Source organism: Curtobacterium sp. P97 (assembly GCF_023712445.1).
In the GTDB taxonomy this organism is placed as follows: Bacteria; Actinomycetota; Actinomycetes; order Actinomycetales; family Microbacteriaceae; genus Curtobacterium.
On the sequence record NZ_JAMAYF010000015.1, the window covers coordinates 1 to 83,010 of the forward strand.

Below are 83,010 nucleotides of genomic sequence, written 5' to 3' on the forward strand. Positions count from 1 at the left end.
CGTGGCGCGAGCCGCTTCCGGTTGTTCGCGAGCAGGTCGCGCCGCGGGACGACCGAGGCGGCACGGCGCCCTCGCCCACCGCCCCGCGTCAGATCTTGCGGAGCAGCACCGAGTTGACCTTGTGGTTCGCGCCCTTCTTGAGCACGAGCGTCGCCCGGGAGCGCGTGGGCAGCACGTTCTCGAGCAGGTTCGGCTCGTTGATCGCCCGCCAGACCTCGGTCGCGGTCCGGACCGCGTCCTCGCGCGACAGCGAGGCGAAGCGGTGGAAGAACGAGTCCGGGCTCGAGAACGCCTCCTCCTGCAGGGCGAGGAACCGGTCGACGTACCAGGACTCGATGTCCTTGGTCTTCGCGTCGACGTAGATCGTGAAGTCGAACAGGTCGGACAGCGCGAGCCGCCCGTGCACCGGCGGCGCGAGCACGTTGAGGCCCTCGACGATGAGGACGTCCGGCTGCCGCACGACGATCTCGGCGTCGGGGACGATGTCGTAGACGAGGTGCGAGTAGAACGGCGCACGCACCTCGGCCGCCCCGCTCTTCACCTGGCTGACGAACCGCAGCAGCGCACGACGGTCGTACGACTCCGGGAAGCCCTTGCGGTCCATGATCCCGCGGCGCTCGAGCTCGGCGTTCGGGTACAGGAAGCCATCGGTTGTCACGAGTTCGACCCGCGGGGTGTCCGGCCAGCGCTTCGTCAGCTCGCGGAGCAGTCGCGCGACGGTCGACTTGCCGACCGCCACCGACCCGGCGACACCGATCACGAAGGGCGTCCGGCCGGCCCGCTCACCGAGGAAGCGGCTCGTCTCGGCGTGCAGGTCCCTGGCCCCGGCCGCGTACAGCGTCAGCAGGCGGGAGAGCGGCAGGTAGACCTCCAGGACCTCCTGCATGTCGAGCCGGTCGCCGAGGCCGCGCAGCTGCACGATCTCGGTCTCGGTGAGCGACAGGTGCTCCTTCGGTGCGAGCTGGGACCACTCGTCGCGCGGGATCTCCACGAACGGGGTCGGGTGCGCGACGGTGGCTTCCGTGATCGGCATGGGCACGAGCGTACAGACGGGAGGCGCGGCGGACGTGCGTGGACCGGCTGCGGTGATCCGCGCCTCCCGTCCGGTGCCCGGTGCGTGTCCGCAGGACGCGACCCGTCGTGCGGACGGTGACCGTCAGGCCGGCAGGGCCGCCTCGATGGCGGCGACGACCTCGGGGGCGTCCGGCTTCGTGGTCGGACGGAAGCGCGTGACGGAGCCGTCGGGGGCGACGAGGAACTTCTCGAAGTTCCAGCTCACCCGGCCGGCCTTGCCGGAGGCGTCGGGCGTCTCCTTGAGTGCCTGGTAGAGCGGGTGGGCGCCCCTGCCGTTCACCTTCACCTTCTCGGACATCGGGAAGGTCACACCCCAGGTGGTGGAGCAGTACTCGTCGATCGCCTCGGACGAGCCGAGTTCCTGCAGGAACTGGTTGCTCGGGAAACCGAGGACCGTGAAGCCGCGGTCGCCGTAAGTCTTCTGCAGGGCCTCGAGCTGCTCGTACTGCGGCGCGAGTCCGCAGCGCGAGGCGACGTTCACGACGAGGACGGCCCGGTCCGAGAACTGCGCGAAGGTGGTGTGCTCCCCGTGCAGCGTGGTGATGTCGATGTCGTCGAAGCGTCCCATGTCCCGAACGGTATCCCCACTCCTGCGGACTTGCAGGGTTGATCTCCAGCCAGACCGTAGGATCGTGCGCATGTGTGGAATCGTGGGCTACGTCGGCAGCAAGAGCAGCCAGGAGGTCCTCCTCGGTGGTCTCCGTCGTCTCGAGTACCGCGGCTACGACTCGGCGGGCATCGCCGTCGTCGACCGGCCGGGTGACCTCGTCTCGGCGAAGAAGGCCGGCAAGCTGCAGGCCCTGGTCGAGGAGCTCGAGTCGCACCCGATCGCCGACGGTGCCACCGGCATCGGGCACACCCGCTGGGCGACCCACGGCGGCCCGACCGACGGCAACGCCCACCCGCACCTGGCGGACGGCGGCAAGCTCGCGCTCATCCACAACGGCATCATCGAGAACTTCTCCGAGCTGAAGCAGGAGCTCGTCGCCGAGGGCGTCGAGTTCACCAGCGAGACCGACTCCGAGGTCGCCGCGCACCTCGTCGGTCGTGCGTTCCGCGAGACCGGGGACCTGACCGCTGCCATGCAGCAGGTCGTGCAGCGGCTCGAGGGTGCCTTCACGCTCCTCGTCGTGCACGCCGACCAGCCGGGCGTCGTCGTCGGTGCGCGCCGCAACTCGCCGCTCGTCGTGGGCCTCGGTGACGGCGAGAACTTCATGGGCTCCGACGTCGCGGCCTTCGTCGCCTACACGCAGCGTGCCCTCGCGATCGGCCAGGACGAGATCGCGACGATCCGTCCCGACGGCGTCGAGGTCGTGCACTTCGACGGCTCGCCGGCGACCCCCGAGGAGTTCGAGGTCAGCTGGGACGCCTCCGCCGCGGACAAGGGCGGCTGGAGCTCCTTCATGGCCAAGGAGATCAGCGAGGAGCCCGAGGCCGTCGCCAAGACGATCCTCGGTCGCGTGCACGACGGTGCCGTGACGCTGACCGACCTCGACCCGATCGCCGATCGGCTGCAGCAGGTCGACCGTGTCATCGTGATCGCGTGCGGCACGGCGGCGTACGCCGGCATCCTCGGCAAGTACGCCATCGAGCAGTGGGCACGCGTCCCCGTCGAGGTCGAGCTCGCCCACGAGTTCCGCTACCGCGACCCGGTGCTGAGCGACCGCACCCTCGTCGTCTCGATCAGCCAGTCGGGCGAGACCATGGACACGCTCATGGCCGTCAAGTACGCCCGCGAGCAGGGTGCGCAGGTGCTCTCGATCTGCAACACGCAGGGCGCCACCATCCCGCGCGAGTCCGACGCGGTGATCTACACGCACGCCGGCCCCGAGGTCGCCGTCGCGTCGACCAAGGCCTTCATCGCCCAGGGCGTCGCGCTCTACCTGCTCGGGCTGCACCTCGCCACGCTCAAGGGCACGCTCACGGCCGAGCAGATCGCCGAGCAGGTCAGCGAGCTCGAGGGCCTCGCACCGAAGCTCCAGCAGACCATCGACGACGCGTCCGGCGTCGCCGAGCTGGCGAAGTGGATGGCGGACACCCGGAGCGTGCTGTTCCTCGGCCGCCACGTCGGGTACCCGATCGCGCTCGAGGGGGCCCTCAAGCTCAAGGAGCTCGCGTACATCCACGCCGAGGGCTTCGCCGCCGGTGAGCTCAAGCACGGCCCGATCGCGCTCATCGAGCCGGGGCAGATCGTCTTCGTGATCGTGCCGTCGCCGCGCGACCCGCGTTCGCTGCACCCGAAGGTGGTCTCGAACATCCAGGAGATCCGCGCCCGCGGCGCCCGGGTGATCGCGATCGCCGAAGAAGGAGACGCCGCCGTGCTGCCCTTCGCGGACGAGGTCCTGCGGATCCCGCTCGCCACGCCGCTGTTCGAGCCGCTGCTGGCCGTCGCGCCGCTGCACATGTTCGGCATGGAGCTCGCCGCCGCCAAGGGGCTCGACGTCGACCAGCCGCGCAACCTGGCGAAGTCGGTCACCGTCGAGTAGGCCCGCGTCGTGATCATCGGCATCGGGGTCGACGTCGTCGACACGGAGCGGTTCCGGGGTGTGCTCGAACGCACCCCGGCGCTCCGGACGCGGCTGTTCACCCCGGCCGAGCAGCTGCGCGACGGGGAGCCCCGACCGGTGTCGTCGCTCGCGGCCCGGTTCGCGGCGAAGGAAGCCCTCATCAAGGCGTTCGGGTCCAGTGCCGGGCTCAGCTGGCAGGACCTCGAGGTCGTGTCGGACGACCAGCGGAACCCGTCGCTCACGCTGCACGAGGGCGCTCGTCGGGTGGCGGCGGACCGGGGTGTGACGGACGTCCACCTGTCGCTGTCGCACGACGGCGGGATCGCGACGGCGTTCGTCGTCATCGAAGGAGGGGGCGCATGAGCGCGTTCACGGGGATCACGGTCGACCGCGAGGCCCTCATCGCGAACTACGCCACGGTGTCCGAGCAGGTGGCGCCGGCGGGTGTCATCGCGGTCGTCAAGGCGAACGCGTACGGGCACGGTGCGGTCGACGCCGCACGGGCGTTCGTCGACGCCGGTGCCGAGTGGCTCGGGGTCGCCGACGTCGAGGAGGGCATCGCGCTCCGCCGCGCCGGCATCCACGAGGGCGTCCGGATCCTGGCGTGGCTGCACGCCCCGGACGAGGACTTCCGCCGCGCCGCGCAGTACGACGTCACCCCGGCGGTGTCGAGCGTGTCCCAGCTCGCGGCCGCGGCCGACTCCGAGGTGCCCGCGGTGCACGTCTGCGTCGACACCGGGCTGAGCCGGAACGGCGCGGTCGAGTCCGAGTGGGCCGAGCTCTTCGACACCGCCGGGCGGATCGCCCGGGCCGGCGGGCGCACCCGCGTCGAGGGGCTCATGTCGCACCTGTCGAACGCGTCGCGTGCCGACGATCTCGACCAGGACGCCGCACTCCAGCGGGCGCTCGACGGCCTGGCGGCGAACGGCATCGTGCCGGACATCGTGCACCTCGCCGCGAGCGCCGCGGGCATCGCGGTGCCGGAGACGCGCCACGACGCCGCACGGGTCGGGCTCGCGCTCTACGGGCTCAGCCCCTTCGCCGACCGCACCTCGGCCGACCTCGGGCTCCGCCCGGCGATGCGCGTGACCGCCGCGGTGCTGCGGACCGTCCCGGTGGCCGCGGGCGACGGCGTCAGCTACGGCTACACCTGGCGTGCAGCGACGGACACCCGGCTCGCGGTGATCGGCCTCGGGTACGCCGACGGCTTCGACCGCGACCTCGGCAACCGGGTGTCGGTGCGCATCGGCGACCGGGAGTTCCCCGTCGTCGGCCGCGTCGCGATGAACGCCATGCACATCGACATCGGCGACGCCGACGTCCGGGTGGGCGACGAGGTCGTGCTCTGGGGCGACCCGGCGGACGGCGACCCCGCGGTCGAGGACTGGGCAGCGGCGATCGACACCATCAACTACGAGGTGGTCGCCAGGGTCGGCCGCAGCGTGGAACGGAGGACGACGTGAACGCCCCCCTTCGTCGGGCCCGGATCGACCTCGACGCCTACCGGTCGAACCTCGACCTCGTGCGCGAGTGGATGCACCCGGTCGAGGTCATGGCGATCATGAAGGCCGACGCCTACGGGCACGGTCTCGAGCCGATCGCGCTCGCGGCCGTCGACGCCGGCATCCGCTGGATCGGCGTGCTGACCGTGCCGGCCGCGCTGCGCCTCCGGGCGATCGGCGTCGGCGAGGACGTGCACCTGTTCACCTGGCAGCACGACCCGGCGCTCGACTTCCGCGACGCCGTGGACTCGGCGATCGACCTCGGCGTCTCGAACGTCGCCGAGCTGCAGCGGGTCGTCGACGCCGTCGACCAGCGTCCGGCACGGGTCCACCTCGGCGTCGACTCCGGCTTGCACCGCGACGGCGCGACCGCGGACGCCTGGCCGGAGCTGGTGGCACTCGCGGTCGACGCGCAGCGCGCCGGCCGGATCGAGGTCGTCGCGGCGTACACGCACCTCGCGGAGTCGTCGGACGAGGACGACAGTGCCGCGGTCGCCGTGTTCGACCGGGCCGTCGAGACCGCGGAGGACCTCGGGCTCGACCTGCCGATGGAGCACGTCGCGGCCTCGCTCGCCGGGCTCGAGCGGAAGGAGTTCCGCAAGGACATGGTGCGGATGGGCGCGAACCTGCTCGGCATCCCGGGTGCCGAGGGCGTGTCCGCCGCCGACCTCGGGCTCGAGCCGGTGATGACGCTCACGGCCTCGGTCGCGAAGACGAAACGGGTCCCGGTCGACACCGGCGTCTCCTACGACTACACGTACCGCACCACGTCGGAGACCACCCTGGCGCTCGTGCCCGTGGGCTACGCGGACGGGGTGCCGCGTCGCGCGCAGGGCCGCGTCGAGGTGACGATCGGCGGGAAGCGGTACCCGGTCGCCGGTCGCGTCGCGATGGACCAGTTCCTGGTCGACGTCGGCGACGACGAGGTCCGCGTCGGCGACGAGGTCGTGCTGTTCGGCACGGGGGAGCACGGCGAGATGACCGTCCTCGAGTGGGGCGAGGCGCTCGGCACCATCGGGGAAGAGGTGACCTGCCGGATCGGGGCCCGTGTCCCGCGCGAGGTCGTCGGGCACCAGGTCGAGGGCCGGGTCGGCGACTACCTCCGGGAGCAGCCGTGACGGACGCCCGGGTGCTGCTCGACACGACGGTGTCGACGACCGACGAGATGGGTGTGCTCGGTGCGCGGCTCGCACGTGTCCTGCGTGCCGGCGACCTCGTCGTGCTGACCGGGCCGCTCGGTGCGGGCAAGACGACGCTCACGCGTGGCCTCGGGGCCGCGCTCGGCGCGCGGGGGCAGGTGTCGAGCCCCACCTTCGTCCTCGCCCGGACCCACCCGACGACGACCGGCCCGGACCTGGTCCACGTCGACGCCTACCGGTTGAGCGACCCCGTGGAGCTCGACGACCTCGACCTCGACTGGGACGCCTCGATCGTGGTGGTCGAGTGGGGCCGGGGCTTCGTCGACGGCATCGCGGACAGCATCCTCGACGTGGAGATCGTCCGAGCGACGGGAGCGGACGCGCCCGACGGCGACGCCGACGACCTCGACCCCGACGACGTTCCCGACGAGCCCCGACGGGTGATCGTCACCGCGACCGGGCCGCGCTGGGCGGACGTCACGCTCTGACGGATCGCCGGTTCAGCCCGACCGCACCGAGGTGGTCGGGTCGATGAAGAAGTCGGCGTAGGCCGGGTCGTCGACCGGCAACCACCCGAGTCGGGCGTGCACGAGCGCGTCGACGTCCGCGGGCGGCAGCAGGCCCCGACGGCGCCACTGCTCGGGATCGCGGTGCGCTGCCGTGCGCGGTGTCCAGGGCATCGGTGACCTCCCTCGTGCTGGTGGAACATCACCGGACACTACGCCACCGTCCGCCGTCCCGATCGCGCCTACGATGGACGCGTGCTCCTCGCCATCGACACGTCCGCCGGCACCTCGGTCGCCGTCGTCGACCCGGCCAGCGGTCGTGTGCTCGCCGAGCGCAGCACCGACGACTCCCGCCGGCACGCCGAGGTGATCGGCCCGTTCCTCGCCGAGGTGCTCGCCGAGGCCGGCGTCACCGGTGCCGACGTCACCGGGGTGGTCGCCGGCACGGGCCCCGGCCCCTTCACCGGCCTGCGCGTCGGGATCGCCGCCGCGCGCACCTTCGCCGCCGCCCGCGGCGTCCCCCTCCTCCCGCTCGTCAGCCACGACGCGATCGCGGCCGACCTGCAGCGGCACCCCGTCGTCGTCCTGACGGACGCGCGCCGCCGCGAGGTCTACTGGAGCGCCCACGACGAGACCGGCACGCGGGTCGCCGGTCCCGGACTCGCGAAGCCGGCGGACCTGGACGAGGCGATCCGCGCCTCCCGTCCGGAGGCCGTCGACTGGCCCCGCGAGACCGTCACGACCGTCCCGGCCGGGAGGCTCGGGTCGCTGGCAGCAGACCGGCTCGCCTCCGGCGCGCCCTTCGCCGACGACACCCCCCTCTACCTGCGTGACCCCGACGTCACCGTGCCGGGGGCCCCGAAGCGGGTCGTCCGGTGACCGGACTGCCCGCCGGCCTGCGGCTGCGCCGCGCGGTCCCGCAGGACCTCGACGACGTCATGTTCCTCGAGCACACGTCGTTCCCGACGGACGCCTGGACCTCGTCGCAGATGGCGGGGGAGCTGTGGTCCCCGCACGGGTACTACGTCGTGGTCGAGACGACCGAGGACGGCGCCCCGACGGTCGTCGGCTACGCCGGGCTGTCCTCGCTCGCGGGCAACCCCGTCGCCGACGTGCAGACCATCGCGGTCGCTGCCGAGCAGCGGGGCCGGGGCATCGGGAAGGTGCTCTTCACGGAGCTCCTCGACGAGGCCCGACGGCGTGAGGTGCACGAGGTGTTCCTCGAGGTGCGCGCCGACAACCCCGTGGCGCAGGCGATGTACACCGCTGCCGGGTTCGAGCGCATCGCCGTGCGGCCCCGCTACTACCAGCCCGACGGTGTCGACGCGTGGGTGATGCGGGCGGAGCTCCCCGTCACCCCCGGTGCGTCCACCGGTGTCGGACCGATCGGACAGGAGACCCTCGGTGAGCGCGACTGAACCCCTGGTGCTCGGCATCGAGACGAGCTGTGACGAGACCGGCGTGGGCATCGTCCGCGGGACCACCCTGCTCGCCAACGTCATCGCGTCGAGCATGGACGAGCACGCCCGCTACGGCGGCGTCGTGCCCGAGGTGGCCGCACGGGCGCACCTCGAGGCCATGACCCCGACCCTGCACGAGGCCCTCGACCGCGCGGGTGTCACGCTCGACGAGCTCGACGCCGTCGCCGTGACCGCCGGCCCGGGGCTCGCCGGTGCCCTGATGGTCGGGGTGGGCGCAGCCAAGGCACTGGCGGTCGCGACGGGCAAGCCGCTGTACGGCGTGAACCACCTGGTCGGGCACGTCGGTGCGGACGTCCTGCGTGCGGACGGCAGCGCGATCGAGCTGCCGACCGTGGCGCTGCTCGTGTCCGGCGGCCACACGTCGCTGCTGCTCGTGCGGGACCTGGTCGGCGACGTCGAACTGCTCGGCGAGACGATCGACGACGCGGCCGGCGAGGCGTTCGACAAGGTCGCACGCCTGCTCGGACTGCCCTACCCGGGCGGGCCGCAGATCGACCGGGCGGCAGCGGAGGGCGACCCGACCGCGATCCGGTTCCCGCGCGGCCTGACGCTGCCGAAGGACATGGCGCAGCACCGGTACGACTTCTCGTTCTCGGGGCTGAAGACCGCCGTCGCGCGGTGGGTCGAGAAGTGCCGGGACGAGGGCCGCGAGGTCCCCGTCGCCGACGTCGCGGCGTCGTTCCGCGAGGCCGTCGTCGACGTGCTCCTCACGAAGGCGCTCGCCGCGTGCCGGGACACCGGTGTCGACCGCCTGCTGCTCGGGGGTGGGGTCGTCGCGAACGCACGGTTGCGCGCCGTCGCCGAGGAACGCTGCGCTGCCGCCGGGGTCGCGCTGCGGATCCCACCGTTCGACCTCTGCACCGACAACGGGGCCATGATCGCCGCGGTCGGTGCGCGCCTGGTGGCAGAGGGGCGCGCGCCGAGCGACCTCGGCATCGCGGCGGACTCCACGCTGCCGGTGACGACCGTCCAGGTCTGAGTCGCGCGGCCGGGTGGCGCACGCCGACGCCTGAACCGGCTCCCGGCCCGTGTGGGAGGATGCTCAGCAGGCACCGACCGACCGGGTGCCGGGAGGGGTGGACGGTGTCCGATCAGAACCAGTGGCCGAAGCCGGGCGAGTCGAGCGGGGGAGACGACGGCCGGCAGCAGCAGGACGGGCAGTCGGGCAGCCAGCAGCCCGCGAACCCCTCCGCGCAGCCGTCGCAGGGCACCCCGTACGGCCAGGGCCAGCAGGCGTCGGGCGCCCCGTACGGTCAGGGCCAGCAGCCGTCGGGCAACCCGTACGCGCAGCAGTCCCAGCAGGGCAACCCGCACGCGGCCTCGGGGCCCCAGCACAACCCGTACGCACCGCAGTCGCAGCAGGGCAACCCCTACGCGCAGCAGTCGCAGCAGGGCAACCCGTACGCGCAGCAGTCGCACCAGGGCAACCCGTACGCGCAGCAGTCGCACCAGGGCAACCCGTACGCGGCCTCGAGCCCCCAGCAGAACCCCTACGCGCCGCAGCAGGGCGGGAACCCCTACGCGTCGCCGTACGCCACGAGCGGGTACCAGCCGTACGCCCAGCGCCCGAAGACGAACACCCTGGCGATCCTGTCGATCGTGTTCGCGTTCGCCGGGGTCGTCATCTGGCCGATCGTGATCCTCACGAGCCCCGCCGGCGCGATCATGGGGCACATCGCCCTCGGGAAGATCAAGCAGACGGGTGAGGGTGGCCGTGGACTGGCCCTCGCCGGGGTCATCGGCGGGTGGGTGCTGACCGGGCTCTACGTGCTCTTCGCGGTGATCTTCATCATCGCGATCGCGTCGAGCCACTCGTCCTCCGACCCGTACGGCTACGACTCGGGCGCCTTCATCCGCTGACCCGCGCCGAGCTGCACGGCTCCGTTCCGCGAGATCGACAGACCCCCGCCGATGTTCGGCGGGGGTCTGTCGCTGCCGCGGACGTGAACACGACAGCGACAGCGAGAGCGCCTCGCGCCGACCGCCCGCGCAGCCTCGTGCCCCGCTACCGCCCCGCTACCGCCCCGCGGCCGAGCCGGCCACGTCGGTGAGGCGCTCGCACAGGAGCGCGGTGTGCCGTCCCTCCAGACGGGTGAGCACGAGCGTCACCGACCGCCGCCCCCGCAGCCGCAACCGCTTCCGGAACTGCGCCGGGTCGACGTCGACGCCGCGCTTCTTGATCTCGACGGTGCCGACGTCCTCCGCCCCCAGGCGTGCCGACAGCTGCTTCACGTCGAGGGGCATCGTGTCGAGCACCCGGAACCCCTGCGCGAACGGCGTCGTCACGGCACGGTCCGACGTGACGTACGCGATGCCCTCGGAGAGCATCCGCCCGTCGATCGACCGCGCCAGGTCACCGATCAACCGCGCACGGATGACGGCGCCGTCCGGCTCGTACAGGTAGGCGCCGACGGGACCGACCTCGACGTCCTCGGCGTCCGCCGGGCCGGTGAGCTCGGCGATGCCGTGACCGCCGATGACGGTGGCCGCGCGCCGGACGCCGTCACGGGCGAGGGGCCCGGACCACAGGACGAGCTCGACGACCTCGCGGTCGACGGACACCCACTGCGCCTCGAGCGTGTCCGGGATCAGGTCGCGGTCGATGCCCGGGCCGAGCTTCACGCCCGTCGGGGTCGTCGTCGCGGCGGCGAACACGGTGTCGAGCGACGGCGACCAGTCGTCCGGGTCGGCCAGGCGCCTCGTGTTCGCGTGCCCGGCCGTGCGTCGCGCGGGGTCCATCCAGACGCCGTCGACCCGGGACAGGTCGAAGGCGGCCGCGTCGCCGAGCTCGACCCGGGCGTTCGGCCAGAGCGCGAGGTTGTGCGTCGCGACCGCCGCGGTCACCTCGTCGCGGTCGACGGCGATGACGTCGAGGTCGAGCGCGGCCATCGCCATGGCGTCGCCACCGATCCCGCAGCCGAGGTCCGCGACCCGGGTCAGACCGGCGGCGGCGAAGCGACCGGCGTGCTGCGCGGCGACCTGCAGTCGGGTGGCCTGTTCGAGGCCGGCCTCGGTGAAGAGCATCCGCGCGGCGAAGTCCCCGAACTTCGCGCGGGCCTTCTGGCGGAGCTTCGCCTGGGTCAGCACGGCTGCCACGAGCCCCGGGTCGTGTCCCTCGCCACGGAGCCGGGAGACCACCCGGACGATCTCGCCCCCGTCCGAGACGCCGGGGGTACGGTCGAGCAGGGCCATCCCCTCGGGGGTCAGCAGCTGGGCGAGGTCGGCGGCTTCCACCCGTCGATCCTCCCAGGTCGCCGGGGAGGCCCGACACGTGCTGGCACTCGGATTGACCGAGTGCCAGACTGTCCCTAGAGTTGTGGTTGGCACTCTCCTGTGCGTAGTGCCAACCGGTTCCCATCTGTACCGAGTCAGTACCGAGAAAGAAGAGGTCACCGTGGCCGTCACCATCAAGCCGCTCGAGGATCGCATCGTCATCCGCCAGGTCGAGGCGGAGCAGACCACCGCTTCCGGTCTCGTCATCCCGGACACCGCGAAGGAGAAGCCCCAGGAGGGCGAGGTCGTCGCCGTGGGTCCGGGTCGCATCGACGACAACGGCAACCGCGTGCCGCTCGACGTCGCCGTCGGCGACAAGGTCATCTACTCGAAGTACGGCGGCACCGAGGTCAAGTACTCCGGCGAGGACCTGCTCGTCCTCTCGGCGCGCGACGTCCTCGCGGTCATCGAGCACTGAGACCAGCAGCTCTCGTCACGAACGCCCCGTCCGGCTCGCAGCCGGCGGGGCGTTCGTGCGTCCGGGCGCGTGTCGCTGCGGCGCTCCCGGCCCGTCCCGGTGGTCGGCTTGGAGGCGCGCTGTCCGCCCGCAGCGTCCGCGCCCCTTCCTAGGATGGTTCCGTGAGTGAAGCGACCCCGGCTCGTCCGGCACGCAGCGAGGCATCCGTCGGCGTCGTGCAGGCGATCGTCGCGTACGGACTCTGGGGACTGATGCCCCTGCTCTTCGCCGCGATGGCCCCCGCCGGCGCGTTCGAGATCGTCGCCTGGCGGATCGTCTTCGGCCTGGTCTTCTGCGCGGTGGCGATCGCCGTCACCCGGTCGTGGCTCCGCACCCGCTCCCTGCTCGCCCAGCGCCGGGTGATGCTCGTGATGGGACTCGCGGCCGTGCTCATCCTGGTGAACTGGACCGTGTACGTCGCCGCGACGACGACGGGCCACACGGTCGAGGCGGCGCTCGGGTACTTCATCAACCCGCTCGTCACGATCGCCCTCGGCGTGGTCGTCCTCCGCGAGCGCCTGCGTGCGGCGCAGTGGGCGGCCGTCGGCATCAGCGTCGTCGCGGTCGTCGTCATCGCGGTCGGCTACGGGCAGGTGCCGTGGATCTCGCTCGCGCTGGCCTTCTCGTTCGGGTGCTACGGCCTGGTGAAGAAGCGGGTCGGGGGCACCGTCGACGCGCTGAGCGGCCTGACGATCGAGACCGTCTGGCTGGTCCCGATCGCCGTGGGGGCGCTCGTCGTGCTCGGCGTCACGGGTCTCGGCGGCGGGGTGACCTTCACGAGCGAGGGGTGGCCGCACGTCCTCGTCACGGTGCTCACCGGGCCCGCGACCGCGGTGCCGCTGCTGCTCTTCGCGTCGTCCGCCCGGCGGGTGTCCCTGTCGACGCTCGGCCTGACGCAGTACCTCGCGCCGGTGATGCAGCTCCTGGTCGGCGTGGTCGTGCAGCACGAGGCGATGCCGCCCGCGCGGTGGATCGGCTTCGGGATCGTCTGGGTCGCGCTCGTGGTCCTGACGGTCGACAGCTTCGTGGCGGCCCGGGCCGCGCGGCGGCGGACGCTCGCCCCTGCGGCGGCCGAGCCGGCCTGACGGGCGCGAGCCGCGCCTCCCGTCCGGGTCGCATCATCTGCGGACCGGTGCGCTGACACGAGACTCGGCCATCCGGACAGTTCCGCAGCCCCGCGCCCGCGGAACTGTCCGCGGACGCGAGTCTCGCGGGGACGACGTCGGCCCCGGACCTGCATGAGGTCCGGGGCCGACGTCGCGTGCTGCGTGTTACTTCGAGACCGAGCCCTGGATGGCGGTCTGGTACACGGGCTTGTTGTCGCCGTCGAACTTGTAGATGCCGATGTAGGCGCTCGACGGGTCGTTCTTGCTGTCGAACGGACCGATGCCGGACGGGCCGGTGTACTGGATGTCCTCACCCTTGTCGAGCAGGTCCTTGCACGCCTTGAACGTCTCGCACTTCGTGCCGCCGTCCGCACCGGACACCGCGGCCATGTTGGCCTGGATGGTGCCCGAGTCGGTGCCCTTGCCCTTCACCGCGGCCAGCGCAGCGAGGGTCGTGGCGTCGTAGGACTCGGCAGCGTACGAGTAGTCAGCCAGCTCCTTGCCCGAGGACTGCTTGTAGAAGTCCGACAGGCGCTGCTTCAGCTCGTCCTTCGGGCTGGCGCCGGGGATGGTGCCCTGCGCGCCCTCGAGGGTGCCCGGGTCGAAGTCCTTCGAGTAGTCCGCGGTGTTGCCGTCGGACATGTAGATCTTCGACATGTCGGCGTTCTGCGACTTGAGCTCCGGGATGATCGACTTCGTCTCGTCGAAGGCGAGCACCACGATGGCGTCCGGCTTCGCGGCGAGCGCAGCGGTGACCTCGGACGAGAACGTCGTCTGTCCGGGCGGGAACTCCTGACCCTTGCCCTTGCCGCCGTAGACGACCTGGCCGCCCGAGTCCTCGATCGCCTGCTGCACGGTGTCGCGGAGACCCGTGCCGTAGGTGTCGTTGAAGACCAGGAACGCGACCTTGGCGTTGCCGTCACCCGTGACGAGCTGGCCGAGGGCCGAGCCCTGCACCGAGTCCGGCGGCGCGGTCCGGTAGTAGTGCGACGAGTACCCGGACAGGTCGGTCGCGGTGTTCGCCGGCGAGATCTGCACGATGCAGTTGCTCGTCAGCTGGTCGATGACGTTGAGCGTGACGCTCGACGACTCGGCGCCGATGACGACCGGCACCTTGGCGTTGACGAGCTTCGTCGCGGCCGAGCTCGACACGGTCATGTCGTTGCTGTCGCCCGAATCGGTCGCGGGGTCGATGCTGACGTCCTTGTCGAGCACGCCACCGGCCGAGTTGATGTCCTCGACCGCGAGGCCGACGCCGGACTCGGCGGGCGGGTTGAGGTACGACAGGGTGCCCGTCAGCGGGAGGATCGTGCCGATCTTCAGCGCGTCGGTACCGGGGGTGTCGGGGGCCTTGCAGCTCGCCGCCGGGTCCTTCTTCGCACCGCCGGCGGAGGCGGAGGAAGTGGTCTCGGCGCTGCCGCTGGTGGAACACGCGGCGAGGAGGAGCGCTGCCGCTCCCGCCACTGCCAGTGCCGTGGTGGCACGGGTGGTTCTGGTCATCCGTGGAGCCCTTTCTCTGCGCGGAGGCCCAACCGCATCGGGTCGAGCGCGGTCTCCTCCACGTGGGTTGCCGAGAAAACTAGGGCCGAAGTGTTTCGCGTGTGTGTCCGAGATCATCACCTGGACGTTTCGTTACACACCCGTGACGAAACTGAGGAGGCGCACGGGAACCCCTGATGAGGAGTCCGTCCGGACGGTCCTCGCGCTCGCCGAGGCCCGTGCGGACCGTTCGGGATCGGCTGGAGCGCTCCCGCGCGGGCTCGTCCGCGTCGTTCTGTGCAGGGGGCGCGGACCCGGGGGAGCACTGCGGCGGTCGCGCGTACGGTCCGGCCCATGAGCGACGCAGCTTCCACCACCACCTTCCGTCCCACGCGCGCGATCGTCACCGGCGCCGAGTCCGGCATCGGCAAGGCCACCGCGGTGGCGCTCGCTGCCGCCGGCATGGACGTCGGCATCACCTACCTGTCCGAGCCCGAGCGCGCCGAGGAGACCGCCGCCGAGGTCCGACAGGCCGGACGGCAGGCCTTCGTCGAGCAGATCGACGTGACGCAGCTCGACCAGGCGGGCGCCGTGATCGACCGCCTCGTAGCGCAGCTCGGCGGCGTCGACGTGATCGTCGCCGATGCGGGCACGGGCGACAACGCGCCGTTCCTGGACATCACGCTCGAGCAGTGGCGGCACACCGTCGCCACCGACCTCGACGGGGCGTTCGTCACGATCCAGGCAGCAGCGCGGCACATGGTCGGACAGGGCACCGGCGGGCGGATCATCGGCATCACGAGCGTGCACGAGCACCAGCCCCGGTACGGGTCGAGCGCGTACGACGCAGCGAAGCACGGGCTCGGTGGGCTCCTGAAGACGATCGCGATCGAGCTCGCTCCGTCCGGGATCACGGCCAACGCCGTCGCGCCGGGCGAGATCGCGACCCGGATGACCGGTGCCGAGGACGAGGACCCGCACACGATCTCCCGGCCGGGGGTCCCGCTCGGCCGGCCGGGCAACGCGTGGGAGATCGCAGCCGCGGTGGCGTTCCTGGCCAGCCCCGCGTCGTCGTACATCACGGGGGTGTCCCTGCCCGTCGACGGCGGCATGCTCCAGATGGGCCCCCACGGCGGCAGCCACATCACCTCCGACGACTGGCGGAGCGCGTAGGGCGGCGGGGGCGGCTCTCCGTCGCGGCCCGGGACGCCGTCGTTGGGTCGAGACGCCCTGAACACGCTGAGACGCCCTGAACACGCTGAGACGCCCGCGAATCCGACGGTGTCTCGGCAGTTCGGCGGCGTCTCGTGTGGACACCGGCGTCTCGAGGAGCCACAACGCCCTCCAGACGGTGGCGTCTCGGCGACGGAGCGCCGAGGGACTCGATCACCGCGACCGCTCGGCCCAGCCGCGCCCGAGCGGGAGGCCCGCCGCGAGCAGCACGGGCGCCAGGAGCCCCGGGTCGAGCGCTTCGCGCATGCCCCACCGTGCGAAGCCCCTCACCTCGGGTAGTCGTCGCAGTTCGTCCTCGCGGCGCTTCTCCGTCCACAAGGCCTCACGGTCGTCGTACTTGACCCGGCCGTCGAACTCGCCGACGACGCCGGCGTCAGGCCACCAGAAGTCCACCCGGAAGCGTCCGGCGTCGGTGTCGAACTCCCGCTGCAGTACCGGTGGAGCGACTCTGAGTTCCCGCATCGCCACCCTGCTGACCGATTCGCCCGGGGACTCGGCGGCGCCGTCCGCGAACTCGAGCGCCGTCCGGGCCACACGCGAACCACGTGTCCCCGCACGGGCCGCGAGAGCACGCTCGAGGTCCGGGAGCGACGCGGCCCCGTCGTGCAGCACGTGGTCGAGCACGAGGACCGCGTGTGCCAGGGGTGCGACGTGCACGATGTCGACCACCGTCCGGAGCAGGCACGTCACCGGGACCCTGGCTGCATCGGCGACGTCGCCCTCCGACAGGTCACCGGTGTGCCGCACGACGCCTCGGCCGACGTGCGTCTTCCGGAGCGCAGGGTCGATCACGTGCAGGCGCCAGTCCCAGCGCCCGAGTTCGGGGAGGCCCCACAGCGCCCCGGCGGACCGGTGCGAGACGACCGCTGGACGGTGCAGCGCCGCGGCCCGGGTGCGCACCACGAGTCGCCGGCGTCCACGTTCGTCCAGACCGTCCCACGCCTCGCGCTCGACCGCCGCGCCGTGGAACAGGCGCACCGGGTCGCGGAGGTCCGCCGGACGACCGGCGAGGACGGGAGACGGCGTGACTGACATGCGCGGCAGTCTCGCGTGACCACGTGGCGGAAGAGCGGCGACAGCGTGCGTTGTGGAGGGCCTCCCGGCCGTCACCCTCGGTGCAGGAGCGAGCGAGACGCCACCGTCAACGCGAAACGCCCCCGGATCGCCGAGACGCCGCCGGATTCGGCGGCGTCTCGACGCAACGGGTGCGTCTCGCGCAGAAGCGCGGGAGGGGAGGAGTCCGGGGTCAGCCGCGGTAGTTCGGGGCCTCGACGACCATCTTGATGTCGTGCGGGTGGGACTCCTTGAGCCCGGCCGCGGTGATGCGGACGAACTTGCCGCGGGCCTTGAGCTCCGGCACCGTGCGGCCACCGACGTAGAACATCGACTGCCGCAGTCCGCCGACGAGCTGGTAGACGGCGTTCGCCACCGAGCCGCGGTAGGGGACCTGGCCCTCGATGCCCTCGGGGATGAGCTTCTCGTCCGAGGGGACGTCGGCCTGGAAGTAGCGGTCCTTCGAGTACGAGGTCTTCTCGCCGCGGGTCTGCAGTGCGCCGAGGGAGCCCATCCCGCGGTACGCCTTGTACTGCTTGCCGCCGACGAAGACGAGCTCGCCCGGGCTCTCGTCGGTGCCCGCGAGGAGCGACCCGAGCATGACGGTGTCAGCACCGGCGACCAGGGCCTTCGCGATGTCGCCCGAGTACTGCAGACCGCCGTCGGCGATGACCGGCACGCCGGCCTCACGCGCGGCGAGCGACGCCTCGTACACGGCGGTGACCTGCGGGACGCCGACGCCGGCGACCACGCGGGTGGTGCAGATCGAGCCCGGCCCGACGCCGACCTTGACGGCGTCCACGCCGGCGTCGATGAGCGCCTGCGCGCCCTGTCGGGTCGCCACGTTGCCGCCGATGACGTCGATGCCGGCGAACGACGGGTCGGCCTTCAGGCGGCGGACCATGTCGAGCACGCCCTCGCTCTCGCCGTTGGCGGTGTCGACGACGAGCACGTCCACGCCCGCGTCGCGCAGGGCCTCGGCGCGCTGCCAGGCGTCGCCGAAGAAGCCGATCGCGGCGCCGACGCGCAGGCGGCCCTCGTCGTCCTTCGTGGCGTCCGGGTACTTCTCGCTCTTGTCGAAGTCCTTGACGGTGATGAGGCCGCGGAGCTTGCCGTCGGCGTCGACGAGCGGGAGCTTCTCGATCTTGTGCTGCGCGAAGATCGCGACGGCGTCCTCGGGGTCGATGCCCTCGGGCGCGGTGATGAGGGGCGCCTTGGTCATGACGTCGCGGACGAGGGTGGTCGCCGTCTCGAACGGTGCGACGAAGCGCATGTCACGGTTCGTGATGATGCCGACGAGGGTGCCGTCCGACTCGACGACCGGCAACCCGGAGACGCGGAACTGCCCGCAGACGGCGTCGACCTCGGCCACGGTCGCGTCCGGGGTCGTCGTCACGGGGTTCGTGATCATGCCGGACTCGGACCGCTTGACCTTGTCGACGTACGCGGCCTGGTCCGCGATGGACATGTTGCGGTGGAGGATGCCGATGCCGCCCTGGCGCGCCATCGCGATCGCCATGCGCGCCTCGGTCACGGTGTCCATCGCCGCCGACAGCAGCGGGACGTGCACGTCGATGCGCTTCGTGAGCCGGGACGTCGTGGACGCCTCGCTCGGGATGACGTCGGTGTGCCCGGGCAGGAGCATGACGTCGTCGTACGTGAGTCCGATGAATCCGAACGGATCCGGCTGGTCCATGGTTCCCCTTCGTGGGCGAGGTGAAGTGGTGGCACCGGGGCGCGTCGTCGGGTTCCCGATGGGCCATGGTAACGCGCGGGACACTCCCGCCATTCCGTCGTCCCCCGACCGTCCGGGCTCGGCGGGCGCCGCGCGCGGACCGACAGCGGTCCGACGACCCGTTCCTGAGAGTCCTGTACCGGCTGGACGGGCGGATTTCCGCGGATCGACGGGGTCTCGGTCACGAATGCAGCACGATTTGTGCAGGAGACGTGCTGGAAACACGGGGGACACAAAAAATCCCTATGGTCCTCGACTATCCGAACGAGAGGCTCATCCGTGGGTTCCATCACTCCGCCGGGGTCAGCGCTCATGCGCCGATTCCGCCGTGGGGCACCAGGTCGCAACCGCCTGGTCCTCGCCGCAGTACTCTTCCTCGCTTTCCTCGCCACCTTCGCGGTCGACTGGGCAGTGTCGCCCGCAGCCGACGCGGCGACGAGCAGTCCCTCCGCCAGCAGCAGCCCGAGCACCGGCGCACCGGCGAGCTCCGGCCCCTGCACGGTCAGCCCCACGAACGGCTGCATCCGGGGCACCATCCTCGACTCCGAGCGGAAGCCCGCGACCGGGGTCGACGTCGACGTCGCCGGGGCCGGCGGGTTCGCGCAGACGGCGACCACCGACGACACCGGGCGCTGGTCGGTGTCCGTGACCACGGCGGGGCAGTACACCGTCAGCGTCGACCAGGACTCGCTGCCGAAGGGGCAGTACCTGACGAACGCCGCCGACGCCGAGCGCAAGGTGAACGCCACGCTCAACGCCAACGTCGGCCAGATCTTCCAGCTGTCCGACCAGCAGGGCGCCACCACCAGCGACGACACGAGCAGCGTCAGCGCCGCACGCGCCTGGCAGCAGCTCGCGTCGGGCATCCGGCTCGGGCTCCTCATCGCCCTCGCGTCGGTCGGCCTGTCGCTCATCTACGGCACCACCGGCCTGTCGAGCTTCTCGCACGGTGAGCAGGTGACCCTCGGTGGTCTCCTCGCCTACGTCTTCGCGAACCAGCTCGGCTGGAACATCTGGGTGACCGGCATCGTCGTCACGCTGCTCTGTGCGGCGACCGGGTACCTGCAGGACGCCGCGATCTGGAGGCCACTGCGCCGCCGTCGGATCAGCCTCACCCAGCTCATGATCGTCACGATCGGTCTGTCGATCGCCGCGCAGTACGCCTTCCAGTACTTCTTCGGCGCCTCGACCGTCCGCATCCAGCAGGGCAACCCCGAGACGGTGACCTTCGCCGGTCTCACGCTGACCGTGCAGTCCTACGTCGCGATGGGCATCGCGCTCGTCGTCCTCGTCGGCACCGGCCTGTTCCTGGCCAAGACCCGCTTCGGCCGTGCCACCCGCGCCGTGTCGGACAACCCGGCGCTCGCCGCGGCGTCCGGCATCGACGTCGACCGCGTCATCCGCTTCGTGTGGACGCTCGCCGCCGGCCTCGCGGGCCTGTCCGGCGTGATGCTCGGCCTGGTGCTCAACGGCGTGAACTGGCAGACCGGCCTCCAGCTGCTGCTGCTCATGTTCGCGTCCGTCACGCTCGGCGGTCTCGGCACCGCGTACGGCGCCCTCGTCGGCTCGATGATCATCGGCATCGTCGTCGAGCTCACGAACCTCGTGCTGCCGGGTGACTTCAAGTACGCCACGGCCCTCGTGATCCTCATCCTCATCCTGCTGTTCCGGCCGCAGGGCATCTTCGGTCGCGCCGAGCGCATCGGCTAAGGGAGCACCGACATGGACTACATCCTGAACCTGCTGTCCTCGCTGACGCAGGAGGCCCTCGCCCCCACCACGGCGGCGTTCGCCCTGGCCGCGATCGGCCTCAACGTGCACTTCGGTCTGACCGGACTGATCAACATGGGCCAGGCGGCGTTCCTGCTGCTCGGCGCCTACGGCTTCGCGATCTCGATCACGAACGGCCTGCCCTTCGTCATGGCGGTGCTCGTCGCCCTGGCGGTCGCGATCGTGTTCGCGGTCATCCTCGGCATCCCGACCCTGCGGTTGCGCGGCGACTACCTGGCGATCGTGACGATCTCCGGCGCCGAGATCATCCGCATGGTCGGACGCTCCAGCCTGCTGACGAACACCACCGGCGGCTCGAACGGCATCGCCGGGTCGAGCTACCGCGACCCGTTCAACGCCCTCAGCCCGCTGCCCGACGGCACCACGAGCATCCTGTGGTTCACGTACTCGAACAACGGCGTCAACGGTTGGTGGATCCGCATCGCGGCCTGGGGCCTCGTGGCGCTCTTCACCCTCGTGCTCTTCCTGCTCATGCGCAGCCCGTGGGGTCGCGTCGTGAAGGCCATCCGCGAGGACGAGGACGCCGTGCGGTCCCTCGGCAAGAACGTCTACTCGTACAAGATGCAGGCGCTCGTGTTCGGCGGCGCGCTCGGTGCGCTCGCCGGGGTGATCTACGTGCTGCCGAGTTCCGTGCAGCCGGACGCGATGGGCCGTTCCATGACGTTCTTCATCTGGACCGCGCTGATCCTCGGCGGTGCCGCGACCGTGTTCGGTCCGGTGCTCGGGGCGATCCTGTTCTTCGTCGTGCGGCTCTTCGTCCGCACCCTCGCCGGGGACTTCATCCCCGACTCGATCATGAACGCGCAGCAGGCGGAGCAGTTCTCCTACGTGCTCGTCGGCGTCGCGCTCATGCTCCTCATCGTGTTCCGGCCACAGGGACTCCTGGGCAACAAGAAGGAGCTGTCGTTCAGTGTCTGAGACCTACACCCACACGAAGTCCGACCCGATCCTGACGGTCGACGGCGTCACCCGGCACTTCGGCGGCATGACCGCGGTCGACGTCGACCACCTCGAGGTGCAGCGCGGCACCATCACCGCCCTGATCGGCCCGAACGGCGCCGGCAAGACGACGTTCTTCAACCTGCTGACCGGCTTCGACAAGCCGAGCCCCGGCGCGACGACCCGCTTCAACGGCGACACGCTGCAGAAGACGAGCGCGACGCACATCGCCAACAAGGGCATGGTCCGCACGTTCCAGCTCACGAAGGCGCTGAGCCGCCTCACCGTGATGCAGAACATGCTGCTCGGCGCCCGCGACCAGCCGGGCGAGAACTTCTTCGTCGGCCTCGTCCCGGCGCTGTGGCGGAAGCGCGAGCGCGAGATCACCGCCAAGGCCGAGGACCTGCTCGCCCGCTTCAAGCTCCTCGAGAAGCAGGACGACTACGCAGGTTCCCTGTCGGGCGGGCAGCGGAAGCTCCTCGAGATGGCCCGCGCACTGATGTCCGACCCGACGATGATCATGCTCGACGAGCCGATGGCGGGCGTGAACCCCGCGCTCACCCAGTCGCTGCTCGGACACATCCAGTCGCTGCGCGACGACGGCATGACCGTGCTCTTCGTGGAGCACGACATGCACATGGTCCGGCACATCTCCGACTGGGTGGTCGTGATGGCCGAGGGCAAGGTCGTCGCCGAGGGCCCGGCCGACACGGTGATGGACGACCGCGCCGTCATCGACGCGTACCTCGGTGCGCACCACGACACCGACCTGGGCGACGACTCGCTCCTCACCGAGGAGACCTACGAGGAGCTGGCCGACGAGGTGGCCGAAGAGGAAGCAGCGGACGACCACCCGAAGGCGGACGACCGCAAGCAGGACGAGCAGGAGGCGACCCGATGACCGACGCAACGAACGCAGCTGACGCGGGCCGCGCCTCCAGTCCGACGACGGGTGCGACGAGCGCGACGAGCGCAACCGCGACGATCGACCGCGGCGAGCCCGTCCTGACCGCGAAGAACCTCGTCGCGGGGTACCTGCCGGGCGTGAACATCCTCAACGGCTGCGACCTCGACTGCTACCCGGGCGAGCTCATCGGCATCATCGGTCCGAACGGTGCCGGCAAGTCGACGCTCCTCAAGGCACTGTTCGGCCTGGTGTCGATCCGCGAGGGCTCGGTCTCCCTGCAGGGCGAGGACATCACGAACCTCAAGGCGAACAAGCTCGTCCAGGCCGGCGTCGGCTTCGTCCCGCAGACGAACAACGTGTTCCCCTCGCTCTCGATCGAGGAGAACCTGCAGATGGGCCTGTACCTGCGCCCGAAGAAGTTCGCCGAGCGGCTCGAGGTCATCTACGACCTGTTCCCGGTCCTCGGACAGCGGCGGACGCAGCGGGCGGGCTCGCTGTCGGGAGGTGAACGGCAGTCGGTCGCGATGGCCCGCGCGCTGATGATGGACCCGAAGGTGCTGCTGCTCGACGAGCCCTCCGCGGGCCTGTCGCCGGTGCGCCAGGACGAGACGTTCATCCGCACGCGCCGGATCAACAAGGCCGGGGTGTCGATCATCATGGTCGAGCAGAACGCGCGACGCTGTCTGCAGATCTGCGATCGTGGGTACGTGCTCGACCAGGGGAGGAACGCGTACTCGGGCACCGGGCGTGAGCTCGCCGACGACCCGAAGGTCATCGAGCTCTACCTGGGGACGCTCGCCAAGGACGTCGACTCCGCTCGCTGAGCGGGGTCGACCCGCGGGTACTGCTGTGGGGGTGGTACCCGCATCCCGACGGGGCCGCGCAGGCTGCTGATGCGCCGCGCGGCCCCGTCCTCATGCCCCGGGCGTCGTCAGGCCCGGGGCGGCGTCGCAGTCGTGGTGGTCGTGGTGGTCGTGGCGGTCGTCGCGGACGTCGCGTTCGTGGCGCCGAGACGCCGGCGTGTCAGCGTGACGCCGCGGACACACCGAGACGCCGCCGGATCCGGGTGCGTCTCGCGTCGACCGAGGCGTCTCGCGTTTCGCGTCTCGCGTCGACGCCCGCGTCTCGCCGCCGCCACCTGCGTCCGGCCCGGCCGGGAGGCGCGACCCACCCCCGCCCCGCCGGCCCGGCCCGCGCACGCCGGCTCCCCGTCCGTCGGCTAGCGTGACGCACGTGCGGACCCCCGGCCCCCTCGTGCTCGACGCCCTCGTCTGGGTCGTCTTCGCCGTGCTCTTCGTGGGCGCCGCACTGCTGGTCAAGGTCGCCGCCGCCCTGCTCGCGGTCCTCGTCGTGCTCGCGCTCCTGCTCGGCCTGGTCCTCCGGGCCCTGCGGAAGCGACGGACACGACCGCGACGCTGAGCCGCACCCGCACCCGCACCCGCACCCGCACCAGCACCAGCACCAGCACCCGCACCCGCACCAGCACCAGCAGCAGTGACCCCACCGGTACGGCGTCGCCCTGCACCGTCCACCCGTCCCACTCCGGGACCCCGCCCGCTAGGCTTGCCCGGTGACTGAAGTCGAGATCGGTGCAGGCAAGCGCGGCCGTCGGGCGTACGCGTTCGACGACATCGCGGTGGTCCCCTCGCGGCGCACCCGCGACCCGCACGACGTGAGCGTGCAGTGGTCGATCGACGCGTTCACCTTCGCGTCGCCGATCCTCTCGGCGCCGATGGACTCGGTGTCCTCGCCGGCGACGGTCATCCAGATGGGCGAGCTCGGGATCCTGGGCGTGCTCGACCTCGAGGGCCTGTGGACCCGGTACGAGGACCCGACGCCGTACTACGAGGAGATCAAGACCCTCACGGACGGCAACGTCACGAAGCGCATGCAGGAGATCTACTCCGAGCCGGTCAAGGCCGAGCTGATCACCGCGCGCCTGGCCGAGATCCGTGCCGCCGGGGTGCCGGTCGCCGGTTCGCTCAGCCCGCAGCGCACGCAGGAGTTCTCGCAGACGGTCGTCGACGCCGGTGTCGACCTGTTCGTCATCCGCGGCACGACGGTCTCGGCGGAGCACGTCTCCCAGAACCAGGAGCCGCTCAACCTCAAGAAGTTCATCTACGAGCTCGACGTGCCGGTCATCGTGGGCGGTGCCTCGACGTACACGTCGGCGCTGCACCTCATGCGCACCGGTGCCGCGGGCGTGCTCGTCGGCTTCGGCGGCGGGGCGGCCTCGACGACCCGCGCCGCCCTCGGCATCCACGCACCGATGGCGACCGCGGTGGCCGACGTCGCCGGTGCCCGACGCGACTACATGGACGAGTCCGGCGGCCGCTACGTGCACGTCATCGCGGACGGCGGGCTCGACACCGCCGGTGACATCGTCAAGGCGATCGCCGTCGGCGCGGACGCCGTCATGCTCGGCACCGCACTGGCCCGCGCGACCGAGGCCCCGGGTGGTGGCTTCCACTGGGGTGCCGAGGCACACCACGCCGAGCTGCCCCGCGGTCGTCGGGTCGAGGTCGGGCAGATCGCCCCGCTCGAGAACGTGCTGAACGGGCCGACGCCGTCGTGGGACGGCCGCGCGAACCTGGTCGGTGCGCTGCGTCGGTCGATGGCCACCACCGGATACTCCGACGTCAAGGAGTTCCAGCGAGTAGAAGTGGTCGTGGCGCCGTACCACCAGCAGTGACGGTGGCACCCGTGCTCCCGCACGGGTGACGCCTCGGCGCTCCCGTGCGCGGAGGCCGGCTCCGTGCGCGCAACCCGCACGGAGGCGACGATGGCCAAGCCAGCCAGCAGCACCACGCAGACCAGCACGGACGCGACGAGCGCAGGTGCCGAGAGCACCGTCGAGGACGCCCGGCATGCCACGGCACCGAGCGCGAGCGTCGGCTTCGACCCGGCGGCCAAGCTCGGTCCGGAGGAGCGCGCCGCCGCGATCGAGGCGATGAAGACCCGGGAGCTCGACGTCCTGGTGGTCGGCGGCGGCATCGTCGGCGGTGGCAGCGCGCTCGACGCCGTCACCCGCGGCCTGAGCGTCGGCATCGTCGAGGCCCGCGACTGGGGCTCGGGGACGTCGAGCCGCTCGTCGAAGCTCGTGCACGGCGGCATCCGCTACCTCGAGCAGCTGAACTTCGCGCTCGTCCGCGAGGCCCTGATCGAACGCGGCCTGCTGCTGCAGCGCATCGCTCCGCACCTGGTGAAGCCCGTTCGCTTCCTCTACCCGCTCAACCACCGCGTGTGGGAGCGCTTCTACATCGGCATCGGCATGGCGATGTACGACGTCTTCAGCTGGTCCGGCGGTCGTCCGCCCGGGGTCCCGCACCACCGGCACCTCAGCCGCAAGCAGGTCCTCAAGAACATGCCGGGCCTGAAGAAGGACGCCTTCGTCGGCGGCATGACCTACTACGACGCCCAGGTCGACGACGCCCGCTACGTCGCGTCGCTCGTGCGCACCGCAGCGTCGTACGGCGCGCACGCGGCGAGCCGGGTCCGCATCGAGGGGTTCATCAAGGTCGGGGAGCGGGTGGTCGGGGCGCACGCGCACGACATCCAGACGGGCGAGAAGTTCGACATCCGGGCGAAGCAGGTCGTGAACGCGACGGGCGTCTGGACCGACGACACCCAGGCGATGGTCGGCACCCGCGGGCAGTTCAAGGTGCGGGCGTCGAAGGGCGTGCACCTCGTGATCCCGCGCGACCGCTTCCAGTCGAACACCGGCATGATCCTCCGCACCGAGAAGAGCGTGCTCTTCGTCATCCCGTGGGGCCGGCACTGGCTCGTCGGCACGACGGACACCGACTGGAACCTCGACAAGGCGCACCCGGCGGCGACCGCGGCGGACATCGACTACATCCTCGAGCACGTGAACAAGGTCCTCGCGGTGCCGCTCACCCGCGAGGACGTCGAGGGCGTCTACGCCGGCCTCCGACCGCTGCTCGCGGGCGAGTCGGACCAGACGTCGCAGCTCAGCCGTGAGCACGTCGTCGCGCACACCGCTCCGGGCCTGGTCGTGGTCGCGGGCGGCAAGTGGACGACCTACCGCGTGATGGGCAAGGACGCCATCGACGAGGCGGTCGCGGCGATGGACGGCAAGATCCCGGCGTCGACGACCGAGGACATCCCGCTGGTCGGTGCCGAGGGCTACCCGGCGGCCTGGAACCGTCGCGGGCGCACCGCTCGGCAGTTCGGCGTGCACAAGGTCCGGATCGAGCACCTGCTCAACCGGTACGGAACCCAGGCCACCGAGGTGCTGCAGCTCGTCGAGCAGGACCCGTCGCTCGCCGAGCCGCTGCCGCAGGCGGACGACTACATCGGTGCCGAGGTCGTCTACGCGGCCTCGCACGAGGGCGCCCTGCACCTGGAGGACGTCCTCGCTCGCCGCACCCGCATCTCGATCGAGGCGTGGGACCGCGGAGAAGAGGCGGCCCCGGTCGCCGCGAAGCTCATGGCCGGCGTGCTCGGGTGGGACCAGGAGACGACCGAGCACGAGGTGTCGAACTACCTGAAGCGCGTCGCCGCCGAGCGCGAGTCGCAGCTGCAGCCCGACGACGAGTCGGCCGACCGGGTGCGCCTCGAGGCGCCGGACATCGCGTTCGGCTTCGACGAGGACGACGTGGTGGTCGGCGGTGGCCGGTCGAGCGGTGCCGACGGCGCGAAGGCGACGGACGAGCAGGTCGAGGGCGAGAAGACGAGCGAACCGCGGTAGGTCACCGACGGGAGGCGCGTGGCGGCCCCGCCATGCGCCTCCCGTCCGTCGCCTCGCCGCGTCCCTCCCGCGAAACGCAACCTCGGCGGTTCCCCGCAGCGCTACTCCGCTGCGAGCTGTCGCCGACGTTGCGTGTTGCGGGTGCGGGTCCGGACGGCGGTGCCGACGAGCACGGCCGGGATCGCGATGACCGCCGCCGTGCTCGTCAGGTACAGCACGCCGGACCAGATCGTGTGCGCGGCGCCGTCGGTCGGCCACGAGTCAGCGACGTCCATGCCGAGCCAGAAGCCCGACTGGAACGTCGCGAGGGCGCCCGCAGCGAGGACGCCGAGGTGCAGCACCGCGATCGTCGTCGCCGGCAGCCGCGACGCGAGTCCGACGACCGCGGCGGTGAGCGCCAGCCCCACACCGATCCCTGCGACCACGAGCACGCCGACGACGTCCTGCGCCACGTCGTTGCCCACGTCCACCCGCGCGTAGATCTGCGCGAGCGAGCGCCCCGGCACCGCGCCGAGCGGATCCAGCACGAGTGCGTTCACGGCCAGCAGCGCCGCGTAGGCCGCGACGACCACCACCCCGACGACGGCGACGACGATGCGGGCACGGCCCCCGGTGTTCCCCATGCGGCGAGGCTAGCGACGGGCCGGACCGGCACGCGTCCACCGACCGGATGACCCGTGGAATGGGCCGCCGCACCCGGTGGTTATCATCGGGGTACTCACCAAGGGAGCCATCATGGTCGACGTCCATCGCGTCAAACTCCCCGGAGTCGGCGTGCTGCACAGCTTCTACACCGACGACGGTGGCAAGTGCGGTGTCATCACGCACCGGTCGGGGCACTCCGACCTCATCTCGTTCGCCGACGTCTCCGACGGCGCGGACAAGTCGGAGAAGGTCTCGCTCCGCCTGAGCGAGGACGAGGCGCACACCCTCGCCGAACTGCTCGGCGGTACCCGGATCACCGAGGGCCTCGACAAGCTCGACGAGATCCCCGGCCTGTCGATCGACTGGTTCAGCGTCGACTACGAGGACGCCATCGCCGGCAAGCCCCTCGGCGACCTGCACGACTCGGGCTTCATCGGCCTGACCGTCGTCGCCGTGGTCCGCGGCGACAGCGCCAACCCCGCGCCCTCGCCGGACTTCGTCGTGTTCCCCGGTGACACCATCGTCGTCGCCGGCGCTCCCGAGAAGGTCGCCAAGGCGTTCTCCTTCTACCGCAGCGGACAGCTGGCGGCGGCTGCCGCCGAGGCGCCGCCCGGGAGCTGACCCGTGCATCTCGGCGGCGAACTGCTCACCATCGGTGTGCTCTTCGTCATCGCCTACGTGCTCGGGCGCCTGGGCAAGACGATCGGTCTGCCCGCCATCCCGATCTACATGGTGGTCGGGCTCATCGCGAGCCCGCACACCCCGTGGATCGGCCTCAACGTCGAGTCGCACACGATCGAGCTCATCGCGACCTTCGGGCTCATCCTCCTGCTCTTCAACCTCGGGCTGGAGTTCGACCAGGAGGAGTTCTACGGCAACGCCGGGAAGCTCCTGGTCTCCGGCGGCACGTACGTCGCCATCAACATGGGCGTCGGGTTCGCCTTCGGGTTCTCGCTCGGCTGGGGCACGCGAGAGGCCCTGATCATCGCGGGCATGACGGCCACGTCGTCGAGTGCGATCGTCACGAAGCTGCTCATCGAGCTGCGGCGCCTGGCGAACGACGAGACCCCGATGATCCTGGGCGTCACCGTCATCGAGGACGTCTTCATCGCCATCTACCTGGCGATCGTCTCCGTGGTGCTCTCCGGCGACACGAACCTCTGGGCCGTGGTCGGCAAGCTCGCGCTCGCGTTCGGCTTCCTCATCGTCATGTTCACGCTCGCCCGGTTCGCCGGCAAGTGGGTGTCGAAGATCTTCGCCACCCGCGACGACGAGCTGTTCACGGTGCTGTTCTTCGGGCTGGCGGTGATGTTCGGCGGCATCGGTGACCTGCTCGGCGTGACCGACGCCATCGGTGCGTTCGTGATCGGCCTGCTCTGCGGTGCGACCCGGTACCGGGACCGTATCGAGCAGCTGGCGCTCCCGATGCGCGACGTGTTCGCGGCGTTCTTCTTCGTGAACTTCGGCCTCGGACTCGACCTGTCGACCTTCGGCGAGGTGCTCTGGCCCGTCCTCGGCGCGATCGGCATGACCATCGTGCTGAACGCCGTCGCCGGGCAGCTCGTCGCCCGCATGAACGGCTTCAACGTCCAGCAGGGGATCAACACCGCGGTGATCCTGGTCAACCGCGGCGAGTTCGCGCTGATCCTCGCGACGCTGTCGGCTGCCGCCGGCCTGGAGGCGCGGATCACCGCCTTCGCGGGCCTCTACGTCCTCGTGATGGCCGTCCTGGGTCCGCTGCTCGCCGTCAACTCGGACCGGATCGGCCGCCTCGTGGTGCGTCCCGCCCGGGTGGCGCGGCTGCGCCAGCGCCTGCGCGACCGGCTCGGCCGCGGCACGGGCCGATCGGGAACGGACGGCGCTGCCGGCGCTGCCGGTGTCGGGATCCCGGCCGGACCGGCCCTCGACGAGGCGATCGACACCGCCGCCGAGGCCGGCGTCGCCGACCAGGACGCGGCGGCCGCCGCGCGTCGTGCCGAGCGGGACCGCCAGTTCGCCGAGGAGTTCGCCCTCGTGGAGGCTGCGGGCAGGGAAGAGCGCGAGAATGGGTCACCGGAGCCGACGACGAGCGAACCCGTGACGTCGCCGGTGGACATCCCTGCCGAGCGCCCGAAGCGCCCGGTCCGCCAGCGCGATCCGGAGTACTGATACAGATGTGGGCCGTAGCCCGACGACCGAGGTGGATCGCACTGCTCCTGCTGGCGCTCGTGCTCGCCGGGACCTTCGCGGGCCTCGGCAAGTGGCAGCTCGAGCGGAGCATCGCGAACGGCAAGCCCCTGCCGGCGACGACCGAGACCCGCAAGGCCCTCGACGACGTCACCGAGCCCGGCCGTGCGGCGTCGGAGTCCATCGCCGGGCAGCGCATCTCCGTCACGGGCACGTTCGTCGCGGGTGACACGACGATCCTGACCGGGCGGTCCGGCGGCGGCACCTACCAGGCGATCGGACACCTCGTCGACACGGAGACCGGTGCGAGCCTGCCGGTCGTGATCGGCTGGTCCGACCAGCGGCGACAGGCCGAGGCCGGCGGCGAGCGCCTCACCGACGGCCAGGAGCTCACGGTGCAGGGGCGCTACTACCCGGCAGAGTCCCCGGACCAGGACGCCTACAGCAAGGGTGAGTACTCGGCCGTGGCCCCGGCCCGGTTCGTGAACACCTGGAAGGCCTTCGATGACCGGATGTACATCGGGTACGTCGTCGCCGACGGCACCACCGCGAAGGCCGCCGACCTCGGCACCATCGCCGACCGTGCTCCGACGCGCGAGGTCCGCTTCGACTGGCTCAACCTCTTCTACGCGATCGAGTGGGTCGTGTTCGCCGGGTTCGCCGTGTTCCTCTGGTACCGGTTCGTGAAGGACGCCTGGGAGCGCGAGCAGGAGGACGCCCGCGAGGCCGCGGCCGCGGACACCGACGCCGCCGGGAGCCCGGGGGAGCCCGCCGAGCCCGCCCGGTCGCACCGGTAGGATCGACCCCATGGCCCTGACCGTCCGCACGCGTGACATCCCGAAGATCCCGGGCGCGGTGAAGTGGTACCGCGTCTCCGCGTACATCACCGGCGTGCTGCTGCTCGCGCTCGTGATCGAGGTCGTCATCAAGTACACGCCGCTGCAGCTCGAGATGCAGCTCGGCAACGGCCCGTTCTTCGTGCCGAACGGCACCGCGGGCGAAGCACCCGGCACGTTCAACCTGTCTATCGCGATCCTCATCGCGCACGGCTGGCTCTACGTGCTGTACCTGTTCACGGACTTCCGCCTGTGGAGCATCATGCGCTGGAGGCCGTCGCGCTTCCTGCTCATCGCCCTCGGCGGCATCATCCCGTTCATGTCCTTCGTGGTGGAGCACCGCATGCAGCAGAAGGCCATGGACACCTACCACGAGCTGACCGCTGCCCAGCAGCGTGAGAAGGAGGCCGCTCGGTGAGCGAGACCGAACAGCGCCCTGTCCTGGTCGTCGACTTCGGCGCGCAGTACGCCCAGCTGATCGCACGGCGCGTGCGCGAGGCGAACGTCTACAGCGAGATCGTCCCGCACTCGATCACGGCGGACGAGGTCCGCGAGAAGGACCCGGCGGCCATCGTGCTCTCCGGTGGTCCGTCGTCCGTGTACGAGGACGGTGCGCCGTCCCTCGACGGCGAGATCCTCGACCTCGGCGTGCCCGTGCTCGGCATCTGCTACGGCTTCCAGGCCATGGCGAAGTCGCTCGGCGGCGAGGTCGCGCACACCGGCCTCCGCGAGTACGGCGCCACCGACGTGACCGTGTCGGGCACCGACAGCGTGCTGCTCGGTGACCAGCCCGAGTCCCAGGTCACGTGGATGTCGCACGGCGACTCCGTGGCGAAGGCGCCGGAGGGCTTCGCGGTCCTCGCGTCGAGCGCCTCGACCCCGGTCGCCGCGTTCGCCTCCGACGAGCGCAAGCTCTACGGCGTGCAGTGGCACCCCGAGGTGAAGCACTCCGCGTACGGCCAGGCCGTGCTCGAGAACTTCCTGCACCGCGCCGCAGGCCTCCCCGGTGACTGGAACTCCGCGAACGTCATCGAGGAGCAGGTCGAGCGGATCCGCGCGCAGGTGGGCTCGGCACGCGTCATCGCCGGGCTCTCGGGCGGTGTCGACTCCGCCGTCGCCGCGGCCCTGGTGCACAGGGCCGTCGGTGACCAGCTCACCTGCGTCTTCGTCGACCACGGGCTCCTGCGCGCCGACGAGCGCAAGCAGGTGGAGGAGGACTACGTCGCCTCGACCGGTGTCCGCCTGGTCACGGTCGACGCCGAGCAGCAGTTCCTCGACGCCCTCGCCGGCGTCAGCGACCCCGAGCAGAAGCGCAAGATCATCGGGCGCGAGTTCATCCGCACGTTCGAGGCGGCGGCCGAGGCCCTCGTGCTCGAGGCGCGCGGCGACGACGACGCCGGAGAGGTCAAGTTCCTCGTCCAGGGCACGCTCTACCCCGACGTGGTCGAGTCCGGCGGCGGATCCGGCACCGCGAACATCAAGTCGCACCACAACGTCGGCGGCCTGCCCGAGGACATGACGTTCGAGCTCGTCGAGCCGCTGCGCACCCTGTTCAAGGACGAGGTGCGAGCCGTCGGCCGCGAGCTCGGGCTGCCCGAGGTCATCGTCGGCCGCCAGCCGTTCCCCGGCCCCGGGCTCGGCATCCGCATCGTCGGCGAGGTCACGAAGGACCGCCTCGAGCTGCTCCGGGCCGCGGACAAGATCGCGCGCGAGGAGCTCACCGCGGCCGGCCTCGACGAGGAGATCTGGCAGTGCCCGGTCGTCCTGCTCGCCGACGTCCGCTCCGTGGGCGTCCAGGGTGACGGTCGTACCTACGGCCACCCGATCGTGCTCCGTCCGGTCTCGTCGGAGGACGCCATGACCGCCGACTGGACGCGCCTGCCGTACGACACCCTGGCGAAGATCTCGAACCGCATCACGAACGAGGTCTCCGACGTGAACCGCGTCGTGCTCGACGTCACGTCGAAGCCGCCGGGGACGATCGAGTGGGAGTGACCACTCCCTGACGCCCCGAGGGCCCGGTACGCACTGCGTGCCGGGCCCTCGCCGTGTCTCCGTGCCGCTTTCAGCCCGTCCGGGTCGCCCGGTTGGTCCGCCCCGGTCGCGCGACGTGCCGCCAGCGGACGTGCCGGTCGCACGACATGCCGCTCGTGCGAGAGGTGAGCGGCATGTCATGCGACGAGAACATGTCGGGGCGGGCGCCGACCTCCCGACACACGACGAAGGGCCCCGGCGTGTGCCGGGGCCCTTCGTGTCGATCAGGTGCGAGCTACTCGCGGTTGCTCGCCAGGATCGCGAGGATGCGCAGGATCTCGATGTACAGCCACACCAGGGTGACGATGAGGCCGAACGCCGCGGTCCAGGCGTAGATGCGGGGAGCGCCGCGCTGGACGCCGGTCTTGATCTGGTCGAAGTCGAGCACCAGCGAGTACGCCGCCATGAGCACCACGAAGATGCCGATGATGACGCCCAGCGGGATGCCGAAGATCTCGAAGCTCCGGAGACCGAACGCGGAGTTCGTCACGCCGGTCCACATGAGCACGAGGTTCACGAGCGAGAAGACCAGGTAGCCGACCATCGCGACGAGGAAGAACCGGGTCGCCTTCGGCGTCGCACGCACCTTGCCGGACGTGAAGAGCAGCAGCGTGACCGCGAAGACACCGAGGGTGCCGAACACGGCCTGCGTGACGATGCCGTCGAACTGGCTGTTGAACATCGCCGAGATGCCGCCGACGAACAGGCCCTCGAAGAACGCGTACGCCAGGACGAGCCCCGGTGACGGCTTCTTCTTGAACGTGTTGACGAGCGCGAGCACGAACCCGACGATCGCGCCGACGATCCAGACGATCGGCGGCAGGTTCCAGCCGGCGACGGCGCCGACGAGGAGCACGCCGAACGCGAGCAGCGTCTTGACGATGGTGTCTTCGTACGACATGCGGTCGGTGTCGACCGGGCTCGCCGTCGGGCGGTCGTACATGTACTGCAGCTGCTCGGGCGTCATGCCGCCCTGCTGCGGGTACTGTCCCTGCTGTGGGGTGCGTCCCCAGCCCGCCTGCTGCTGACCAGCGCCGGCGCCCCAGGCGCCACGGCCCTGGTCGTTGAAGGCGGGGGACTGGTCGAAACCGGGCTTGAAGGCCATGGTGTCCTCTTCCTCGGAGATTTACGTCCTCTCAGCCTAGGGGCGCCCCGTCGCGGAAGGCTGAGGATTCGCGGCGAGCGGAAGCGGGACCCGGTGGTCCCGACACCGGGAGCCTACGGTCGCGGTCTGCGTGGCTGCCCCGAGCTCGTCGTGAGCTGGCCGACCGCCGGACGGGCGCCTGCGGGGCGGTGTCGGGACGTGCCTCCCGGTCGGTCGGTGCCCGCACGTCGTCGGTCGGTGACCGCCGGAGCCGACCGGACCTGCGGGTACAGCCACGAGATCAGCGCGACCGAGACGACCATGAGCAGCAGCCAGGCGACGACCTTCGTCGGCGCGACCGGCTGCCACGCTCCCGCCTGCGCCGGGTAGGACCAGGCGCCGGCCCAGGTCGCGACGTTCTCGGCCAGCCAGATGAACAGCGCGACGAGCGCCATCGCGAGCAGGACCGGCATCCGCAGCGTCGCGCGGTGCACGCGGACGTGCATCGTGGTGCGTGCGAACAGGGCCACGACCAGGGCGAGCAGCACGTACCGCGCGTCCCACACGAAGTGGTGCCCGAAGAAGTTCGCGTAGATGCCCGCCGCGACGAGCACGAGCGACCACTGCCGCGGGTACCGGTCGAAGCGCAGGTCGAACAGCCGCACGACCCGGACCATGTACGACCCGACCGCGCCGTACATGAACCCGGAGAAGAGCGGCACGCCCGCCACCACGAGCCAGCCGTCGCCCGCGTACTCCCACGACCCGACGTGGGTCTTGAAGACCTCCATAACCGTGCCGACCACGTGGAAGACCAGCACCACCCGGAGCTCCCGGACCGTCTCGAGGCCGAACACGAGCATCGCGACCTGGATCGCCGCCGCGGACATCGTGAGGACGTCGTTCCGGGCCCCGGGAGGCACGGTCAGGTGCACCACGACCATCGTCGCGAGGAGCAGCGCCCCGAACGTGCACGCCCACGCCTGCTTCGCGCCGAACACCAGGAACTCGGTGAGGGCGAGACGGCCCGGGCGGTGCGGCTGGTGCCCGGCGTCGAGCAGGCGGCGGGCCGCGCGGTCGATGCGGGCCTCGACGGCGGTGGAGAGGTGTCGGACGGTCACGGAGCGACCCTCCGCGGGCGGCCTGGGAACGAGGGGCGACGGCTGAACGGATGTGTCCACAGGCACACCGTGAGGACACCTGCGGGCAGGGTCGAGCGGCTACGGTTCGGCGCATGACCCGTGTGATCGCCCACCGTGGTGCCTCCGGCCACCGACCGGAGCACTCCCGGAGTGCCTACGAACTGGCCGTCGGCCTCGGTGCCGACGCGATCGAGCCGGACCTCGTGCCGACGAAGGACGGCGTGCTCGTGCTGCGGCACGAGAACGAGGTGTCCGGCACGACGGACGTCGCCGACCACCCCGAGTTCGCACACCTGCGGACGACGAAGACCGTCGACGGCCAGAGCGTGACGGGCTGGTTCACCGAGGACTTCACGTGGGACGAGCTGCGGACGCTCCGGGTCCGGGAGCGCCTTCCCCGGCTGCGTCCGGCCTCGGCCGCGCGCGACGGCGAGGACGGCGTCCTGCGACTCGAGGACCTGCTCGCGATCCTCGACGCGGCTCCACGCCCGGTCGGGCTCGTCGCCGAGGTCAAGCACGCGCACTTCTTCGAGCAGGCCGGGTTCCCGATGGCGCAGCTGCTCGACGACACGCTCGGGGACGCCGGGTGGCGCGGCGACGATCGGCTGACGATCGAGTCGTTCGAGAAGACGGTGCTCCGTCAGCTCGGCGCACGGGGGACGGGTGGTCGGCTCGTGTACCTCCAGGAGGCCCGTGGCAGTGCCGCGGACGAGGTCGCCGCCCACGGATCGGCGGCTCCCTCGTGGGCGTCGGAGCGCACGGACGCCGCGCTGGCCGGGTTCGCCGCGGAGTTCCACGGCATCAGCGTCGACCTGAAGACCCTGATGGCGGGGGTCGACAGCGTCGCCGTCGACGACCCGCGCCCGGTCCGGAGCGTCATCGTCGAGCGCGCACACGCTGCGGGGCTCGCCGTCTACACGTGGACGCTCCGGCCGGAGAACCGGTTCCTGCCGGCGCCACTGCGGCGCGGGGGCGACGTGGCAGCGCACGGCGACTGGGAGCGGTGGTTCACCTCGGTCGTGCGGACCGGGGTGGACGGGGTGTTCGCGGACCACCCGGACCTGGCGGTGCGGGCGCGGTCACTCGTCGAGAGCGCCACCGACTGATCCGTCAGCTCCGCACGTCCGCACGCCGCGGAGTCGACGTCGCTGCACCGCCGCGGTCGCGCGGACGGTCCGCCAGGTGGCGATCGCAGCAGCGGCCGCAGCCGAGACCGAGATGAGCAGGCGGAAGGCCGGGAGGGGTGCCCACGCGTGGGACCAGTACGTCTCGAGCACCCACACGCAGAGCGCCGCCAGGCCGCCGGCGAGCAGTGCGTGCGCGACGACGTGCACGCCGCGGCGGGCGGAGATCCGGGCGAGCGCCCACCCGAGTGCGTACGTGCAGGGGAGCGCCACGACCCCGCCCCCGATCGTCACGAGCCCCGCGACGACGGCGAGGAGGACGATCGTGAGGGCGAGAGCGGGCGGGCCCTCGGGGCTCCCGATGCCGCCGTCGGCGAGGAAGGACCAGCCGGCCCCGACCGTGATCGTCACGGGCGTCGTGACGAACGACATCCAGACCCAGCTCCGCTCGACGAGCTCGAGGGCGTCACCTGCGGTCCACGTCCTCATGCCCGACAGCCTGTCCGCCGTCGGACCCGATCCCGGTCCTGGTGCGTCGCAGTGTGTCCCGCGGCCCACGGACCGCAGCCGCTGCGCCTGTCGGAGGGCGCGCCTAGACTGACCCGGTCATGACGATCGTGCTCGACCCCTTCGACCAGTCCCCCGAGCCGGGCGCGGGCAACCGCCCCGGCGGGTACGACGACCCCTTCACGGCGGGTCTCAACCCCCAGCAGAAGGAAGCCGTCGAGTACCGCGGCGAGTCCCTGCTCATCGTGGCGGGTGCCGGATCGGGCAAGACGAGCGTGCTCACCCGCCGCATCGCCCTGCTGCTGGCGAACCGCGAGGCCTGGCCGTCGCAGATCCTCGCCATCACGTTCACGAACAAGGCCGCCGCCGAGATGCGCGAGCGCGTGCAGGCACTGGTCGGGCAGGCCGCCGAGGGCATGTGGATCTCGACGTTCCACTCGGCGTGCGTACGGATCCTCCGGCGCGAGGCCGAGCGCTTCGGGTTCCCGCAGTCGTTCACGATCTACGACTCCGCGGACTCCCGTGCGCTCCTCAAGCGGATCATCAAGGAGCTCGAGGCGGACTCCCTCGGGCTGACCGTCGGCGCCGCGGCGTCGAAGATCTCGAAGCTCAAGAACGAGCTGCAGGACGTCGACACCTACGCCCGGAACATCAACGTGAACGACCCGCAGGAGGTCATGTTCACGGAGGTGTTCCGGCGCTACACGAACGAGCTCCGCCGGGCGAACGCCTTCGACTTCGACGACCTGATCGGGCAGACCGTCTTCCTGTTCCGCGCGTTCCCCGAGGTCGCCGCGCTCTACCAGCGCCGCTTCCGGTTCGTCCTGGTCGACGAGTACCAGGACACCAACCACGCGCAGTACGCCCTGATCCGCGAGCTCACCCGCCCGGTGCCCGTCGAGCAGGTCGACAAGCTGGAGGACACCGGACAGCACGTCGCCCGGATGCGCGAGGCCGACGGGTCGATCGCCCCGGCATCGCTCACCGTCGTCGGTGACTCGGACCAGTCGATCTACGCCTTCCGCGGCGCGGACATCCGGAACATCGTCGAGTTCGAGCGGGACTTCCCGAACTCGAAGGTGATCCTGCTCGAGCAGAACTACCGGTCGACGCAGACGATCCTCGACGCTGCGAACGCCGTCATCGCGAACAACTTCGACCGCCAGGCGAAGAACCTGTTCACCGACGTCGGGGCCGGCGACAAGATCGTCGGCTTCACCGGGTACACCGGCCACGACGAGGCGCAGTTCGTCGCCGACGAGATCCAGCGCCTGCACGACGAGGGCACGTCGTACCGGGACATGGCCGTGTTCTACCGGACCAACTCGCAGACGCGTGCGCTCGAGGAGATCTTCATCCGCTCGGCGATCCCGTACCGGGTGCTCGGCGGCACGAAGTTCTACGAGCGTGCGGAGATCAAGGACGCCATGGCGTACCTGATCACCGTCGCCAACCCGGCCGATCCGCTGTCGCTCCGGCGCATCCTCAACGTGCCCAAGCGCGGCATCGGTGCCGTGACGGAGACGGCACTGCAGCGCTACGCCGACGAGCACGAGACCTCGATGCGCGACGCCCTGCGGCACGCCGACGAGCTCGGGTTCGGGCCGAAGGTGCGGACCGCGATCACGTCGTTCGCAGCGCTGCTCGACGACGTCGCTTCGCGCGCCGCCACCCAGCCGGTGGTCGACACGCTCACGCAGCTGCTCGACGGCTCCGGGCTGCTCGAGAACCTGCGGAAGTCGCCCGACGCGCAGGACGCGGCGCGTGCGGACAACATCGACGAGCTCGTGGCGGTGACGCGGGAGTTCCAGAAGAACAACCCCGAGGGCACCCTGTCCGACTTCCTGACCGAGGTCTCCCTGGTCGCAGCGGCCGACGAGCTCGACGACTCGTCCGGCACCGTGTCGCTCATGACGCTGCACACGGCGAAGGGCCTGGAGTACGACGCGGTGTTCCTCACCGGCGTCGAGGAAGACCTGCTGCCGCACCGGATGTCCGCGAACGAGCCGGGCGGCCCCGCCGAGGAACGCCGGCTCTTCTACGTCGGCATCACCCGAGCGAAGAAGTCGCTCTTCCTGTCGCTGGCGATGACCCGCGCGCAGTTCGGCGACGTCAACGTGGCGATGCCGTCCCGCTTCCTGCAGGAGATCCCCGAGGGACTGATCGAGTGGAAGCAGTCGCCCGGCATGGCGAACAGCCGTGGGGGGACCGAACCGCGCGCGCTGAACGCCCGTCGCGGTGGCGGTCCGGGTGGCTTCGGCGGTGCCGGCGGGGGCGGCGGGGGCTACCGCGGCGGTGGCGGCTTCGGCGGCGGTTCCTACGACCGTGCGGCCGCGGCGGCGAAGACCCGTCCGAAGACCGAGTGGGCGAACCGGGTGTCCGGGCAGGTCCGGGACAACGGTGACATGGAACTCGTCGCCGGAGACCGCATCAAGCACGTCGACTTCGGCGAGGGCACGGTGTCCGCGGTGACCGGGCAGGGCGCGAAGCGCATCGCCGAGATCGCCTTCGACGCCGCGGGTCGCAAGAAGTTGCTCATCAAGATCGCGCCGATCGAGAAGCTCTGACGGCAGCGGGCGCGGTGGTGCCGGTCGACCCGGGCGGGTCGACCGGCACCCGGTCAGCTCAGCGATCCACGGGGGACCACTTCCCGTCCATCTCCGAGCGCTCCTCGTCGGTCATGGGTCGGACGTCCTCCGTGCCGTCGGCGTTGCGCGAGACCGCGATGCCGCCCGCTCCGGGGTCCTGTGCGGCGGCAGCCGGGGCGCTCGTCGTGCTCGCAGCGGGGTCGGTCGGTGTCGCGGGCGCGGCGTTCGCGACGGACGTCCCGCCGACGAGGGCTGCGCCCAGCGCGCAGGTGGCGACGGCGGTGGCGAGCAGGTGCTTCGAGGTGGTCATGGTTCCTCCTGGGATCGGGGAGCGGCGGCTGGTCCGGCGCTCCTGAGTCCAGGGAACAGCATGTGATGTTCCAGATTCCGCACTCGCAGGTGATCTCTGGACGATGACCACCCGGCGCTCAGCCCGCGTGCTGATCGAGCCGCGCCGCGGTCGAGGGCGGGAGGTCAGCGCACCATCCGGACCGCATCGAGCCCGTGCGGGCCGATCGGTTCGTGCTTGACGGTGCCGTCCCGCTCGAAGCCGTTCCGGCGGTAGAAGGCCTCGGCGCGCGCGTTGCCGTCGGCGACCCAGAGGAACGCGGGCGCGGTGCCGATCGCGGCGTCGAGCAACGCCTGTCCGACGCCCGCTCCGTGCTGCGCGGCGAGGACGTCGATGCCCTCGAGCTCGCGGTCCCGCGGGGCCTCGCCGCGACCGGGCCCCGCGGACGCCCAGCCGACGATCGCGTCGCCGACGGTGGCGACGAGCACGTCGACACCGGGCTCGGCGATGATCCCGCGCCATCGTGCCGCGCGGGCATCGACGTCGAGGGCCGCGAGGAACTCCGCCGGCAGGAGGTGGGCGTAGGCCTCGCGCCACGCCTGCACGTGCACGGCGGCGATCGCGTCGGCGTCTCGCACGTCGGCCGGTCGGACGGTGAGCGCGTGCGTGGTCCCCATCCGACGACGGTACCGCTGGCCCTGCCGTCGGCGTCGAACCACGTTCCCGACGTCGAACCAGCACCGGCGGCTGGTTCGATGTCGGAGTCCTGGTTCGACGTGCCGCTGCACAACGCGGAGCACGTCGCGCCGTGGGGTTCCGTGGCGCGAGGTGCTCACGGTTGTGCGGGGCGCCGCCGGCCCCGCCGCGCCAGCCGCGCCCGCGGCCGACCGCGCCGACCGCGCAGCGCTACGGCTGCAGCCGCGCCACGTCCCAGCCGTCACCGGCGCGGACGTACTGCAGCCGCCGGTGCATCCGGTCGCGGCTGCCCTGCCAGAACTCCACCACGTCGGGCTCGAGCCGCCACGCCACCCAGCCCTCGGGGCGCGGCACGTCGTCGTCGCTCTCGTCGAGCAGCACGTTCGCGTCGTCGATCAGGTCCTGCAGCGTGCGCGGTTCGAGCACGTCCGACTGGTCGGCGATCGCGGTGGCGGCGCGTGACTTCGGCGAGCGGTCGGCGAACAGCGCGTCGGACTCCTCGTCGGACAGCTGCACGGCCCGGCCCTCGAAGCGCAGCTGCTGCATGCTCTCGCGCCAGTACACCTGCAGCGCCGCGTGCGGGTTGTCCGCCAGCTGCCGTCCCTTCGGGCTCAGGGTCGAGGTGCCGAACACCAGCCCGCGGTCGTCGAGCCGCTTCACGTCGACGGTGCGGGCGGACACCCGCCCGTCGGCGCCGGCGGTCGCGAGGGTCATCGACATCGGCTCGGACACCTCGCGCTCCGCGGCGCCGTCGAGCCAGGCTCGGGCGACGTCGAACGGGGACGCGGGAGGCGCGTCGAACTCGGGCAGGTGCAGGGAGTCGTCACCGGAGAGCGAACTGGACATGCCCCCACCCAACCGTGCTCAGTCGGTCCACGTCCAGGTCGCCGGGGGACGACCGCCCCGGCCGGTGGACGTCGGGGAGGCATCGGTCCGGACGAGCGCGGGGTTCGTCCGGAGTGCACGGTTGAGGTTGCCGGCATCCGGGGCGGTCCCGTGGAGCGCCGCGTGGAGTACTGCCGCCGCACTCGTCGGGAAGACGTCACCGAGCAGGGCGCGTGTCATCGGGACGTCCCGCCAGAGCCGGGTGCGCACCTGGTCGAGGGCGGCCCGCACGATCGTGTCGTGGTCGAACGGGAGGCCCGGATCGCCCCCGTCGGTCGGCCGCCACACCACGGGCCCGCCGTCCACCGCCGGTGCCACGACCGCCGCGAACGCGATGCTGATCGCGGTCTCCCGCGGGTCGCGGGACGGGCCGTCGAACGCACCGACCTGTGCGAGGTGCCGCACCGCCCCGGTGCCGATGGCGGCCTTGGTGCGCAGGGCGCGCCGTGCACCGTCGGCGAGGCGTTCCGCAGCGTCCAGGAGCACGCCGGGCAGCGCCTCCCGGCCGGCGTACGGGTCGTACGCCCGGCGCGCGGTGGCGACCCGCAGACCCTCCGTCACCGTGAACGACACCGGGACGACGTCGATCGCGATGAGCGGCTGGTCGCGGGTCGCCGTGTGGGCGTCGGTCACACCGACGCCCGGCGGGCCGCGCGGGCGGCGCGTTCGGTGCGGAGCGTCTCGCGCACGTCGGCGAACGACTGGTGCACCCGGAAGCGGCCGTCGACCCAGACGGGCTGGAGCAGGCTGGTCGCCTCGTCCTCGGCGGTGGCCTCGTCGGTCTGGCGGATCTCGCCGGTGTCGTCGCGGTGCAGGGCGATGCGGCCCTTCGCGCTCTTCTTGCCGCTGCCGGTCTTCGGGTCCTTCTGGATGTCGACCGGCTGCCCGTCGACGAGGGCCCACGTGGCCTTCACGGCGCTGCCGAGGTTGTCGCGCGTCATGTACTGGTACGTGTACGACCCGATGCCGAGCACGACGTTGTCGCTCGCGTAGCCCTTCGCGGCGAGGCGCTCGTAGATGCGACGGGCACGGTCGAGCGTGATGCTGTCGCCGTAGATGACGCCGATGTGCTGGTCGAGCACCTTGAAGCCCCGCTCGTTCACGGTGTGCCCGAACAGCTCGTCGAGGAGCTCGACGACGCCCTTCTCCTCGTGGCTGCGCGACGGGTCGGTCAGCGCTGCCTGGTCGACGCCGTGCACGGTGCCGGTGACGATGTCGACAGGGTCGCCGGAGTCCGGGCGGATGACGAGCTTGCCGTCGCGGGCCGTGATGCGGTCCTCGAGCTGCGGGAGCGTCTCGGTGATCACCTTGAACAGGTCGAAGCCGTCGCTCACCGCCGAGACGATGCCGGTCGGGTACACGTCGAGGATCTGCGCGAACGTCTCGAGCTCGCCGTCGGCGCCGCGGACGCACATCACGCTGTGCTCGGTGGCGGGGACGCTGGCCGCCACCCAGCCGTTGTCGCCCGGGTAGTAGCGGTCGATGAAGTCGAGCGACGGCATCGAGTCGGTGCCGAGGAACGACAGCAGGTGTCCGGCACCGCCCGCGGCGGCGGACTCGATGCTCGTCTGCCCGCGGAACGAGAAGTCGTGGGCGGCGAAGTCGATGCTCGCCGGGTCGGCGCCGGTGCGCTCGGCCCACTCCTCCATGAGGTCGCGGTACTCGAGCGCCTTCGTCGCGACGGTCGAGGGGTGCCAGATCGACGCCGACAGGGCGGTCTCGATGTAGTTCGGCAGCCAGAAGAAGTCGTCGAGGGTGTTCTCGACCGTCAGCGTCGCGACGCCGATCGGGGCGAGGGTGCCCTCGGGGAGCGCCCGGATGTCGAGCGGGAGGTACCCGAGGCGGTGCAGGGCGCGGACGTGGTCGACACCGATGTGGTTCGGGCCGAAGTAGCCCTGCAGTGCCTGCTCGAACAACCGCGCGACCTCGTCCTCGTCGGCGGCGAAGAACGGCGCCCACGCCTCGACCAGGTACCGCTGCACGAACGCCTGCAGCCCGAAGACCACCGCGTGGGTCGACTCGGGCATGTGCGCGTTCGAGCGGTTCGTCCAGTTGATCAGGATCCGGGTCGTGCCCTCGGGGTAGACCTGCCGGTGCGAGTGCTTGTACCCGTCGACCGCCAGCAGCGGGGCGATCGGACTCGCGGTGGTGGTGCGGGGCTCGAGGCCCGTCGTGGTCGTCATCGGATCTCCTTCGTGAGGTACGGGCTGAGCGGGACGGTGCGGAGGCCCGGGACGTCCTGCTGTGCGGGGTAGCTGTCGGTGGTGACGATCTCGCCGAAGTGCTCGGCGAGCTGCGGGGCCCGTCCGGAGAAGACGCCGTGCGAGACCCAGAGGCCCAGGCGCTCCGCCGGCAGGCCGGTCGAGCCGGCGAGGCCCGCGAAGGTGCCGCCGCCGTCGCAGATGTCGTCGACGACGAGCAGCCGACCGGTCTCGGGGAGCGGCTCGCACGAGAACCCGTCGAGCTTGCCGGTGTCCGGGTTGCGGTGCTTCTCGGCGCGGAACAGGGGGAGACCGGCTGCCTCGGCGACGAGCGCCGCCCGGGCGACCGCGCCCTTGTCCGGGGCGATGATGCCGCTGTAGTCGGACCCGGCGAGGACCGCGTCGTGCACGACCCGCTCGCTCGGCACCACGGTGAGGCGCTCGACCAGCCCGACGATCACGGGCGAGTGGGGGTCGAAGGCGATCACCTGGTCGATGGCGAAGCCGTTCAGGACGTCCGCGTAGACCTTCGCGCCGAAGGGGAGTCCGCGGTCCTGCCGCGCTCCGGGCAGGTACGGGACGAGCGCCACCGAGCGTGCCCCGCGCTGTCGGACCGCGTCCGCCCACATGCCGAGCATCACCAGGTCGTCGCCGCCGGTGCCGCGCAGGGTCGCGATCTCGGTGGTCGCCCCCGCGTCGGCGTCGTCCCGGACCTTGACGTGTGCCTCGCCCGCGGGGAACCGCATCGTGGAGAACGTCGGTGTCGTCGGTGTGCCCTGGGCGTCCCAGGTGCTGAGTTCGACTGCCATGGTCCGACCGTACCACTGTTCTTGTCGCCATGACAAGAACTTGTCGGGATCAGTGGGCGTGCCGCGCGGCGATCCGGTGCATGGCCCGCAGCAGCAGCGGCCCCGGGAGTCGGAGCGCCCACCCCGGCACGAGGCTCCGCACGCGCCGGACGAGCGCGACGGTCCGCCGGAAGCGCCGCTGCTCGCGCGGCCCCCACGCGAAGCCGTACGCGGTCCGCAGGGCGTCCGGCAGCATGCCGACGGTGACGATGCGGACGAGCGGCATCGCGGTGCGGACCCACAGCGGTGCGAAGCGGGGGTGCAGGAGGTCGCGCACGATCCCGCGCGCGTCGTCGGTGACGTGCAGGGAGGGCAGGGTCGCACCCCAGTACACGTCGAAGGAGGCCACCGAGGCGAACCAACCGTCGGCGGGCACGCGCAGGGACGTCGCGATCGGGGCGTAGGCCGCCAGGACACGCTCGGCGTCGTCGGGCGACAGGGGGTCGCCGAACAGCTCGTGTGCCCGTCGTGCGGAGTCGAAGAGGGTCGCCGCCACCCACCGCTGCCGGTCGACGTCGTCGGCGCCCTCGACCGGTCGGTGCGCCCGGTCGACGAACGCGGTCGCCACGGCAGCGTCGGTCTCGGTCCCGATCACGACGGCGTAGACGAACATCAGGGTGTGGGCCAGCCGCTGCTGCGGTCGGCGGGCGAAGTCGGAGTGCCGTCGGACCCCGGCTGCGACGACCGGGTCCGCGATCTGCAGCAGGATGGCGCGGCCACCGGCCGCGACGGGTGTGCTGTCCGCCAGCCACCGACGCAGGTCGCGGTCGGCGACGTGACCGTGTGCCGGACGGGAGGCCCGTGGTCCGCCCGTCGCACCGCGTCCGTCCGCCGTCCGGTCGCCGTGGCCGGCGGGGCGGGGGTGGGACGAGCCTCCCGGCCGTCGCGTCACGGGCGTGTCCCGGATCGCCGTGCCCGCCGCAGCGCTGCGGTGTCGAGGAACAGGGCTGCGGCCAGGGCCACTGCGCCGCCGATCAGTGCGCCGACCAGCCACGCGACGCTCACGAGCGTGCCGCCCGCAGCCGCCAGCAGTGTCACGACCAGCCAGATGGCCGGCAGGGGCCACCGGTGCGCCGTCGCGCCGGTGACCAGGGCGAGCACGACACCCGCGACGAGCAGCGGAAGCCAGGCGACCCCGCCGCTCCGGGCACCCGAGTGCGCCGCCGCGGCGACGAGCAGCAGGGACGCCAGCGAGAGGAGCCGGGCCAGCGCGGGCGTCGCACGGACACGGTCGCGGACGCCACGGAGCACGGCCCGATCGTACTGGGCCGTGCTCCGTGGGGGTCGTGCGGGTGTCGTGCTCAGAGCGGCTTCGTGCCGAGGTCGCCGCCGAGGTCCGGACGCTCGGTGTCGTCGTCGTGCTCCCACAGGTCGGGCGAGCCCTCGCGCGGAGCGCCACCGGTGGGGCCGTCGTCGGTTCCGTCGCCCGGCTGAGGCTCGACGGTCTCGCCGGCGACGGCGTCGTTCGTGACGGTCTCGAGGGACTCCTCGGACTCGTCGACCTCGTACGGACCCACGTGCTCGCGGTCCAGGTCGTCGGTGCGGCGCTCCTGGGCGTCGAAGTCGTCGACGGGGCTGATGCCGGGGTCGCTCATGGTGCAGTCCTTCCGTGGGAGGGTCGGGCTCCGGAGCGGGTCGCCGGGGCCGTCGGGCCTTCCTGTGTACGCCGTCCGCCTGACCGGTCGTCCGGTCTGTGGTCGTCCGGTCTGCGCACCCCTCGTCCGGTTTCGCGTCCCGTTCACCTCGGCGTCACCTGCGGTCCACGATCGCGGGTCACACTCGCCGTGCTCGGGGGAGTGGAGCGCGGTCGCCGACGGGTGGTCGAGCGACCGCGCCTTCCCCACCCCGGGTCCGACGCCGGCGCGTCAGACGCGTTCGAGCAGGTGCCGTTCCTCGACGTCGGCCAGCCCGAGGGTCTTGTAGCCGGCGGACTCGAAGAACACCGTCAACCGGTCGTCCTCCGTGCTCATCACCGTCCCTCGACCCCACTGCGCGTGCTCGACGGGCGACTCCGGGGGCCAGGCGTCGTCGTTCGCACCGTCGGCACCGTGGGCGTCCGCGTCCTGGGCGGTCCCGGCCGTGCACGTGTCGCAGTTGCCGCACGGCTCGGCGAGCTCGTCACCGAAGTACCCGAGCAGGAACTGCCGGCGGCAGCCCGAGGTCTCGGCGAACCGGCGCATCATCGCGATGCGCGACTCCTCGATCTCCTCGCGCTCCTTCGCCTGCGCCTTCGCGAGCCCCGCTGCCGCCTCGGCGTCGCGGGGGCCGTCCGGTCGACGGGTGAGACCGTCCTCACCGTCGTCGAGCGCGCCCGCGTCGACGAGGGCGTTGGCCGCACGGCCCGCGGTGCGAGCGGCGAGCCCGGAGCGTTCGGCGAGCTCGGAACGGGCCACCGATCCCTCGGCGGGGACGGCGTCGAACACGGCACGGAGGGTGGCCGGGCGCGGCGAGCCGGACGCGAAGAAGCGTCGGAGGCCGAGGTCCTCGGCGCGGTAGTGCATCGTGGCGAGGCCGACGTCGCCGTCACGGCCGGCACGGCCCACCTCCTGGTAGTAGGCGTCGACCGACTCGGGGACGTCGGCGTGCACGACGAAGCGCACGTCCGGCTTGTCGATCCCCATGCCGAACGCGCTGGTGGCGACTACGACGTCGAGCTCGCCGTCGAGGAACTCGTGGTGGACCCGCTCGCGGTCCCGCACGCGGAGGCCCGCGTGGTACGCCTTCGCCCGGCGACCACTCTCCACGAGTTCGTCCGCGTACACCAGGGTCTCGGCGCGGGTGGCGACGTAGACGATGCCGACCCCCTCGAGTCCGACGACCTGCTCCACGACGGCCTCGCGCTTCGACTCGTCGTCGGCGTGCCGGGCGACCTCGAAGCGCAGGTTCGGCCGGTCGAAGCCGGTGGCGACGACCAACGGGTCCCGCATGCCGAGCCGCTCGACGATCTCGGCGCGGACGGGCGTCGACCCGGTCGCGGTCATCGCGAGCACCGGCGGGCGCCCGAGGCGCTCCACGACCTCGCCGAGCACCAGGTAGTCCGGGCGGAAGTCGTGCCCCCAGCTCGACACGCAGTGCGCCTCGTCGACGGTGACGAGCGCGACGCCGGCGTCGCGCAGCCGCTCGACGACCTCGTCCTTCGCCAGTTGCTCGGGGGCCAGGAACACGTAGCGGGCCTCGCCGGACGCCACGGCGTCCCACGCGTCCTCGAGCTGCCGGCTGCCCCTGGTGGCGTTCATGGTCACCGCGCGCGGGGCGTCCGGGTGGTCCTCGATGCCGACGACCTGGTCCTCCTGCAGGGCCACGAGCGGCGAGACGACGACGACCGGGCCGTCCAGGGCGAGCGCGGCGACCTGGTAGATCGCGGACTTCCCCGAGCCGGTGGGCATGAGCGCCAGGGCGTCGCGACCGTCGAGGACGGCGTCGACGACCTGTTCCTGCTCGGGGTGGAGGTCCCAGCCGAAGACGTCGGCGGCGCGGGTACGGAGTTCCTTCTGCACCCGTCGACCGTGCCCCGTGCCGCCTGGCCGACCATCCGGCGACTGCGTCCCCCGGCCACCGGGGGGCGCGAGGGAGGTGACGGGGGTGGGGCGTGCCTCCCGGCCGGCGCTCCGCGGTGCCGACGCATCCCGCGGCCGAGCGGGCGCGACCGGTGTCCGGACGGACGTGCTCTCCGTCCATGTGGCGGCGCTAGGGTGGTCGCGGCCGTTGTCTCGACATCGAGCGACCCTCGACGTTGAGTGCGCGACCCGATGACCGATGCCGATCGCACGAACCGTGCGGGAAGAAGAACAGCGTGGATCTTTTCGAGTACCAGGCCAGGGACCTCTTCGAGTCCTACGGCGTCCCTGTGCTGCAGGGCATCACCGCCGACACCCCGGAAGAGGCGAGGGCGGCCGCCGAGCGGATCGGCGGCGTGGTCGTCGTCAAGGCGCAGGTGAAGGTCGGCGGTCGCGGCAAGGCCGGCGGCGTCAAGGTCGCGAAGACCCCGGACGAGGCGTACGAGCACGCCGAGGCGATCCTCGGCCTCGACATCAAGGGCCACACCGTGCAGCGCGTGATGGTCGCCCAGGGTGCGGACATCGCCGAGGAGTTCTACTTCTCGGTGCTGCTCGACCGGGCGAACCGCTCGTACCTGTCGCTCGTCAGCGTCGAGGGCGGCATGGAGATCGAGCAGCTCGCGGTCGAGAAGCCCGAGGCGCTCGCGCGCGTCGAGGTGAACCCGCTCACGGGCATCAACAAGGAAGCCGCGCTCGACATCGCGCGCCAGGCGAACTTCCCGTCCGAGCTCCAGGACCAGGTCGCGGACGTCTTCGTGAAGCTCTACGACGTGTTCGCCGGCGAGGACGCCACCCTCGTCGAGGTGAACCCGCTGGTCCGCACCGGCGACGGGCAGATCCTCGCCCTCGACGGCAAGGTGTCGCTCGACGACAACGCCGACTTCCGCCACGAGGGTCACGCGCAGCTCGAGGACACCGCGAGCGAGGACCCGCTCGAGGCCAAGGCGAAGCAGCACGGCCTGAACTACGTGAAGCTCGACGGCGAGGTCGGCGTCATCGGCAACGGCGCAGGGCTCGTCATGTCGACGCTCGACGTCGTCGCGTACGCCGGTGAGCGCCACGGTGGCGTGAAGCCCGCGAACTTCCTCGACATCGGCGGTGGCGCCTCGGCCGAGGTCATGGCGAACGGCCTCGACGTCATCCTCGGCGACCCGCAGGTGAAGAGCGTGTTCGTGAACGTCTTCGGCGGCATCACCGCCTGCGACGCCGTCGCGAACGGCATCGTCGCCGCACTCGGCATCCTCGGCGACTCGGCGACCAAGCCGCTCGTCGTGCGCCTGGACGGCAACAACGTGGACGAGGGTCGCCGGATCCTGGCGGAGGCGGCGCACCCGCTCGTCACCGTCGCCGAGACCATGGACGATGCGGCCGAGCAGGCCGCCGAGCTCGCCGCGGCCGCGGCGTAAGGAGCACCAGAGCAATGTCGATCTTCCTCAACAAGGACTCGAAGGTCATCGTCCAGGGCATCACCGGCGGCGAGGGCACGAAGCACACCGCGCTCATGCTCAAGGCCGGCACGCAGGTCGTCGGCGGCGTGAACGCCCGCAAGGCCGGCACCACCGTCACGCACGGCGACGTCGAGCTCCCCGTGTTCGGCTCGGTGCGTGAAGCCGTCGACACCACCGGTGCCGACGTCTCGATCGTCTTCGTCCCGCCGGCGTTCGCGAAGGACGCGGTCATGGAGGCCATCGACGCCGAGGTCCCGCTCGTCGTCGTCATCACCGAGGGCATCCCCGTGCAGGACTCCGCGGAGTTCTGGGCGCACGCGAAGGCGCTGGGCGGGAAGACCCGGATCATCGGCCCGAACTGCCCCGGCATCATCACCCCGGGGGAGTCGCTCGTCGGCATCACCCCGGCGACGATCACCGGCAAGGGCCCGATCGGTCTCGTGTCGAAGTCCGGCACCCTGACCTACCAGATGATGTACGAGCTGCGTGACCTGGGCTTCTCGACCGCCATCGGCATCGGCGGCGACCCGGTCATCGGCACGACGCACATCGACGCGCTCGCCGCGTTCGAGGCCGACCCGGAGACGACGGCGATCGTCATGATCGGCGAGATCGGCGGCGACGCCGAGGAGCGCGCGGCCGACTACATCAAGGCGCACGTCACGAAGCCGGTCGTCGGCTACGTCGCGGGCTTCACCGCGCCCGAGGGCAAGACCATGGGCCACGCCGGCGCGATCGTCTCCGGTTCCGCCGGGACCGCCGAGGCGAAGAAGCAGGCGCTCGAGGCCGCCGGCGTCAAGGTCGGCAAGACGCCGTCCGAGACGGCCGCGCTGCTGCGCGAGGTGGTCGCCGCCCACTAACGGGGTCGCGTCCTCGAAGGCTGCCAGGAGGCTCGGCGCGGTTTCCACGCCGAGCCTCCTGTCACCCTACAACTCCAAGACCTAATATCGGGCGAGTGAGTGACGTGCTGAGTGGCGAATTTAGTCGGCGCAATCTGCGGCTGACTGCATTCATCGATGAGTCGTACGTTGATCGATGGGCCGACGACCCGGATTCAGACGACATCCTTCCATCGGGAGCATCGGAGACTCGCAAGCAGCGGTCGAAAGTGGGCCGGCGTCTTTTGGTGGGAGCTGCGGTGACGTCCAGGGGCGATGAGCTCAGCCGCTCGATCACTGATGCGGCAGCCCTGGCAGTCGCTGACGATGCGCTCTGGGAGCCTCGGGAGGGGTACAAGAGCCCCGATCAACGTCGCGACCGCTTTGACCGCGAAGGATTTCACTTCACCTACGACAACGCTGACCTCCGTAAGCGCGGCCTTGAGGCGATGACATCGGTCGATCTTCGATTTCACGTGCTGCATCACGACTTCGCACTCGGGCAGGAGAAAGATTTAGACGCGCATCTTGCGATGCTGTTCACGCTTATTCAGTCGATACTTCAACGCTACGCGGGCGCCGAAGTGGAACTCGTAATCGAGAACGAGAGTAGCGCGCACGCCGCGTTATTCGGCGGTGCAGTAGCTCAAGCTGTATCGGCACTCGACCGAACCGGAACACCGCGCGCGCGTGTGCTGGCCCGGCTCGGACGGAAGCCGTTGGGTGGGCTCGCGGCGGCGGACTATGCCCTCGCCATCGTCAACCTAGACCTCGATGGGGGGCGCGACACGCGTCGGGAAGACGAGCGCCAGCTCCTCCAGCGGTCAGCGCGGCATCTGGCGCACGTCATGGACTTCGATAACGCCTTGCACCGGCGAAAGTTTGATAGTGTAAGCGTGCCCAACTGGGTTCGACTTATCGTGGATGCGAGTTCGCATCCGGGCGTCAATCAAGCCAATCCTACACTCATAGGCGTCGGCCCAGTTGGGCCCTTCGCGCGTCTGCGTACGATTCCGCAGTTGGCGAGCAAGTTGGGATACACGTACGAGGCATTCGTGCAAACAGTCGCTCGCGCTCAACAAGCTGACGCTTACGAGACTAAGCCGATTCACCTTAAAGGGAAACGGCGGGAATTGTCGATCGTTGTCGATGAGGCGGTCAATGACCTTCATCGTCGCATCCTGAGTAATCTCCGGTATCTCTCGGTGTTTTTGCATCCGAGTTGTGTCGGGTATATGTCCGGGCTGAGCGCGAAAGATGCGGCTGCGCCGCATGTCGGTCAACCCTGGGCGCAGCGTTTGGATATCAAGGACTTCTTTCCATCTGTGACAGCAGCCCATGTCGGCGTCGCTCTTCAGAACTTCGGGGCGGAAAAGCTCATCGCGGACGAATTGGCGAACGTACTGACGATCAAAGGTTCGCTTCCGACCGGCACCTCAACTAGTCCCTTGATGTCGAATCTTGTTCTGGCGAACTTTGATCGCGAGGTATCCTATTGGGCGCTCGCGCATGGGCTTGCCTACTCGCGATACGCCGACGACATGATCTTCTCCGGTAAATCATGGTTCGATGCATCTACATTTGTGAGCTCGGAACTTTCAAAGCTGGGACTGGTTCTGAATGTCAATAAGACACGCACTCGGAAGCTCGGTCAGGCGTTCCGTGTCGCTGGTTTGACTATCGACGGCGATGCGCCCCGTGTTCGAAAGGCGCTCAAGAGGCAGCTTCGTCTGGAATTGTTCAATCTCAACGCCGCACTATCAAAGGTAGGGTCGAGCACTCAGGACGCAGTTTCTTCCGTCAGGGAATTGGATGACTCGGATAAAGATCTGTTCCTGCACGTAAGAGGGCTCGCGCGTTACGTCAAGGGAGTTGAGAGGGAGTGGAGCTCGCGTCTACTAGGGCAATATCCGTTGGCGACGGCTGCACTATTCCCGACGGACGGTTTGTCGCGCCGGCGCGATCCGGTGAAATCTCTAGCAGACAGGATCCGCGCAGCTCCATTTCCATTAACGGACGAGGCGCAACCGGTCGGTTCAGAGCCTCCGATGACCGAAACGTGAGCATCATCGTCAGCCTTTGGTTGTCGGATCGGCGGAGGGCCTGACGGCGAACGTCAAGCATTCCTCTAGCGGAGTACGGTGGGGCGCGTTGATCGCGGCAGCCGAGTATCGCCATCGCGATGACGTGGTTGGAGGCGCTGTCGATGGTCCTGGGTTGGACTGCGCGACCCGCGAGCCGGGGAGGGGGCGTTGCGAAGGTCATCGTGGACACCGCGCGGCTCGCCGGCGACCGCCTGGGCGACACGTACTCTGGCGGGGATGAACCGCCTGGGAACCGCACTGCTGGCCGCCGTCGAGGCGATCGTGACGGTCGGCGTGGGCGTCGGGATCGCCCTCGTGCCGCTGACCCTGCTCTGGGGCTTCGAGTACGGGCTGCAGATCGACTGGGACGTCTTCTGGAAGGCCGCGGGCAGCGTCTGGCTCGTCGGCCACGGCGTCGACGTGACCTTCCGGCTCGGCAGCGACGTCGCCGGGGCCTCCGGGGTCGACGGGGCGGCGGACCCCATCCACGTGACGCTCGCAGCCCTCGGCTTCGCGGTCGTGACCGCCTGGCTCGGCGGGCGCGCCGGTCGCCGGTTCGCCGAGACCGAGCACCGGACGACCGGGCTGCTGGTCGGCACCGCCGCCGTCGCGTTGCTCGGGCTCGCGGTCGCGCTCTCGTCGACGTCGGCGGCCTCGGACCCCGTGGTGTGGCAGGCCGTCGTGCTGCCCGCGCTCTGGTTCGCGGTCCCCGCCCTGGCGACGAGCGAGGTGTGCCGGGTCCGTCGGGGACTGCCGGCCGACCCGCTCACACGACGGGTGCTCGACCAGGTCGACCGGATCCCCGCGCTGTGGCGCACCGTCGCCGGCTTCGCGCTCCGTGCCGGCACCGCGGTGACCGCCGTGGTGGTCGCCGCCGCGGGCATCGTCGTCGCGTTCCTGCTCGTCACCTCGTTCGCCGAGGTCATCGCGCTGTACGAGCGCTCCCACGCCGGCGTGGTCGGGGGCATCGCGCTCACCGTGGGGCAGCTCGCGTTCCTGCCCGACTTCGTGGGCTGGGCGGTCGCGTGGCTGGTCGGTCCGGGCTTCGCGATCGGCACCGGGTCGAGCGTCTCGCCGATCGGCACGTCGCTCGGGCCGATCCCCGGTGTCCCGGTGTTCGGCGCGCTGCCGGCGTCCGGGCACACCTTCGGACTGCTCGGGGTGCTCGTGCCCGTCGTCGCCGGGTTCGTGGTCGGCGGTCTCATGCGCCCCGCGCTCGTCCGTGCCCTGGGCCACGAGGACACCCCGCTCCGCCGCGCACTCGCGGGCGTCGCCACCGGTGTCGTGGCGGGGGTGCTGACCGGGGTCGCCACGGGACTGACCTCAGGCTCGCTCGGCCCCGGTCGGCTCGCCGAGGCCGGGCCGAACGGACTGCTCGTCGGACTCTCCGCGGCGCTCGAGGTCGGGCTGCCCGCCGCGGTCGCACTGGCCGTCGGAAGCGATCTGGTGCGCATGCCCGAGCGGTCGTGGGGTCGTGAGCGCTGGGTCGAGGCCGAGGACGCCGCTGCCGAGGCGACTGCCGAAGACGCCCGTGCGGGCTCGCTCGTCACGGCGCTGGACGAGGCCGGAGCGGGCCACGTGCCTGCGACGCACCGGTTCAGGGTCCACGAGGCGCACGACTCCGCGACCCACGCGACCCCGGCGTCCGCGACCGGGTCGCACCGCGGGGACGACCAGCCGACCGAGACGATCGAGGACGACGAGCCCGCGCCGACACCGACGGTGGCCGCACGGACCGACCATGCCCGTGGTACCGACGAGCCCGCCGGCGGGTCCACCGACCGGCGTGCTCCGGCGTCGGTCTCCGAGCCCGAGCCCGGCCGGGCTCCCGAGGCCGGCGGTGCTCCCGTGGCCGGCCGTGCTCCTGCGGCCGAGCCGGACGACGTCCCCCTGCCCGACTGGGCCCGGACGGACGCCGTCGCCGCGGAACGGGTCGCCCCCGCACCGACGCCGGGCACGCAGCCGGCACGGAGCGGCACCAGCAGCCTGCGCGACCGACTGCGCAGCGCCGCCGGTGACGTCCGCGCCCGTGTCGGCGAGCTGCGCGACCGGGTCGGCGGCTCGGCCCATCACCCGTCACACGACCCCTCGGGGCAGTCCCAGCAGTCCCGGCAGTCCCGGCAGTCCGGGCGATCGGAGCGCGACGAGACGCTGCCGCACGCCCCCGGCACCGAACAGCAGCCGGCGTTCCCGTGGAGCACCGAGGAGTTCGTCGCCGGGCGCGACGACGCCGACGGTGCCCGGGACGCAGCGGACACCGAGGCTTCCCGCGGGGAGCGCGCCGCACCCGGATCCGCCGCACCGGCCCCCACGGGCTCCGGGTCGCGGTGGGACCAGACCGACCAGATCGCCGAGGACGAGCTGCCCTGGTGGCGCCGTCCGAAGCACGACGCGTAGCGCTCGCCGCGCCGCCGCTAGGCTGGTCCCCGTGCTCGAACTGGTCGTCCTGATCTCCGGTACCGGCTCGAACCTCCGAGCCCTGCTCGAGGCGACGACCGACGCCGAGTACCCCGCCCGCGTGGTCGCGATCGGGGCCGACCGCGATGCCGAGGGCCTGGCGCTGGGCGAGGAGTTCGGGGTCCCGACCTTCTCGGTGCCGTTCTCCCGCTTCGCCTCGCGCGACGAGTGGGGCGCCGAGCTCGCCGCCCAGATCCGGTCGTGGTCGCCGGACCTCCTCGTGCTCTCCGGCCTGATGCGCCTGCTCCCGCACGCCGTCGTGTCCGAGTTCGCCCCCGCGATCATCAACACCCACCCCGCGTACCTGCCCGAGTTCCCCGGCGCACACGGGGTCCGTGACGCCCTGGCCGCCGGCGTCGAGCAGACCGGCGCCAGCGTGATCCAGGTCGACGACGGCGTGGACACCGGCCCGATCCTGGCGCAGGAGCGGATCCCGGTGCTGCCGGACGACTCCGAGTCGACGCTGCACGACCGCATCAAGCCGGTCGAGCGCCGCCTGCTCATCCAGACCATCCTCGACATCGCCAACGGCACCACCGACCTGAAGGGCCCCCCGAGCGCATGAGCGTGCACGCCGCCGACCCCAGCCTCTACCGCCACCGCGACGTCGTCCCCGTGCGGCGCGCGCTCATCTCGGTGAGCGACAAGTCCGGCCTGCTCGAGCTCGCCGGCGCCCTGGCCGACGCAGGCGTGGAGCTCGTCTCGACTGGCAGCACGGCGCAGACGATCCGCGACGCCGGGTACGCCGTCACCGACGTGTCGAGCGTGACCGGGTTCCCGGAGTCGCTGGACGGCCGCGTCAAGACCCTGCACCCTGCCGTGCACGCGGGGCTCCTCGCCGACCTGCGCCTCGAGTCGCACGAGCAGCAGCTCGCCGAGCTCGGCATCGCGCCGTTCGAGCTCGTCGTGGTGAACCTGTACCCGTTCGTCGAGACCGTCGCCTCGGGTGCCGAGGCCGCGACCGTGGTGGAGAACGTCGACATCGGCGGACCGGCGATGGTCCGCGCCTCGGCGAAGAACCACCCGAACGTCGCGATCGTCGTGTCGCCGTCGTCCTACGCCGAGGTCGTCGAGGCAGTCCGCGCCGGGGGCACCACGCTCGAACTCCGGAAGCGCCTCGCCGCCCAGGCCTTCGCCCACACGGCGTCCTACGACGCCGCCGTCGCGTCGTACTTCGCGACCGACGTCGTCGGGCAGGACGCGGCACACGTCGCCGCCCAGGCCGCCGCGCCCAAGGTGACGGGCGACCTCGAGACGCCCGGCTCGTTCGACGAGACGCTCCGGCTCGAGGCCGGGCTGACCGCGACGCTCCGCTACGGCGAGAACGCGCACCAGGCCGCCGCGCTCTACACGACCTCCGGCGGAGCGGGCATCGCCCAGGCGACGCAGCTGCACGGCAAGGAGATGTCGTACAACAACTACGTCGACGCCGACGCCGCCGTCCGGGCCGCGTACGACTTCGACACCCCCGCCGTCGCGATCATCAAGCACGCCAACCCGTGCGGCATCGCCACCGCCCCGGCCGACGCGGTCGACCCGATCGCCTCGGCGCACGCCGCCGCGCACGCCTGCGACCCGCTGTCGGCCTTCGGCGGGGTCATCGCCGCGAACCGCCCGGTCACGAAGCAGATGGCCGAGACCGTGCGCGACATCTTCACCGAGGTCGTCGTGGCCCCGGCCTTCGACCCCGAGGCGCTCGAGATCCTCTCGCAGAAGAAGAACATCCGGCTCCTCACCCTGCCGGCGGACTTCGCGCTCGCGTCCCGTGAGGTCAAGCAGGTCTCCGGCGGCTTCCTCGTGCAGGACGCCGACCGCTTCACCACCTTCGACCAGTCGACCTGGACCCTGGTGTCCGGCGAGCCGGCCGACGACGCGACCCTCGCCGACCTCGCGTTCGCGTGGAAGGCCAGCCGCGCCGTGAAGTCGAACGCGATCCTGCTCGCCGACCAGGGCGCGAGCGTCGGCGTCGGCATGGGCCAGGTCAACCGGGTGGACTCCTGCCACCTCGCGGTGGACCGCGCCGGGGAGCGTGCCCGGGGCAGCGTCGCAGCGTCGGACGCGTTCTTCCCGTTCGCCGACGGCCTGCAGGTCCTGCTCGACGCCGGTGTCCGTGCCGTCGCGCAGCCGGGCGGCAGCGTCCGTGACGACGAGGTCATCGCGGCGGCGCAGGCGGCCGGCGTGACCATGTACTTCACCGGCGAGCGTCACTTCTTCCACTGAGTCACCGAACACCGAACACCGGTCACCGGACAGCGCCACGCGCTCGGATCGACGGCGTCCAACAACGTCGAGACCATTGCGCAACACGTGCGACTGTGAATAGTCTGTAAGGCTCCGCACCGCATCGGACGATCGCAACCGGATCGGCCGTGCCCGCGGACACAACGGTGACGAAGACGACGACTGGAGTGACGATGGACGCGACGACCGGAACAGTGGCGACGGCTGCCCGGACGGGTCTCGTGTCCCTCGTGGGGACCACTCCCGCCCCGCGACCCCGGACCCGGACGGCACCGCCGCTCCGGTACCCGGGCGCGGCCGCCGTCTAGCCAGGCCCCTCCCACGGCCTCGCGCCCGACGACACCGTCGGCGAGCGCGGACCACCTGCTGAGAACCCGGGGACCCGTGTCCCCGGTGCCCTCCGGCCCGGTCGACGTCACGCGAGTGGCGGCGACGGCGCGCGACCACGCGCCCGGCCGACGACCACCGCACTGCCACGCCGCGCCTCCCGGCCGGACCGCCACCCACCGACGCGACCCGTCGGCGGGCCGGACGACCCGACCGGGCGGACGCCGCACGACGCACGAGGACGCAACCGCATGTCCACAACGCCCGACCAGGCGACCCCCTCCACCGACCGCCCCTCGACCCTGCGCGCCATCGGGCGCATCTGGCCCTACGTCAGGCCGTACCGCTGGCGACTGTTCGGCGGCATGGCCGCGGCGATGGGCGCCTCGCTCGTCGCCCTGGTGATCCCGTACGTGCTCCAGTGGCTCGTCGACGGACCGCTGTCCTCGCGCGACGCCGCGCTCATCTGGCCCGCCGGACTCGGCGTGCTCGCACTCGGCGCCCTCGAGGCCTTCTTCATCGCATCCCGCCGACGGCTCGTGATGCGCCCGTCGACGCGCATCGAGACGAGCATGCGCAACGCGCTCTACGCCAAGCTCCAGGACCTGCCGGTGGCCTTCCACGACCGCTGGGAGTCCGGGCAGCTGCTGTCCCGTTCGGTGTCCGACCTGTCGCTCATCCGCCGATGGCTGGCGTTCGGCGTCGTGCTGCTCGTGGTGAACATCGTCACGATCGCGGTCGGCTTCGTCGTGCTCTTCACCTTCGGGTGGCTGCTCGGACTGATCTTCCTCGTGGCGTCGATCCCGCTGTGGATCAACGGCCTGCTGTTCGAGCGGAAGTACTCCGTCGTCGCGCGGCGCAGCCAGGACCAGGTCGGCGACCTCGCCACGAGCGTCGAGCAGTCGGTGCACGGCATCCGCGTGCTCAAGGCGTTCGGCCGCGGTCGCTTCAAGCTCGACGAGTTCAGTGAGCAGGCCGAGGCGCTCCGCGGCACCGAGATCGAGAAGGCGAAGGCCATCGCGAGCATCTGGCTGTGGCTGCTGCTCGTGCCGGACGTCGCGTTCGCGCTGTGCCTGCTCGCCGGCATCTGGCTGGCGTCGCAGGGCGAGCTGACGGTCGGACAGCTGTTCGCGTTCTTCGCGACGGCGACCGTGCTGCGGTTCCCGATCGAGTCGATCGGGTTCTTCCTGTCGATGACGTTCGACACCCGGACCGCGGTCGACCGGTTCTTCGAGGTCATGGACTCCGAGAACACGATCCAGGACCCGGAGTCACCGAGGACCATCGACGAACCGCACGGTGCGCTGTCGTTCAACGCCGTGCACTTCCGGTACCAGGACGCGACGGACGAGTACCCGGACCTGGTGGACGGCGTCGAGCTGCAGCTGCACCCGGGCGAGACCATGGCGCTCGTCGGCCTGACCGGCAGCGGCAAGACGACCCTGCTGTCCCTGGTGCCGCGGCTGTACGACGTGACCGGCGGCTCGATCACGATCGACGGCGTCGACGTCCGCGACCTCACCCGCGCGGACCTCCGTCGGCACGTCGGTGTCGCCTTCGAGGACGCCACGCTGTTCTCGACGAGCGTCCGCGACAACGTGCTGCTCGGTCGCCCGGACCTGTCCGGCGACGAGGCCGAGCGCATCATGCGCGAGGCGCTCGACATCGCGCAGGCGTCCTTCGTCGACGACCTGCCCGAGGGTGTCGACACCCGCGTCGGCGAGGAGGGGCTGTCGCTCTCCGGCGGCCAGCGGCAGCGTCTGGCGCTCGCCCGCGCGATCGCCGCGCGGCCGTCGGTCCTGGTGCTCGACGACCCGCTGTCGGCGCTCGACGTCGACACCGAGGCGCGGGTCGAGGCCGGGCTCCGCCGCGTGCTGGCCGACACCACGTCGCTCATCGTCGCCCACCGCCCCTCGACCGTGACGCTCGCCGACCGGGTGGCGCTCATGGAGGGCGGACGCATCACCGCCGTCGGCACCCACTCGGAGCTGATGGCCACCAACGAGCACTACCGCTACGTCATCTCCTCGCTCGACGAGGACGACGCACCCGCCCGAGAGGAGGCGATGGCATGAGCCAGCAGGACCAGGTACCGCCCGTGGACACGGCAGCCGGGCCCGGAGGCCCCGATCCCGTCCTCGACGACGTCGCGGACACCAAGGCGGCCGGCCCCGTCACCGCCGCGGTCACCACGCTCGGCGTGCGCGGCGAGGAGCGCGAGGACTTCAGCAAGGCGGAGAGCAAGCGCCTGCGGCGTCGCTCCCTCGCCCTGCTCGGGTCGCTCGCGGCTCCGCTGAAGGCACGCCTCGTGCTGCTCGGCGTCGTCGTGGTGGTCTCCACCGCGGGCACCGTCGCGGGTCCCGCGCTCATCGCGTGGGGCATCGACAACGCCCTGCCCCGGGTGATGGACGAGAACGACTGGGTACCGGCGTTCGGCGTCGTGGCGACGTACATCGTCGTCGCGGTGCTCGGCGCGGTCCTCACCGCCTGGTACACCGTGCTCGCGGCGCGGATCAGCCAGGCGATCCTGTTCGACCTGCGGAAGCGCGTGTTCCTGCACACCCAGCGGCTGTCGCTCGAGTTCCACGAGACGTACACGTCCGGACGGATCATCTCCCGCCAGACGAGCGACCTGGACTCGATCCGCGAGCTGCTCGACTCCGGCCTGAACCAGCTCATCCAGGGCGTGCTCTACATGGTGTTCACGGGCATCGCGCTCGTGCTGCTCGACCCGACCTCCGGGCTCGTGCTCGCGGTGTCGCTCGTGCCGCTGTGGTTCCTGATCCGCTGGTTCCAGCAGAACTCGCAGACCCTGTTCCGGGCCACCCGTGTGACCTCGGCGCGCGTCATCGTGCACTTCGTCGAGACGATGACCGGCATCCGGGCGGTGCAGGCGTTCCGGAAGGAGTCCCGCAACCGCGACGAGTACGGCGGCTACGTCGAGGACTACCGGGTGGCGAACACGAAGGTGTTCAACCTGTTCGGGACCTTCGACCCGGTGCTCGTCCTCATCGGCAACGCCACGCTCGCGGCGGTCGTCATCGTCGGCGGCTTCCGGATCGTGGGGGGCTCGCTCGAGGTCGGCGCGCTGCTCGCGGTCGCGCTGTACGCCAAGCGGTTCTTCGACCCGGCGCAGGAGCTCGCGATGTTCTACAACGGGTACCAGTCGGCCTCGGCGGCGATGGAGAAGATCTCCGGCGTCCTCGAGGAACGCCCGTCGGTGCCGGACCCCGCGAAGCCCGTGCGGCTGCCGGACGCCACCGGCGCGATGGACTTCGACGACGTCGAGTTCGCGTACAACGCCGAGAAGGTCGTGCTCCCCGAGTTCGACCTGCACATCCCGGCGGGGCAGACCATCGCGCTCGTCGGGTCGACCGGTGCCGGGAAGTCGACGCTCGCGAAGCTCATGGCGCGGTTCTACGACCCGTCGAAGGGTTCCGTGCGGCTCGACGGCGTGGACCTGCGGGACATCGACCCGAAGGACATGCGCCGCGCGATCGTCATGGTCACGCAGGAGGCGTACCTGTTCTCCGGCTCCGTCGCGGACAACATCGCGCTCGGCAAGCCCGGGGCGACGCGGGACGAGATCGTGCGCGCGGCGGAGGCGGTCGGGGCGGACGCGTTCATCGAGGCCCTGCCCGACGGGTACGACACCGACGTGAACAAGCGCGGTGGCCGGGTGTCGGCCGGGCAGCGGCAGCTCCTGTCGTTCGCCCGGGCGTTCATCGCCGACCCGAAGGTGCTCATCCTCGACGAGGCCACGGCGTCGCTGGACATCCCGTCCGAGCGGCTCGTGCAGGAGGGCCTCGAGACCCTGCTCGCGGACCGCACCGCCGTGATCATCGCGCACCGCCTGTCGACCGTCGCGATCGCCCACCGGGTGCTCGTGATGGAGTACGGGCGGATCGTCGAGGACGGCACGCCGGACGACCTGATCGCGGGGACCGGGCGGTTCGCCCAGCTGCACGCCGCCTGGCGGGACTCGCTCGTCTGACGGACCGGGCTGCACGTGGTTTGCTGACTCCATGAGCAACGACAGCGTGCAGCCCGGCGGCGTCGCCCTGCGCGACCCCTTCTACGGGGCACCCTTCGCCGAGGCGGTCCGACGGTTCTGGCGGAAGTACACCGTGTTCACCGGACGGGCCTCCCGCTCCGAGGCCTGGTGGTGGTGGCTGACGTCGTCCGTGATCGGGCTCGTGCTCCAGCTCGTCCCGCAGGTGTTCACGCCCGGGACCCCGGTGCTCGAGAACCCTGTCGGCTCGTACCTGTTCGTGCTCTGGGGCCTGGCCACACTGATCGGGTCGCTCGCCCTCGGTGCCCGTCGGCTGCACGACGCGAACCTGTCCGGCTTCTGGCAGTTCCTGCACGTGGTCGTCGGCATCGGCTCGCTCGTGCTGCTGGTGATGTTCCTGCTGCCGCCGAACCCGAAGGGCTCGCGCTTCGACTGAGCGCTCAGAACGGGTCGTCGGCGTCCGTGGCGGGTGACCAGCGCGCCCGACGCACGTCGATCCTCCAGGCCGACGAGCCCGACGCAGCCGACGACCGCTCAACGAGCGGCGTGCCCTCGGCACGGTAGTGCTCGAGGGCCCGCGCCTCGTGCCGGACGGGCGGCAGGCCGCCGGCGCGCACCACGCGCCACCACGGCAGATCGGCACCCTCGCGGGCCATCACCGTGCCGACGGCGCGAGCGGCCCGCGACCCGAGGACGGCGGCGACGTCGCCGTACGTCATGACGTGCCCAGCCGGGATCAGCCGGACCACCTCGGCGACCGCGGCCCCGAAGTCCGGCTCGGCCCCGGAGTCCGGCTCGGGTCCGGACTCGGCTCCGTCCACGCCCGGTCAGAGCGCGAGGACGGCGTAGTGGTCGCCGTACTGCGTCTCACGCACGACCTCGAACCCGAGGGCGCGGAAGAACGCCTCGGGGCCGCCGTGGCCGCCCGGCTCGTACACGACCGTGAGCCGCTCGAACCCGCGGCTCCGGGCCTCGTCCGCGAGACCGTGCACCGCGAAGCGGCCGACACCGCGGCCCTGTGCGTCGGCGGCGACGTTGACGCGCCAGATCGCGCTGCGGAGCTCTTCCTCGTTGTTGTCCTCGTCGAAGGTGCCGATGATCATCCCGACCACGCGGTCCCCGTCGAGCACCACGCGGGTCCACGCCGAGCTCGGCTTCACGTCGGACTCGGCGACGCCGTACGTCGTCGGCTGGACGAACTGCTCCTGCCCGGGCTTGAGCGTCAGCGAGTTGGCCGCGGCGGCGGTCGACGCGGAGAGGGCTTCGAGGCGGAGGTCCGTCATGCCGCTCAGGGTAGCGGTGCACCCCGTCCGGGTGCCAGGACGACGTGCGAAGCGTTGCAGCACCGTTGCGTGCGCACGGGCGGCGGTAGGGTCGCGGCATGGCGGAGCATCGGCGCGGGGCGAACCTGCCGTCGATCGGCGGCTTCAACCGCACCGTCGTGCTCGACGCCGTCCGCCGCTCGCCCGACGGGCTGAGCCGTGTGGAGCTCGCCGCGAGCACGGGCCTGAGCGCCCAGACGGTGTCGAACGTCACGCGCTTCCTGATCGAGGCCGGCATGATCGTCGAGTCCGGCACCGTGGTCGCCGGCCGTGGGAAGCCCCGGACGATCCTGCGGCTCGAGGCGACGAGTCGGTACGCGGTCGGTGTGCACGTCGACCCCGCGGTCGTGACGTACGTGCTCCTCGACCTCGCCGGCAGCGTGGTCGCCGAGACCACCACGTCGACGCCCTCTGCGGACGACCCCGCCGAGGTCGTCCGGACCATCGCGACCGCCGTCGACGGCCTCGTCGCGGACGCCGGTGTCGCAGCGGAGAGCGTGCTCGGCGTCGGCATCGCGAGCCCCGGGCCGATCGACGTCGACGCCGGCGTCGTGCTCGATCCGCCGTTCCTGCCCCGCTGGCGGGACGTGCCGCTGCGCGACGCGCTCGCCGAGGCGACCGGCTTCCCGGTGCTGCTCGAGAAGGACGTCACCGCGGCGGTCGTCGGCGAGATGTTCCTGGCGGGGGAGTCCTCGGCGCGGAACTTCGCCTTCGTCTACTTCGGGACGGGGTTCGGCGTCGGGCTCGTCGTCGACCACGAACCCGTCCGCGGTACCGGCTCGAACGCGGGCGACGCCGGGCACATCATGGTCGACCAGGGGGCGCTCGCGGGGACCCCCGACGGCTCCGGTCCGCGGGGTGAGGTCGGGGCCGCGGTCGCCCCGGCACGGCTGGTCGAGGTCGCGCGGGACCGCGGGCTCCGGCTGCCCGGCGCTGCTCGGGCGGACGACGTCACCGCCGTGCAGCGGGCCTGGGACTCCCTCGGCGAGGCGATCGCGTCCGGCGACGAGGTCGCCTCGGGACTCGCGGCCGACGCCGGGACCGTCATGGGCCGGGCCGTCGTGGTCATCGTCAACCTGCTCGACGTCGACCGCGTGGTCTTCGGCGGACCGTTCTGGTCGCGCATCGCCCCGGTCGCCCTCCCGGCGGCGCGGGCCGCGATCACGGGGTCGCCGCTGCTCGTCCCGAAGCACCCGATCGCGGTCGTGGACAGCGGGCGGGGTGCGGACGTGGCGGCCGTCGGCGCCGCGTGCCTCGTGCTCGACGCGGCGCTGTCACCGCGCGCGAGCGCGCTGCTCATCCGCCGCTGACCCGTCGACGCGGGTCGACAGGAGCGGCTGGCCGACGACCCGCCGGTGACCGCGTGCCGGACGGGAGGCCCTGGGCGTGCCCGCCCCGCGCCTCCCGTCCGGTCGTCCGTCGACCGGGAGGCGCGGTGACGGTCCGCCCCGCGCCTCCCGTCCGACGACGTCCCGTCAGGCCGCGCCGAGCACCCTCCGCCACGCCGCCGTCAGCGTGTCGTACTCCTCGTCCGTCAGGAGGTCGCGGACGCCGGTGGCGAGGACCGCCGAGCGGACCGCTTCCTCGGCCCCGGCGCGGTCGCGGAGGTGTGCACCGCCGTGCTTGACGGCCTTGCCGGCCTCCTGCGCCGCCTCGATCTCGTCGACGCGACCGGCCTCGCCGGCGGCGTCGAGTGCGTGCTTCCACGCGGCCAGCAGGTCGGCGTTCGTCACCATCCGGCCGTCGGCGCCGCCCTGGATCGCGAGCGAGGCGCTCGCCTCCGGCACCACGATCTGCTCGTCGGCCTTCCAGACGACGTCGAGCGCCTCGGCCTCCTCGGCGGTGATCTGCCCGGCACGCTCGATCATCGACTGCAGTGCGGTGTTGCTGGTGTCGTCCGTCACGGTTCCCTCTCCGACCGAACGCGCTCGCGTGGTCGCTCCCATCCTCCTGACGCCTGCTGGGAGGACGCGGCACCGGTCGTTCACCCGGCAGCCACCGGCCGGACGCCGGGATGCTGAACAGTCGTGCAGGTCCCCCTGACCTCCCCGAGAAGGACCCTGCATGCACACCCCCGCCCTGCGGCTCGGTGCCGGCCTCGCGACGGGCATCACCCTCGCCGCCGGCGTGCTGACCGCGACCCCCGCCGTCGCCGCGGTCGGTGACGACGACCCGACCGTCGGCGCCCGCGTCACCACCGGCCCCGCCGCCGGGCTCGCGATCAACGAGGTGGAGTCGAACGCCGACGACACCGACTGGGTCGAGCTGGTGAACACCTCGTCCGCCGCGATCGACCTGAGCGGCTGGCGCTTCCTCGACTCCGACTCGTCGCACACGGCGTACACGCTGCCGCAGGGCTCGACGATCGCCGCCGGCGGGTACCTCGTCGTCGACCAGGAGACCACCACCCGGTCGGGCTTCGACTTCGGGCTCGGCGGTGCCGACTCGGTGCGGCTGTACGACGCCTCCGGCACGCTGACGCTGCGGTACGCGTGGACGACGCACGCCGCCGTGACGTACGGCAGCTGCCCGGACGGCTCCGGCACGCTCGTGGACACGACCGCGTCGACGAAGGGCGGATCGAACGACTGCTCGTCGCCCGTCCGCATCAACGAGGTCGAGTCGCAGGGCGGCATCCCGGGTGACTGGGTGGAGCTGACGAACGTCGGGACGACCACGGTCGACCTCGGCGGGTACGTGCTGCGGGACAGCGAGGACGACCACGCCTGGACGGTCCCCGCCGGCACCACCGTCGCGCCGGGCGGGTTCACCGTGCTCGACGAGGCGCAGGCCGGTGCGGACGCCGGTACCGCTCCTGGGGCCGGGACCGGGACCGGGACCGGGGCCGGGTTCGGCTTCGGGCTCGGGAAGGCCGACGGTGTGCGGCTCTCGGATGCCCGCGGCGTCCTGGTCGACGAGTACTCGTGGACCGCGCACGCCGCGACCACGTACGGCCGGAACCCCGACGGCACCGGCGCGTTCGCCGAGACGGCCGAGCCGACGAAGGGCTCGACGAACCGCTTCGCCGGCGTCGTCACCGCCGAGGCGTGGCCCGGCGGCCCGGACGAGATCGTCCTGGACGCCGAGGACACCTTCACCGGTGACCTGAGCGGCCTCGACTGGACGTCCTCCGCCTCCTCGCAGGACGGGCAGCTCTGGGCCGTGCAGAACGGGGACGGGCTGCTGTACCACCTCGTCCCGGACGGCCGGGGCGGCTGGGCCCCGACGAACACCGCGGGCGTCGACCTGCGCTACGCCGACGGCACCGGGACGCCCGACGCCGAGGGCGTCACCGTCACGGCCGACGACCCCGGCGCGGTGTACGTGTCGACCGAGCGCGACAACGACGTGTCGAAGGTGAGCCGCCCCGCCGTGCTGCGCTTCGCGACCACGGACGGCTCCGAGTCGGTCCTGCGCGCCACGGACGAGTGGGACCTCGCCGCGGACTTCCCGGGCCTGGGCGCGAACGCCGGGCTCGAGGGCGTGACCTGGGTGCCCGACGCGTGGCTGACGTCCCGCGGGTTCGTCGACCAGCACACCGGTGTGACCTACGCGCCCGCCGCGTACCCGGGGCACGGCGAGGGGCTCTTCCTCGTCGGCGTCGAGGGCACGGCGAGCGTGTACGCCTACGCGCTGATGGACGACGGCTCGTCCCAGCGCGTGGCCACGATCGCGACGCCGTTCTCACTCGTCGCCGAGGTGCAGTTCGACCCGACGCTCGACGCGCTCTGGGTCGTGTGCGACGAGGCGTGCTCCGGCCGCACCGCGCTGTTCGACGTGCAGGACGGCGCCTTCACGCTCGCGTCGCTGTACGAGGCGCCGGCGAACGCCGACCGGGCGCTCGCCAACGAGGGCTTCGCGATCTCGGGACGCTGCGTGGACGGTGCTCGGGCGACGTTCTACGCGGACGACAACGACACGAACGGCGCTTCGCTGCGCGCCGGGACGTACCCGTGCGACGCGGTGGAGGAGCCGGGTGACGGCGACGGCGACGGAGGGGCGCCTGCGCCGGGTGACGGGGACACGCCTGCTCCGGGTGACGGGGAGACGCCCGCGCCGGGTGACGGCGGCGGCAGCACCCCGGCTCCGGGCACGGGTGGCAGCAGCCCGACCCCGGTCCCGACGACTCCTGGCCCGACGGCTCCGGGTCCGGCGGCGCCCGCGGCTCCGGTCGCGCCGGACGTCTCGGCGCTCGTCGACGGGAACCGCGGTTCGGTCTCCGCGCCGTCGAACGTCCGTGCGGGCAGCTCGCTGACGATCGACGTCGGAACGCGGTACGCCGGGGAGCGCGTCGCGGTCTGGCTGTTCTCCGAGCCACGACTCCTCGGGACGCCGGTCGTCGTCGCGGACGGCACGGTGACGGTGGCCGTCCCCGCCGACGTCCCGGCAGGGCAGCACCGCATCGCGGTGGTCGCGTCTGACGGCACGGTGCTCGGGTGGACCGGGATCACGATCGACCCCGCGACGGGGTCGCTCGCGTTCACCGGTGCCGAGCTGGGCGGTGGGATCGCCGCGGCGCTCCTGCTCCTGGCAGCCGGTGCGGGTGTCCTCGTGGCACGCCGTCGTCGGACGGTCGGCTCGCCGGCCTGACGCTGCACGACCCGACCGACGCCCCCGTCGTCCCACCGGACGGAGGGGGGCGTCGGTGTCCCGCGCGGGGGCGTCGGTGCCTCCGCGATGGCGTCCCAGCACCGCGACGGCGTCGGTGGCTCCGCGGTAGCGTCGGGGGATGCGCTCCGAGGTCCTCCGCTACACCGCCTTCGCCGCCGAGCCCGGGGGCGGCAACCCCGCGGGGATCGTGCTCGACGCCGAGGGGATGACCGACGACGAGATGCTCGCGGTCGCGCAGGAGGTGGCGTACCCGGAGACCGCCTTCGTGGTCGCGCGGACGCCGGACGGCGCACGGGTGCGCTACTTCTCGCCGGCCGCCGAGGTCCCCTTCTGCGGACACGCCACCGTCGCCACCGCCGTCGTGCTCGCCGAGCGCGAGGGGACCGGGGCCCGGGTGTTCTCGACGGCCGCGGGGGACATCGCGGTCGACGCCACGACCGCACCCGACGGCAGTGTCCAGGTCGCGATGACGAGCGTCGAGCCGTCGACCCGTCCGATCGATCCCGTCCGGTGGGAGCGGCTCGCCGCCGTGCTCGGGCTCGTCGACGGTGACGTCGCCGAGGGGTTCCCCGTGCTCGAGGCCTCCGCCGGCAACCGGCACCCCGTGGTCGTGCTCGCCGACGTGGAGCTCTTCCACCAGTTCCGCTTCGACCCCGCCGCGCTCGCCGCACTCAAGCGGGAGTACGGGTGGGAGGGCACCGTCACCGTCCTGCACCGGACGGGTCCGCTCGAGTTCGAGGCGCGGAACCTCTTCCCCGCCGGCCGGATCACCGAGGACCCGGCGACGGGCTCGGCGGCGGCCTCGACCGGTGCGTACCTGCGCGCGGTCGGCGCGGTGTCGCCCGGGGCACGCGTGGTGATCCGGCAGGGTCGACACGTCGGGCGTCCGAGCGTGCTGCTCGTCGACGTGCCCGAGTCCGGCGGCATCACGGTGACCGGGGGCGCCACCCCCATCGCCTGACCCGGCGGCACCGCCTGCGCGCGACGCCGGGCGCCCGTTCCTCCCCCTGACGCCCGCGATGCCTGGCGCTTCCGGGCGTACCTGGTCGTTCCGGCAGACCAGGTACGCCCGTTCCGACCAGGTACGCCCGTTCCGACCGGGCACGCGCGACAGCTTCGAGCCCGCGCGGACGCCGCGGGCCCCGGCGCGCACGGGACCACCCTGCGCCCCCGGGACCGTTGCCGACCCGTGACGGAAAGTGCTTGACACGAATAAGTCCATCCGTTGTACTAATCCTGCGCGCGGGTGACGGAGCCCGCGGACATCCCGTGCAAAGGAGCACCGATGAAACGCCGCACCCGAATCATCGCCGGACTCGCAGCCGTGGCAGCCGCCGCGGTCGGGCTGGCGGGTTGTTCCAGCTCGGGCTCTGCCTCGAGCGACACGATCAAGATCGCCTACCAGAAGTTCGGTGCCTTCCAGCAGCTCGACGCCCAGATGAAGGTCGTCAAGCAGGAGTACGAGAAGGCCAACCCCGGCAAGAAGGTCGAGCTCGTCCCGATCCAGGCGCAGGAGGACGACTACGCCACGAAGCTCGCCCTCATGAACCGCGCCCCCGCGACCGCCCCCGACGTCATCTACGAGGACACCTTCCGCATCAAGGCGGACGCCGACGCCGGGTACCTGCTGCCGATCGACCAGTACACGGAGAAGTGGGACGAGTGGGACCAGTTCTACGACAACGCCAAGCAGGCCGGCGAGGGCGAGGACGGCAAGATCTACGGCGTCCCGATGGGCACCGACACCCGCGCGCTCTGGTACAACAAGGACATCTTCGAGAAGGTCGGCCTGCCGGTCCCGTGGGAGCCGAAGACCTGGGACGACGTGCTCGCCGCGGCGAAGACCATCAAGGAGCAGGACCCGGACGTCATCCCGTTCAACATCTACTCCGGCAAGGCACAGGGCGAGGCCTCGACCATGCAGGGCTTCGAGATGCTGCTCTACGGCGCGGACGGTGACGGCAACACGCTCTACCAGGACGGCAAGTGGGTCGTCGGGTCGAAGCAGTTCGAGGACTCGCTGCAGTTCATCGAGGACGTCTACCAGGGTGACCTCGGCCCCACCCCGCAGCAGGCGCTCGACACGAACATCGGCACCACGATCACGCAGACGTGGCTGCCCGAGGGCAAGCTCGCCATCGACCTCGACGGCTCGTGGCAGTCGGGCACGTGGCTCGAGACGGGCACCGCTCCGTGGAAGGAGTGGAACGACGTGATGGGGCAGGCGCCCTTCCCGACCCAGAACGGCCAGGAGCCCGGGTACAACTCGATGTCCGGCGGGTGGACGCTCTCGGTCGGTGCGAAGTCGAAGGACCCGCAGGCCGCGTTCGACTTCATCACGATGTTCCTCGACAAGGACGGCTCCATCAAGTACGACGCCGAGAACAGCCAGATCGCCGTCCGCAAGGACGTCGCCGAGGACCCGGAGTACACCGGCGCCAACCCCACGTTCGAGTTCTTCTCCGGCTTGGTGGAGCACACCAACTTCCGCCCGGCGACGAGCGAGTACGCGCAGGTGTCGAACGCCATCCAGGTCGCGATGGAGTCCGTCATGACCGGCCAGCAGTCGCCGTCCGAGGCCGCAGCCGTCTACGACAAGGCCGTCGAGGGCGTCGTCGGCAAGGACGGCACCGTCGCTGCCGGTCAGTGACGTGACCGTCTGACGGACGGGAGGCGCGGATCACCCCGTGCACCGCGCCTCCCGTCCGACCCACCCCACCTTCGGAACCCCTCCGCACCCGGAAGGCATCCACGTGTCCAGCACCCCTCTCGCGCCGACGCTGTCGGCGCCCGGCGCGCCGAAGCGCACCGAACCACCCGTGCCGCGCAAGCGGCGGCCCCTCCGGAACGCGACGCGGGTCGTCCCGCTCCTGCCCGCCGTGGTCCTCCTCGTCATCTTCCTGCTCGGGCCGGTCATCTCGTCGTTCTACGGGTCGTTCACCAACGCGGCCCTGACCGGCGTCGACGCCGCGAACCAGCAGTTCGTCGGGTTCCAGAACTACGTCGAGCTGTTCCAGGACCCGGACTTCCCGAAGTCCGTCGTCCTGACGATCGTGTTCCTGCTCGCGTCCGCCGTCGTCGGGCAGAACGTGCTCGGTCTCGGTCTCGCGCTCCTCATGCGCAGCGCGAACAAGGTCGTCCGCGCGGTCGTCGGCACGTTCGTCGTCGCGGCATGGGTCCTGCCGGAGATCGTCGCCTCGTTCGCCGCGTACGCCTTCTTCCACGACGAGGGCACGCTCAACTCGTTCCTCGCCTCCATCGGGATCAGCGGGCCGAACTGGCTCTACACGTACCCGATGATCGCGGTCGTCCTGGCGAACGTCTGGCGCGGTACCGCGTTCTCGATGCTCGTCTACTCGGCGGCCGTGCAGGAGGTCCCCGAGGAGATCACCGAGTCCGCCGAGGTCGACGGCGCCACCGGCTGGCAGCGCCTCGTCTACATCACGCTGCCGGTGATCCGTCGGTCCATCTCGACGAACCTCATGCTCACGACACTGCAGACGCTGTCGGTCTTCACCCTCATCTTCGTGATGACGGGCGGCGGACCCGGCACCAACTCGTCGACCCTGCCGATCCTGGCGTACCAGGAGGCGTTCCAGTTCTCGCAGCTCGGCTTCGGGACCGCGATCGCGACCATCCTGCTCGTGGTGGGGGCGGTCTTCTCGATCATCTACATCAAGGCACTGAAGCCGGAGGTGGACTGACCATGGCCCTCACCGCTGACCGTCCCGTGTCCGACACCACCCGGTCCGTCACCGCGCCGGGCGCCCTGCACATGACCTCTCCGCGGGGGCGCACCCTCCGCTGGGTGTCGAACATCGTCCTGCTCGTCATCGCCGTGTGCTTCGCGGTGCCGCTGCTCTGGCTCGTGCTCGCCTCCGTCGACGCCCAGGCCTCGCTGTCCGTGAAGATCCCGTCGCAGTTCACGCTCGACAACTTCACCCAGGTGCTCACCCCGGAGCTGTCGTTCATCCCGCTCGCGAACAGCCTGCTGCTCTCCGGCGGCACCGCGGTGGTGACGGTCGTCGCGGCGCTCCTCGCCGCGTACCCGCTGTCCCGGTACAAGATGCGGGTCAACAAGCCGTTCCTGTACAGCATCCTGTTCGGCACCGGCCTGCCCATCACCGCGATGATGGTGCCCGTCTACGCGCTGTTCGTGTCGCTCAACCTCATCGACAACATCTACGGCTGCATCTTCTTCCTCGCCGCCACGAGCCTGCCGATGGCGATCTGGATGGCGAAGAACTTCATGGACTCGGTGCCGATCTCGCTGGAGGAAGCGGCGTGGACGGACGGCGCCTCGATGTTCACCACGCTGACGCGCATCGTCGTGCCGCTCATGCGTCCGGGGATCGCCGTCGTGTTCATCTTCGTGTTCATCCAGGCGTGGGGGAACTTCTTCGTCCCCTTCGTCCTGCTGCTCTCGCCCGACAAGGTGCCCGCCGCGGTGAGCATCTTCAACTTCTTCGGGCAGAACGGGGCCGTCGCCTACGGGCAGCTCGCCGCGTTCTCGATCGTGTACTCCGTGCCGGTCATCGCCCTCTACGTGCTCGTGTCCCGCGGCCTCGGTGGGGGCAACGCCCTCGCCGGCGGCATCAAGGGCTGACCGCGCCCCACGCTCGCCGGGCACCACGCCCGACCGTCCCTGCTGGAAAGGAACCACCTCCATGCACCACGACGAACCCCTCGTCGAAGCTCGGATCGCCCGTCTCGTCCGGGACCGCATCGACCCCGCCGTGCACCGTCGCTCGGCGCCGGTCACCGTCGACGCCTGGCAGGTGCCGGACGAACCGGTGCCGTTCGCCGAGGCCGTCGCAGCCGAGTACACGCCGTTCCGCGTCGGTGACGCCTGGGGAGCGCGGCCGTGGGGGACCACCTGGTTCCGCGTCCGCGGCACCGTGCCGGAGGACTTCGGCGTCGACCCCGGCACCACCGTCGAGCTCCGGGTAGACCTCGGCTTCTCGAAGCGGCAGCCCGGGTTCCAGGCCGAGGGGCTCGCCTGGCGCACCGACGGCTCCACGATCAAGGGCATCGAACCGCGGAACGACACCGTGCCCGTCGAGGTCGGCCCCGGCGGCACGTTCGAGGTCTACGTCGAGGCCGCCGCGAACCCGGACATCGGCGGCGACGACTTCCAGGGGGCGACCCCGCTCGGCTCGAAGACCACCGCCGGCACCGAGCCGATCTACCGCCTGCGCGCGCTGGAGCTCGTCGAGCGGGACGACACCGTGTGGGAGCTGCAGCAGGACGTCTGGGTGCTCCGCGGACTCATGGCCGAGCTGCCGACCGACGGCACCCGGGGCGCGGACATCCTGCGCGGGCTCGAACGTGCGGCGGACGCCCTCGACCCCGACGACGTCGCCGGCAGCGCTGCCGCGACCCGCGAGGTGCTCGCGCCGCTGCTCGCCGTGGGGGCGGCCGGGTCCGCCGGGCGCGCCGTCGCCGTCGGGCACGCCCACATCGACTCCGCCTGGCTCTGGCCCGTCCGCGAGACGATCCGCAAGTGCGCGCGCACGTTCTCGAACGTGCTCGACCTGATGGACCAGGACCCCGGCTTCACCTTCGCCTGCTCGTCGGCGCAGCAGTACGCCTGGATCCGTGACGGCTACCCGTCGATCTGGGCGCGCATCAAGCAGCGCGTCGCCGAGGGGCGGTGGATCCCGGTCGGGGGCATGTGGGTCGAGTCGGACACGAACCTGCCCGGCGGTGAGGCCCTGGCCCGCCAGTTCGTCGCGGGCAAGCGGCTCTTCCTCGAGGAGTTCGGCATCGACACCCCCGAGGCCTGGCTGCCCGACTCGTTCGGCTACACCGGAGCCCTGCCGCAGATCGTCCGCGCCGCCGGGTCGAAGTGGTTCGTCACGCAGAAGCCCTCGTGGAACGAGACGAACGTCATCCCGCACACGTCCTTCCACTGGGAGGGCATCGACGGCTCGCGCGTCCTGACGCACCTGCCCCCGGCGGACACCTACAACTCGGACGTCTCGGCGGCCGACCTGCACCGCGGCGAGCGCGGGAACAAGGAGCGCGGCGTCGCGAACACGTCGATGCTGCTCTACGGGTTCGGCGACGGCGGCGGCGGACCCACCCGCGAGATGGTCGCGGCAGCACGGCGTCAGCACGACCTCGACGGCTCGCCCCGGGTCGACCTCGGCACCCCCGCCCAGGTCTTCGAGGAGCTCGAGCGCGTCCTGCCGGAGCCCGCCGTGTGGTCGGGGGAGATGTACCTCGAGTTCCACCGCGGCACCTACACGTCGCAGATCCGCACGAAGCAGGGCAACCGGCGCTCAGAGCACCTGCTCCGCGAGGCCGAGCTCTGGGCGGCCACCGCGGCCGTGCGACTCGGTGTGGAGTACCCGTACGACGAGCTCGAGTCCGTCTGGCACATCGTGCTCCTGCAGCAGTTCCACGACATCCTGCCGGGGTCGTCGATCGCCTGGGTGTACGAGAACGCCGAGGCCGAGTACGCCCGGGTGGCGGAGGTGCTCGAGGACCTCATCGGTGCCTCGACGACCGCGCTCGCGAGCGGTGGTGCGCCCGCGCTCGCCGGGGTCGGGGCGTCCGCGACCGCCTTCGCCGGGGACAGTGGGGCGCCGCTCGACGCTCCACGTGCTCCGGGTGTCGCCGGGACCGGGGGCAGCGCCGAGGACGGGACGGTCGTGCGCTTCAACGCCTCGCCGGTCGCAGCGGGCGGGGTGACCGCCCTGGGGGGTTCCGTCGTGTCGGCGACGGAGGCCGTGCCTCCCGTCCGGAGCGGTGACCGCTTCGTCCTCGACACCGGTGTCGTCACCGCGACCGTCGACGCGGAGGGCCACGTCGTGTCGTTCGTCGACCACGCGACCGGACGCGACGCGATCGCGCCCGGCGCTGCCGCCGCGCAGTACACGGTGTTCCGCGACACCCCGAACCAGTGGGAGGCGTGGGACATCGACCGCGCCTACCAGCGCAGCGGGACCGTGCTGGCGGCGGCCTCCGTCGAGGTGGTCGGCGATGCGCTCGTCGTGACGCGTCCCTTCGGCTCGTCGTCGGTGACCACCCGGTACTCGGCCGTCGCCGGGCAGCCGGAGCTGCACGTCGAGACCGAGGTCGAGTGGCACGAGCAGCAGAAGCTCCTCAAGCTCGCGTTCCCGCTCGACGTCCGGGCGTCCGTCGCGTCGAGCGAGATCCAGTTCGGGCACATCGACCGGCCGACGCACCAGAACACCTCGTGGGACATGGCGCGCTTCGAGACCGCCGCGCACCGGTGGGTGCACGTCGCAGAGCCCGGCTTCGGGGTCGCGGTGGCGAACGACTCCACGTACGGGCACGACATCACCCGCTCGACCCGGGCCGACGGCGGGACGACGACGCTGGTGCGGGAGTCCCTGCTGCGCGCGCCGACGTTCCCGGACCCGCACGCCGACCAGGGGCACCACGTCTTCCGGACGGTGCTGCGCGTCGGGGAGTCCGTGCTCGACGCGGCGGACTCCGGGTACCGGCTCAACCTGCCGGTGCGGTCCGTGCCGGGGTCGGGGTCGGCCGACGTGTCGCCGCTGGTCGTCGTGTCCTCGCCCCAGGTGCTCGTCGAGGCCGTGAAGCTCGCCGAGGACCGCTCCGGCGACGTCGTCGTGCGGCTCTACGAGGCCTCGGGCGGTCGGGCGTCGGACGTCGGGGTGTCGTTCGGGTTCGACGTCGCTTCGGTGGAGGCCGTGGACCTGCTCGAGCGGCCGCTCGGCTCGGGGACGTGGGCGGCCGGGGAACCCGTCGTGCTCACCCTGCGCCCGTTCGAGATCGTCACGCTGCGGGTGCGGCGGGCCTGAGGCCACGCCGACCCCGTGGCAGCGGGGCCGGCGGCGTCGGGCCCGAGGCAGCGGGGCCGGCGGAGAGACAGCGGCGCCGGGGGAGCACGGGTGCGTTCCCCCGGCGCCGCGTCGCGCGCGCCGGGCTGTGCTGTGCCGCGCTGGCCCGGGGCGCTACGCCCCGCTCCGCCCCGCCCCGCCCCGCGGAATCGGGCATACCTGGTCGATCCGGGCGTACCTGGTCTTCCGTTCCGACCAGGTACGCCCGGAAACGCTTGGTACCGCACCTGTTCTGGGAAGGAACGAGCGTCCTGCACAGGGCGACCGGACTGGAGGCTCGTCCACAGTTGCCACGATCGGCACCCGTCGGCGCGTGGAGACCGGGCACGATCGCGGCATGGAACGTCCACTCCCCATCCTCCGTGCGGGACCGGCACGCGAGATCGCGTGTGACCCGACGACCCTGCGCCGCCGCGCACGATCGAGCGGCGCTGACCGGTTGATCCGCGTCGGCCCGAACGCCTACGTCGAGGGCGCCCGCTGGGACGCTGCGGGGCCTCGGCAGTGCTACGTGACCCGTGTCCATGCACGGCTCGGGCGGATCGGTACCGCGGCGGTCGCCTCGCACGTGTCGGCGGCTGCGGTCCTCGGGCTCCCGGCCCTGGGCGGCTGGCAGGTCCCCGTGCACGCGACCGTGCCCGAGACGATGTACCGCGGGCGGACGCGGGACCTCGTCCTGCACACGCGTCCCGTTCGTGGCGACGAGCTACTGGCGGCCGACGGGATCCGGGTGACGACCGTGCCCCGCACCGTCGTCGACATCGCGATGCAGGACGACCTGCGCACCGCGGTGGTCGTGGCGGACGCTGCGGTGCGAGCCGGGACCGGAGCGGCGGAGCTCCTGGCGGCGGTCGACCCCCGAGCACGCGGGCACCGTCGAGCGGAGCACGTGCTCGGCCTCGCAGACGGGCGCGCCGGATCGGTCGCCGAGTCCTTCGCGCGGGTGGTGTTCCTCGAGCTCGGGCTGCCAGGGCCGGTCCTGCAGCAGGAGTTCGTGGTCGGCGGGAGACGGTTCACGGTGGACTTCTGGTTCCCGGACCAGGGTGTGGTCGTCGAGATCGACGGTCGAGCGAAGTACACGCAGGAGCGGTACCTCGCGGGTCGGAGCCCCACCGAGGTGTTCCTCGACGAGAAACGGCGGCACGAGCAGTTGCTGACCGTGCCCGGCGTGCGGACGATCGTCCGGCTCGAGTGGCGCGACCTGTTCGACCCCGACGGGCTGGTCCGACGCTTCCGAGCCGCGGGACTGCCGTGCCCGGTCCGACCGTCGAGGAGCGCACGGCCCGGGGCGGCCTGACCCGGCAGGCACGCGCATCGAGGAGCGCACGGCCCGGAGCGGCTTGATCTGCAGGCACGCGCGCAGCGGCCCGAGCGCGCCGCAGCCCGACGACGACGTGGCCGGGAGCCGACCCAGGGGCCCGCGGTTAGCGTCGCGCCCATGGCTGTCACCGAGATCTGGCTCGTCCGGCACGGGGAGTCGACCGCGAACGTCGCCGCCGCCAGAGCCGAAGCCGAGGGCGCGGACGTCATCGAGGTCGACCACCGCGACGCCGACGTCCCGCTCAGTCCGTTGGGGGAGGAACAGTCCCGAGCGCTCGGGCAGGAGCTCGCCGACCGCGGCGTCGACGACGTCCCGGTCGCCCTCTGGGTCTCGCCGTACCGCCGGGCGCAGCAGACGATCGGCATCGCGCTCGATGCCGGCGGGCTGACCGAACCGCCGAAGCGCGTCGACGAGCGGCTGCGCGACCGGGAGCTCGGCGTCCTCGACCTGCTCACCCGTGACGGCGTGCGGAACCGGTACCCGGACGAGGAACGCCGACGACAGTGGCTCGGCAAGTACTACCACCGTCCCGCCGGCGGGGAGTCCTGGGCGGACGTGATGCTCCGCCTCCGCACCGTGCTGACGGACGTCGACCGGCTCGAGGGCACCGAACGACTGCTCGTCGCCGCGCACGACGCCGTGGTGATGCTCGCCGTCGCGGTCTGCCTCGACCTCGACGAACACGCCCTCATGGCGTTCGCCGAGGACCACACGGTCGCGAACGCCTCCCTGACACGACTGCACCGCGACGGGCCCGGTGCCCCCTGGACGCTCGAGGAGTTCTCCGCGGTGGGGCACCTCGACGACGACGAGGTCACCGAGCACAGCGGCCGGAAGGACGACGCCCGTGTCGACTGACCAGGAGCCTGCAGCACCGCGGCACATCACGCCGAACGTCCTCCGCGAGTGGGCGCTGCCCGACGCCGGCGCCGGCAAGTACGGCCGGGGACAGGTCCTCGTCGTCGGCGGCGCCGCCCACACCCCGGGTGCCGCCATGCTGTCGGCGCTCGCCGCACTGCGGGTCGGAGCAGGCCGACTGTCCCTGGCGGTCGGGTCGAGCGTGGCGAACCAGGTCGCGGTCGCCGTGCCCGAGTCGGGCGTGGTCCCGCTCGCCGAGGACGACGGCGGACACGTCGCCGTCGGCGCGATCGACGCCGTGCTCGACACGGCCGGTGCTGCCGACGCGGTGCTGGTCGGTCCCGGGCTGGACGAGCCGGACGGTGCTCGGGACCTCGTCGCGGGCATCGCGGACGTGGTCGGTCCGGACACCTTCGTCGTGCTGGATGCCTTCGCGCTCGGCGTCGCGGCGGACGTCGAGGACCGGCTCAGGCCGTTGCGCGGTCGTCTCGTCCTCACGCCGAACAGCGGCGAGGCCGAGCGGCTGCTGGGTCGGGACTGCGGGGACGACGACGTCGCCGACGCCCGGGAGATCGCCGAGCGGTACGGCGCCGTGGTCGCGCTGTCCGACGTCATCGCGGCGCCGGACGGCCGTGCCTGGGTGAAGGGCACCGGCTCCGGAGGGCTCGGGACGAGCGGCAGCGGCGACGTGTTGTCGGGTGTGGTGGTCGGATTGCTCGCCCGCGGTGCCGAGCCGGCACAGGCCGTCGCCTGGGCGTCGTACGTGCACGCCGCCGCGGGTGACCGCCTCGCCGTGCAGGTCGGGCCACTGGGCTACCTCGCCAGCGAACTGTTGACCGAGATCCCGCGGGTCCTGGTCGAGCTCGGCGGCTGACGACGGCGCTCGTTCCTTCCCAGAACGACTGCGATACCTGGTCGGAACGGGTGTCCCTGGTGGAACCGAACGACCAGGTACGCCCGGATCTACCAGGTACGCCCGACCGCGCCCGGCGAAGCCACGGCCAGGGCCAGGGCGAGCGCGCTCACCCGCCTAGCCGCGCAGCGCCTCCACGGCCTTGTCGAACCGGCGCTGCCGCGTCTCCGGGGCCTTCGCCGCGAGCACCGGGTCCACGAGTGCCCGCTGCCGTGACGCCGACAGGGTGTCGTACGCCGCACGGACCCCGGCCGCGTCGAACGCCGCCGCCAGGTCGGAGGGCAACTCGACGGTACGCGGCAGGGTGTCGAGCTCGAGCGTGACCTCGACGGTGTCCCCGGCGCCGATCCCCGCTGCGGTGCGGTGCGCCTCCGACAGCGGCACGAGGAACTGCCCGCCCATCACCCCGACCGTGGACCGGTAGGTGTAGCCGCCGTCGATCGTGACCACCACGGCGGGGCGCTTCCCGGAGCCGAGGGCGTCGATGACCTCCTCGGGGACGGGTAGGCCGGTGGCCGTCTTCCTCGCCTGCAGGACCGTCGTCGTGAACTGCACCCGCGCCTCCCGGCTGTCCGCGGTCGTGACCGCACCCGCGCGGCCGACGCGGCCGACGCGACCGACGCGACCGTGCGTCGTACCGGTCGAGCGCAGGACGCGCGACCGGACGTCGAGCCCGCCGCGACCGACCCTCGCCGGGGACCGTCCCCGGCAGCGAAACCGTACAGCCGTACCCGCTGTTCCGCCACCGTTCACCGCCGCAGCACGACCCCGAAACCGGGCGCGTCCACGATCGTGCCGAAGCCGGACCCCCGGACACCCGAATCCCCACAGCACCCGGAAGGCACACCCCGTGCAGCACACCCGCACCCTGGCCGGCATCGCCCTGGCCGCAGCAGCAGTCGTCACCCTGGCCGGTTGCTCGGCGACGAGCAGCGCGTCGACGTCGAGCGACACCGACTGGAAGACCGCCACGAGCGCCGAGTCGGCCGGCGGCATGGACGCCCTCGTGAAGGCCGCGAAGGCCGAGGGGCAGCTCAACGTCATCGCCCTCCCGCCGACCTGGGCGAACTACGGCAAGATCATCGACGGCTTCGAGCAGAAGTACGACATCAAGATCAACTCGGCCAACCCGAACGGCTCCAGCGCCGACGAGGTCGCCGCCGTCAAGTCGCAGCAGGGTCAGTCGACGGCCCCCGACGTGCTCGACCTCGGCAACGCCGTGATGCAGCAGAACCTCGACCTGCTCACCGACTACAAGGTGGCGAACTGGTCGGACATCCCGGACACGCTCAAGGACGCGGACGGCAAGTGGACCCGCGACTACACGGGCCTCATGTCGATCGGGTACGACTCGTCGAAGATCACGGACGCCCCGAAGGACCTGGACGACCTGCTCGGCAGCGAGTACAAGGGCAAGATCTCGATCGCGGGCGACCCGACGCAGGCGAACCAGGCGGCGTCCGCGGTGTACCTCGCCGCGCTCGAGAACGGCGGGTCGGCGGACGACATCACGAAGGGCGTCGACTACTTCGGCAAGCTGCAGCAGGCCGGCAACTTCCAGAACGTGCTGCCCACGCAGGCGACGGTCGCCTCGGGAGAGACGCCCGTCGTGATCCAGTGGTCGTACAACAACCTCGCCTGGGGCCCGGCGGCCGGGTCGAGCGGCAACCAGGACTGGAAGACGGTCGTCCCCGAGGGGCAGGCGCTCGGCTCGTACTACTCGCAGGCGATCAACAAGGACGCACCGCACCCCGCGGCGGCACGCCTGTGGCAGGAGTACATCGCGAGCCCCGACGCCCAGAACCTGTACCTGCAGGCCGGCGCCTTCCCGTCGACCCTCGCGGCGATGGAGCAGTCGGGCAAGGTCGACGAGGACGCCCTGCGGGCCGCAGGCGGGATGCCGAAGGACTACGTCGAGCTGACCGACGCGCAGGTCACCGACGCGGCGAAGGTCCTCGCCGCGAAGTGGTCCGCCACGATGGGGTCCTGAGCAGCATGACGACCGCATCGGCGCCGGGCGGCAGCGCGTTCATCCCGGGCGCGAGCACGGGCGTGAGCACGGGCACGGGCGTGGGCGTGGGCGTGGGCGCTGGCGCGGGCACGGGTACGGGCGCGGGCACGGCAGTCCCGGTCCCCGCCGCCACCAGCGCGGCAGCGGCCCCCGTCGCGTCGTCCGGCGCCGATGCGGATGCGGCCACCGCCGCCCGTCGCACCGGGACCCGGGCCCGCCGCCGCCCCGGCCTCGCCTGGCTCGGCCTCACCCCGTTCGCCGCGTACGTCCTGCTCTTCCTGGCCGTCCCCGCCGTGATCGCGGTCGGCAGCGGGTTCTCCACCGGCGACGGGCGGTTCACGCTCGCGAACCTCGCAGCGCTCCGTGACCCGTCCGTCCTCCGCGCATTCGCCGGCTCGTTCGGCCTGTCCGCGGTCTCGGCCGTGATCGGCGCCGTCGTCGGTGCCCTGGTCTGCTGGGCGCTCGCCGCGCTCCGGCCCGACGGGCTCGTCCGCTCGATGATCGACTCCGCCGCCAGCGTCCTCGCACAGTTCGGCGGCGTGATGCTCGCGTTCGCGTTCATCGCCACGATCGGCGCGCAGGGACTGGTCACCACCTGGCTGGTGTCGGCCTTCGGTCTCGACCTCAACGCGAACGGGACCCTCCTGTACACCGTCCCCGGTCTCGTGATCCCGTACGTCTACTTCCAGGTGCCGCTCATGGTCCTCACGTTCATGCCCGCCCTCGAGGGCGTCAAGCCCCAGTGGGGCGAGGCCGCCGCCACCCTCGGCGCCTCGCGCGCGACCTCATGGCGGCGCATCGCCCTGCCCGTGCTCGCGCCGGCGTTCTGGGGGTCGCTGCTCCTGCTCTTCGCGAACGCGTTCTCGTCGTTCGCCACCGCGGCGGCACTCATCTCGCAGGGCGGCATCGTGCCGCTGACGATCCGCGCGCAGCTCACCAGCGAGACGATCATCGGTCTGCAGAACGTCGCGGGTGTGCTCGCCCTCGGCATGGTCGTGGTCATGGCGGTCGTGATGGGCGCCTACTCGCTGCTCCAGCGTCGCGCTGCGCGGTGGCAGCGGTGACCGCCGTCTCGTCGGTCCGCCCCGTGGCCGCCTCATCCCGGCCTGGAGGCCCCACCCGCGTCGGCCGCTTCGGCGTCGCTCCGTCCCGGGGCGCCGCCGTCGCCGTGCTCGCCCTGGTCGGACTCGTCGTCGCCGTGCCGCTGGTCGCCCTGGTGCAGTTCACGTTCCGCCAGGGCACCGACGGGGCGCTCACGCTCGATCACTACGCCGCGATCGTCGACCCGGCGAACGCGTCCACGTACCAGCCGGTGTTCGACGGCCTCGCGGCGTCCCTGCTCATCGCCGTGATCACCGTCGCGATCGTGCTGCTCGTGCTCCTGCCCGCCCAGATCGTCACCGCGCTCCGCTACCCCCGCCTGCGCCGCGTGCTCGAGTTCGTCTGCCTGGTGCCGATCACCGTGCCCGTCGTCGTGCTCGTCGTCGGCTTCATCCCCGTGTACCAGGTCGTCGCGCAGGTGTTCGGCTCCGGCGCGTGGACCCTGGCCTTCGCGATCGGCATCGTGTCGCTGCCGTTCGCGTTCCGCCCGATCGCCGCGGCGCTGACCTCGGTCGACGTCACGGTGCTGTCCGAGGCCGCGCGCTCGCTCGGCGCCTCGTGGTGGACCGTGACGTGGCGGATCCTGCTGCCGAACCTCCGCCGCGGCATCACCGCCGCGTGCTTCCTGACCGTCACGGTCGTCCTCGGCGAGTACACCCTCGCCTCGTTCCTGTCCCGCACCACGTTCCAGACCGCGCTCGTGCTCGTGCAGCAGACCGACCCGTACGTGGCCGCGATCTTCTCGCTCGCCGCACTGCTGTTCGGTTTCGTGCTGCTCGTCGTCATCGGCCGGGTCGGCGCGGGCCACCGGCGCACCCCGAAGGAGTCCACATGACCGTCACCGCTCCCGCCGCCCCGGCGTCGCTGTCCACCGAGGGGGCGACCGTCGAGCTCGAGGCGGTCGAGAAGCACTACGGCTCCCACCGTGCGCTCGCCGGCCTGTCGCTCCGCATCGAGCCCGGCGAGTTCGTCTCGCTGCTCGGGCCGTCCGGCTGCGGCAAGACCACCGCGCTGCGTGCGCTCGCCGGTCTCGAGGCGATCGACGCCGGCGCGATCCGCATCGACGGAGCGGACGTCGTCGCGGTGCCGGTCGAACGACGCGACATCGGCATGGTGTTCCAGCAGTACTCGCTCTTCCCGCACATGACGGTGCGGCAGAACGTGTCGTTCGGCCTCGAGATGCGGAAGGTCGCCGCCCCAGCACGTCGTGAGCGGGTGATCGAGGCGCTCGACATGGTGCACCTCGCCGACCTCGCCGACCGGTTCCCGCACCAGCTCTCCGGCGGGCAGCAGCAGCGGGTCGCCCTCGCCCGTGCCCTCGTCACCCGCCCGCGCGTGCTCCTGCTCGACGAGCCGCTGTCCGCGCTCGACGCGAAGGTGCGGGTGTCCCTGCGTGACGAGATCCGCCGCATCCAGAGCGACCTCGGCATCACGACCGTCTTCGTCACCCACGACCAGGAGGAGGCACTCGCCGTCTCCGACCGCATCGCGGTGATGAACGCCGGCGGCATCGAGCAGGTCGGGACGCCCGAGGAGCTCTACCGACACCCCGTCTCGGCGTTCACCGCGGACTTCGTCGGGCAGTCGAACCGCCTGCGTGGCGACCTGCGCAGCGGCGACGTGTTCGTCTACGGCTTCCGCGTCCCGGCGCTCGCAGCGGACACCGCGGACGGTCCGGTGCTCGCCTACGTCCGCCCCGAGGACGTCGCCTTCGCCGCCGAGGGCGTCACCGGCACCGTCGTCACGTCGAGTTTCCTCGGGTCGATCCGGCGCACGACGGTCCGGCTCGATGACGACACGGTCGTGACGGTGCAGCACGAGGTCGGCGACCGCCGCGTGGCCGGTGACGCCGTGGCCCTGCGACTGCTCGGCGCCCCGGCCGCGGTCGCCCCGCTCGCGTAGCGGCCGCGCCGGCCGCGCCGAGCCGAGCCGCCCCGAGCGTTCCGCGGAAGCGACAGTCTGCTGCGAACCGTTGGCGACGATCTGTCGCCTTCGCGGGGGTGAAGGCGACCCGGTTTCGATCGGGAGGCGCGGGGCGGGCCCGCCCCGCGCCACCCGGCCCGCGAGTCCTCGCGACTGTGTTTGACTACCCCGAC

Annotated in this window: 74 protein-coding genes; 49 read left to right on the top strand and 25 right to left on the bottom strand. The window is 71.6% G+C overall.

Annotated features, from left to right (window positions below):
* Positions 1 to 88 precede the first annotated feature (88 nt).
* Together coaA and M3677_RS14725 are read right to left on the bottom strand one after the other, a co-directional pair.
* A complete protein-coding gene (coaA, locus tag M3677_RS14720) occupies positions 89 to 1,033 on the bottom strand; it encodes a type I pantothenate kinase (protein ID WP_251155204.1) in 945 nt (314 codons plus the stop codon).
* A 123-nt stretch (positions 1,034 to 1,156) separates the two neighbouring features.
* Positions 1,157 to 1,642, bottom strand: a complete 486-nt coding sequence (locus M3677_RS14725) for a glutathione peroxidase (RefSeq protein ID WP_251155205.1) — start codon at positions 1,640 to 1,642, stop codon at positions 1,157 to 1,159.
* Between the two features lie 70 nt (positions 1,643 to 1,712).
* Between M3677_RS14725 and glmS the strand changes: the two genes are divergently transcribed.
* Genes glmS through tsaE form a run of 5 tightly spaced genes read left to right on the top strand, consistent with a single transcriptional unit; the run spans position 1,713 to position 6,710 of the window.
* Positions 1,713 to 3,560 (top strand): glutamine--fructose-6-phosphate transaminase (isomerizing), encoded by a 1,848-nt coding sequence (gene glmS, locus M3677_RS14730; RefSeq protein ID WP_209685288.1) that lies wholly within the window; start codon positions 1,713 to 1,715, stop codon positions 3,558 to 3,560.
* Between the two features lie 9 nt (positions 3,561 to 3,569).
* A complete protein-coding gene (locus tag M3677_RS14735) occupies positions 3,570 to 3,944 on the top strand; it encodes a holo-ACP synthase (protein ID WP_209685290.1) in 375 nt (124 codons plus the stop codon).
* Entirely contained in the window at positions 3,941 to 5,044 is a 1,104-nt protein-coding gene (gene alr, locus M3677_RS14740; RefSeq protein ID WP_251155206.1) for an alanine racemase, read from the top strand. Before M3677_RS14735 ends, alr (M3677_RS14740) begins: the two co-directional genes overlap by 4 nt.
* Positions 5,041 to 6,201, top strand: coding sequence for an alanine racemase (gene alr / locus M3677_RS14745; RefSeq protein WP_251155207.1), 1,161 nt, complete (start codon positions 5,041 to 5,043; stop codon positions 6,199 to 6,201). Before alr (M3677_RS14740) ends, alr (M3677_RS14745) begins: the two co-directional genes overlap by 4 nt.
* The gene (gene tsaE / locus M3677_RS14750; RefSeq protein ID WP_251160912.1) at positions 6,198 to 6,710 is read left to right on the top strand and encodes a tRNA (adenosine(37)-N6)-threonylcarbamoyltransferase complex ATPase subunit type 1 TsaE; all 513 of its coding nucleotides are present in this window, start codon (positions 6,198 to 6,200) and stop codon (positions 6,708 to 6,710) included. The genes alr (M3677_RS14745) and tsaE overlap by 4 nt, the downstream gene beginning before the upstream one ends.
* Before the next feature lie 12 nt (positions 6,711 to 6,722).
* Here tsaE and M3677_RS14755 read toward each other — a convergent pair whose 3' ends face one another.
* Entirely contained in the window at positions 6,723 to 6,902 is a 180-nt protein-coding gene (locus M3677_RS14755) for a hypothetical protein (RefSeq protein WP_066656960.1), read from the bottom strand.
* 81 nt (positions 6,903 to 6,983) lie between these two features.
* On the opposite strand from M3677_RS14755, the gene tsaB reads away from it, so the two are divergent.
* From tsaB to M3677_RS14775, 4 genes are all read left to right on the top strand, one after another.
* On the top strand, positions 6,984 to 7,607 hold the full coding sequence (gene tsaB / locus M3677_RS14760; RefSeq protein WP_251160913.1) for a tRNA (adenosine(37)-N6)-threonylcarbamoyltransferase complex dimerization subunit type 1 TsaB: 624 nt from the start codon (positions 6,984 to 6,986) through the stop codon (positions 7,605 to 7,607).
* Positions 7,604 to 8,146: a ribosomal protein S18-alanine N-acetyltransferase gene (gene rimI / locus M3677_RS14765; RefSeq protein ID WP_235426394.1), complete on the top strand. Its 543-nt coding sequence runs from the start codon at positions 7,604 to 7,606 to the stop codon at positions 8,144 to 8,146. Before tsaB ends, rimI begins: the two co-directional genes overlap by 4 nt.
* The gene (gene tsaD / locus M3677_RS14770) at positions 8,133 to 9,188 is read left to right on the top strand and encodes a tRNA (adenosine(37)-N6)-threonylcarbamoyltransferase complex transferase subunit TsaD (protein ID WP_251160914.1); all 1,056 of its coding nucleotides are present in this window, start codon (positions 8,133 to 8,135) and stop codon (positions 9,186 to 9,188) included. The genes rimI and tsaD overlap by 14 nt, the downstream gene beginning before the upstream one ends.
* Before the next feature lie 104 nt (positions 9,189 to 9,292).
* On the top strand, positions 9,293 to 10,069 hold the full coding sequence (locus M3677_RS14775) for a DUF4190 domain-containing protein (protein WP_251160915.1): 777 nt from the start codon (positions 9,293 to 9,295) through the stop codon (positions 10,067 to 10,069).
* Positions 10,070 to 10,225: 156 nt separating this feature from the next.
* On the opposite strand, the gene M3677_RS14780 is transcribed toward M3677_RS14775, so the two are convergent.
* Positions 10,226 to 11,443, bottom strand: a complete 1,218-nt coding sequence (locus M3677_RS14780) for a class I SAM-dependent methyltransferase (RefSeq protein ID WP_251160916.1) — start codon at positions 11,441 to 11,443, stop codon at positions 10,226 to 10,228.
* 160 nt (positions 11,444 to 11,603) lie between these two features.
* On the opposite strand from M3677_RS14780, the gene groES reads away from it, so the two are divergent.
* Both groES and rarD read left to right on the top strand, forming a co-directional pair.
* Entirely contained in the window at positions 11,604 to 11,900 is a 297-nt protein-coding gene (groES, locus tag M3677_RS14785; RefSeq protein WP_056121496.1) for a co-chaperone GroES, read from the top strand.
* Positions 11,901 to 12,061: 161 nt separating this feature from the next.
* Positions 12,062 to 13,024 (top strand): EamA family transporter RarD, encoded by a 963-nt coding sequence (gene rarD, locus M3677_RS14790; protein WP_066656944.1) that lies wholly within the window; start codon positions 12,062 to 12,064, stop codon positions 13,022 to 13,024.
* Positions 13,025 to 13,210: 186 nt separating this feature from the next.
* Here rarD and M3677_RS14795 read toward each other — a convergent pair whose 3' ends face one another.
* Complete coding sequence (locus tag M3677_RS14795; RefSeq protein WP_066656937.1) at positions 13,211 to 14,545, bottom strand: ABC transporter substrate-binding protein; 1,335 nt, start codon at positions 14,543 to 14,545, stop codon at positions 13,211 to 13,213.
* A 333-nt stretch (positions 14,546 to 14,878) separates the two neighbouring features.
* On the opposite strand from M3677_RS14795, the gene M3677_RS14800 reads away from it, so the two are divergent.
* Positions 14,879 to 15,697, top strand: a complete 819-nt coding sequence (locus M3677_RS14800; protein WP_251155210.1) for an SDR family oxidoreductase — start codon at positions 14,879 to 14,881, stop codon at positions 15,695 to 15,697.
* A 213-nt stretch (positions 15,698 to 15,910) separates the two neighbouring features.
* Here the strand turns inward: M3677_RS14800 and M3677_RS14805 are convergent, their stop codons facing one another.
* Both M3677_RS14805 and guaB read right to left on the bottom strand, forming a co-directional pair.
* Positions 15,911 to 16,792 carry a hypothetical protein gene (locus M3677_RS14805; RefSeq protein ID WP_251160917.1) on the bottom strand — a complete coding sequence of 294 codons (882 nt, stop codon included), beginning with the start codon at positions 16,790 to 16,792 and terminating at the stop codon, positions 15,911 to 15,913.
* A 211-nt stretch (positions 16,793 to 17,003) separates the two neighbouring features.
* Complete coding sequence (guaB, locus tag M3677_RS14810) at positions 17,004 to 18,506, bottom strand: IMP dehydrogenase (RefSeq protein WP_066656935.1); 1,503 nt, start codon at positions 18,504 to 18,506, stop codon at positions 17,004 to 17,006.
* Positions 18,507 to 18,824: 318 nt separating this feature from the next.
* Between guaB and M3677_RS14815 the strand changes: the two genes are divergently transcribed.
* The 7 genes from M3677_RS14815 to M3677_RS14845 all read left to right on the top strand — a co-directional run bounded on the left by M3677_RS14815 (position 18,825) and on the right by M3677_RS14845 (position 26,893).
* Positions 18,825 to 20,255 carry a branched-chain amino acid ABC transporter permease gene (locus tag M3677_RS14815; protein WP_235426391.1) on the top strand — a complete coding sequence of 477 codons (1,431 nt, stop codon included), beginning with the start codon at positions 18,825 to 18,827 and terminating at the stop codon, positions 20,253 to 20,255.
* Between the two features lie 12 nt (positions 20,256 to 20,267).
* On the top strand, positions 20,268 to 21,254 hold the full coding sequence (locus M3677_RS14820) for a branched-chain amino acid ABC transporter permease (RefSeq protein ID WP_066656933.1): 987 nt from the start codon (positions 20,268 to 20,270) through the stop codon (positions 21,252 to 21,254).
* A complete protein-coding gene (locus tag M3677_RS14825; protein ID WP_066656931.1) occupies positions 21,247 to 22,176 on the top strand; it encodes an ABC transporter ATP-binding protein in 930 nt (309 codons plus the stop codon). Before M3677_RS14820 ends, M3677_RS14825 begins: the two co-directional genes overlap by 8 nt.
* Positions 22,173 to 23,006, top strand: coding sequence for an ABC transporter ATP-binding protein (locus tag M3677_RS14830; protein ID WP_245172344.1), 834 nt, complete (start codon positions 22,173 to 22,175; stop codon positions 23,004 to 23,006). The genes M3677_RS14825 and M3677_RS14830 overlap by 4 nt, the downstream gene beginning before the upstream one ends.
* A gap of 409 nt (positions 23,007 to 23,415) precedes the next feature.
* Positions 23,416 to 23,601: a hypothetical protein gene (locus M3677_RS14835; protein ID WP_144411388.1), complete on the top strand. Its 186-nt coding sequence runs from the start codon at positions 23,416 to 23,418 to the stop codon at positions 23,599 to 23,601.
* 151 nt (positions 23,602 to 23,752) lie between these two features.
* Positions 23,753 to 24,874 carry a GuaB3 family IMP dehydrogenase-related protein gene (locus M3677_RS14840; protein WP_066656924.1) on the top strand — a complete coding sequence of 374 codons (1,122 nt, stop codon included), beginning with the start codon at positions 23,753 to 23,755 and terminating at the stop codon, positions 24,872 to 24,874.
* Positions 24,875 to 25,132: 258 nt separating this feature from the next.
* Positions 25,133 to 26,893 (top strand): glycerol-3-phosphate dehydrogenase/oxidase, encoded by a 1,761-nt coding sequence (locus M3677_RS14845; RefSeq protein ID WP_245172357.1) that lies wholly within the window; start codon positions 25,133 to 25,135, stop codon positions 26,891 to 26,893.
* A 101-nt stretch (positions 26,894 to 26,994) separates the two neighbouring features.
* On the opposite strand, the gene M3677_RS14850 is transcribed toward M3677_RS14845, so the two are convergent.
* Complete coding sequence (locus M3677_RS14850) at positions 26,995 to 27,516, bottom strand: hypothetical protein (RefSeq protein ID WP_209685309.1); 522 nt, start codon at positions 27,514 to 27,516, stop codon at positions 26,995 to 26,997.
* A 112-nt stretch (positions 27,517 to 27,628) separates the two neighbouring features.
* Here M3677_RS14850 and M3677_RS14855 point away from each other — a divergent pair, with 112 nt between their 5' ends.
* From M3677_RS14855 to guaA, 5 genes are read left to right on the top strand one after another with little or no spacing between them, the layout of a single operon-like run.
* Positions 27,629 to 28,159, top strand: a complete 531-nt coding sequence (locus M3677_RS14855; protein WP_058728934.1) for a cation:proton antiporter regulatory subunit — start codon at positions 27,629 to 27,631, stop codon at positions 28,157 to 28,159.
* 3 nt (positions 28,160 to 28,162) lie between these two features.
* Complete coding sequence (locus tag M3677_RS14860; protein ID WP_209685311.1) at positions 28,163 to 29,686, top strand: cation:proton antiporter; 1,524 nt, start codon at positions 28,163 to 28,165, stop codon at positions 29,684 to 29,686.
* 5 nt (positions 29,687 to 29,691) lie between these two features.
* Positions 29,692 to 30,501 (top strand): SURF1 family cytochrome oxidase biogenesis protein, encoded by an 810-nt coding sequence (locus tag M3677_RS14865; protein WP_251155215.1) that lies wholly within the window; start codon positions 29,692 to 29,694, stop codon positions 30,499 to 30,501.
* A 10-nt stretch (positions 30,502 to 30,511) separates the two neighbouring features.
* Positions 30,512 to 30,958: a DUF3817 domain-containing protein gene (locus tag M3677_RS14870; RefSeq protein WP_066656914.1), complete on the top strand. Its 447-nt coding sequence runs from the start codon at positions 30,512 to 30,514 to the stop codon at positions 30,956 to 30,958.
* Positions 30,955 to 32,535 (top strand): glutamine-hydrolyzing GMP synthase, encoded by a 1,581-nt coding sequence (gene guaA / locus M3677_RS14875; RefSeq protein ID WP_251160918.1) that lies wholly within the window; start codon positions 30,955 to 30,957, stop codon positions 32,533 to 32,535. The genes M3677_RS14870 and guaA overlap by 4 nt, the downstream gene beginning before the upstream one ends.
* Before the next feature lie 274 nt (positions 32,536 to 32,809).
* On the opposite strand, the gene M3677_RS14880 is transcribed toward guaA, so the two are convergent.
* Both M3677_RS14880 and M3677_RS14885 read right to left on the bottom strand, forming a co-directional pair.
* On the bottom strand, positions 32,810 to 33,679 hold the full coding sequence (locus tag M3677_RS14880; RefSeq protein ID WP_209685315.1) for a Bax inhibitor-1/YccA family protein: 870 nt from the start codon (positions 33,677 to 33,679) through the stop codon (positions 32,810 to 32,812).
* 113 nt (positions 33,680 to 33,792) lie between these two features.
* Positions 33,793 to 34,779: a DUF817 domain-containing protein gene (locus M3677_RS14885; RefSeq protein WP_251160919.1), complete on the bottom strand. Its 987-nt coding sequence runs from the start codon at positions 34,777 to 34,779 to the stop codon at positions 33,793 to 33,795.
* A gap of 113 nt (positions 34,780 to 34,892) precedes the next feature.
* On the opposite strand from M3677_RS14885, the gene M3677_RS14890 reads away from it, so the two are divergent.
* A complete protein-coding gene (locus M3677_RS14890) occupies positions 34,893 to 35,906 on the top strand; it encodes a glycerophosphodiester phosphodiesterase family protein (protein WP_251160920.1) in 1,014 nt (337 codons plus the stop codon).
* Here the strand turns inward: M3677_RS14890 and M3677_RS14895 are convergent.
* On the bottom strand, positions 35,880 to 36,413 hold the full coding sequence (locus M3677_RS14895) for a hypothetical protein (protein ID WP_251160921.1): 534 nt from the start codon (positions 36,411 to 36,413) through the stop codon (positions 35,880 to 35,882). The genes M3677_RS14890 and M3677_RS14895 overlap by 27 nt on opposite strands.
* Before the next feature lie 119 nt (positions 36,414 to 36,532).
* Here M3677_RS14895 and M3677_RS14900 point away from each other — a divergent pair, with 119 nt between their 5' ends.
* Positions 36,533 to 38,998, top strand: coding sequence for an ATP-dependent helicase (locus tag M3677_RS14900; protein WP_066656896.1), 2,466 nt, complete (start codon positions 36,533 to 36,535; stop codon positions 38,996 to 38,998).
* A gap of 58 nt (positions 38,999 to 39,056) precedes the next feature.
* Here the strand turns inward: M3677_RS14900 and M3677_RS14905 are convergent, their stop codons facing one another.
* The 10 genes from M3677_RS14905 to M3677_RS18495 all read right to left on the bottom strand — a co-directional run bounded on the left by M3677_RS14905 (position 39,057) and on the right by M3677_RS18495 (position 47,435).
* Positions 39,057 to 39,329, bottom strand: a complete 273-nt coding sequence (locus tag M3677_RS14905; protein WP_251160922.1) for a hypothetical protein — start codon at positions 39,327 to 39,329, stop codon at positions 39,057 to 39,059.
* Positions 39,330 to 39,493: 164 nt separating this feature from the next.
* Complete coding sequence (locus M3677_RS14910) at positions 39,494 to 39,985, bottom strand: GNAT family N-acetyltransferase (protein WP_251160923.1); 492 nt, start codon at positions 39,983 to 39,985, stop codon at positions 39,494 to 39,496.
* A 229-nt stretch (positions 39,986 to 40,214) separates the two neighbouring features.
* A complete protein-coding gene (locus tag M3677_RS14915; RefSeq protein ID WP_209685326.1) occupies positions 40,215 to 40,850 on the bottom strand; it encodes a pyridoxal 5'-phosphate synthase in 636 nt (211 codons plus the stop codon).
* 18 nt (positions 40,851 to 40,868) lie between these two features.
* Positions 40,869 to 41,522, bottom strand: coding sequence for a hypothetical protein (locus M3677_RS14920; RefSeq protein ID WP_251160924.1), 654 nt, complete (start codon positions 41,520 to 41,522; stop codon positions 40,869 to 40,871).
* Positions 41,519 to 43,072 carry a nicotinate phosphoribosyltransferase gene (locus M3677_RS14925; RefSeq protein ID WP_251160925.1) on the bottom strand — a complete coding sequence of 518 codons (1,554 nt, stop codon included), beginning with the start codon at positions 43,070 to 43,072 and terminating at the stop codon, positions 41,519 to 41,521. The genes M3677_RS14920 and M3677_RS14925 overlap by 4 nt, the downstream gene beginning before the upstream one ends.
* Positions 43,069 to 43,899, bottom strand: a complete 831-nt coding sequence (locus M3677_RS14930; protein WP_066656877.1) for a hypothetical protein — start codon at positions 43,897 to 43,899, stop codon at positions 43,069 to 43,071. The genes M3677_RS14925 and M3677_RS14930 overlap by 4 nt, the downstream gene beginning before the upstream one ends.
* Positions 43,900 to 43,948: 49 nt before the next feature.
* Positions 43,949 to 44,830 carry an oxygenase MpaB family protein gene (locus M3677_RS14935; protein ID WP_251160926.1) on the bottom strand — a complete coding sequence of 294 codons (882 nt, stop codon included), beginning with the start codon at positions 44,828 to 44,830 and terminating at the stop codon, positions 43,949 to 43,951.
* Complete coding sequence (locus M3677_RS14940) at positions 44,827 to 45,189, bottom strand: hypothetical protein (RefSeq protein ID WP_209685331.1); 363 nt, start codon at positions 45,187 to 45,189, stop codon at positions 44,827 to 44,829. Before M3677_RS14940 ends, M3677_RS14935 begins: the two co-directional genes overlap by 4 nt.
* 50 nt (positions 45,190 to 45,239) lie before the next feature.
* The gene (locus M3677_RS14945; protein WP_066656863.1) at positions 45,240 to 45,533 is read right to left on the bottom strand and encodes a hypothetical protein; all 294 of its coding nucleotides are present in this window, start codon (positions 45,531 to 45,533) and stop codon (positions 45,240 to 45,242) included.
* Between the two features lie 270 nt (positions 45,534 to 45,803).
* Positions 45,804 to 47,435: a RecQ family ATP-dependent DNA helicase gene (locus M3677_RS18495; RefSeq protein WP_251160927.1), complete on the bottom strand. Its 1,632-nt coding sequence runs from the start codon at positions 47,433 to 47,435 to the stop codon at positions 45,804 to 45,806.
* A gap of 296 nt (positions 47,436 to 47,731) precedes the next feature.
* Here M3677_RS18495 and sucC point away from each other — a divergent pair, with 296 nt between their 5' ends.
* The 9 genes from sucC (at position 47,732) to M3677_RS14995 (ending at position 61,378) form a co-directional block, all read left to right on the top strand.
* Positions 47,732 to 48,901: an ADP-forming succinate--CoA ligase subunit beta gene (sucC, locus tag M3677_RS14955; RefSeq protein WP_066656857.1), complete on the top strand. Its 1,170-nt coding sequence runs from the start codon at positions 47,732 to 47,734 to the stop codon at positions 48,899 to 48,901.
* Positions 48,902 to 48,915: 14 nt separating this feature from the next.
* Positions 48,916 to 49,803, top strand: coding sequence for a succinate--CoA ligase subunit alpha (gene sucD, locus M3677_RS14960; protein WP_251160928.1), 888 nt, complete (start codon positions 48,916 to 48,918; stop codon positions 49,801 to 49,803).
* A 95-nt stretch (positions 49,804 to 49,898) separates the two neighbouring features.
* Positions 49,899 to 51,884 (top strand): reverse transcriptase family protein, encoded by a 1,986-nt coding sequence (locus M3677_RS18500; RefSeq protein WP_251160929.1) that lies wholly within the window; start codon positions 49,899 to 49,901, stop codon positions 51,882 to 51,884.
* A gap of 258 nt (positions 51,885 to 52,142) precedes the next feature.
* Positions 52,143 to 54,302, top strand: a complete 2,160-nt coding sequence (locus M3677_RS14970; RefSeq protein ID WP_251160930.1) for a DUF6350 family protein — start codon at positions 52,143 to 52,145, stop codon at positions 54,300 to 54,302.
* Positions 54,303 to 54,333: 31 nt separating this feature from the next.
* Positions 54,334 to 54,927, top strand: coding sequence for a phosphoribosylglycinamide formyltransferase (gene purN, locus M3677_RS14975; protein WP_251160931.1), 594 nt, complete (start codon positions 54,334 to 54,336; stop codon positions 54,925 to 54,927).
* Positions 54,924 to 56,582, top strand: coding sequence for a bifunctional phosphoribosylaminoimidazolecarboxamide formyltransferase/IMP cyclohydrolase (gene purH, locus M3677_RS14980; protein WP_251160932.1), 1,659 nt, complete (start codon positions 54,924 to 54,926; stop codon positions 56,580 to 56,582). Before purN ends, purH begins: the two co-directional genes overlap by 4 nt.
* 599 nt (positions 56,583 to 57,181) lie before the next feature.
* Positions 57,182 to 59,005, top strand: coding sequence for an ABC transporter ATP-binding protein (locus tag M3677_RS14985; RefSeq protein WP_251160933.1), 1,824 nt, complete (start codon positions 57,182 to 57,184; stop codon positions 59,003 to 59,005).
* Complete coding sequence (locus M3677_RS14990) at positions 59,002 to 60,924, top strand: ABC transporter ATP-binding protein (RefSeq protein ID WP_251160934.1); 1,923 nt, start codon at positions 59,002 to 59,004, stop codon at positions 60,922 to 60,924. The genes M3677_RS14985 and M3677_RS14990 overlap by 4 nt, the downstream gene beginning before the upstream one ends.
* A 31-nt stretch (positions 60,925 to 60,955) precedes the next feature.
* A complete protein-coding gene (locus M3677_RS14995; RefSeq protein ID WP_209685342.1) occupies positions 60,956 to 61,378 on the top strand; it encodes a DUF805 domain-containing protein in 423 nt (140 codons plus the stop codon).
* A gap of 4 nt (positions 61,379 to 61,382) precedes the next feature.
* On the opposite strand, the gene M3677_RS15000 is transcribed toward M3677_RS14995, so the two are convergent.
* Positions 61,383 to 61,763 (bottom strand): MGMT family protein, encoded by a 381-nt coding sequence (locus M3677_RS15000; protein WP_066656839.1) that lies wholly within the window; start codon positions 61,761 to 61,763, stop codon positions 61,383 to 61,385.
* Positions 61,764 to 61,769: 6 nt separating this feature from the next.
* The gene (locus M3677_RS15005) at positions 61,770 to 62,225 is read right to left on the bottom strand and encodes a GNAT family N-acetyltransferase (RefSeq protein ID WP_066656837.1); all 456 of its coding nucleotides are present in this window, start codon (positions 62,223 to 62,225) and stop codon (positions 61,770 to 61,772) included.
* 98 nt (positions 62,226 to 62,323) lie between these two features.
* Here M3677_RS15005 and M3677_RS15010 point away from each other — a divergent pair, with 98 nt between their 5' ends.
* On the top strand, positions 62,324 to 63,574 hold the full coding sequence (locus M3677_RS15010; RefSeq protein WP_066656834.1) for an ROK family transcriptional regulator: 1,251 nt from the start codon (positions 62,324 to 62,326) through the stop codon (positions 63,572 to 63,574).
* 165 nt (positions 63,575 to 63,739) lie between these two features.
* Here M3677_RS15010 and M3677_RS15015 read toward each other — a convergent pair whose 3' ends face one another.
* Positions 63,740 to 64,168: a hypothetical protein gene (locus M3677_RS15015; protein ID WP_209685343.1), complete on the bottom strand. Its 429-nt coding sequence runs from the start codon at positions 64,166 to 64,168 to the stop codon at positions 63,740 to 63,742.
* A 160-nt stretch (positions 64,169 to 64,328) separates the two neighbouring features.
* On the opposite strand from M3677_RS15015, the gene M3677_RS15020 reads away from it, so the two are divergent.
* From M3677_RS15020 to M3677_RS15060, 9 genes are all read left to right on the top strand, one after another.
* Positions 64,329 to 66,854: a lamin tail domain-containing protein gene (locus M3677_RS15020; RefSeq protein ID WP_251160935.1), complete on the top strand. Its 2,526-nt coding sequence runs from the start codon at positions 64,329 to 64,331 to the stop codon at positions 66,852 to 66,854.
* Between the two features lie 139 nt (positions 66,855 to 66,993).
* Positions 66,994 to 67,836 (top strand): PhzF family phenazine biosynthesis protein, encoded by an 843-nt coding sequence (locus tag M3677_RS15025; protein WP_251160936.1) that lies wholly within the window; start codon positions 66,994 to 66,996, stop codon positions 67,834 to 67,836.
* A gap of 324 nt (positions 67,837 to 68,160) precedes the next feature.
* Positions 68,161 to 69,525, top strand: coding sequence for an extracellular solute-binding protein (locus M3677_RS15030; RefSeq protein ID WP_066656825.1), 1,365 nt, complete (start codon positions 68,161 to 68,163; stop codon positions 69,523 to 69,525).
* Positions 69,526 to 69,694: 169 nt separating this feature from the next.
* Positions 69,695 to 70,579 carry a carbohydrate ABC transporter permease gene (locus tag M3677_RS15035; RefSeq protein ID WP_251160945.1) on the top strand — a complete coding sequence of 295 codons (885 nt, stop codon included), beginning with the start codon at positions 69,695 to 69,697 and terminating at the stop codon, positions 70,577 to 70,579.
* 71 nt (positions 70,580 to 70,650) lie between these two features.
* Positions 70,651 to 71,481 carry a carbohydrate ABC transporter permease gene (locus M3677_RS15040; protein WP_235426671.1) on the top strand — a complete coding sequence of 277 codons (831 nt, stop codon included), beginning with the start codon at positions 70,651 to 70,653 and terminating at the stop codon, positions 71,479 to 71,481.
* A 61-nt stretch (positions 71,482 to 71,542) separates the two neighbouring features.
* A complete protein-coding gene (locus M3677_RS15045) occupies positions 71,543 to 74,671 on the top strand; it encodes a glycoside hydrolase family 38 C-terminal domain-containing protein (RefSeq protein WP_251160937.1) in 3,129 nt (1,042 codons plus the stop codon).
* Positions 74,672 to 75,047: 376 nt separating this feature from the next.
* Positions 75,048 to 76,007, top strand: coding sequence for a hypothetical protein (locus M3677_RS15050; protein WP_251160938.1), 960 nt, complete (start codon positions 75,048 to 75,050; stop codon positions 76,005 to 76,007).
* 141 nt (positions 76,008 to 76,148) lie between these two features.
* Positions 76,149 to 76,889 (top strand): histidine phosphatase family protein, encoded by a 741-nt coding sequence (locus tag M3677_RS15055; protein ID WP_251160939.1) that lies wholly within the window; start codon positions 76,149 to 76,151, stop codon positions 76,887 to 76,889.
* Positions 76,879 to 77,763 carry an NAD(P)H-hydrate dehydratase gene (locus M3677_RS15060; protein WP_251160940.1) on the top strand — a complete coding sequence of 295 codons (885 nt, stop codon included), beginning with the start codon at positions 76,879 to 76,881 and terminating at the stop codon, positions 77,761 to 77,763. The genes M3677_RS15055 and M3677_RS15060 overlap by 11 nt, the downstream gene beginning before the upstream one ends.
* Before the next feature lie 156 nt (positions 77,764 to 77,919).
* Here M3677_RS15060 and M3677_RS15065 read toward each other — a convergent pair whose 3' ends face one another.
* Positions 77,920 to 78,357 carry a YdeI/OmpD-associated family protein gene (locus tag M3677_RS15065; RefSeq protein WP_251160941.1) on the bottom strand — a complete coding sequence of 146 codons (438 nt, stop codon included), beginning with the start codon at positions 78,355 to 78,357 and terminating at the stop codon, positions 77,920 to 77,922.
* 295 nt (positions 78,358 to 78,652) lie between these two features.
* Here M3677_RS15065 and M3677_RS15070 point away from each other — a divergent pair, with 295 nt between their 5' ends.
* The 4 genes from M3677_RS15070 to M3677_RS15085 are packed head-to-tail and all read left to right on the top strand — an operon-like array spanning position 78,653 to position 82,816.
* Complete coding sequence (locus M3677_RS15070; RefSeq protein WP_251160942.1) at positions 78,653 to 79,792, top strand: extracellular solute-binding protein; 1,140 nt, start codon at positions 78,653 to 78,655, stop codon at positions 79,790 to 79,792.
* A gap of 5 nt (positions 79,793 to 79,797) precedes the next feature.
* Entirely contained in the window at positions 79,798 to 80,877 is a 1,080-nt protein-coding gene (locus tag M3677_RS15075; RefSeq protein ID WP_308201986.1) for an ABC transporter permease subunit, read from the top strand.
* Positions 80,878 to 80,900: 23 nt separating this feature from the next.
* Positions 80,901 to 81,749, top strand: coding sequence for an ABC transporter permease subunit (locus M3677_RS15080; protein ID WP_251160943.1), 849 nt, complete (start codon positions 80,901 to 80,903; stop codon positions 81,747 to 81,749).
* Complete coding sequence (locus M3677_RS15085; protein WP_251160944.1) at positions 81,746 to 82,816, top strand: ABC transporter ATP-binding protein; 1,071 nt, start codon at positions 81,746 to 81,748, stop codon at positions 82,814 to 82,816. The genes M3677_RS15080 and M3677_RS15085 overlap by 4 nt, the downstream gene beginning before the upstream one ends.
* Positions 82,817 to 83,010: the final 194 nt, after the last annotated feature.

Bases quoted from the DNA above. Each gene is read 5' to 3' on its own strand.
- M3677_RS14870 (WP_066656914.1), top strand. From the start codon at position 30,512: ATGGCCCTGACCGTCCGCACGCGTGACATCCCGAAGATCCCGGGCGCG.
- alr (WP_251155206.1), top strand. From the start codon at position 3,941: ATGAGCGCGTTCACGGGGATCACGGTCGACCGCGAGGCCCTCATCGCG.
- M3677_RS15030 (WP_066656825.1), top strand. From the start codon at position 68,161: ATGAAACGCCGCACCCGAATCATCGCCGGACTCGCAGCCGTGGCAGCC.
- M3677_RS14820 (WP_066656933.1), top strand. From the start codon at position 20,268: ATGGACTACATCCTGAACCTGCTGTCCTCGCTGACGCAGGAGGCCCTC.
- M3677_RS14945 (WP_066656863.1), bottom strand. From the start codon at position 45,533: ATGAGCGACCCCGGCATCAGCCCCGTCGACGACTTCGACGCCCAGGAG.
- M3677_RS14845 (WP_245172357.1), top strand. From the start codon at position 25,133: ATGAAGACCCGGGAGCTCGACGTCCTGGTGGTCGGCGGCGGCATCGTC.
- M3677_RS14850 (WP_209685309.1), bottom strand. From the start codon at position 27,516: ATGGGGAACACCGGGGGCCGTGCCCGCATCGTCGTCGCCGTCGTCGGG.
- M3677_RS14990 (WP_251160934.1), top strand. From the start codon at position 59,002: ATGAGCCAGCAGGACCAGGTACCGCCCGTGGACACGGCAGCCGGGCCC.
- M3677_RS14910 (WP_251160923.1), bottom strand. From the start codon at position 39,985: ATGGGGACCACGCACGCGCTCACCGTCCGACCGGCCGACGTGCGAGAC.
- M3677_RS14925 (WP_251160925.1), bottom strand. From the start codon at position 43,072: ATGACGACCACGACGGGCCTCGAGCCCCGCACCACCACCGCGAGTCCG.
- M3677_RS14830 (WP_245172344.1), top strand. From the start codon at position 22,173: ATGACCGACGCAACGAACGCAGCTGACGCGGGCCGCGCCTCCAGTCCG.
- M3677_RS14915 (WP_209685326.1), bottom strand. From the start codon at position 40,850: ATGTCCAGTTCGCTCTCCGGTGACGACTCCCTGCACCTGCCCGAGTTC.
- M3677_RS14865 (WP_251155215.1), top strand. From the start codon at position 29,692: ATGTGGGCCGTAGCCCGACGACCGAGGTGGATCGCACTGCTCCTGCTG.
- M3677_RS14880 (WP_209685315.1), bottom strand. From the start codon at position 33,679: ATGGCCTTCAAGCCCGGTTTCGACCAGTCCCCCGCCTTCAACGACCAG.
- M3677_RS14725 (WP_251155205.1), bottom strand. From the start codon at position 1,642: ATGGGACGCTTCGACGACATCGACATCACCACGCTGCACGGGGAGCAC.
- M3677_RS14795 (WP_066656937.1), bottom strand. From the start codon at position 14,545: ATGACCAGAACCACCCGTGCCACCACGGCACTGGCAGTGGCGGGAGCG.
- M3677_RS14755 (WP_066656960.1), bottom strand. From the start codon at position 6,902: ATGCCCTGGACACCGCGCACGGCAGCGCACCGCGATCCCGAGCAGTGG.
- M3677_RS15025 (WP_251160936.1), top strand. From the start codon at position 66,994: ATGCGCTCCGAGGTCCTCCGCTACACCGCCTTCGCCGCCGAGCCCGGG.
- M3677_RS14805 (WP_251160917.1), bottom strand. From the start codon at position 16,792: ATGTCAGTCACGCCGTCTCCCGTCCTCGCCGGTCGTCCGGCGGACCTC.
- M3677_RS15010 (WP_066656834.1), top strand. From the start codon at position 62,324: ATGGCGGAGCATCGGCGCGGGGCGAACCTGCCGTCGATCGGCGGCTTC.
- M3677_RS15040 (WP_235426671.1), top strand. From the start codon at position 70,651: ATGACCTCTCCGCGGGGGCGCACCCTCCGCTGGGTGTCGAACATCGTC.
- M3677_RS14895 (WP_251160921.1), bottom strand. From the start codon at position 36,413: ATGAGGACGTGGACCGCAGGTGACGCCCTCGAGCTCGTCGAGCGGAGC.
- M3677_RS14800 (WP_251155210.1), top strand. From the start codon at position 14,879: ATGAGCGACGCAGCTTCCACCACCACCTTCCGTCCCACGCGCGCGATC.
- M3677_RS14985 (WP_251160933.1), top strand. From the start codon at position 57,182: ATGTCCACAACGCCCGACCAGGCGACCCCCTCCACCGACCGCCCCTCG.
- M3677_RS14970 (WP_251160930.1), top strand. From the start codon at position 52,143: ATGAACCGCCTGGGAACCGCACTGCTGGCCGCCGTCGAGGCGATCGTG.
- M3677_RS15055 (WP_251160939.1), top strand. From the start codon at position 76,149: ATGGCTGTCACCGAGATCTGGCTCGTCCGGCACGGGGAGTCGACCGCG.
- M3677_RS14900 (WP_066656896.1), top strand. From the start codon at position 36,533: ATGACGATCGTGCTCGACCCCTTCGACCAGTCCCCCGAGCCGGGCGCG.
- M3677_RS14905 (WP_251160922.1), bottom strand. From the start codon at position 39,329: ATGACCACCTCGAAGCACCTGCTCGCCACCGCCGTCGCCACCTGCGCG.
- M3677_RS15020 (WP_251160935.1), top strand. From the start codon at position 64,329: ATGCACACCCCCGCCCTGCGGCTCGGTGCCGGCCTCGCGACGGGCATC.
- M3677_RS15005 (WP_066656837.1), bottom strand. From the start codon at position 62,225: ATGACGGACCTCCGCCTCGAAGCCCTCTCCGCGTCGACCGCCGCCGCG.
- M3677_RS15045 (WP_251160937.1), top strand. From the start codon at position 71,543: ATGCACCACGACGAACCCCTCGTCGAAGCTCGGATCGCCCGTCTCGTC.
- M3677_RS15085 (WP_251160944.1), top strand. From the start codon at position 81,746: ATGACCGTCACCGCTCCCGCCGCCCCGGCGTCGCTGTCCACCGAGGGG.
- M3677_RS14855 (WP_058728934.1), top strand. From the start codon at position 27,629: ATGGTCGACGTCCATCGCGTCAAACTCCCCGGAGTCGGCGTGCTGCAC.
- M3677_RS14995 (WP_209685342.1), top strand. From the start codon at position 60,956: ATGAGCAACGACAGCGTGCAGCCCGGCGGCGTCGCCCTGCGCGACCCC.
- M3677_RS15075 (WP_308201986.1), top strand. From the start codon at position 79,798: ATGACGACCGCATCGGCGCCGGGCGGCAGCGCGTTCATCCCGGGCGCG.
- sucD (WP_251160928.1), top strand. From the start codon at position 48,916: ATGTCGATCTTCCTCAACAAGGACTCGAAGGTCATCGTCCAGGGCATC.
- M3677_RS14930 (WP_066656877.1), bottom strand. From the start codon at position 43,899: ATGGCAGTCGAACTCAGCACCTGGGACGCCCAGGGCACACCGACGACA.
- glmS (WP_209685288.1), top strand. From the start codon at position 1,713: ATGTGTGGAATCGTGGGCTACGTCGGCAGCAAGAGCAGCCAGGAGGTC.
- M3677_RS15050 (WP_251160938.1), top strand. From the start codon at position 75,048: ATGGAACGTCCACTCCCCATCCTCCGTGCGGGACCGGCACGCGAGATC.
- purH (WP_251160932.1), top strand. From the start codon at position 54,924: ATGAGCGTGCACGCCGCCGACCCCAGCCTCTACCGCCACCGCGACGTC.
- M3677_RS14890 (WP_251160920.1), top strand. From the start codon at position 34,893: ATGACCCGTGTGATCGCCCACCGTGGTGCCTCCGGCCACCGACCGGAG.
- coaA (WP_251155204.1), bottom strand. From the start codon at position 1,033: ATGCCGATCACGGAAGCCACCGTCGCGCACCCGACCCCGTTCGTGGAG.
- guaB (WP_066656935.1), bottom strand. From the start codon at position 18,506: ATGGACCAGCCGGATCCGTTCGGATTCATCGGACTCACGTACGACGAC.